Origin of the sequence: Halomonas sp. BL6 (genome assembly GCF_006228115.1) — a bacterium.
Taxonomy (GTDB): domain Bacteria; phylum Pseudomonadota; class Gammaproteobacteria; order Pseudomonadales; family Halomonadaceae; genus Vreelandella; species Vreelandella piezotolerans.
Genome location: NZ_VDGL01000006.1, coordinates 56910 through 168063 on the forward strand (window position 1 = coordinate 56910; position 111154 = coordinate 168063).

General features: G+C 58.6%; 118 protein-coding genes, 4 tRNA genes, 1 pseudogene and 1 riboswitch (2 of these 124 only partly in view). Of the genes and pseudogenes, 73 read left to right on the plus strand and 50 right to left on the minus strand.

The genetic code is table 11. From position 1 onward, the window contains the following. Positions 1 to 982: the 3' end of an adenosylcobalamin-dependent ribonucleoside-diphosphate reductase gene (locus FHJ80_RS13230; RefSeq protein ID WP_139527828.1), read on the plus strand. It extends 1130 nt beyond the left edge of the window; 982 of the gene's 2112 nt are visible here — the last part of the coding sequence; its start codon lies beyond the left edge, outside the window; the stop codon is at positions 980 to 982. A 50-nt stretch (positions 983 to 1032) separates the two neighbouring features. Then, positions 1033 to 1782 carry a ribonucleoside-diphosphate reductase gene (locus tag FHJ80_RS13235; protein WP_139527829.1) on the plus strand — a complete coding sequence of 250 codons (750 nt, stop codon included), beginning with the start codon at positions 1033 to 1035 and terminating at the stop codon, positions 1780 to 1782. Between the two features lie 72 nt (positions 1783 to 1854). On the opposite strand, the gene FHJ80_RS13240 is transcribed toward FHJ80_RS13235, so the two are convergent. After that, a complete protein-coding gene (locus tag FHJ80_RS13240; protein WP_139527830.1) occupies positions 1855 to 2592 on the minus strand; it encodes a Crp/Fnr family transcriptional regulator in 738 nt (245 codons plus the stop codon). A 120-nt stretch (positions 2593 to 2712) separates the two neighbouring features. Continuing rightward, positions 2713 to 5562, minus strand: coding sequence for an excinuclease ABC subunit UvrA (gene uvrA, locus FHJ80_RS13245; RefSeq protein ID WP_139527831.1), 2850 nt, complete (start codon positions 5560 to 5562; stop codon positions 2713 to 2715). A 170-nt stretch (positions 5563 to 5732) separates the two neighbouring features. On the opposite strand from uvrA, the gene FHJ80_RS13250 reads away from it, so the two are divergent. The 4 genes from FHJ80_RS13250 to FHJ80_RS13265 all read left to right on the plus strand — a co-directional run bounded on the left by FHJ80_RS13250 (position 5733) and on the right by FHJ80_RS13265 (position 9475). Then, complete coding sequence (locus FHJ80_RS13250; RefSeq protein WP_139527832.1) at positions 5733 to 7112, plus strand: MFS transporter; 1380 nt, start codon at positions 5733 to 5735, stop codon at positions 7110 to 7112. A 76-nt stretch (positions 7113 to 7188) separates the two neighbouring features. After that, complete coding sequence (ssb, locus tag FHJ80_RS13255; protein ID WP_139527833.1) at positions 7189 to 7782, plus strand: single-stranded DNA-binding protein; 594 nt, start codon at positions 7189 to 7191, stop codon at positions 7780 to 7782. 68 nt (positions 7783 to 7850) lie between these two features. Further along, positions 7851 to 8744, plus strand: coding sequence for a sugar nucleotide-binding protein (locus FHJ80_RS13260; RefSeq protein ID WP_139527834.1), 894 nt, complete (start codon positions 7851 to 7853; stop codon positions 8742 to 8744). Then, positions 8741 to 9475, plus strand: a complete 735-nt coding sequence (locus FHJ80_RS13265; protein WP_139527835.1) for a 1-acyl-sn-glycerol-3-phosphate acyltransferase — start codon at positions 8741 to 8743, stop codon at positions 9473 to 9475. The genes FHJ80_RS13260 and FHJ80_RS13265 overlap by 4 nt, the downstream gene beginning before the upstream one ends. 79 nt (positions 9476 to 9554) lie before the next feature. Here the strand turns inward: FHJ80_RS13265 and fabB are convergent, their stop codons facing one another. Together fabB and fabA are read right to left on the minus strand one after the other, a co-directional pair. Then, positions 9555 to 10772 carry a beta-ketoacyl-ACP synthase I gene (fabB, locus tag FHJ80_RS13270; RefSeq protein ID WP_139527836.1) on the minus strand — a complete coding sequence of 406 codons (1218 nt, stop codon included), beginning with the start codon at positions 10770 to 10772 and terminating at the stop codon, positions 9555 to 9557. Positions 10773 to 10784: 12 nt separating this feature from the next. Continuing rightward, on the minus strand, positions 10785 to 11300 hold the full coding sequence (fabA, locus tag FHJ80_RS13275) for a 3-hydroxyacyl-[acyl-carrier-protein] dehydratase FabA (RefSeq protein WP_139527837.1): 516 nt from the start codon (positions 11298 to 11300) through the stop codon (positions 10785 to 10787). Between the two features lie 273 nt (positions 11301 to 11573). Here fabA and FHJ80_RS13280 point away from each other — a divergent pair, with 273 nt between their 5' ends. Then, complete coding sequence (locus tag FHJ80_RS13280; protein WP_139527838.1) at positions 11574 to 13412, plus strand: bifunctional diguanylate cyclase/phosphodiesterase; 1839 nt, start codon at positions 11574 to 11576, stop codon at positions 13410 to 13412. Here the strand turns inward: FHJ80_RS13280 and FHJ80_RS13285 are convergent. The 9 genes from FHJ80_RS13285 to FHJ80_RS13325 form a co-directional block, all read right to left on the minus strand. Continuing rightward, entirely contained in the window at positions 13406 to 13927 is a 522-nt protein-coding gene (locus FHJ80_RS13285; protein WP_139527839.1) for a DUF2878 domain-containing protein, read from the minus strand. The two genes, FHJ80_RS13280 and FHJ80_RS13285, sit on opposite strands and share 7 nt — an antisense overlap. Further along, positions 13928 to 15196: a cyclopropane-fatty-acyl-phospholipid synthase family protein gene (locus FHJ80_RS13290; protein WP_139527840.1), complete on the minus strand. Its 1269-nt coding sequence runs from the start codon at positions 15194 to 15196 to the stop codon at positions 13928 to 13930. It abuts the gene before it with no gap. Then, complete coding sequence (locus FHJ80_RS13295) at positions 15193 to 15957, minus strand: DUF1365 domain-containing protein (protein WP_139527841.1); 765 nt, start codon at positions 15955 to 15957, stop codon at positions 15193 to 15195. Before FHJ80_RS13295 ends, FHJ80_RS13290 begins: the two co-directional genes overlap by 4 nt. Beyond that, complete coding sequence (locus tag FHJ80_RS13300) at positions 15954 to 17303, minus strand: NAD(P)/FAD-dependent oxidoreductase (RefSeq protein WP_139527842.1); 1350 nt, start codon at positions 17301 to 17303, stop codon at positions 15954 to 15956. Before FHJ80_RS13300 ends, FHJ80_RS13295 begins: the two co-directional genes overlap by 4 nt. Next, positions 17300 to 18085 (minus strand): SDR family oxidoreductase, encoded by a 786-nt coding sequence (locus FHJ80_RS13305; protein WP_139527843.1) that lies wholly within the window; start codon positions 18083 to 18085, stop codon positions 17300 to 17302. The genes FHJ80_RS13300 and FHJ80_RS13305 overlap by 4 nt, the downstream gene beginning before the upstream one ends. Positions 18086 to 18148: 63 nt before the next feature. Next, positions 18149 to 18580 (minus strand): nuclear transport factor 2 family protein, encoded by a 432-nt coding sequence (locus tag FHJ80_RS13310; RefSeq protein WP_139527844.1) that lies wholly within the window; start codon positions 18578 to 18580, stop codon positions 18149 to 18151. Between the two features lie 100 nt (positions 18581 to 18680). Next, a complete protein-coding gene (gene phrB / locus FHJ80_RS13315) occupies positions 18681 to 20093 on the minus strand; it encodes a deoxyribodipyrimidine photo-lyase (protein WP_139527845.1) in 1413 nt (470 codons plus the stop codon). 33 nt (positions 20094 to 20126) lie between these two features. Continuing rightward, complete coding sequence (locus FHJ80_RS13320) at positions 20127 to 21047, minus strand: MerR family transcriptional regulator (protein ID WP_176558247.1); 921 nt, start codon at positions 21045 to 21047, stop codon at positions 20127 to 20129. Positions 21048 to 21296: 249 nt separating this feature from the next. Then, positions 21297 to 22358 carry an NAD(P)/FAD-dependent oxidoreductase gene (locus FHJ80_RS13325; RefSeq protein WP_139527847.1) on the minus strand — a complete coding sequence of 354 codons (1062 nt, stop codon included), beginning with the start codon at positions 22356 to 22358 and terminating at the stop codon, positions 21297 to 21299. Between the two features lie 170 nt (positions 22359 to 22528). Between FHJ80_RS13325 and FHJ80_RS13330 the strand changes: the two genes are divergently transcribed. Continuing rightward, the gene (locus FHJ80_RS13330; RefSeq protein WP_139527848.1) at positions 22529 to 23431 is read left to right on the plus strand and encodes a TIGR01777 family oxidoreductase; all 903 of its coding nucleotides are present in this window, start codon (positions 22529 to 22531) and stop codon (positions 23429 to 23431) included. A gap of 16 nt (positions 23432 to 23447) precedes the next feature. On the opposite strand, the gene rapA is transcribed toward FHJ80_RS13330, so the two are convergent. Continuing rightward, positions 23448 to 26396, minus strand: a complete 2949-nt coding sequence (rapA, locus tag FHJ80_RS13335; RefSeq protein ID WP_139527849.1) for an RNA polymerase-associated protein RapA — start codon at positions 26394 to 26396, stop codon at positions 23448 to 23450. 115 nt (positions 26397 to 26511) lie between these two features. Next, the gene (locus FHJ80_RS13340; protein ID WP_139527850.1) at positions 26512 to 27315 is read right to left on the minus strand and encodes a TlpA disulfide reductase family protein; all 804 of its coding nucleotides are present in this window, start codon (positions 27313 to 27315) and stop codon (positions 26512 to 26514) included. Positions 27316 to 27381: 66 nt separating this feature from the next. On the opposite strand from FHJ80_RS13340, the gene FHJ80_RS13345 reads away from it, so the two are divergent. Together FHJ80_RS13345 and FHJ80_RS13350 are read left to right on the plus strand one after the other, a co-directional pair. Continuing rightward, positions 27382 to 27630, plus strand: coding sequence for a hypothetical protein (locus tag FHJ80_RS13345; RefSeq protein WP_139527851.1), 249 nt, complete (start codon positions 27382 to 27384; stop codon positions 27628 to 27630). Positions 27631 to 27727: 97 nt separating this feature from the next. Then, a complete protein-coding gene (locus FHJ80_RS13350; protein WP_139527852.1) occupies positions 27728 to 28936 on the plus strand; it encodes an ABC transporter substrate-binding protein in 1209 nt (402 codons plus the stop codon). Between the two features lie 75 nt (positions 28937 to 29011). On the opposite strand, the gene FHJ80_RS13355 is transcribed toward FHJ80_RS13350, so the two are convergent. The 6 genes from FHJ80_RS13355 to typA all read right to left on the minus strand — a co-directional run bounded on the left by FHJ80_RS13355 (position 29012) and on the right by typA (position 36564). Further along, positions 29012 to 30337: a branched-chain amino acid ABC transporter permease gene (locus FHJ80_RS13355; RefSeq protein WP_139527853.1), complete on the minus strand. Its 1326-nt coding sequence runs from the start codon at positions 30335 to 30337 to the stop codon at positions 29012 to 29014. Next, positions 30337 to 31341 (minus strand): branched-chain amino acid ABC transporter permease, encoded by a 1005-nt coding sequence (locus FHJ80_RS13360; protein WP_139527854.1) that lies wholly within the window; start codon positions 31339 to 31341, stop codon positions 30337 to 30339. Before FHJ80_RS13360 ends, FHJ80_RS13355 begins: the two co-directional genes overlap by 1 nt. A gap of 16 nt (positions 31342 to 31357) precedes the next feature. Next, entirely contained in the window at positions 31358 to 32086 is a 729-nt protein-coding gene (locus FHJ80_RS13365; protein WP_139527855.1) for an ABC transporter ATP-binding protein, read from the minus strand. Between the two features lie 104 nt (positions 32087 to 32190). Further along, positions 32191 to 32961 (minus strand): ABC transporter ATP-binding protein, encoded by a 771-nt coding sequence (locus FHJ80_RS13370; RefSeq protein ID WP_139527856.1) that lies wholly within the window; start codon positions 32959 to 32961, stop codon positions 32191 to 32193. A gap of 54 nt (positions 32962 to 33015) precedes the next feature. Further along, positions 33016 to 34452: a sodium-dependent transporter gene (locus FHJ80_RS13375; protein WP_139527857.1), complete on the minus strand. Its 1437-nt coding sequence runs from the start codon at positions 34450 to 34452 to the stop codon at positions 33016 to 33018. A gap of 285 nt (positions 34453 to 34737) precedes the next feature. Next, positions 34738 to 36564 (minus strand): translational GTPase TypA, encoded by a 1827-nt coding sequence (gene typA / locus FHJ80_RS13380; protein WP_139527858.1) that lies wholly within the window; start codon positions 36562 to 36564, stop codon positions 34738 to 34740. Between the two features lie 163 nt (positions 36565 to 36727). Here typA and FHJ80_RS13385 point away from each other — a divergent pair, with 163 nt between their 5' ends. From FHJ80_RS13385 to FHJ80_RS13620, 48 genes are all read left to right on the plus strand, one after another. After that, positions 36728 to 37711, plus strand: a complete 984-nt coding sequence (locus tag FHJ80_RS13385; RefSeq protein ID WP_139527859.1) for a biotin--[acetyl-CoA-carboxylase] ligase — start codon at positions 36728 to 36730, stop codon at positions 37709 to 37711. After that, positions 37708 to 38547 carry a type III pantothenate kinase gene (locus FHJ80_RS13390; RefSeq protein WP_139527860.1) on the plus strand — a complete coding sequence of 280 codons (840 nt, stop codon included), beginning with the start codon at positions 37708 to 37710 and terminating at the stop codon, positions 38545 to 38547. The genes FHJ80_RS13385 and FHJ80_RS13390 overlap by 4 nt, the downstream gene beginning before the upstream one ends. Positions 38548 to 38672: 125 nt before the next feature. Then, positions 38673 to 38756, plus strand: a tRNA-Tyr gene (locus FHJ80_RS13395). A 106-nt stretch (positions 38757 to 38862) separates the two neighbouring features. Further along, positions 38863 to 38936: transfer RNA gene (locus FHJ80_RS13400), tRNA-Gly, on the plus strand. A gap of 14 nt (positions 38937 to 38950) precedes the next feature. Further along, positions 38951 to 39025: transfer RNA gene (locus FHJ80_RS13405), tRNA-Thr, on the plus strand. 148 nt (positions 39026 to 39173) lie between these two features. Then, positions 39174 to 39249 (plus strand) — tRNA-Trp (locus FHJ80_RS13410). Positions 39250 to 39322: 73 nt separating this feature from the next. Then, entirely contained in the window at positions 39323 to 39706 is a 384-nt protein-coding gene (secE, locus tag FHJ80_RS13415; RefSeq protein WP_139527861.1) for a preprotein translocase subunit SecE, read from the plus strand. A gap of 8 nt (positions 39707 to 39714) precedes the next feature. Beyond that, positions 39715 to 40248 carry a transcription termination/antitermination protein NusG gene (gene nusG / locus FHJ80_RS13420; protein WP_139527862.1) on the plus strand — a complete coding sequence of 178 codons (534 nt, stop codon included), beginning with the start codon at positions 39715 to 39717 and terminating at the stop codon, positions 40246 to 40248. Between the two features lie 122 nt (positions 40249 to 40370). Continuing rightward, complete coding sequence (gene rplK / locus FHJ80_RS13425) at positions 40371 to 40802, plus strand: 50S ribosomal protein L11 (protein ID WP_139527863.1); 432 nt, start codon at positions 40371 to 40373, stop codon at positions 40800 to 40802. Between the two features lie 2 nt (positions 40803 to 40804). Continuing rightward, positions 40805 to 41497 carry a 50S ribosomal protein L1 gene (rplA, locus tag FHJ80_RS13430; protein ID WP_139527864.1) on the plus strand — a complete coding sequence of 231 codons (693 nt, stop codon included), beginning with the start codon at positions 40805 to 40807 and terminating at the stop codon, positions 41495 to 41497. Positions 41498 to 41795: 298 nt separating this feature from the next. Next, the gene (gene rplJ, locus FHJ80_RS13435) at positions 41796 to 42302 is read left to right on the plus strand and encodes a 50S ribosomal protein L10 (RefSeq protein ID WP_139527865.1); all 507 of its coding nucleotides are present in this window, start codon (positions 41796 to 41798) and stop codon (positions 42300 to 42302) included. Between the two features lie 112 nt (positions 42303 to 42414). Beyond that, positions 42415 to 42786 carry a 50S ribosomal protein L7/L12 gene (gene rplL, locus FHJ80_RS13440; RefSeq protein WP_139527866.1) on the plus strand — a complete coding sequence of 124 codons (372 nt, stop codon included), beginning with the start codon at positions 42415 to 42417 and terminating at the stop codon, positions 42784 to 42786. Between the two features lie 361 nt (positions 42787 to 43147). Further along, entirely contained in the window at positions 43148 to 47224 is a 4077-nt protein-coding gene (gene rpoB, locus FHJ80_RS13445; protein ID WP_139527867.1) for a DNA-directed RNA polymerase subunit beta, read from the plus strand. A gap of 10 nt (positions 47225 to 47234) precedes the next feature. Then, positions 47235 to 51449: a DNA-directed RNA polymerase subunit beta' gene (rpoC, locus tag FHJ80_RS13450; protein ID WP_139527868.1), complete on the plus strand. Its 4215-nt coding sequence runs from the start codon at positions 47235 to 47237 to the stop codon at positions 51447 to 51449. A 195-nt stretch (positions 51450 to 51644) separates the two neighbouring features. Further along, the gene (gene rpsL, locus FHJ80_RS13455) at positions 51645 to 52019 is read left to right on the plus strand and encodes a 30S ribosomal protein S12 (RefSeq protein ID WP_009098973.1); all 375 of its coding nucleotides are present in this window, start codon (positions 51645 to 51647) and stop codon (positions 52017 to 52019) included. Between the two features lie 138 nt (positions 52020 to 52157). Continuing rightward, positions 52158 to 52628 (plus strand): 30S ribosomal protein S7, encoded by a 471-nt coding sequence (gene rpsG, locus FHJ80_RS13460; RefSeq protein WP_016915771.1) that lies wholly within the window; start codon positions 52158 to 52160, stop codon positions 52626 to 52628. 167 nt (positions 52629 to 52795) lie between these two features. Beyond that, positions 52796 to 54919 (plus strand): elongation factor G, encoded by a 2124-nt coding sequence (gene fusA, locus FHJ80_RS13465; RefSeq protein WP_139527869.1) that lies wholly within the window; start codon positions 52796 to 52798, stop codon positions 54917 to 54919. A 29-nt stretch (positions 54920 to 54948) separates the two neighbouring features. Further along, entirely contained in the window at positions 54949 to 56142 is a 1194-nt protein-coding gene (gene tuf, locus FHJ80_RS13470) for an elongation factor Tu (protein WP_139527870.1), read from the plus strand. 159 nt (positions 56143 to 56301) lie between these two features. Continuing rightward, complete coding sequence (gene rpsJ, locus FHJ80_RS13475) at positions 56302 to 56613, plus strand: 30S ribosomal protein S10 (protein ID WP_009098983.1); 312 nt, start codon at positions 56302 to 56304, stop codon at positions 56611 to 56613. A 148-nt stretch (positions 56614 to 56761) separates the two neighbouring features. Beyond that, positions 56762 to 57400: a 50S ribosomal protein L3 gene (gene rplC / locus FHJ80_RS13480; RefSeq protein WP_044628835.1), complete on the plus strand. Its 639-nt coding sequence runs from the start codon at positions 56762 to 56764 to the stop codon at positions 57398 to 57400. Between the two features lie 15 nt (positions 57401 to 57415). Further along, positions 57416 to 58021 carry a 50S ribosomal protein L4 gene (rplD, locus tag FHJ80_RS13485; RefSeq protein ID WP_139527871.1) on the plus strand — a complete coding sequence of 202 codons (606 nt, stop codon included), beginning with the start codon at positions 57416 to 57418 and terminating at the stop codon, positions 58019 to 58021. Continuing rightward, positions 58018 to 58314, plus strand: coding sequence for a 50S ribosomal protein L23 (gene rplW, locus FHJ80_RS13490; protein WP_009723902.1), 297 nt, complete (start codon positions 58018 to 58020; stop codon positions 58312 to 58314). The genes rplD and rplW overlap by 4 nt, the downstream gene beginning before the upstream one ends. A gap of 17 nt (positions 58315 to 58331) precedes the next feature. Continuing rightward, positions 58332 to 59162, plus strand: coding sequence for a 50S ribosomal protein L2 (gene rplB / locus FHJ80_RS13495; protein WP_044628832.1), 831 nt, complete (start codon positions 58332 to 58334; stop codon positions 59160 to 59162). 33 nt (positions 59163 to 59195) lie between these two features. Then, the gene (rpsS, locus tag FHJ80_RS13500; protein ID WP_009098993.1) at positions 59196 to 59471 is read left to right on the plus strand and encodes a 30S ribosomal protein S19; all 276 of its coding nucleotides are present in this window, start codon (positions 59196 to 59198) and stop codon (positions 59469 to 59471) included. An 18-nt stretch (positions 59472 to 59489) separates the two neighbouring features. After that, complete coding sequence (rplV, locus tag FHJ80_RS13505; protein WP_044628831.1) at positions 59490 to 59822, plus strand: 50S ribosomal protein L22; 333 nt, start codon at positions 59490 to 59492, stop codon at positions 59820 to 59822. A gap of 11 nt (positions 59823 to 59833) precedes the next feature. After that, the gene (gene rpsC / locus FHJ80_RS13510) at positions 59834 to 60538 is read left to right on the plus strand and encodes a 30S ribosomal protein S3 (RefSeq protein WP_018917731.1); all 705 of its coding nucleotides are present in this window, start codon (positions 59834 to 59836) and stop codon (positions 60536 to 60538) included. A 15-nt stretch (positions 60539 to 60553) separates the two neighbouring features. Further along, entirely contained in the window at positions 60554 to 60967 is a 414-nt protein-coding gene (gene rplP, locus FHJ80_RS13515) for a 50S ribosomal protein L16 (RefSeq protein ID WP_007112000.1), read from the plus strand. Then, positions 60967 to 61158 carry a 50S ribosomal protein L29 gene (gene rpmC / locus FHJ80_RS13520; protein WP_027337514.1) on the plus strand — a complete coding sequence of 64 codons (192 nt, stop codon included), beginning with the start codon at positions 60967 to 60969 and terminating at the stop codon, positions 61156 to 61158. Before rplP ends, rpmC begins: the two co-directional genes overlap by 1 nt. Before the next feature lies 1 nt (position 61159). Further along, a complete protein-coding gene (rpsQ, locus tag FHJ80_RS13525) occupies positions 61160 to 61420 on the plus strand; it encodes a 30S ribosomal protein S17 (protein ID WP_009723897.1) in 261 nt (86 codons plus the stop codon). 50 nt (positions 61421 to 61470) lie between these two features. After that, on the plus strand, positions 61471 to 61842 hold the full coding sequence (gene rplN / locus FHJ80_RS13530; RefSeq protein ID WP_009723896.1) for a 50S ribosomal protein L14: 372 nt from the start codon (positions 61471 to 61473) through the stop codon (positions 61840 to 61842). A 14-nt stretch (positions 61843 to 61856) separates the two neighbouring features. Continuing rightward, positions 61857 to 62171 carry a 50S ribosomal protein L24 gene (gene rplX, locus FHJ80_RS13535; RefSeq protein WP_009723895.1) on the plus strand — a complete coding sequence of 105 codons (315 nt, stop codon included), beginning with the start codon at positions 61857 to 61859 and terminating at the stop codon, positions 62169 to 62171. An 18-nt stretch (positions 62172 to 62189) separates the two neighbouring features. Then, positions 62190 to 62729: a 50S ribosomal protein L5 gene (gene rplE / locus FHJ80_RS13540; protein WP_139527872.1), complete on the plus strand. Its 540-nt coding sequence runs from the start codon at positions 62190 to 62192 to the stop codon at positions 62727 to 62729. Between the two features lie 10 nt (positions 62730 to 62739). Next, complete coding sequence (gene rpsN / locus FHJ80_RS13545) at positions 62740 to 63045, plus strand: 30S ribosomal protein S14 (RefSeq protein ID WP_044628827.1); 306 nt, start codon at positions 62740 to 62742, stop codon at positions 63043 to 63045. A gap of 32 nt (positions 63046 to 63077) precedes the next feature. Further along, positions 63078 to 63470: a 30S ribosomal protein S8 gene (gene rpsH / locus FHJ80_RS13550; RefSeq protein ID WP_009723892.1), complete on the plus strand. Its 393-nt coding sequence runs from the start codon at positions 63078 to 63080 to the stop codon at positions 63468 to 63470. Between the two features lie 9 nt (positions 63471 to 63479). Then, on the plus strand, positions 63480 to 64010 hold the full coding sequence (rplF, locus tag FHJ80_RS13555; RefSeq protein WP_139527873.1) for a 50S ribosomal protein L6: 531 nt from the start codon (positions 63480 to 63482) through the stop codon (positions 64008 to 64010). Positions 64011 to 64019: 9 nt separating this feature from the next. Then, positions 64020 to 64370 carry a 50S ribosomal protein L18 gene (gene rplR, locus FHJ80_RS13560; protein WP_139527874.1) on the plus strand — a complete coding sequence of 117 codons (351 nt, stop codon included), beginning with the start codon at positions 64020 to 64022 and terminating at the stop codon, positions 64368 to 64370. Between the two features lie 11 nt (positions 64371 to 64381). Beyond that, the gene (rpsE, locus tag FHJ80_RS13565; protein WP_044628824.1) at positions 64382 to 64882 is read left to right on the plus strand and encodes a 30S ribosomal protein S5; all 501 of its coding nucleotides are present in this window, start codon (positions 64382 to 64384) and stop codon (positions 64880 to 64882) included. 6 nt (positions 64883 to 64888) lie between these two features. Next, a complete protein-coding gene (rpmD, locus tag FHJ80_RS13570) occupies positions 64889 to 65071 on the plus strand; it encodes a 50S ribosomal protein L30 (protein ID WP_139527875.1) in 183 nt (60 codons plus the stop codon). A 3-nt stretch (positions 65072 to 65074) separates the two neighbouring features. Beyond that, positions 65075 to 65509: a 50S ribosomal protein L15 gene (gene rplO / locus FHJ80_RS13575; protein ID WP_089674586.1), complete on the plus strand. Its 435-nt coding sequence runs from the start codon at positions 65075 to 65077 to the stop codon at positions 65507 to 65509. Next, positions 65510 to 66841: a preprotein translocase subunit SecY gene (gene secY / locus FHJ80_RS13580; RefSeq protein WP_054640906.1), complete on the plus strand. Its 1332-nt coding sequence runs from the start codon at positions 65510 to 65512 to the stop codon at positions 66839 to 66841. A 28-nt stretch (positions 66842 to 66869) separates the two neighbouring features. Then, positions 66870 to 66983, plus strand: coding sequence for a 50S ribosomal protein L36 (gene rpmJ / locus FHJ80_RS13585; RefSeq protein ID WP_009099023.1), 114 nt, complete (start codon positions 66870 to 66872; stop codon positions 66981 to 66983). A 121-nt stretch (positions 66984 to 67104) separates the two neighbouring features. Further along, positions 67105 to 67461, plus strand: a complete 357-nt coding sequence (gene rpsM / locus FHJ80_RS13590; RefSeq protein WP_062363022.1) for a 30S ribosomal protein S13 — start codon at positions 67105 to 67107, stop codon at positions 67459 to 67461. Positions 67462 to 67513: 52 nt separating this feature from the next. Next, positions 67514 to 67900, plus strand: a complete 387-nt coding sequence (gene rpsK, locus FHJ80_RS13595) for a 30S ribosomal protein S11 (protein ID WP_009099028.1) — start codon at positions 67514 to 67516, stop codon at positions 67898 to 67900. Positions 67901 to 67912: 12 nt separating this feature from the next. Next, the gene (rpsD, locus tag FHJ80_RS13600; protein ID WP_044628820.1) at positions 67913 to 68533 is read left to right on the plus strand and encodes a 30S ribosomal protein S4; all 621 of its coding nucleotides are present in this window, start codon (positions 67913 to 67915) and stop codon (positions 68531 to 68533) included. Between the two features lie 125 nt (positions 68534 to 68658). Continuing rightward, entirely contained in the window at positions 68659 to 69654 is a 996-nt protein-coding gene (rpoA, locus tag FHJ80_RS13605; protein ID WP_016915790.1) for a DNA-directed RNA polymerase subunit alpha, read from the plus strand. A 39-nt stretch (positions 69655 to 69693) separates the two neighbouring features. Next, entirely contained in the window at positions 69694 to 70080 is a 387-nt protein-coding gene (gene rplQ / locus FHJ80_RS13610; RefSeq protein WP_044628819.1) for a 50S ribosomal protein L17, read from the plus strand. A gap of 197 nt (positions 70081 to 70277) precedes the next feature. Continuing rightward, entirely contained in the window at positions 70278 to 71669 is a 1392-nt protein-coding gene (locus tag FHJ80_RS13615) for a serine hydrolase (RefSeq protein WP_255303960.1), read from the plus strand. A gap of 104 nt (positions 71670 to 71773) precedes the next feature. Continuing rightward, positions 71774 to 72649, plus strand: coding sequence for a DMT family transporter (locus FHJ80_RS13620; RefSeq protein WP_139527876.1), 876 nt, complete (start codon positions 71774 to 71776; stop codon positions 72647 to 72649). A 3-nt stretch (positions 72650 to 72652) separates the two neighbouring features. Here FHJ80_RS13620 and FHJ80_RS13625 read toward each other — a convergent pair whose 3' ends face one another. The 7 genes from FHJ80_RS13625 to FHJ80_RS13655 all read right to left on the minus strand — a co-directional run bounded on the left by FHJ80_RS13625 (position 72653) and on the right by FHJ80_RS13655 (position 77284). Beyond that, complete coding sequence (locus FHJ80_RS13625) at positions 72653 to 73390, minus strand: dioxygenase (protein WP_139527877.1); 738 nt, start codon at positions 73388 to 73390, stop codon at positions 72653 to 72655. A gap of 56 nt (positions 73391 to 73446) precedes the next feature. Next, the gene (locus FHJ80_RS13630; protein ID WP_139527878.1) at positions 73447 to 73854 is read right to left on the minus strand and encodes a DoxX family protein; all 408 of its coding nucleotides are present in this window, start codon (positions 73852 to 73854) and stop codon (positions 73447 to 73449) included. A 90-nt stretch (positions 73855 to 73944) separates the two neighbouring features. Then, positions 73945 to 74865 carry a LysR family transcriptional regulator gene (locus tag FHJ80_RS13635; RefSeq protein WP_139527879.1) on the minus strand — a complete coding sequence of 307 codons (921 nt, stop codon included), beginning with the start codon at positions 74863 to 74865 and terminating at the stop codon, positions 73945 to 73947. Then, complete coding sequence (gene thiE / locus FHJ80_RS13640; protein WP_139527880.1) at positions 74862 to 75476, minus strand: thiamine phosphate synthase; 615 nt, start codon at positions 75474 to 75476, stop codon at positions 74862 to 74864. The genes FHJ80_RS13635 and thiE overlap by 4 nt, the downstream gene beginning before the upstream one ends. Further along, positions 75466 to 76275, minus strand: coding sequence for a hydroxyethylthiazole kinase (gene thiM / locus FHJ80_RS13645; RefSeq protein ID WP_139527881.1), 810 nt, complete (start codon positions 76273 to 76275; stop codon positions 75466 to 75468). The genes thiE and thiM overlap by 11 nt, the downstream gene beginning before the upstream one ends. 24 nt (positions 76276 to 76299) lie before the next feature. Next, a riboswitch (TPP riboswitch) is annotated at positions 76300 to 76391 on the minus strand. A 49-nt stretch (positions 76392 to 76440) separates the two neighbouring features. Beyond that, a complete protein-coding gene (locus FHJ80_RS13650; protein WP_139527882.1) occupies positions 76441 to 76785 on the minus strand; it encodes a hypothetical protein in 345 nt (114 codons plus the stop codon). A gap of 124 nt (positions 76786 to 76909) precedes the next feature. Then, positions 76910 to 77284, minus strand: coding sequence for a DUF2237 family protein (locus tag FHJ80_RS13655; protein WP_139527883.1), 375 nt, complete (start codon positions 77282 to 77284; stop codon positions 76910 to 76912). A 191-nt stretch (positions 77285 to 77475) separates the two neighbouring features. Here FHJ80_RS13655 and gloA point away from each other — a divergent pair, with 191 nt between their 5' ends. After that, positions 77476 to 78009, plus strand: a complete 534-nt coding sequence (gene gloA, locus FHJ80_RS13660) for a lactoylglutathione lyase (protein WP_139527884.1) — start codon at positions 77476 to 77478, stop codon at positions 78007 to 78009. Between the two features lie 2 nt (positions 78010 to 78011). After that, a complete protein-coding gene (locus FHJ80_RS13665) occupies positions 78012 to 78377 on the plus strand; it encodes a DUF6164 family protein (protein ID WP_139527885.1) in 366 nt (121 codons plus the stop codon). Here the strand turns inward: FHJ80_RS13665 and FHJ80_RS13670 are convergent. The 6 genes from FHJ80_RS13670 to FHJ80_RS13695 all read right to left on the minus strand — a co-directional run bounded on the left by FHJ80_RS13670 (position 78374) and on the right by FHJ80_RS13695 (position 83448). Next, positions 78374 to 79051, minus strand: coding sequence for a cupin domain-containing protein (locus FHJ80_RS13670; RefSeq protein ID WP_139527886.1), 678 nt, complete (start codon positions 79049 to 79051; stop codon positions 78374 to 78376). The two genes, FHJ80_RS13665 and FHJ80_RS13670, sit on opposite strands and share 4 nt — an antisense overlap. Positions 79052 to 79190: 139 nt before the next feature. Next, positions 79191 to 80246, minus strand: a complete 1056-nt coding sequence (locus tag FHJ80_RS13675) for a metal ABC transporter solute-binding protein, Zn/Mn family (protein WP_139527887.1) — start codon at positions 80244 to 80246, stop codon at positions 79191 to 79193. Between the two features lie 43 nt (positions 80247 to 80289). Next, positions 80290 to 81180 carry a metal ABC transporter permease gene (locus FHJ80_RS13680; RefSeq protein WP_139527888.1) on the minus strand — a complete coding sequence of 297 codons (891 nt, stop codon included), beginning with the start codon at positions 81178 to 81180 and terminating at the stop codon, positions 80290 to 80292. Beyond that, complete coding sequence (locus tag FHJ80_RS13685; RefSeq protein ID WP_139527889.1) at positions 81164 to 81898, minus strand: metal ABC transporter ATP-binding protein; 735 nt, start codon at positions 81896 to 81898, stop codon at positions 81164 to 81166. Before FHJ80_RS13685 ends, FHJ80_RS13680 begins: the two co-directional genes overlap by 17 nt. 283 nt (positions 81899 to 82181) lie before the next feature. Further along, positions 82182 to 82799 (minus strand): hypothetical protein, encoded by a 618-nt coding sequence (locus FHJ80_RS13690; RefSeq protein WP_139528000.1) that lies wholly within the window; start codon positions 82797 to 82799, stop codon positions 82182 to 82184. A 337-nt stretch (positions 82800 to 83136) separates the two neighbouring features. Continuing rightward, positions 83137 to 83448, minus strand: coding sequence for a hypothetical protein (locus tag FHJ80_RS13695; protein ID WP_139527890.1), 312 nt, complete (start codon positions 83446 to 83448; stop codon positions 83137 to 83139). A gap of 146 nt (positions 83449 to 83594) precedes the next feature. Between FHJ80_RS13695 and FHJ80_RS13700 the strand changes: the two genes are divergently transcribed. Beyond that, a complete protein-coding gene (locus FHJ80_RS13700; RefSeq protein ID WP_139527891.1) occupies positions 83595 to 85229 on the plus strand; it encodes a sensor domain-containing diguanylate cyclase in 1635 nt (544 codons plus the stop codon). Here the strand turns inward: FHJ80_RS13700 and FHJ80_RS13705 are convergent. Beyond that, positions 85178 to 86077: an esterase family protein gene (locus FHJ80_RS13705; RefSeq protein ID WP_255303961.1), complete on the minus strand. Its 900-nt coding sequence runs from the start codon at positions 86075 to 86077 to the stop codon at positions 85178 to 85180. The genes FHJ80_RS13700 and FHJ80_RS13705 overlap by 52 nt on opposite strands. Before the next feature lie 199 nt (positions 86078 to 86276). On the opposite strand from FHJ80_RS13705, the pseudogene FHJ80_RS13710 reads away from it, so the two are divergent. After that, a pseudogene (locus tag FHJ80_RS13710) lies at positions 86277 to 87300 on the plus strand (acyltransferase family protein). Positions 87301 to 87358: 58 nt separating this feature from the next. Here the strand turns inward: FHJ80_RS13710 and FHJ80_RS13715 are convergent. Beyond that, positions 87359 to 87952: a hypothetical protein gene (locus tag FHJ80_RS13715; protein ID WP_139527892.1), complete on the minus strand. Its 594-nt coding sequence runs from the start codon at positions 87950 to 87952 to the stop codon at positions 87359 to 87361. Positions 87953 to 88507: 555 nt separating this feature from the next. Here FHJ80_RS13715 and glnA point away from each other — a divergent pair. The 4 genes from glnA to ntrC all read left to right on the plus strand — a co-directional run bounded on the left by glnA (position 88508) and on the right by ntrC (position 93238). Then, positions 88508 to 89914 (plus strand): glutamate--ammonia ligase, encoded by a 1407-nt coding sequence (gene glnA / locus FHJ80_RS13720; protein WP_139527893.1) that lies wholly within the window; start codon positions 88508 to 88510, stop codon positions 89912 to 89914. Positions 89915 to 90003: 89 nt separating this feature from the next. Beyond that, positions 90004 to 90546: a DUF4124 domain-containing protein gene (locus tag FHJ80_RS13725; protein WP_139527894.1), complete on the plus strand. Its 543-nt coding sequence runs from the start codon at positions 90004 to 90006 to the stop codon at positions 90544 to 90546. A gap of 206 nt (positions 90547 to 90752) precedes the next feature. Then, entirely contained in the window at positions 90753 to 91811 is a 1059-nt protein-coding gene (gene glnL, locus FHJ80_RS13730; protein WP_139528002.1) for a nitrogen regulation protein NR(II), read from the plus strand. After that, positions 91808 to 93238 (plus strand): nitrogen regulation protein NR(I), encoded by a 1431-nt coding sequence (gene ntrC / locus FHJ80_RS13735; RefSeq protein WP_139527895.1) that lies wholly within the window; start codon positions 91808 to 91810, stop codon positions 93236 to 93238. Before glnL ends, ntrC begins: the two co-directional genes overlap by 4 nt. On the opposite strand, the gene FHJ80_RS13740 is transcribed toward ntrC, so the two are convergent. The 4 genes from FHJ80_RS13740 to FHJ80_RS13755 form a co-directional block, all read right to left on the minus strand. Further along, entirely contained in the window at positions 93235 to 94104 is an 870-nt protein-coding gene (locus tag FHJ80_RS13740) for a ChaN family lipoprotein (RefSeq protein WP_255303962.1), read from the minus strand. The two genes, ntrC and FHJ80_RS13740, sit on opposite strands and share 4 nt — an antisense overlap. A 4-nt stretch (positions 94105 to 94108) precedes the next feature. After that, on the minus strand, positions 94109 to 94285 hold the full coding sequence (locus tag FHJ80_RS13745; protein WP_139527896.1) for a DUF6435 family protein: 177 nt from the start codon (positions 94283 to 94285) through the stop codon (positions 94109 to 94111). 74 nt (positions 94286 to 94359) lie between these two features. Then, on the minus strand, positions 94360 to 94890 hold the full coding sequence (locus FHJ80_RS13750; protein WP_139528004.1) for a YqiA/YcfP family alpha/beta fold hydrolase: 531 nt from the start codon (positions 94888 to 94890) through the stop codon (positions 94360 to 94362). Positions 94891 to 94895: 5 nt separating this feature from the next. After that, positions 94896 to 95027, minus strand: coding sequence for an entericidin A/B family lipoprotein (locus tag FHJ80_RS13755; RefSeq protein WP_139527897.1), 132 nt, complete (start codon positions 95025 to 95027; stop codon positions 94896 to 94898). A gap of 692 nt (positions 95028 to 95719) precedes the next feature. On the opposite strand from FHJ80_RS13755, the gene FHJ80_RS17475 reads away from it, so the two are divergent. After that, a complete protein-coding gene (locus FHJ80_RS17475) occupies positions 95720 to 95851 on the plus strand; it encodes a hypothetical protein (RefSeq protein WP_255303963.1) in 132 nt (43 codons plus the stop codon). A 131-nt stretch (positions 95852 to 95982) separates the two neighbouring features. Here the strand turns inward: FHJ80_RS17475 and FHJ80_RS13760 are convergent, their stop codons facing one another. Together FHJ80_RS13760 and FHJ80_RS13765 are read right to left on the minus strand one after the other, a co-directional pair. After that, positions 95983 to 96522, minus strand: coding sequence for a phosphatase PAP2 family protein (locus FHJ80_RS13760; protein WP_139527898.1), 540 nt, complete (start codon positions 96520 to 96522; stop codon positions 95983 to 95985). After that, entirely contained in the window at positions 96485 to 97648 is a 1164-nt protein-coding gene (locus FHJ80_RS13765; RefSeq protein ID WP_139527899.1) for a glycosyltransferase family 1 protein, read from the minus strand. Before FHJ80_RS13765 ends, FHJ80_RS13760 begins: the two co-directional genes overlap by 38 nt. A 404-nt stretch (positions 97649 to 98052) precedes the next feature. On the opposite strand from FHJ80_RS13765, the gene FHJ80_RS13770 reads away from it, so the two are divergent. Together FHJ80_RS13770 and FHJ80_RS13775 are read left to right on the plus strand one after the other, a co-directional pair. Continuing rightward, complete coding sequence (locus FHJ80_RS13770) at positions 98053 to 99060, plus strand: porin (RefSeq protein WP_139527900.1); 1008 nt, start codon at positions 98053 to 98055, stop codon at positions 99058 to 99060. Positions 99061 to 99201: 141 nt separating this feature from the next. After that, positions 99202 to 99867, plus strand: a complete 666-nt coding sequence (locus FHJ80_RS13775) for an SDR family oxidoreductase (RefSeq protein WP_139527901.1) — start codon at positions 99202 to 99204, stop codon at positions 99865 to 99867. Positions 99868 to 99894: 27 nt separating this feature from the next. Here the strand turns inward: FHJ80_RS13775 and phnE are convergent, their stop codons facing one another. From phnE to phnD, 3 genes are all read right to left on the minus strand, one after another. Continuing rightward, positions 99895 to 100698 carry a phosphonate ABC transporter, permease protein PhnE gene (gene phnE / locus FHJ80_RS13780; RefSeq protein ID WP_139527902.1) on the minus strand — a complete coding sequence of 268 codons (804 nt, stop codon included), beginning with the start codon at positions 100696 to 100698 and terminating at the stop codon, positions 99895 to 99897. A gap of 1 nt (position 100699) precedes the next feature. After that, positions 100700 to 101503 carry a phosphonate ABC transporter ATP-binding protein gene (locus FHJ80_RS13785; protein WP_139527903.1) on the minus strand — a complete coding sequence of 268 codons (804 nt, stop codon included), beginning with the start codon at positions 101501 to 101503 and terminating at the stop codon, positions 100700 to 100702. Between the two features lie 143 nt (positions 101504 to 101646). Continuing rightward, the gene (gene phnD, locus FHJ80_RS13790) at positions 101647 to 102522 is read right to left on the minus strand and encodes a phosphate/phosphite/phosphonate ABC transporter substrate-binding protein (RefSeq protein WP_244992973.1); all 876 of its coding nucleotides are present in this window, start codon (positions 102520 to 102522) and stop codon (positions 101647 to 101649) included. Between the two features lie 177 nt (positions 102523 to 102699). Here phnD and FHJ80_RS13795 point away from each other — a divergent pair, with 177 nt between their 5' ends. Then, complete coding sequence (locus FHJ80_RS13795) at positions 102700 to 104334, plus strand: bifunctional UDP-sugar hydrolase/5'-nucleotidase (RefSeq protein ID WP_139527905.1); 1635 nt, start codon at positions 102700 to 102702, stop codon at positions 104332 to 104334. A 36-nt stretch (positions 104335 to 104370) separates the two neighbouring features. Here the strand turns inward: FHJ80_RS13795 and FHJ80_RS13800 are convergent, their stop codons facing one another. The 4 genes from FHJ80_RS13800 to ugpB form a co-directional block, all read right to left on the minus strand. Continuing rightward, positions 104371 to 105426: a sn-glycerol-3-phosphate import ATP-binding protein UgpC gene (locus FHJ80_RS13800; RefSeq protein ID WP_139527906.1), complete on the minus strand. Its 1056-nt coding sequence runs from the start codon at positions 105424 to 105426 to the stop codon at positions 104371 to 104373. Positions 105427 to 105428: 2 nt separating this feature from the next. Beyond that, positions 105429 to 106271, minus strand: coding sequence for a sn-glycerol-3-phosphate ABC transporter permease UgpE (gene ugpE / locus FHJ80_RS13805; protein ID WP_139527907.1), 843 nt, complete (start codon positions 106269 to 106271; stop codon positions 105429 to 105431). 27 nt (positions 106272 to 106298) lie between these two features. Next, positions 106299 to 107183, minus strand: a complete 885-nt coding sequence (gene ugpA, locus FHJ80_RS13810) for a sn-glycerol-3-phosphate ABC transporter permease UgpA (protein WP_139527908.1) — start codon at positions 107181 to 107183, stop codon at positions 106299 to 106301. A gap of 84 nt (positions 107184 to 107267) precedes the next feature. Beyond that, positions 107268 to 108593 (minus strand): sn-glycerol-3-phosphate ABC transporter substrate-binding protein UgpB, encoded by a 1326-nt coding sequence (gene ugpB, locus FHJ80_RS13815; RefSeq protein WP_139527909.1) that lies wholly within the window; start codon positions 108591 to 108593, stop codon positions 107268 to 107270. Positions 108594 to 108795: 202 nt separating this feature from the next. On the opposite strand from ugpB, the gene argE reads away from it, so the two are divergent. Next, entirely contained in the window at positions 108796 to 109965 is a 1170-nt protein-coding gene (gene argE / locus FHJ80_RS13820; RefSeq protein WP_139527910.1) for an acetylornithine deacetylase, read from the plus strand. Between the two features lie 82 nt (positions 109966 to 110047). Here the strand turns inward: argE and FHJ80_RS13825 are convergent, their stop codons facing one another. Further along, on the minus strand, positions 110048 to 110359 hold the full coding sequence (locus FHJ80_RS13825) for a hypothetical protein (protein ID WP_139527911.1): 312 nt from the start codon (positions 110357 to 110359) through the stop codon (positions 110048 to 110050). Between the two features lie 156 nt (positions 110360 to 110515). Between FHJ80_RS13825 and FHJ80_RS13830 the strand changes: the two genes are divergently transcribed. Then, the gene (locus FHJ80_RS13830) at positions 110516 to 110977 is read left to right on the plus strand and encodes a YchJ family protein (RefSeq protein ID WP_139527912.1); all 462 of its coding nucleotides are present in this window, start codon (positions 110516 to 110518) and stop codon (positions 110975 to 110977) included. Between the two features lie 85 nt (positions 110978 to 111062). Next, positions 111063 to 111154, plus strand: partial view of a tripartite tricarboxylate transporter substrate binding protein gene (locus FHJ80_RS13835; protein WP_139527913.1) — the start only. It continues 892 nt past the right edge of the window; the window shows 92 of its 984 coding nt (coding positions 1–92); the start codon lies at positions 111063 to 111065; its stop codon lies off the right edge, out of view.

A 111154-nucleotide genomic window follows, 5' to 3' on the forward strand; every position in this document is an offset into this window, starting at 1 on the left:
CCAGCAGCAGCGCGAAATCGAAGCCAAGCGCCGCCACGGCATGGGCTTTTTAGGGCTCGGTTCGACACTGACCATGTTGAAGATACCCTACGGTTCTCAGGCATCGCTGACGTTCAGTGAGGAAGTGAGTCGTCACCTCGCGTTGGAAGGGTGGAAGCAGGCGCTCGAGCTCTCTAAAGAGAAAGGCATGGCGCCGGTGCTCGAAGAGGAGCACACCATCACGCCAAAAATGATGCGCGAGCGCCCACAGCTGGCCAGCGACGGTTACGAGGTCGGTGACAAAGTGCCGGGCCGCATTCTGCATGCCCGCTATAGCCAATACATGGCCAAAGTGGCCGAGCTGGAGCCGGACTTGGTGGCGCAGCTCGCCGAGCACGGCGCGCGGTTCACTCATCACAGCTCGATTGCCCCGACGGGCACCATTTCGCTCTCCATGGGCAACAACGCCTCGAATGGTATTGAGCCGTCGTTCTCACATCGCTATTTCCGCAACATCATTCAGTCCGGCAAAAAGACCAAGGAGCAGGTGGAAGTGGTCTCCTTCGAGCTGGCCGCCTATCGCCACTTCATCGCTGCCGATGCGGTAGAAAGCGATCTGCCGGATTACTTCATCACCGCCGACTCGGTGTCGCCCGAACAGCACGTCGCCGTGCAGGCCGCCGCGCAGCAGTGGGTAGATTCTGCCATTTCCAAAACGGTCAACGTGCCGACCGAGTTCCCGTTCGAGCAGTTCCAAGACCTCTATTTGCAGGCGTATGAGAGCCGTTTGAAAGGCTGCACGACCTTCCGCTTCAATCCAGAAGCGTTTCAAGGGGTGCTGGTGCGGGAAGACGATCTCAAGAACACCACCTACGTCTTCGAACTAGAGAGTGGCGAAACGCTGGAACTGACGGGCGATGAAAAAGTGCTCTATGACGGTGAGGAGCACAACGCGGCCAACCTGTTCGATGCCTTGAAAGAGGGCACTTACGGTAAGTGGTAACCAGCGCACGCGTAGGCTTGAGCAACGGTCAAACATTGGGAGAGAGCGTTATGGCGGTCGAAATCACGTCGAAAATTGTCGGTTACCGGATCAAACAGCCGGAACGGCCTACCCCCGAGCCTGTGTTGGCCGAGGAGGACCCGCTGACGGTTCGTATCCCCTCGCGTCCGGAGGGGACGCTGGAGGCGGTGTCGGAGAAGATCTCCTACGTGGGGGCCGAAGGGCGTAAGAAGGTCTATTTGCTGGTGTCGTTCATGCCGGTGGAGGGGGTGGTCGGTGGTCAGCGCGTGGTGATCGAGCGCCCTGTGGAGTTTTTCTTTCCGTCGGGCCAGCTCTCCAGCGAGCATCAGTGGATCACTGCCACGATGCGTAGCCTGTCGCTAGCGGCGCGGGGCGGCTATGTCACGCAGGCCGTGGCGGATCTTCGCAAGGTGGCCTGGGATAAGGGGTTGGTGCGCTGTGGCATGAATCGCTGGAATAAGCCCATGTTTCACGATTCGGAAGTGGCGGCGATTGCTTGGTCGATTCAGCAGATTCTCTATCGGCGTGGCTTTCTGGATCAGGACGGCCACCAAGTGCCGGTCGAGACGCTGGTTGCCCGCTACGCCCACCGAATGCAGCATGGCCATGCTTGGCAGCCCGAGGAGCGTCCAACTGTCGATGAGGCCTCAGGCGCACCTGTATCCGCCAGCGGCGCGCCGGCCACCGTGGGCACCTGCCCCGAGTGCCGAGGGGACTTGATCATGATGGATGGCTGTCCTACCTGCTACGCCGGATGTGGCTGGTCCAAGTGTGGCTGACACGCCCCCTTTGCTAAGTGCTGCGCGCTGGACCAGCCGGCGGCACACGTCGCATCAGCCGTCATCGGAGGATCAACCGTCGAGCAGGGGGCGGACGTTATCGGTCAGGTAGCAGTCATCGAACTCTCCTTCCGTGGCCAGCGCATCCAGGTCGGGAATCGACACGTGGTGGCGGTCGCGGAAGACCAATCCATCCTCGCTGAGCGCGCTGAACGTGCGGCTGACATGCACCGGGCTCAGCCCCAGAATATCGGCCAACTGCTCTTGGGAGAGCGGGAGACGGAACTGCCCACTAATATCGTCATTGGTTTGGCGTAGGCGCAGGTACATTTCATGGAGGAAGTGGGCCATCTTTTGGCGCGCGCTGCGCCGTGCGAGGTTCACCAACCGTTCGGTGAGCAGCGCCTGCTGACGGCTGCCGATGGCGAACATCACCGAGGTGAGCGGCAGCGACTCACGAAAGAGATCGAGCATCCGTTTATGGGGGAAATGGCAGGCCACTCCGTCCGTAATCATGCGCACGTTCTCGAGACGCTGAGAAAACGCAAACTCCCGCAGGCCGATGATGTCCCCAGGGAGGAAAACTTCGAGAATCTGCCGATCACCATTTTCCAGGTGACGGTAAGAGTAAGCCCAGCCGCTGCGCAGCGTGCAAAACTCGTTGGCAGGGGCGCCCATCTCCCATAGTAGCGAACCAGCCTTGATGTCGTCAGGGCTCTCTTCGAGTGAATTGAGCAACTGCTTTTCGTCGTCTGTCAGCGTACAGTAGTGGCTAAAGTGGCGAATAATGCAGCTCTTATCCTGTTCCACGCGTGCTTCTCCTCGTGCAAACCACCTTTGTTAAACGGCGTCGTTACTTACTATAAGCAGTCGTCACGCGGCATGCTCGCTCTTTTGCGTCTCCCGGCGCGTTTGCGCCGGGACGGCCGCTTAAGAGGTGGTTGACGCGCGGTGACCCCGCTCGAGAAGCGGGGCCAAAAAGCGCCCTGTATGCGAGACGTGCTGCTTGGCAAGCTGCTCCGGGGTGCCTTCGGCAATGATTTGTCCGCCACCCGAGCCGCCTTCCGGGCCCAGGTCGATTAGCCAGTCAGCGGTCTTGATCACATCCAGATTGTGCTCGATCACCACGATGGTATTGCCGTGATCGCGCAGGCGATGCAAGACCGTGAGCAGTTGGCGAATATCCTCGAAATGCAGTCCCGTGGTGGGCTCATCCAGAATATAGAGCGTTTTCCCGGTGTCGCGCTTGGCGAGTTCGCGGGCGAGCTTCACTCGCTGGGCTTCACCGCCAGAGAGGGTGGTCGCGCTCTGGCCCAAGCGAATGTACGAAAGCCCAACGTCCATCAGCGTTTGTAGGCGGCGGGCAATGGCTGGCACTGGGCTGAAAAACGCCAGGGCGTCCTCCACGGTCATCTCCAGCACTTCGTGGATGGTTTTACCTTTGTAATGAATATCCAGCGTTTCGCGATTATAGCGCTTCCCTTTGCACACGTCGCAAGGCACGTAGATATCCGGCAGAAAGTGCATCTCGACCTTGATCATGCCTTCGCCCTGGCACGCCTCGCAGCGCCCACCTTTGACGTTGAAGCTGAAGCGGCCCGGTTTGTAGCCCCGTGAACGTGCCTCTTGGGTGCCCGCAAACAGCTCACGAATGGGCGTGAAAATGCCGGTGTAGGTGGCCGGATTAGAGCGCGGCGTGCGACCAATCGGACTCTGGTCGATATCGATCACTTTATCGAGCTGATCGAGGCCCTCGACCTTCTCATAGGGCGCGGGAGTGAGCGTGGTGGCACGGTTGAGCTCGCGGGCCGCAATCGGCATCAGGGTGCCGTTGATCAGCGTCGACTTGCCCGAACCGGATACTCCGGTGACGGCAATGAAGAGCCCGAGCGGCAGGCTGAGGGTGACGTTTTGCAGATTATTGCCCGTCGCGCCGTGTACCACTAGCTGCTTATCGGGATTGCCGGGAATGCGATAGGGCGGCACGGCAATTTCGCGGGTGCCAGAGAGATATTGACCGGTCAGTGAGTGAGGGTTGTCCATCACCTGCTGAGGCGTGCCTTGGGCGACGATTTCACCGCCGTGCACCCCGGCACCGGGGCCAATGTCCAGCACATGGTCCGCCGCGCGAATGGCGTCCTCGTCGTGTTCGACCACGATCACGGTGTTGCCCAGGTCGCGCAGCCGCTCCAGGGTTTTCAACAGGCGATCGTTATCCCGCTGGTGCAGGCCGATGGAGGGCTCGTCCAGGATGTACATGACGCCTACCAGCCCCGCGCCGATCTGGCTGGCCAGACGAATGCGCTGGGCTTCGCCGCCCGAGAGTGTGTCGGCGCTGCGCTCCAGGTTCAGGTAGTCCAGGCCCACGTTGACCAAGAACTCCAGGCGCGCGTGGATCTCGTTGACGATCTTGGCGGCGATCTCGCCTTTACGACCGGGTAAGTCGAGCTCGGCAAAGTAGTTCCACGCCTCGCCAATCGGCAGGTGGACGATATCGGCAATGTTGTGTTCGTCCACGTAGACATGGCGCGACTCTTTGCGTAGCCGCGAGCCGCCGCAGGTCGTACACGGCTGGACGGCGATATACTTGGCGAGATCGTCGCGCACCATGTTGGACTCGGTTTCCCGATAGCGACGCTGCATATTGGGCAAGACACCCTCGAACGCATGCTCCCGAGTGACTTTGCGGCCGCGATCCCCCACGTACACGAACGGAATTTGCTCATTACCGCTGCCGTTGAGAATGATGTCGCGCTCGTGTCGCGCTAAGTCCTGCCAGGGCGTTTCCAGCTCGAAGCGGTAGTGCTTGGCCAGTGCTTGTAACTGGGTGAAGTAATAAATGTTGCGCCGATCCCACCCTTTGATGACGCCCTCCGCCAGAGAGAGCTCCGGGTGGCTGATGAGCTTGTCGGGGTCGAAGTATTGTTGAACGCCCAAGCCATCGCAGGTCGGGCAGGCCCCCGCCGGGTTGTTGAAAGAGAACATGCGCGGCTCGAGTTCGGAGAGCGAGTAGCCACACACCGGGCAGGCAAAGCGCGATGAAAAGGCGAGATCCTCCTGCTCGCCATCCATGAAGTGAATCATCGCCGTGCCGTCGGCCAGGTTCAGCGCCGTCTCGAACGACTCTGCCAGCCGCTGGGCAATGTCGTCGCGTACCTTGAAGCGGTCGACCACCACGCTGATATCGTGTTTTTTACGCTTATCCAATGGTGCGATGTCGTCGAGTTCGAGCACTTGACCGTCGATCTGCACCCGCACGAACCCCTGGGCACGCAGCTCGCTGAGCAATTGTAAATGCTCGCCTTTGCGGCCCTTCACCACTGGGGCCAGCAGCATTAGCTTGGTGCCTTCGGCAAGATTTATGACTTGGTCGACCATTTGCGAGATGGTCTGGGCTTCTAGGTCTTCCCCGTGCTCGGGGCAGCGCGGTGTGCCGGCGCGGGCAAACAGCAGGCGCAGGTAGTCGTAAATTTCGGTGATCGTACCGACCGTCGAGCGAGGGTTATGCGAGGTGGACTTCTGCTCGATGGAAATGGCCGGAGAGAGTCCCTCGATGTGATCCACATCGGGTTTTTCCATCATCGACAGGAACTGTCGCGCGTAGGTGGAAAGCGACTCCACGTAGCGACGCTGCCCCTCCGCGTAGAGCGTATCGAACGCCAGCGATGACTTGCCGGAGCCGGAGAGCCCGGTAATGACAATCAGTTTGTCACGGGGCAGCTCCACATCGATCTGCTTGAGGTTGTGGGTGCGGGCACCCCTGACCAGAATGCTGTCCATCAACACCTCGAATCGCGTGGCAAAAGCGTAATTATACGTTTGCTGTACCCTTCCCGGCAAAACTGTCTCTGCTGTCGCCACCGCGCTGGCGTTTCCAGCGTGGTGACAAAGCGCTAGAATGGTCGGTTATCTCAGGCCGTTCTGGCCCATCCACCATACACAAGGGCACTATGCGCAAGGTTTCCGCACTGCTGCTGGCCGCTGAACGCCGTGCAATCAGCGGCTTGGCTGGCCTTTACGCGTCTCGTATGCTGGGACTCTTCATGGTTCTGCCGGTACTCGCGCTCTATGCTGACACGTTGGCAGGTGCAACGCCGCTGCTCGTGGGGGTCGCGTTAGGCATCTATGGCCTTACCCAGGCGTCGCTGCAAATTCCGTTTGGCCTGCTCTCTGATCGTATCGGGCGCAAGCGAGTGATTGCCATGGGGCTTGTGATTTTCGCCGTCGGTAGTGTGATCGCTGCAATGGCGGATACGATTGTCGGCGTGATCGCCGGGCGCGCGCTGCAGGGCGGTGGCGCCGTGGCGGCGGCCATCATGGCGCTACTGGCCGACCAAACCCGCGAGCAGGTTCGCACCGCCGCCATGGCCACCATCGGTCTTTCGATCGGCGTGTCGTTTGCCATTGCCATGGTGCTTGGTCCCTGGCTGGCCGCCTGGGCCGGTCTCTCCGGCGTGTTTTGGTTTACCGCCCTGTTGACGCTGGTGGGACTGGTGGTGCTGTGGCGCTGGGTGCCGCCCGCTCCGCGCCGGTTGCGCCACCGCGACGTTGGGCTGGATCGCAAACAGTTCAAGAGCGTGATGACTCGACCCGATTTGTGGCGACTGGATCTATCGATTTTTGCGCTGCATTTGGTACTGATGGCCATTTTCGTCGCCATTCCGTTTCGCTTGCTCAATGCAGGCGTAGCAGCGGAGTACCATGGGCTTGCCTATCTCGGCATCATGGCACTGTCATTCGTCGCCATGGTGCCGCTGGTCATCGTCGCGGAAAAACGTCAGCGGATGAAGCTGATGTGCCTGCTGGCCATTGGGGCCATTGCCTTGAGCCTGGCGAGCCTGGGGATGCCGCTCTCGCAAGGACGTTGGCTGTTCGTTTGGTTGTTCGTGTTTTTCACCGGATTTAATTTGCTGGAGGCGACGCTGCCCTCCATGCTCAGTAAGCTGGCCCCAGCGGGTGCCAAGGGGACGGCCATGGGGGTGTACTCCACCAGCCAGTTTTTAGGCGCCTTTTTAGGCGGCACGCTGGGCGGCTTGTTAGCCAACGTTTGGGGGTTGAACGCCGTCTTCATAGGCTGTGCCTTGTTGGCGCTAGGGTGGTGGGCGGCCATGTGGCGTATGCCGTCGCCGCCGCCGCTCTCGAGTGAAGTGATGGCGCTGCACGAAACGCAGCCCGATGCGATGAACCTGTTGATGGAGCATCTTGCCGACGTGGTCGGCGTAGAAGATGTGATGGTCGTGCCAGAAGAGCGTTTGGTCTACTTGAAGGTCAATCGCGACGCATTGGACCAGGCGGCGTTGTCGAGACTGATGTCGCCGCCACGAACCTAATGACTCACCGCTGGCTTAGCTGTGACCAGCTGTCAGTGACCGCTAATGTACACGATGAATGATGAGGAGCGACCTTATGGCGCGCGGGATTAATAAAGTTATTTTGATTGGCAACTTAGGCCAGGATCCGGAAGTCCGTTTCACTCCCTCCGGTACCGCGGTGGCGAACCTGAACCTGGCCACCTCTGATACCTGGATGGATCGTCAAAGCGGCCAGCGTCAGGAGCGCACCGAATGGCATCGCGTGGTGCTGTTCAACAAAACGGCCGAAATTGCCCAGCAGTACCTGAAAAAGGGCTCGAAAGTCTATATCGAAGGCCGCCTGCAAACGCGCAAATGGCAGGATCAAAATGGCCAGGACCGCTACAGTACGGAGATCGTTGCCAACGACATGCAGATGCTCGATGGCCGCAGCGGTGACTACCAGGGCGGCGGTGCGCCGCAAGGTGGCTATGCCCAGCAGGCACCTGCTCAGCAGGCCCCGCCGCAGCAGAACTATGGCCAAAACTATGGCCAGCAGCAGCCACCGCAACAAGGCGGTTACCCCAATCAAGGCGCTCCGCAGCGCTCTGCGCCGCCCCAGCAGCCTGCGCCTAACCAGCAGAACAATAGCTACGGTGCTCCTGATCCGGGCAATTTCGACGACTTCGACGACGAAATTCCGTTCTAACGCTGGCAGGCGTTCGTCACCGCATGACGCACGAGTTTACGTTCTTGGGTTGAGGAAGAGGGTCTGTCTTGAAGCTGCTGATACTGGATGCCGGGCACTGCTTGAGTTTAGCATTGGCTCGGGAAGCGAGCCGGCGCACCGATACCGAGCTGGTAATCGAACAGGGCCTCGCCGTTTCGGCGAGCCAGCTGCAGGCCATCGCGCCCGATGCGGTGATCATTCCGCCGCTGGCGCATCCGCTGAGCATGACCCCTGCCGAGGTAAAAGCCCATGCGGACGCCGTGGAGCGCTGCGTGGATGCGTGTCAAACCCAAGGAGTGGCGCTGGTCTGGTGCGTGTCCGATCAGCTTTACGAAGAGGGATTCGATATCCCCATCGATGAGCACGTCGTGCCCGCCCCACGCGACGAGTGTTTGCGCCGCCTCGTCCAGACCGGCGACCGCATTCGCGCCGACTACCACCGACACCTGATCGTGCGCTTGGGGCCCCTGTTCGCGCTGGAAGGCAGCCACGCTTGGCTGAATGAAATCATTGATAGCTTGGTGACCGGGCAGGCGGTTCGGGCCGCCGAAGATGTCGTCTGTTGCCCAACATCGGCCGATGCAGTGGCGATGGCACTCATCGGCATGCTGCAGCAGCAGGCCTGCGGGGCCGACGCTTGGGGGGCCTACCATTTGGCAGGGACGGAGCCGGTCAGTGCGTTCACCTTTACCTCGATGGTGCGCACGCAATTGGCGACGCACCTGGAGGGCCGAGGTGAGACGGTCGCGCTAGGTGAGGTGCAAGCACTGAACCATCACCACGATGCTAAATTACGCCGCGTATTGAACTGTCGCCGCGTGCTGGATGTGTTTGGCGTTCATCAAAAGCCATGGCGGCTGGAAGTTGGACGCATGCTGGATGCTTGGTGTCTCACCCGCGACCAGCAGCCCGATGACGTTGGGACAGGAGAGTCAGTTTGATCAATGTGGGTCGCAGCCTGCTGTTTTATGTAGGTTATTTCACTGCCATGCTACTCATTGGGGTGCTTTTTTTACCCATCGCACCGTTTCTGCCACTGGCGGCTCGCTATCGGCTGTTGAATCTCTACAACTACTTCTTGATGGTGTGGTTCCGCATTGCCTGCGGTGTGCGCTATGAGATTCAGGGGCGGGAGAATATCCCGTCAGGGCCCTGCGTCATTCAAGCCAATCACCAGTGTGAGTGGGAGACGGTCTTTCTGCAGGTGATGAAGCCGCCGGTGTGCACCGTGCTCAAGCGCGAGCTGCTGCGCATTCCCGTTTTTGGGTGGGGGCTGCGCTTGCTACGCCCGATCAGTTTGGATCGCTCCAAGCCCGCGCGAGCCATGAAACAAGTGCTGACGCAGGGCGTCGAACGCCTGGGTACTGGCCTGTCTGTCCTGATTTTCCCAGAGGGCACGCGGGTAGATCCTGGCGTGCGCAAGCGCTATAACAAAAGCGGTAGCGTCGTTGCTTGCCGAGCCGGTGTGCCGGTGCTTCCCGTCGCTCACAATGCCGGTGAGCGCTGGCCTGGTCGTCACTGGGTCAAGCGCCCAGGGGTGCTTCGCGTGCGCATTGGACCGCCCATCGCGACCGAAGGGCGCACGCCCGACGAGGTGTTGGTGGATGTCGAAGCCTGGATCGAGGGGCAGCTGCAGGAGATTTCCGAGGTCCCAAGGCCCGTGGCTCGCTAAGCGACGCTGAGCAACTATCCACACATATTCACGCAAAAACGGCGCCCGAAGGCGCCGTTTTTGATGCCGTACATGAATATCAGCCGTCGTAGCGCTGGAACACCAAGCAGGCGTTGGTGCCGCCAAAGCCAAAGCTGTTGGAGAGCACGCGCTCGAGGGTGACGCCGTCGCGACGCTCGGTCACGATATCGAAACCGTCGGCCTGCTCGTCGAGCTGCTCGACGTTGGCAGAAGCGGCCACGAAGTCGTGCTGCATCATCAGCAGCGAGTAGATCGCTTCCTGTACGCCAGTGGCACCCAGCGAGTGGCCGGTGAGCGACTTGGTCGAGCTCATGGCGGGCGTTGAGTTGCCGAACACGCTGCGAATCGCTTTCAGTTCAGCGACATCGCCAACCGGCGTCGAGGTGCCATGGGTATTGATGTAGTCGATATCGCCCTGCACCGTGGCCATGGCCTGATGCATGCAGCGCATCGCGCCCTCACCAGAGGGGGCCACCATGTCATGGCCATCCGAGGTCGCGCCATAGCCGACGAGCTCGCCATAGATCTTGGCGCCGCGCGCTTTTGCATGTTCGAGCTCTTCCAGCACCAGCATGCCGCCACCACCGGCGATGACGAAACCATCGCGGGCCTGATCGTAAGGGCGAGAAGCTTTGTCCGGGGTGTCGTTATAGTGCGTAGAGAGAGCACCCATGGCGTCGAACAGACACGACAGCGTCCAGTGCTCCTCTTCGCCACCGCCAGCAAAGACTACGTCCTGCTTGCCGAGCTGGATCTGCTCCATGGCGCTACCAATGCAGTGGGCCGAGGTCGCACAGGCAGAAGAGATGGAGTAGTTCACGCCTTTGATCTTGAACGGCGTGGCCAAGCAGGCGGATACCGTGCTACCCATGGTGCGGGTCACGCGGTAAGGGCCAACGCGGCGCAGACCTTTCTCGCGCATGAGATCGGCGGCTTCGACCTGATTGGCGCTAGACGCGCCGCCCGAACCGGCAATCAGACCGGTGCGCTCGTTCGACACTTGCGCTTCGGTCAGACCAGCGTCTTCGATGGCTTGGGCCATGGAGACGTAGGCGTAAGCCGCTGCATCGCCCATGAAGCGGCGCAGCTTGCGGTCGATTAGCGTATCGAGATCGATATCGACACTGCCCGCCACATGGCTGCGGAAGCCGCGCTCGGCGTACTCTTCCTTGAAACGAATACCGCTGCGCCCGCTTTTGAGCGCGTCTAAGACCTGTTGCTGGTCGTTGCCTAAGCACGACACGATGCCAAGGCCGGTGACTACCACTCGTCGCATGGGAGCCTCCTGTTAGAAATTCGCAGTGGAGGTGAATAGGCCAACGCGCAGGTCATTAGCCTGGTAGATATCGCGCCCGTCGACGGACACGGTGCCGTCGGCGATGCCTAGAATGAGCCGACGGGTAATGACGCGCTTCATATTGATGCGATACGTCACTTTTTGAGCGTCGGGCAAAATTTGGCCGCTGAATTTCACTTCGCCGCAGCCTAGCGCACGGCCTCGGCCAGGATGGCCAAGCCAGCCCAGATAAAAACCTACCAGCTGCCACATCGCGTCGAGACCCAAGCAGCCAGGCATCACCGGGTCGCCGGGGAAGTGGCAGTCGAAGAACCACAGATCCGGAGTGATATCCAGCTCGGCGATCAGTTCGCCTTTGCCGTGTTCACCGCCCTCTTCATGGATATGCGTGATACGGTCGAGCATCAGCATGTTGGGGGCTGGCAGCTGTGCATTGCCTGGGCCAAAAAGCTCGCCACGCGAGCAGGCCAGCAGTTCTTCGCGATCAAAGGAGTGTTGCTTGGTCACTGAATCGTTCCGAGTATGAAGATGGTTGTTGCGCCTAGTCTACTTCCCGAGACCACCGAATGCACGTCACGGGCGCCTTATCGTCACTTTCTAATGCTTTTTAATGATTTGCCAATACGGTAATCGTCATGAGTGTAACGTTTCACTTAGCGAATTCGCACAATAAACGGCCTATTGACGTAATATGCTCTATCCAAGTTTTGGGTTAGACGGCATGATGTCGTCGACCCTTGTTTTTAGTTAGTGACTGCTGATAGGACAACAAGACCCGCCATGTGGCTGCCTGTTTCTCTTAATCGTCCGCTGGTTTGGGTAGCGCTCATGGCGCTGCCTGCGTGTGTATGGATTCCTGATACCGCGCTGCGCATGGTGGCCGCCAGCTTGGTTACGTTGGGTTTATGGGATGCTTGGCACCAAGTTCGTCAGCAGCGGTTGCGCCTGCGGCTTGCCCAAGATGCCATGGGGTTAGCGGGGGATGCCATGGTCATTAGCGACGTGCAAAATCGCGTTCTGGCCGTCAACCCGGCCTTTACCGACATTACCGGCTACGAGAGTCAGGAGATGGTCGGCCGCAAGCTTGAAACCCTCGCGGCGCAGCGCCACGACAAAGCCTTCTATGAAAGCTTTTGGAGCACCCTCAAAGCCACGGGCCGTTGGGAAGGGGAAATGTGGAACCGCCGCAAACATGGCGATGAGTACCCCGAGTGGCTCAAGGTTCGTGCCGTGACCGACAAACGCGGCAAGATTACCCACTTCATCAGTCTGTTTACCGATATTTCGGCGCAAAAGGCTCGCGAGCGTGACCTGCGCCGCATCGGCTACGAGGACCCGCTGACCGGGCTACCTAATCGTCGCCGCCTGCATGACCTAATGGCCTCAAGGCTGCGCCACCTGCGCGCGGGTGAGAGTTTGGACATGGCGCTGATCGATATCGATGGTTTGAAGTCGGTCAATGACAGTCTGGGCGTCGAGCAGGGGGATCGGTTGCTTGCGCGGTTTGCTCAGCGGCTCACCAGCTACATGGCGGGCAGCGTCGTCGGCCGCCTGGGGGGTGATGAGTTTTTGGTGATTCGCACCACCACCTTCGATGATCACGACAAATGGATCATGACCCTGCGCGATCATATGTGCAGCCCTTTCGAGATCAATGAGCAGTCGCTGCGCCTAGGGCTGACCATTGGCAGCTGCCGCGCACCCGAAGATGGCCGCGACTCCGGCGTGCTGTTTCAGCGTTTGGAGTCCGCCTTGTATAGCGCCAAGCGATTGGGGCGTAACCATAGCCAGCGTTTTCGACCAGCCTTGGACAAGCAGGATAATCCCCAGCTGGCGCTGGTCAGCGATCTGCGCGCCGCGCTGGTGTCCGGTGACCAGTTAGAGCTTCACTACCAAACTCAGCACCACCCAGGCAGCGGTGAGCTGATGGGCATGGAGGCATTGCTACGCTGGCGCCATCCGCAGGATGGCATGATCTCGCCGGGCGAGTTCATTCCTCTGGCCGAGCGTCATGGTCTGATGGCCGAGCTAGGTAGCTGGGTGATCGAGAAAGCGTGTGCTCAGCAAGCACACTGGCAAAACAGCGGTATGCCCAAAGTGACCGTGTGGATCAACATCTCGGCGCTGCAGCTCTTTCAGGGCGATCTGGAAACCCAATTGGCGACCTGCTTGGAGCGCTATCAGCTCAAACCGTCGCAAATTGGTCTGGAGCTCACCGAGTCGGTGCTGCTGGACGAGCGTGCCGGCGACATGGGCCCCCGCCTACAGGCGCTTCGGGCGCTTGGCTACGCCATTGCCATCGACGACTTCGGTACCGGCTATTCATCGTTAGGCTATTTGAAACGACTGCCGGTGGATAAAATCAAACTGGACCGTGCGTTCATCCGCGAGCTCCCCAATGACCAAGCCGATGCGGCCATCGTCACGGCGGTGTTGGCCATGGCCGATGGGATGGGACTGGAAGTCGTGGCAGAGGGCGTTGAAACTCAAGCCCAGTGTCAGTTTTTGATCAAAGCGGGCTGTACGCTGGTGCAGGGATTTTACTTCGCCAAACCGCTGCCTGCCTCCGAGCTAGAGCAGCGCTGGTCGCCGGTGGCGCTTGCCGAGGGTGTTCATTGAGTCGTTGCAGCGACCCGCCGTGCGTAGTAGCTAATGCCTAGGCAAAGCGCGGCCCAGATGACCGCTTGCACCGGCAAAAGCCACGCTGCCAAACTTACGTTGGCCAGCGCCGCGCCCCCCAAATAAGAGAGTGGGCCACTGATCGCGCCACACGCGGCGGCCATCAGAGGGTAGCGCCATAGCCAAACAAGCGAGTGAAAGACCAGCGTGGCGAACAGCGGCCAGAGCATCCATAGCCATACGGGCAGCAGTCCCGCAACGAGCGCTTGGTCGCCAAAATCGAAGCCGCCTGCCACATGTAGTCCGCCATCCAGCGCCAGCCCCAATAGAGCGAATAGCCCGATGAAACGCCATTCGCCGGGTTTGGCCCAGTGCCAAAAGTGCCAGCCCAGCAGTGCCGCCCCGCTGATCGCGGCGATCCATGAGCCGCCCAGCACACATAGCAGCCAGCCCGCCTCGAAGCGCAGCGCATTGAATAACATCGCGCGTACTGGCATGGGGGAGGGCGACGCCATTTACAGCGCTCCGGTGAGCGGGGCCGGTTTGGCCGCCGGCTTGGCCAGCAACAGGTGGCAGGTGCCGATGGAGCGCTCGATAAAGCCGCCTTCGCAGTAACACAGGTAGTAGCGCCACATACGAATGAAGCGCTCGTCATAGCCTTGGCTACGTACCTGGTCGAGACTCGCCTCGAAACGGTGGCGCCACTCCCGCAGCGTCCGTGCGTAGTGCTGGCCAATCTCATCGAGTGCCACGACGTTGAGAGACGTTTTACGCATTACGCTCGAGAGCATGGCGTGATGGGAGGGCAAAAAACCACCGGGGAAAATGTAGCGCTTGATGAAGTCCATGTCGCGTTTGGCCTCTTCGAAGCGCTGGTCGCGAATGGTGATCGCTTGCAGCATCACTTGACCATCATCGGTCAGCAGGCTGTCGATCTTTTCGAGATACGTATTGAGATACTGATGTCCTACCGCCTCGATCATTTCTACCGAGATCAGCCGATCGAAACTTCCGGTCAGCTCGCGATAATCCTGCTTCAGCAGCGTGATTTTATCTTCCAGCCCTTCTTCTTTGATGCGCAGGGCGGTATGTGCGTACTGCTCCTCGGAAATCGTCGTAGTGGTCACCCGGCAGCCGCGTGTCTTGGCAGCGTGAATGGCCAAGCCGCCCCAGCCCGTGCCAATTTCCAACAAGTGGTGCTCGGGGCGAACGTCCAGCTTCTCGAGCATGATGTCGAGCTTATAGGTCGAGGCCTCTTCCAAACTGGCTTCCGGGTAGGGGAAGACGGCGCTGGAGTACATCCAGTGGCGTGTATCCAGGAATGTCGCAAACAGATCGTTACCGATGTCATAGTGCGCGGCGATATTGCGCTTGGAACCGGACAGACTGTTGCGTTGGAAGCGGTAAGCCAGTCCCAGCAGCCAGCGGGTGAGGCGAGCGCTACCGTTCTCCATCTGGCCATTGACATGATCCAGATTGGCGGCAAACAGGCGGACCAACGCCACCAAGTCATCGGCGTCCCAATCGCCGTCCATATAGGATTCTGCGGCACCGACGGTGCCGCCAAAGGCGAGTCGCTTCCAGGCGCGTGAGTGACGGATCACCACGGTGACTTGTAGCGGGCCCTCCTGACCCAGGTGATGGCACTGGTTGCCCTCGATCAACGTGATGCGTCCGCCGCGAAAGGCATCCAACTGAGCCAGCAAACGGGGTTTTAGCCAGCGAGTGAAGCGGTCTTGGCGCGCTGGCTGGCTATTGGGAGGCGTGGTACGCAGGGTGGTCATTTTGAAGTCTCCTTGCGCTTAGGGTGGTTATAAACGGGGATGCGCTTGAGCCACAGGCGAAGCGCTTCAAAATGGATTCCCGCGACCGTTTTCAGACTCATCCAAGGGTGCTTGGCGAGGGTGGCCAGGAGCACGCCGCGCGTGGCGGGCGCTGCATCGAGCGTGAGCGTAGCGTCGAAATGGCGTTGTTCGTGCTGCCAGTTCTCCATATGCAGATAGAGCTGGTCGCCGGGCGAATTGAATTTCCAGCGATAGGTCATCTCCATGGGGTTGAAGGGCGACACGTGCATGGCTTTAGCAAAGCGTGCCTGATGCGCGTGGCGGTCGGTCTCGACATGGCAGGCGTAGCAAGTACGCTCGCGCCAGGGCATATTGGTGACTTCACCCAGCACGGCGGCCAGGCGTCCCAGCTCATCGTAGGCGTAGTACACGGTGATCGGGTTGAACATCGTGCCGAGGGTGCGCAGTTGGGTCAGCATGCAGATACGACCGTTAGGGGCGCTGCCTAGATGGCGGGCCAACTCTTCCCGCACGGCGGTGCGCAGCGGGCGATCCGTCGGGGCCAGATAATCTTCGCGACGAAAGCGCGCCAGCGCCGGGCGTCGCGCGCTGAATCCCGGCACGCCGTCGAAGAGCGTGGGGAGCTCATCGAGATCGAGCCACGCCATCCACATCTGATAGCTAAACGTGTGAACCTTGGGCGTAAAGCGGCGGTGGCGAAGCGTACCGCGATAGATGCGCGAGCGCGGCGCAGCGATCATCCCAGCCCCTCCCCAACGCTGTTGGGCATCAACTCATGCGCGGGCAGCGCCGTCGGCGTGGTGGGCGGCTCAGCGGCTTCGTCACAGCCCAGTGCCTGCGCCACACGTAGCGCGCTCCAAACGCCGTCCTCATGAAAACCGTTGCGCCAGTAGGCGCCGCAGAAGTGGGTGCGCCGTGCCACCGACGAGATCTCGTCGTGGCGCATTTGAGCGGCCTGACCTGCCAGCGTGAACTGGGGATGGGCATAGCTGTAGCGGCCAAGCACCTTGGTCGGATCGATACTGTCGGAATCGTTCAGCGTGACGCAAAACGTGGTGTCTGCTGCTAAACGCTGCAGGATGTTCATGTTGTAAGTGACCGATACTCGCTCGTCGGCGCTGCGGCCATCCAACCGGTAGTTCCAGCTTGCCCAGGCGCGCTGGCGGCGGGGCAGCAGCGAGGTGTCGGTGTGCAGCACGACCTCGTTGTCCTGGTAAGGCATTGCTCCCAGGATCTCGCGCTCGGCGGCAGAGGCATCTCCTAGCATGGCGAGCGCTTGGTCAGCGTGACAGGCCAGTACGACCTGGTCGAAGCGTTCGCTGCCCTGGGCCGTGGTCACCACGACACCCGTGTCGCTGCGAGTGATGTGGGTCACCGGGGTGTTGAGACGGATGCGCGACGCATAGGGCGCGGTCAAGCTGGGGATATAGCGCTTGGAGCCGCCCACGAGGGTATACCATTGGGGGCGGTGGTTGACCGATAGCAGTCCATGGTTGCGGAAAAAGCGAACGAAAAACGTCAGTGGGAAAGCGCGTAGATCACCAATGCTCGCCGACCAGATGGCGGCCCCCATGGGCAGCAGGTAACGACGCTGGAACGCGTCGCCGTAGCCGTGTCTATCGAGGTACTCACCCAGCGTCATGTCCGCCGGTAGCCGTTTGCTCTCTAGGTCGGCGGTGGCCTGTTTGTTAAAGCGTAAAATATCGCGTAGCAGACGATAGAACGAGGGATTGAGCAGATTGCGGCGCTGGGCGAAGAGCGACGTGAGCGTATGGCCGTTGTACTCGAAGTCGACGTCCGTCTCATGCACCGAAAAACTCATCTCGGTGGCTTGGCTGGGCACGCCGAGGGTCGCTAACAAGCGTTGAAAATGGGGGTAGGTCCAGTCATTGAAAACGATGAAGCCGGTATCGATGGCGTAGGGCTCGCCATTGACCTCGACGTCCATGGTGGCCGTATGGCCGCCTAGTCGACGATCGGCTTCGAACAGCGTCACCTCATGCTGTGAGGATAGGTACCATCCGGCGGCCATCCCGCTGATGCCGCTGCCAATAACCGCAATGCGCTGTGACGCTGTGACGCTCATGGTGACTCCTTGGTTTGCCGCGTCATGCGCAGGCCAATCCATCGCCGCAGGGCGGGGGGTAAAATGCCCAAACATTTGACGATATAGGTAAACCGCCGTGGGAAATGGATATCCAGGCGACCTTTGGCAAGCCCTGCAATGATCGCCTTGGCGGCTTCGTCGGCCGTGACCTGCATGGGCATAGGAAAGTCGTTGCGGTCGGTGAGCGGTGTTTTCACGAAGCCCGGGTGGATCAAGCTGACGTCGATGCCTTCCTGGTGCAGATCAAGACGCAGAGATTCAAGAAAGTAACTCACGGCGGCCTTCGACGCGCCGTAAGCCTCCGCGCGAGGCAGCGGCAAGTAGGCCGAGGCGCTCGATGTCGCGGCCAAGCGTGCTGGTTTGCCTTCCTGACGAGCAGCACGCAGCAGCGGAAGGGCGGCGTCGACGCCATACAGCGTGCCAAACAGGTTTGGAGTGAAAACACGTTCGACGAGCGCCATATCGAAGTGTCGCGCGTCGAGATACTCGCAGGTGCCCGCGTTGAATAGTGCAACGTCTAATGCGCCCAGCCATTCGCGAATCTGCTCACCGGCGGCTAATACGGCCTGATGGTCGCTGACGTCCAGGGGCAACGGATAAGCGTTGTCATGGCCATTGCAAAGCGCATGCAATGCCTCTTCGTTGCGGGCGCTCAATACCACGCGGTGTCCCTGTTCGATTAACTGTTTGGCCAGCGCTTCACCAATGCCGGAGGTCGCGCCGGTCAGCCAGATACGTTGGGACGTATTCCATGTGCTCATCCTGCTCTCCTGTAGCGGCCTGTTAGCACGCAGCCTGCGTGCGTATCAACGAGGTCACACGACTCAACCCAGGCGCTGCTTTAACCAGCGTATGACACGTCCCATGATGGGAAGGTGCTCGTACAACATGGCCCCAGCATCGAAATAGTCGCGGTGACGCGACACTTTTCCGTCCTCGGTAAACGTCAGCGCACTGCAGCCCTCCACACTCACTGGCCTTCCCCGGGCCAAGCGAGGGTGAACGAACTCCATCGTCCACGTCACGAACGCTTGATGCCCCTGCATCTGCTGGGTATGGAACGTGAAGCGGCAGCGCTCAACGTTTTCGTACATCGTGGCGAAGTAGCGCTCTAGCGCCTCGCGACCTTCAATGTGATGTAGCGGATCGTTGAAAACAACTTCCTCAGTATATACCTCGTATAGTTTTTCTGTACAGGTGTTGTCTAGTTTGTTGAAGAAAGCACAAAACTTGGCCAAAGCGCGGTCGTCGGTCATCGCACACTCCTTGCAAGTGACAGGGCGTCATGATGAGAGAATGGTAGGTAGATAGGCAGCATAGCGGCACATGGCCGCCATGAAGAGGCGTATGTGGCGGCTACTTCGAGAGCGCTTTGAAGGCGTCGAGTGCCCGCTGGCGCGCCGCTTTGTGATCGACGATGGGCGCTGGGTAATCGATGGGATCGAGCATGTCTTTTGGTGGGGCGTGTCGCGCTTTAGCTGGCAGCGATGCAAGCTCGGGCAGCCACTGGGCGATGAACTCGCCGTCGGGGTCGAAGCGAGTCGATTGGGTGGTGGGGTTGAAAATGCGGAAATAGGGTGCCGCATCGGTTCCCGTCGAGGCGGCCCACTGCCAGCCGCCATTGTTGGCGCAGAACTCGCCATCCACCAAGTGGCGCATGAAAAAAGCCTCACCACGTCGCCAGTCGATCAGCAGGTGTTTGCTCAAGAACATGGCCGTGATCATGCGCAGGCGGTTGTGCATCCAGCCGGTCGACACGAGTTGGCGCATGGCAGCGTCCACGATGGGGTAGCCGGTGCGGCCCTCGCACCAGGCGGCAAAGCCGTCGTCGTCATCGCGCCAGGCGAGCTGCTTGGTGTGTTCTTGAAACGGCTGGTAGCGGCACACCTGGGGGAAGCCGACCGCCACATGCTGATAAAACTCCCGCCACACCAGCTCGTTCACCCAGGCCGTCAAGCCCGCGTCGCCGTCGGCGAGGCTCCCGCCGTTTTCGCTCATCACGGCTTGTAGGCACTGGCGATACGAGATCATCCCCAGGGCTAAATAGGGTGACAGCTCGCTGGTTCCCCGCACCTTGGGAAAATCGCGCTGATCCTTGTAATGCCGCCCGCGAAAACGCAAGAAGCGCTCCAAGTTGTCGCTAGCGGCGTTTTCGCCTGCGGGCCACTGGCGGCCATCCAGCGGCTCGTCGTCGAGCGCGGGCAGAGACGGAAGCGAGTCGCTTTGGATCTCGAGGGGCGACTGGGCTTCTGGCGTGTCGCGCAGAGCAAGCTGATCCGCCGTTACCTGTTTGTGCCACGCTTTCGCAAAGGGTGTAAACACGCCGTAGTAATCGCCTTTGCCGGTCAGCAAACTGCCTGGGGCAAAGGCAACGGCGTCATGGTGACCATGAGCAGTTATCTCTGCCTGTTGAAAGGCCTTCAGTACTGCCTGATCGCGGCGCTGCTCGTTGAGCGGATACTCGTAATTGAAGTGTAGCCGCTCGACGCCGTACTTCTGGGCAATCTCCAACAGCGCTTGAGGGGCGTCGTCGTAGCGTTCGATATCGCGGTGCAGAAGCGGGATGTTCAGACCGTTGAGCGACGTCTTCAGTGCACTGACGCCGCGCGCCCAAAAATCGAGCTTGTTCGCACCGTGACCGTGGTCACGCCACTGCTCGATGCTGCGTAAAAAAACCGCTACGACCGGCCCTTTGGCGGCAGCGGCGGCGAGTGCGGAATTGTCATGAATACGTAAATCGCTGCGAAACCAAACAAGCTGCAGGTTCATGCAAAATCCTTAGGTTAGCCGATGCCACCGCGTTTACAGGATACCGGATTCACGTAGCAGCGGGCGCAAACGAGCAATCGCTTGGGGAAGGTCGTCCCCCAGCATGTGAACGGCGCCGTCACGGAGGTCGTTCTCGCGCAGCCGCGCCACTTCGCCGCAAACGCCGAGGGGCACGCCGAGGGCTTCGGCGGCTTTGGGTAAATCGTCGCGAATATAGCGATCGTTTTCTCGCTGACCGCTGGAAAGCAGCACCATCGATGAATGTAGGCGAGACACCGCTTGCGGCAAATCGTCGAGTGGCAGCGAGTGATCGAAGAGTTGCACGCGGTAGCCTTGTTCGCTGGCCATGAGCGCGCACATCAACACCCAAAGCGGGCCGGGGTCGTCAGGCATAGCGCTGAGTAGGATCAGCGGTCCCCGTGTCGCTTGGTTGGCGTAGTGCAAGCGAATACCTACTTGGCTGCGGAAAAACGCTTCGAACGTGCGGCGTACCAAGTCGTCGGGCTCGGCGGCCCACTTGGCTTCTAGGGTCAGAATGACCGGCTGCCAAAGCTCGTTGATCGCCACGCTCAGCGGATAAAGCGCCAGGCTCTGGTGATACAGGGCTTCTAACTTCGGCAAGTCGACCGCTTCGATGACCGCCTGAAGCTGCTGGCGTTGGCTGGCCCAGTCACCGGCATTCGGCGTTGGTGCCTCGACCGTTTCAGGTTGGTCGAGCAGGTCCGCCACTTGGCTGACCGGTACGCCGCGGTTGAGCCATTGAAGAATGCGCTCGATGCGGCTGATGTCGTCCTGGGCGTAGAGCCTGTGTCCCTTGGGCGTGCGCTGTGGACGAATCAAACCGTAGCGTCGCTCCCAGGCGCGTAGAGTGACCGAGTTCACACCCGTCAAACGGGAAACTTCCCGAATCGGATAGAGGGGAGTATCGGGTGGGTGGGTCGCCTTGTTGCTCATGGGCGCCATTGCCTCTTGGTTGCCTGCAGCCAGCGCTGCAGGGGTCTGTCAATAATTGCGATAGCTATGTTGCCGCGCCAGCTCGGCGCAGGGCCATCTAGCCGTATAGCGATGTCGTATAGCGATTCGTTGAATAACACCTAATCGATGGAATAGGATCACGCTATTATAGGCACCTTTGTACAATTTGTGGCGACTGGGTACAACCTTTGCGGTGTCCATCTTGGTGCGCTGTTAGTCGGAGTATTATTAGACCGACCGGCCTAATAATGCCGCCCCCAGCTCGTTTCCAGAGAGCCAAGCATCCTCGACACGGCTACCGCGGAAGCTGTCACCGCACAGTGCTAAACCGCTCTCACTGTACAAGAACGACTGCCTGCCTGGCGAGGCAGGCTGGGCATAGCGCCAGCGGTGCGCCCCTACGTCAATAGGAGAGGGGAGCGATGTGTCGCTGGGCAGTGTGGTGACGAATGCCTCCCATAGCTGCTGCGCCGCGGAGGCTGGTGTCGCGTCGATATGTGCATCGCTCCAGTCGAGTTGGGCCAGCAGGCTCAGGCTTTCCGGCTGGTGCTTTCGCCCTGGTTTGGTGTGGTTGCGAGAGACCAAGCGTAGAGCAGGATGCTCAAGATGCAGGCTCTGCCACTGGTCGCCGACGGGAAGTCTTGGAAGCGATTCGTCAAATATGGCCCATGCCGCCCAGCAGCTCCGCTGCGGTCTTTCTTCACAGGCGTCGGACAGCATCGGTTCCCAATCTGCCAGCAGCGCTTTCGCCTGGGGCGGCGGGGCGCTGATCACCACGTAATCGAAAAGACCGTACCGGTTGTCGTGAGCATCGCGAAGCTGCCAGCCTTTGGGCTGGCGCTCTAAGGCCGTGATGGTCGTTTCGAGCAAGAGCGTGGCATCAGCGAACGCGCTCAGCCCGTCGGCCAGGCAGCGAGTAATGGCGCTCATGCGCGGCGCTCCACAATAGCGTATCTGCCCATCGTCGTGTGTTTGCCAGCCGGATGCACTAGCCTGATAGCGATGTGTTGGCCAGATGTCCACACAGCCTGCTCGCCGCCACTCGTCCACCTGACGCGCAAAACGCTCGTCTCGCACGGTAAAGGCTTGGGCGCCGAGGTCGAGCGTGGCGGCAGGGCGCTGTTTACTGGACATTCGCCCGCCGGGGCCGCGTGCCTTATCGAATAGCCGAACCTGGGTGCCCTGCTGCGCCAGTCGATGGGCGCAGGCCAGCCCAGACAGCCCGGCGCCCACGATGGCCACGCGAAGCGCAAAGGGTGATGGATAGCTCTCGTTTGCCGTTGCGGCCATACGTCCTCGCGGTATCAGTATTTTATCGTAGCAGTTATGTATAAATATCGTACAATTAAATAAGTTGCAATGTGTATGAGTGACCGAACCTCGCCCGCCGAGACCGCTCATCCGGCGGTGGCAGGCAACACTCTCCTGCACACCACGTTTAACGGCAAAGGAGTGACACCATGCGGGTATTAATCACCGGGGGCAGCGGCTTCGTGGGCCAGCGACTCAGCCAAGTGCTGATCGACCAAGGGCACGAGGTGCAGGTGGTGTCCCGAACGCCCCACAACGTGCGCGGTAAACTGCCCAAGACCTGCGATATCCGCGATAGCGCGCAAGCCTTCGTGGACACACCGCCAGACGCGCTGGTGAATTTGGCGGGGGAGCCCATTGCGGCAAAACGCTGGAGCACCGAACAGAAAGAGCGACTCATCCGCTCCCGGGTCGAGAGTACCCAGCAGCTCATTACCCTCTGCGAGCAGCTGACGGCCAACGGCCAACCTTTACCGAGCGTCATGGTGAGTGGTTCGGCGATGGGCTATTACGGCGATCAGGGGGACAAGGTGGTGGACGAGACCACCACGCCCCACGACGAGTTCGCGCATCGGCTGTGCGCTCAGTGGGAAGCGGCGGCCAAGCCCGTGGAGACGATGGGCATCCGGCTGGCGATTCTGCGTATTGGGCTGGTGCTCGAAGCGGGGGGCGGGACGCTGCAAAAAATGCTGCCGCCGTTCAAACTCGGCCTAGGCGGGCGGTTTGGTGATGGTCAGCAGTTCATGCCCTGGATTCATCGAGATGATCTGGTGGCCGCGATCATCTATTTGATCAACCAGCCAGCCCTCTCTGGTGCGTTCAACGGCAGCGCACCGCATCCGGTGACCAACGCCGAATTCACCCAAACGCTGGCCAAGCAGCTGCATCGTCCGGCCATGTTTCCGGTGCCCGCGTTCGTGCTGAAAGCGGGCTTTGGGGAGATGTCGCGGCTGCTGTTGACCGGGGCAGACATGCGTCCCGAGCGGCTACGCGAAGCGGGCTTCGAGTTTCAGTACCCGACGCTCGACCAAGCACTGGCGGCCATCCTATAGCCGCCCGTCGCGAGGCTCAGTTCGCGTTGGGGTCGACGGTGATGATCACCCGCACCGAGTCGAGTCGTAGGCGAGTGTTTTCGATAGCGCTGCTCAGCGCCTGACGCTCCTGCTGCAGCGCTTCCAGCTCTTCACTGCGCACCGCCGGATTGTGCTCCGCCAGCGCCGTCAGGCGGGCCAGCTCGGCGTCCAGCTGGGCGCGCATGCGGATTTCTGCGGCCTCTACGATACTCGGCAGTTCACGCTCGGCTTCGCTTTCTCCTTGGGTGAGCAGCTCGCGAAGCTGATCATGGCGGCTCTTGATCAAATCCCGCGCCAGCGACTTGTTCACCTTCTGCAGGTTTTTGCCCAGCCCGGTGAACGAGATCTTGCTGGTCAGGTTGGCGCCTGACTCATCCAGCAGTACGCGTACGGCGGTGGGCGGCAAGAAGCGGTTCAGGTGCAGCGATTTGGGCGCCGGACAGTGGGTGCGGAAGACCAGCTCGGCCATCAAGCGCCCGCTGGGAATCGCCGGATGACGCAGCAGTGCTAGTGCGGTGTTGCCCATGGTGCCGTCGAGCACGCGGCCCATCATTTCGCGCACCAGCGGATGCTCCCAAGAGAGCCGCTGCACGTCATCCCGCGCTAGCGCCTGATCGCGACGATAGGTGGCGGAGAAGCCCTCTTCGCCTTTGACCAGCCCCGGCAGGCCATCCAGCATGTGCTGGCTGGGTTGCAGATGCAGCAGGCCGTTGCCGATCTCCTGGCTGTCGACGCCGAAGATATCCAGCGCACGCTCCACGTAGCGAGGCAGCGCCGGGTCGTCGTCCAGCTCGCGTACGGCATCGATCACCTGCCGTGCCCGCGTGGGGCGGCAGGCGTTGAGCTCCAGCAGGCGGTTGCGACCCGCATCCCGCTCGGCGAGCTTGGCGATGAACATCTCTCGGGTCTCGTCGATGATCTCGTCGAGCATCTCGTCGTCGAGCAGCGCATCGGCCAGGGCATCGCCAAAGGCATCGAACAGGTCGCTGCCCACCCCATGGGGCGCGCTGAACGCGTCCATGCCTTCGTGGTACCAGCGCAGCAGGCGCTCGCCGGGGCTGCCGGTAAACGTAGGCACGTGCAGCTCGATGGCGTGGCGCTGGCCGATCCGGTCAAGACGGCCAATGCGCTGCTCTAGCTGGTCGGGGTGCTGCGGCATGTCGAACATGACCAAGTGGCGGCAGAACTGAAAGTTGCGCCCCTCGGAGCCGATCTCGGAACACACCAACACCTGGCAGCCATCCTCTTCGTCGGCAAACGCGGCGGCGGCCCGGTCGCGCTCGACCAGCGATAGGCCTTCGTGGAAGACCGGCGCATGGTAGCCGCCCAAGACCCGCAGGCCCTCCGCGAGCCCTTCTGCGGTTTCCCGGTGGTGGGCAATGACCAGTACTTTGTCGTTGGCGAAGCCCGTCTCGCTGTCGTCGCTGAGTTTTTCGAGCAGCCAGTTGACGCGAGGGTCGATGTGCCACCAAGCCTCGGTGTTCAGCGGGTCGTTGCTGAGCTCGCGGTACATGGCGTCCGGGTAGATCAGTACGTCTGGATGGTCCATGCCGGTTTCGATCAGCAGCTCGTCCAAATAGTCGTCGTCGCGCTCCAGGCGGCGCAGCACGCGGCGGTAGGCCGACGGCAGTTCGAGCGGAGCTAAATGCAGGCGTCGCTCGGGGAAGCCGCCTACGTGACGGCGGCTGTTGCGGAACATCACGCGGCCGGTGCCGTGGCGGTCGAGCAGTGCATCGCGCAGCTGGGCGCGTGCGGCGTCCTGCTGCTCCGGGCTGGCCTCTGGGTGGCACAGCGTGGCGAGCAGCGCCTGGCTGTCGCGGTCGTCGGCCACGGCGGCGACGCGTTCGCGGGCACTCGCGGTGTGCGGCAGCTCCTCCAGGGCATCGATGGCGCCTGCCACCGCGACGTAGTGCTGCTCCTCCTCTTTGAAGCGCTCGATGTCGTGGTAGCGCTCAGCGTCAAGTAGCCGCAGGCGGGCGAAGTGGCTCTCCAGACCCATCTGGTCCGGCGTGGCGGTGAGCAGCAGCAGGCCGGGAATCTCGGCGGCGAGCTGTTCCACGCACTGGTAGCCGGGGCCGCTCTTCTCCGGGCTCCAATCCAGGTGGTGGGCCTCATCGACGATCAGCAGGTCGAAGCGGCTGGCCAGGGCTTGGTCCTGGCGATGAATGTTGGCAAACAGCCAGCCTTGGCTAGCCAGCACGAGCTGGGCGCTCTCGAACGGGTTGGCGCTGCCGTGGGCCTGGCTCTGGTGCTCGTCCAGTAGAGTGACGTTCAGCGAGAAGCGGCGCAGCAGTTCGACCAACCACTGGTGGGTCAGGCTGTCGGGCACCAATATCAGCGCGCGCTCTACCCGGCCAGCCAGCAGCAGGCGGTGAAGAATCAGGCCGGCTTCGATGGTTTTGCCCAGGCCCACTTCGTCGGCCAACAGAACCCGCGGCGCATGGCGTCCGGCGACTTCGTCGGCAATATAGAGCTGATGGGGTATGAGGTCGATGCGCGGCCCGGCAAAACCGAGGGCCCCGTGCTGCTCGATGCGCTGGAAGTGGTGAAGAGTGCGAAAGCGAAGATCAAACCAGTCGTTGCGGTCGACTTGACCGGTGAGCAAGCGGTCGCGGGCCTGATCGAACTGCATGGTATCGGCCAGCTTGGCCTCGGGCAGCTCGCGCAGAGTGCCGTCGCTGTCTTCACCGATGTAGGTGATCAGGCCGCGACTCTCTTTGCTGTCATCGACGATCATCTGCCAGCCATCGGCAGAGAGAACGCGGTCGCCGCTGCCGAACATCACGCGGGTGAGCGGCGCCTGGCGAGTGTTGTAGGTGCGGGTTTCCTGGCTGGCACTGAACAAAATGGTAACGCTACGGGCGTCGCAGTTAAGCACGGTGCCGAGTCCAAGCTCGGCTTCGCCGTCGCTAATCCAGCGCTGGCCGGGAGAAAAATCGCTCATGATGCCTCGAGGAAGTCGTCAAAATCGGGTCGTACGCCGCCGGGGCAGGTGACCGGCGGCTAACAGGGCGGGGGATTCTAACGCAAAGCAGCGGGGGGATTAAGGTCTATCGTGGTCAATCGCGCAACCAGCGCTCCAACTGCGCGCGGGTCAGTTCACCGACGTGCACGTCGAGGGTTCTGCCCGTCGTATCGAAGAGCACCGTCGTCGGAAGCCCCGGCGCTTGGAAGCGCGCCATCAGCGTCTGCTCGGGGTCGCGCAGCGGGTAACGGAAGCTGAGTGACTGCTCGTCCAAATAGCGGGCAATGGGCAGCAAGTCCTCGCCCTGATTCACCACGACGACGGTAATGTCGTCGCGCTGGTCCGCCTCTTCTAACAGCGGCATCTCGCGCAGGCAGGGCGGGCACCAGGTGGCCCACAGATTGACGATGATGCGTTCGCCTTGATGGGTCAGCGACGGCAGCGACACCGCGTTGCCGTCGAGATCGTCTAGCGTGACATCGGGTAGCGACGTGACGGCAAATGATTGACCCAGCGGTGATAGCGTGACCAGCACCAGCCAAAGGCTGGCGGCGCCTACCGTCATGGCCAGGCCGCCGATCATCGCCAATAGCCGCGCGCGCAGTGCCCAGACGGTCCAAAGCAAGCCAGCAAGCAGGCCGCCGAGGGCGTGATAGCCCGGCTGCCATACTTTCAGCGCGTCCAGCGGGGACGCAGCGTAGCTCTCCCAATGGAGGACGACGAACGTCACCCGCGCGCCGACGAGCCAGGCGAGCAACAAGCCGTTGAACCAGCGGCCATGGGGTCTGGCGGATAGCCCCAGCAGGTAGCGGCTGCTCAGCAGCAGCAGCAGCGCGCAGGCCAGCGCGTAAAGCCGTGGCGTCGAAATCAGCAGGGGGCCGAGGGCTATGGCATTCATCGTCATTCCGGTAAGCAGGTACACTAGGGCACCATACCACGCACGCTACTCACGATGGAGATGTCGATGCCGCAATCCTCTTTTGACACCCTGCGCGCTCTGGCCATAGGCAGTCAGGCGCTAGGCCTCGCGCTGATCATTACTCTCGAAACCGTGCTCGGTGACGGTGCCCGCCCCTGGCAGGGCGCGGTACTGGCCGTCATGGTGGCGTGTGCGCTGGTCATTGCTCTGGTGCGCATGTACCGCAACAAGCGCCGACAGAAGCGACTGGCTGAGCGTTTAGAGGCATCAGAGCCGAAAAACCACGAGCGTTAGAAACCGTTGCTTGTGTTTTTGACGGGACGGTTCCAGATTATGGGTAGCCCTGCGCTGGACGGTCAGGGCACTCAATCTACTGGGAGCGACAAATAATATGATCAATAAGCGCGCACTAGCCATTGCCGTAGCGGCCTCGTCACTTGCTTTAACCGGGATGGCCCAAGCGGAGGTCAAAGTTGGCTTCTTGGGCGGCTTTACGGGGGGAATCGAGAGTCTGACACCGCCGATCTTTGCTGGGGCCCAGCTGGCGGTCGAACAGGTCAACGCGCAGGGCGGTATCTTGGGGGGGCAGACCCTGGCCATGCCTTCGGGCGATACCACCTGTTCCGATGCGTCGGCCGCCTCCAACGCCGCCGACCGCATGGTGAACTCCGAGAACGTCACGGCCATCGTTGGGGCGTTATGCACCGGTGCCACGATTGCCGCTGCCAACAACGCCGCGATCCCTGGCGGTGTGTTGATGGTGTCTCCAGCATCGACCGCCCCCGCGGTATCGGAGCTGGACGACAACGACCTGGTCTTCCGTACCGTGCCGTCGGACGCCTTCCAGGGTGAAATGCTGGCCAAGCTGCTGCTGGATAAAGGCATCGACTATGTGGCCGTTACCTTCGTCAACAACGACTATGGCCGTGGTCTGTCGGACGCCTTTAGCGCCGCGTTTACCGCCGGTGGCGGCGAAGTGGCCGAGAACCTCGCCCACGAAGATAACCGCGCCGACTACCGCTCCGAGCTGGGCTCGCTCTCCGCCAGCGGTGCCGATACCCTCGTCGTCTTGGCCTACGCTGACACGTCTGGCCAAACGGTACTGCGTCAAGCCTATGAGAGTGGCATGTTCACCCAGTACGTGGGCGCTGACGGGATGGTAGGCGACAGCCTAGTCGAAGCGATCGGTGCCGACGTATTGGATGGCATGATTGCCACTCGCCCCGGCAGCCCAGAGCTACCCGGCACCGAAATATTTAACAACGCAGCGACTGAGGCGGATATCGATCCCAGCGCCGTGTTTGCGGCTCAAGCATACGATGCGGCCTTCCTGATTGCGCTAGCCATCGAGCAAAACGGCAGCGCAGACCGTGAAGGGCTCTCGGAAGCCCTGCGCAGCGTATCGAGTGCTCCCGGTGAAGTGATCCTGCCCGGTGAGTGGGAGAAAGCCGTCGAGCTGATCGCTGCGGGGACGGACATCAACTACGAAGGCGCCTCCGGCTCCCACGAGTTCGATGACAACGGTGATGTACCGGGCGTGGTCGTCGAGATGGCTGTAGAAAACGGCACCTTTACCAGCAAAGGGCAAGTGGACCTGTAAGCCGTTACCATTGCTACATAACACAGCGCCCCGCTCATTGAGCGGGGCGCTTTTCGTTGGGCGATGCCTGTGTCATTAGCCGTGGCTTTTGATCTTTTCAGGCAGCAGCCCTTTGGGGGCAAAGCGCAGTACCAGGGTGATCAGCATGCCGATCACCAGAACTCGTGCTTGAAGCGCTCGACTGTCCATATTGCTGGGTGCCTCCCAGCCAAAGGCGTTCTCTCCGAGTGCGACGAACAGCTCCATCAAAAACAGCGCCAGCGGCTCGGACATGATCCAGATGATGTAGACGGCCACCGCACCAAAAATGGTGCCCAGGTTATTGCCGGGGCCGCCCAGGATGACCATCACCAGCACCAGAAAGGTGTGGTTCAGCGGTAGGTAGCCCTGCGGATCGAACAGGCTGTTGAACGTGCCCAACATGCCGCCCCCCAGGCCCATCAAAATGCAGCCCAGCACGAAAATCTCCAGGCGACGCTTGTTGATGTCCTTACCCATGGCCGCCGATGAGACTTCGTTGTCGCGGATCGCGCGAATCATTCGCCCCCAAGGGGCGTGATAAGCACGGTGCAGCAGGAAGAAGATCACCGCAATGACCACCGCCGTCACCGATAGATAGATGGCGCGGGAGAGGGTAAAGCCGAGTTCGGCAGGGCCAGGCGTGGGCCAAGGCAGCGGCGAGACCGTGGCCGTGCCGCGGGTCAGCCAGTCGGAGTTTTTCAAAAACGCCTTGATGATCTCGGCAATACCCAGGGTGGCAATCGCCAAGTAGTCGCTGCGCAGCCCAAGACACACATGGCCGATGAAGTAGCCCACGCCACCGGCCAGCGCGCCCCCGACGATCCAGCCCACCCAAGGCGGCAGGCCAAATCCGCCCACAAAGCCCGCCTGGGACTGAATTTGGCTGGTGACATCGCGCAACAGACTGATCACGACGAGGTAAAGTACCACCGCCAGCACTACGGCGATCACGGTGCGCAGCGTTTTGGGCACACCCAAGCGGTCGAGTTTGGTGGCACCGATGACCACGACCGTGGCCGCAAGGCCATAGAGCAGCACTTGGCCGAGCTCACCCGGCAGCTCGGTACCCCAAAAGGCGTCGTTGACCGGTACGCTAAACAGCATGGCGCAGAAGCCGCCGAGGGCGACGAAGCCCATCACCCCGGCATTGAACTGCCCGGCGTAGCCCCACTGAATCGTCAGGCCCAAAGCGAGAATGGCGTAACAGGCGGCTTCGACCAGCATGCGAGTGCTGTAGGCCGCACCCATCTGGGCATACACCGCCAAAACGGCGAGGAGCAGCGCACCAAACAGCACCAGCTCGCGCAGCGGGAAGCGGCGCTGCGGGGTGGCGTCTTTCGGCGTGTAGGCCGGGTTGCGAGTATTGGTTGGATGGCTCATTAGATCACCTTGCCTTTGAACAGGCCGGTCGGGCGCCACACCAGGATGGCCACCAGAATGAAGAACGGCACCACGATTTTGTATTCAGTGCCCACGAAGGCAAGATTCGACGGCAGCGCCAGCCACTCGGGAAAACTGTCTTGGAAAGGGCGTATCAACACGTTCCAGTTGAAGACGGCCAAGGTTTCGGCAAAGCCCACCACGAACCCACCGGCAATCGCGCCGTAAGGATGGCCCACTCCGCCGACGATGGCCGCCGCAAAGATCGGCAGCAGCAGGAAGAAGCTCAGGTCCGGTTTGAAGGTCACGTCCAACGAGAGCAGCGTGCCCGCAATCGCTGCGAGGCCGCCCGCAATCACCCAGGTGACCGCCACGATGGTATTGGTATTAATGCCCGATGCCTGGGCCAGCTCCGGATTATCCGACATGGCGCGCATGGCTTTGCCTAACCGTGAACGGTTGAGGAACAGGTGGAGCGCCATCACCGCAACGATGGTGATCACGAACAGATAGATCTGCGGTTCGGTGATCACGATCGGTGCCCGCGCGCCTTCGAACGGTAGCGCTAGACGAAAGATCTCTTTGCGGTCATCGACATACAGACTCTGCCCGCCGGTGCCCGAGAACAAACGAATCAAGCCCTGCAGCATCAGCGTGACCCCCAATGAGCCAATCACCATGACGATGGGCTTTACGCCATGGGCGCGCAGCGGCTTATAGAAGGCCTTATCGATACCGACGGCGAGCAGGGCGGTGAGCAGCATCGCCAGCGGCAGCATGATCAGCGCCGTGGGGACGCCAATGCTGGCGCCGACGGCAGGGAAAGCGGTGGTGAGCAGCAGCACCATGAAGGCACCGAAGGTCATCATGTCGGCATGGGCAAAGTGGGCAAAACGCATGATGCTGAAAATCAGCGTCACGCCAATCGCGCCAATGGCATAAATCGAGCCGGTGACGCTGCCCGCAATCACCACGTTATTAATGAAAAAAGCCAGTTCGTTCACGCGTTTCTCCCCCGGGCTAGCCGCCCAAAAAGCTTTTGGCGACATCGGGGTCGGCCAGCAGAGCCGCCCCGGTATCCGTAAAGCGGTTCTGGCCTGCTGCCAGGACAAAGCCTTTATCGGCAATCGCCAGGGCCTGCTTGGCGTTCTGCTCGACCATCAAGATGCCCACACCTGCGGCGTTGATCTTCTTCACGCGATCAAAGATCTCATTCATATAGAGTGGCGATAATCCGGCCGTGGGCTCGTCTAGCAGCAGCAGGCTGGGCTCTGCCATCAGTGCACGACCCATGGCCACCATCTGGCGCTGGCCGCCGGAGAGCTCGCCCGCCGGCTGGTGGCGCTTCTCGACCAGCGGCGGGAAGAAGTCGTACACCTGTTCCAGCATGCGCTTGACGTTCTGCGGCTTCAGGTAGGCGCCCATCTCCAGGTTCTCTTTCACCGAGAGGCTGGGGAAGACGTTTTTCTCCTGGGGGACGAAGCCCATGCCTCGCTCCACGAGTTGGTTGGGCGGTAAATTGTGGATGGGTTGGCCGTTGAGCAGGATTTCGCCCTGGTTGACGTTCAGAAGCCCAAATACGGCTTTGAGCATGGTGGATTTTCCCGCGCCATTGGGGCCGACGATGACGCCGACCTCGTCGGCATACAGGGTCATATCGACCCCGTTCAAAATGTTCATACTGCCATAACCGCCGTGCACGTCGCGTGCTACAAGCAGTGGCTGGGGTGATGCCTGTGTCGATGACATAAACGCGTCTCAGCAAGCGTCGCGCTGGGGTCTCCAGACGCGATCATGTTGTTGTAGCCGTGGGTGGGCTGTTGGTCGTGACGGTGTGAAGCGTATTGCCGGGGTCAGGCGGCATCCGAGCCGAAGTAGGCCTCGATGACTGCCGGGTCGCTCTGTATCGCTTCGATGTGTCCTTCCACCATGACGCTGCCCTGGGCCAGTACGATGACCGGATCGCAGAGCCGCGAAATCATGTCCATGTCGTGCTCGATGACCAGGAAGGTGTAGCCCATCTCACGGTTGAGCCGCTCGATATTGCCCATTAAATCGCCAAGAAGCGTACGGTTCACCCCCGCGGCGATTTCATCGAGCAGGACGATCTTGGCATCGGTCATCATGGTGCGGCCAAGCTCCAGAAGCTTCTTCTGTCCGCCGGAGAGGTTGCCCGCAAGTTCGTTGCGCACATGGTGCAGGCCGACGAAGTCGATGACCTCCAGCGCGCGGCGGCGCACCTCGGCCTCTTGCTCGCGCACCAGCGATGGCTTGAACCAAGTATTGAACAGATTTTCACCGGCCTGCCGGGGGGGCACCATCATCAAATTTTCCAGCGCGCTCATCTGGCTGAACTCGTGGGCAATTTGAAAGGTGCGTAGCAGTCCTTTGTGGAAACGCTGGTCGGCGCTCAAGGTGGTGATGTCTTCGCCATCGAGCAGGATCTGCCCGCTGTCCGGCGTCAGCGCCCCGGCGATCAGGTTGAAGAGCGTCGATTTACCGGCTCCGTTAGGGCCGATCATGCCGGTGATCGACCCTTTCTCGACTTGGATCGAACAGTCGTTGATGACGTGTAGCCCACCGAACGCTTTATTGACGTGTTGTACTTCGATAAGCGGTTGCATGGTGTCCTCGTAAGGCAGGCGGCCTCGTCACCGCCTGCAGCAGGGATATTGTTATCAAGGTTTAGAGTGGCGCAGGCGCTGAGCAAGCGCAAAAGCCGCCACGATGAGCAGTGCGCCGAGCGTTGGAATCAGATACCCCTCGATGTGGGGTATCGTACGTAAAAAGACGAACGATACTGCCGCCGGCCCGACGAAACGCACTAAAAAGCGCCAGAAAGCGAACCAGGTGGCATTGGTGCCGAGCTCTTTCATGACTTCGCTCTGGGTCAGCGCCCAGCCGGCAAACAGGGCGATCAACAGGCCACCCAGCGGCATGAAGATATTGGTCAGCAGCTCGATGACATCGAAGGCGCTGCGTCCAAACAGCGTATGGAAAATCGTGCCTTCTGCCCAGACGTTGAAGCTGACCACCGTGAGTAGCCCCATGGCCCAAGCCGCAACGACCATGATGGTGACCGCCTGGGGACGCGTCATGTCGAAGCGCTCGACCAGAAACGCCGCGACCGGCTCGATCAGCGAAATGGAGGAGCTAATGGCGGCCCCCAATACCAGAATGAAGAACACACCACCGACCAAGGCACCAAACGGCATCTCGGCAAAGGCCAGCGGCAGCGTCACGAACATCAGCCCGGGGCCCTGGCCGGTTTCCAGGCCCGCGCCGAACACCAGCGAGAAAATGGCCAGGCCCGCGACCATGGCAACGGCGGTATCGACGAACGCGACGGCAATGGCCGTCCGTGTGAGCGACGCGTCGCTGGACATATAAGCGCCGTAAGCCATGATCGCGCCCATACCGAGGCTTAGGGTAAAGAACGATTGACCCATGGCCTGCAGCCAGCCTTCCAAGCTGAGATCGCCAATGTTGAAGGTGAACAGGAAGCTCGCTGCCGCGCCCACATCGCCATTGATGATGCCGTAAATCAGCACCACGATCAGAATGACGAACAGCGCAGGCATCATGATGCGCAGGCCCGACTCTATGCCTTTATGAATACCCATACCGACGATCAGCGCGGAGCCCACGATGAACAGCGTGTGGTACAGCGTCATTAATCCGGGCGAGGCGAGCAGCGCATTGAAGCCCTCGCTGATGGTTTGCGCGTCTGCGCCAACCAGCGAACCGGTGAGCATCAGCCAGGTGTAGTGCAGCGCCCAGCCCGCGATCACCGAGTAAAAGCTCAAAATCAAAAAAGCGGAGGCGGCGCCCAGCCAGCCTATCGACTCCCACGCCCGTGATGTGCGATGCGTTTTAGTCAAATGCCGCATACCCATGATAGGGCTTTGACGGCTGGTGCGCCCCAGCATGGTTTCAGCGATGAGGATAGGAATGCCCACGGCAAAAATGGTCAGCGCGTAAATAAGGATGAACGCGCCGCCCCCATTTTCACCGGTGAGGTAGGGAAAGCGCCAGAGGTTGCCGAGACCGACGGCAGAGCCCACCGCCGCCAATAAAAACGTGCCTTTGTGTGTCCAGACGTTATGACCGCTCATGTGAAGGAGTGTCCGTATAGGGGTGCCAGGATGGGGGTAAGTATCCAAACACTTGTATGAATTATGGCATGTCAGCACCCCGAGGGCGTGCTGAGAATAGCGCTACTTTGCGATAGAACGTCAGCGCTTTCCAGCGTACTAGCGTTTAGGGTGCGTTAACGAGCACGCTTGGCGATGAACCAAAACGCGCGGCTAGAGGGGCTGTCGTACGAAAAAGGTTGCCACGCTGAGAACTTACATAAAAAAGCCCGCGCGGCGGCGGGCTTTGTGTCGGCAGCGGTCAGCTTACTTTTTGCTGGAGCGCTTGCGCTCGTTCTCTTTGAGCAGTTTCTTACGTAGGCGGATAAAGCTCGGCGTTACTTCGACCAGTTCATCGGAATCGAGGAATTCGATGGCTTGCTCCAGAGTGAACTTCACTGGCGGGGTCAGTACGATGTTCTCGTCGTTGCCCGAGGCGCGCATGTTATCCAGCTTCTTACCTTTGGTGGGGTTGACCACCAGGTCGTTGGCACGGCTATGGATACCGATCAGCATACCTTCGTACACCTCGGTGCCGTGGTCGACGATCAGCTTGCCACGCTCTTGCAGCGTGTAAAGCGCGTAGGCCAGCGCTTTGCCGTCGACCATGGAGACCATGACGCCATTACGACGCTCGATGGCGGCGTCGGGCTTTAGCGGGCCGTAGTGGTCAAAGCGGCTGGTTAGAATGCCGGTACCAGACGTCAGGGTCAGGAACTGGCCGCGGAAACCGATCAAACCACGGGCGGGAATGATGAAGTCCAGACGAACACGGCCTTTACCATCCGGGTTCATGTTGGTCATTTCGCCCTTGCGGTAGCCGAGCTCTTCCATGATCGAGCCTTGGTGCTGCTCTTCACAGTCGATGATGACTTCTTCGTAGGGCTCCTGCTTGACGCCGTCGATCTCTTTGATGATGACCTCCGGACGGCCAACGGCCAGCTCGAAGCCTTCACGGCGCATGGTTTCGATCAACACCGACAGGTGCAACTCGCCACGGCCAGAGACTTTGAACTTCTCGGGGGTTTCGCCCTGCTCGACGCGCAGCGCCACGTTGTGGATCAGTTCTTGATCCAGACGATCCTTGATATTGCGGCTGGTAACGAACTTGCCGTCTTTACCGGCGAACGGCGAGTCGTTGACCTGGAACGTCATGGAGACGGTCGGCTCATCGACGGTCAGCGGCGGCAGCGCTTCGACATTATTCACGTCGCACAGCGTGTCGGAGATCGCTAGATCTTCGATGCCGGTGATGCAGACGATATCGCCAGCTGTGGCTTCATCGGTCTGCACTCGCTCGAGGCCCATATGGGTCATCACCTGGCCGACCTTACCCTTACGGGTCTTGCCTTCTTTAGTGATCACGCTGATTTGCTGGTTCGGCTTGACGCTGCCGCGAGTGATGCGGCCCAGGCCGATGACGCCGACGTAGCTGTTGTAGTCCAGCGCTGAGATCTGCATCTGGAAGGGGCCGTCGACTTCGACCTTCGGCGGCTCGACGATGTCCACGATGGCTTGGAACATCGGGTCCATGTTGTCGGCCAGCTCTTCCGGATCCATGCCGGCAATACCGTTCAACGCCGAGCAGTAGATGATCGGGAAGTCGAGCTGCTCGTCGGTGGCGCCGAGGTTGTCGAATAGATCGAAAATTTGATCGATGACCCAGTCAGGGCGCGCGCCAGGACGGTCAATCTTGTTAACGACGACGATCGGCTTCAGGCCCTGGGAGAACGCTTTTTGGGTCACGAAGCGGGTCTGCGGCATCGGACCGTCAACGGCGTCGACCAGTAGCAGTACCGAGTCCACCATGGACATGACGCGCTCGACTTCACCACCGAAGTCGGCGTGCCCAGGCGTGTCGACGATATTGATGTGGTAACCCTTGCCATTACCATCCTGCCACTGAATAGCGGTGTTTTTGGCCAGGATGGTAATACCGCGCTCCTTTTCCTGGTCATTCGAGTCCATGATGCGCTCTTGGCCTTCGGCCTTACGGTCGAGCGTTCCGGACTGGCTTAACAGTTTGTCTACCAAGGTAGTTTTACCGTGGTCTACGTGGGCGATGATGGCAATGTTGCGAAGATTCTCGATCACGACGCGATCCTGCTGGAAAAATAGGGCGGCATTATAGGGTCTGGGGATGGTCTACTACCAGCGCTGTCTTAAACAAAGCAGCAAGTCAATAACCTAAACGCGGCAGTTTTCGCTGTTGTGACGCTTCCGTTAAGATAGGCGTTTTCCCAGTTGGGGCAAGCACATGACCATCGGTAACCTGATGCGTTTGTTAAGCGATGGCGAGGTTCATTCCGGTGAACAATTAGGCGAAGCGCTGGGCGTTTCCCGAGCCGCCGTGTGGAAACAACTAAAAAAATTAGAGGCGCTGGGTGTCGAGCTGGTGGCCGTCAAAGGGCGCGGCTACCGGCTCGCCTACCCGTTAGAACCGCTGGAGGGCGCCAAGATCGTCGAACGGCTGCCCGCCGATGCCCGCCATTTGCTGACACGGCTATTCGTCGAAGATCAGCTGCCGTCCAGTAACGAATATCTGCGCGAACGCTTTTCGCAAGGGGCGGGGCATGGCGAGGTCTGCTTCGTCGAGCTGCAAACGGCTGGGCGTGGTCGCCGGGGGCGAGTGTGGTCGACTCCCTGGGGGCAGAGCCTAATGGTGTCGATGGGGTGGCGCTTCGAGTCCGGCGTCAATGCGCTGGAGGGGCTTAGTCTGGCCGTCGGTGTGGTGGTCTCCCAAGTGCTCGAACGTTATGGTGTGTCGCCCAAGTTGAAGTGGCCCAACGATGTGCTGCTGGCCGAGCAGGGTGGTGAACTCGGCAAGCTGGCCGGTATTTTGATCGAGGTGACCGGCGACGCGGCTGGCCCCTGCGAAGTGGTCATCGGCATGGGCATGAATCTGTCATTGCCAGATAGCTTGCGCGCCACGATCGACCAGCCGGTGGCGGCGCTGTTCGATGCGCAGCCGGGCATTTCGCGTAATCAGCTAGCGGCAGACATGGTAGCAGGGCTTTTGAACATGCTGGCAGGGTTCGAAACCCGCGGGTTTGCTCCCTGGCTGAATGCCTGGAATCAGCGGCATGCCTACGCAGGCCTGCCCATCCGTGTGATTCAAGGCGAGCGTTCCAGCGATGCCGTCGCCGGGGATGTCGATGAAAGTGGTAACCTATGGGTTACTGAAAATGGTTACTCGCGACGCCTGGTCGGCGGTGAGATTAGCGTACGTAGGCGCCTATGATTTTGGATTTGGATATCGGCAACACGCTGTCGAAGTGGCGGCTCAAGGATGCCGAGAGCAGCGAGATCCGTTCGCGAGGCGCCGTGTGGACGCGAGAGGAGTGGCGTCCCGGGGCAGACATTCCCGATTTGGACGTCGTGGAAGCGGTACGTATCTCCAGCGTGGCCAGGACGGCCGTGCTTGAAGAGACCGTCGCGCTGCTGCGGCGCCAGGTGCGCCATGTCTACGTGGCTCGCTCGACGTCAGAGGCGCTCGGTGTCGTCAACGGCTACGAGGAGCCGGGGCGACTCGGCGTCGACCGCTGGATGGGGGCGCTGGCAGGCTACCAGCTGGCGGGGGGGTGCTGCGCGGTGGATTGCGGGAGTGCCATTACCATCGACTTCGTCTTACCGGGTGGTATGCATTTGGGTGGTTTTATCATCCCAGGACTGCGGCTGATGAAAGAGAGCCTGAAGCTGGGAACACGCAATGTCGCCATCGATCCGGAAAGCGAAGCCGATGCGCTACTAGAGCCGGGAAGGCGCACGGTGGATGCGGTGAACCATGGTATTTACATGGCCGCCGTTAGCGCCATCAACCGCATTTACAGTGAAGTATGCGATCAGCAGGGGGTGACGCTACCGGTGCTGCTGACCGGCGGCGATGCCCGTGTGGTATCCCGTGGCGTGCAAGTGCCTCACGCGGTGTGGCCCGACATGGTCTATGGTGGGTTGGAGGCCTGCTATCCGCTCACGTTTGCCGAGCGTGCTGGAAAGATGTCGGGCGCGCCGCGAGTACCAGAGCCGGTATCATTAGAAAAAATTCGTGCAGGCCTTGCATTCTCGATGCTGCTTTGACAGAATGCAGCGCGTTCCAGAGCGGATGCCGTGCTTTGAAGTGCTGCTTCCAGCAAGCTTTGATAAATAAAGGGTTTGCAGGCTTGACACCGTTTTGGAGGCTGGCATAATGTGCCGCCACAGCTGGAGAGGTTCCCGAGTGGCCAAAGGGAGCAGACTGTAAATCTGCCGCGAAAGCTTCGAAGGTTCGAATCCTTCCCTCTCCACCAGATTGATCGAGCGCTGAGTTGGTCAGCGTTTGGGAATGAAACGCCGGTAAGCGGGCATTAGCTACTGTTTCTCGTGCAACGGATTGTCATTCTACAGGCAAGTTCGGCGGGCGTAGTTCAATGGTAGAACCTCAGCCTTCCAAGCTGATGGTGCGGGTTCGATTCCCGCCGCCCGCTCCAGTTTGATGTGTTTGGCTCATGTAGCTCAGGGGTAGAGCACACCCTTGGTAAGGGTGAGGTCGACGGTTCAATTCCGTCCATGAGCTCCATATTGCAAAAAAAGCGAGCGAAGCTCGCTTTTTTTGTCTTTGCTCTCCCATTGGGTGGAGGGTAAAAGTAAGGGTTGTCAGGTGGGGGTTTCTCCGCTATCATGGCGCCCGCTGTTGCGTAGGCGTTTGCTTGCGCACGTGACGATACAGGCCAGTAGCTCAATTGGCAGAGCAGCGGTCTCCAAAACCGCAGGTTGGGGGTTCGATTCCCTCCTGGCCTGCCAACCTTCCCCAGGTTGGTATGTCTTTTTCTAGAATTCCTTTGTCGCTCGCTGCACCCTTGGGAGTCTCGTTTTTATGAAGCCTAGTTCCGTAAAACATGGCGAAGAGGTGCAACAGACGCGCCATGACGGGCTCAAGTGGGCGGCGGTTGTGGCGCTGCTTGTCGTTGCAGTCGTTGGTAATACCTATTTCACCGATGTTGGCCTGCTCTACCGCGTCTTAGGTGTGGTGGTGTTGTGTGCGCTTGCGGGTTTGATCGCCTTAACAACCACCAAAGGCCGTGACTTGGTTGAGCTTGCCATCAGCGCCAAGAAAGAGATTCAGCGCGTTGTATGGCCGACCCGTCCTGAAACCATCCAAACCACGGCGATCGTGCTAGTGGCTGTGCTGGTGGTGGGTCTGATGCTGTGGTTGATCGATACTCTTCTTGGCTGGGCGATGTCCGGCGTCATTGGTTAGGAGTTTTCATGTCCAAACGTTGGTACGTCGTCCACGCTTATTCCGGCTTCGAAAAGCATGTCATGCGCTCGCTTATCGAGCGTGTGAAGATGTACGGCATGGAAGATCGCTTTGGCGAGATCCTGGTGCCGACGGAAGAAGTGGTTGAGATGCGTGACGGTAAGCGCCGCAAGAGTGAGCGCAAGTTCTATCCGGGCTACGTGTTAGTCGAGATGGAAATGGTGGATGAAACTTGGCACCTGGTGAATGAAACGCCGCGTGTCATGGGGTTCATTGGCGGCACCAAAGAGAAGCCCGCAGCGATTACCAGTCGCGAGGCGGAAGCCATTCTGCGTCGTGTGAAAGACGGCACCGACAAGCCGCGACCCAAAACCATGTTCGAGCCGGGTCAGTCCGTTCGTGTCATCGATGGTCCGTTTGCTGACTTCAACGGTGTCGTTGAAGAGGTGAACTACGACAAGAGCCGCCTGCAGGTCAGCGTGCTGATCTTCGGGCGTGCAACGCCTGTTGAACTCGAGTTCTCGCAGGTAGAAAAAGAGTAATCTCAAAATGTTGCAGGCTGGTGTCCTATGTGTGCCAGTCTGGATTCATGTAAAGCAGCCCAGCGCTGCTTTACGCGTACCGGGGAGCCGTCAGGCGCTATCACCCAACTGGAGTATTTACCATGGCCAAGAAAGTACAGGCTTATATCAAACTGCAGGTTGCTGCAGGTAAAGCCAACCCGAGTCCGCCCGTAGGCCCCGCGCTGGGTCAGCACGGCGTGAACATCATGGAATTCTGTAAGGCGTTCAACGCTGCGACTCAAGAGATTGAGCCGGGCCTGCCGACGCCTGTCGTGATCACTGTCTACTCTGACCGTAGCTTCACGTTCGTCACCAAAACACCGCCGGCCGCCGTTCTGCTCAAGAAAGCAGCCGGCATCAAATCCGGTTCTGGTGAGCCGAACAAGAAGAAAGTCGGCACCGTGACTCGCGAGCAGCTCGAAGAGATCGCCAAGACCAAAGAGCCGGATATGACGGCTGCTGATCTCGACGCCGCGGTGCGCACCATCGCTGGTAGCGCTCGTAGCATGGGCTTAAACGTGGAGGGTCTCTGATCATGGCTAAATTGTCTAAGCGCGCGAAAGTCATTCGCGAGAAAGTAGACCCGAACAAAGCGTACTCTCTGGAAGAAGCCGTTGCGCTGCTTTCCGAGCTGTCGACTGTCAAGTTCAAAGAGTCTCTGGATGTGGCGATCAACCTGGGTGTTGATCCGCGTAAATCCGATCAGGTCGTACGTGGCGCTACCGTCATGCCTAACGGTACTGGTAAAGACGTTCGCGTAGCCGTCTTCACCCAAGGTGCCAATGCTGATGCGGCTAAAGAAGCCGGTGCTGACATCGTGGGTATGGACGATCTGGCTGAGCAAGTCAAAAAAGGCCAAATGGACTTCGACGTGGTCATCGCCTCTCCGGATGCGATGCGCGTTGTCGGTCAGTTGGGCCAAATTCTTGGTCCGCGTGGCCTGATGCCGAACCCGAAAGTAGGCACCGTGACGCCTGACGTGGCGACGGCGGTCAAAAATGCCAAAGCGGGTCAGGTGCGTTTCCGTACCGATAAGAACGGCATCATCCACACGACCCTAGGTAAAGTGGATTTTGACGCGGCGTCCGTTCAGGGCAACTTGGAAGCACTGGTAGCTGACCTGAAGAAGCTCAAGCCGAGCTCTTCCAAAGGCATCTACTTTAAGAAAATTACCCTGTCCACTACCATGGGCCCGGGTTTGACCATCGACCACTCTGCGCTGGTATAAGCGAGTCGTCGGCAGGTTTTAGTAAGTACCGAGCAAGAACTTTGCGGTCCCTCGCTAGGCAGTCAGTCGAGCGAGGCGCCGTCAAAGACCGCAGGTGCCGCCTCGTCTTTTGAGACGGGGCGGCTTAATCGCCCTAGAGCGCCTGCGCAGATGGTGTGGCCGCCAGTTGGTTAACGCTTTTCGCAAGCCGCTTTCTGGTGAGCACCATCCCCCAAGGCTTCCAAGGCCAGCAGTATGCCTTGGAAGAGATGGTAACCACCGGAGCCTTGATGGGTTCCGGCACGAAGGAGTGATCACTGTGCCACTAGCACTTGAAGGCAAGAAAGCGATTGTTGCCGAGGTCAGTGAAGCGGCCAAGGGCGCACTCTCCGTCGTAGTTGCCGATTCTCGTGGCGTTACGGTCAGCAAAATGACCGATCTGCGTAAGCAGGCCCGCGAGAACGGTGTAGAGCTTCGCGTTGTTCGTAACACGCTGGCTCGCCGCGCACTCGAAGGCACTCAGTGGGAGTGCCTGAACGAGAGCTTTGTTGGTCCTACTCTGCTGGCTTTCTCTACTGAGCATCCGGGCGCTGCCGCTCGTCTGTTCAAGGATTTCGCCAAAGACGAGAAGAACTTCGAAGTCAAAGCGTTGGCCTACGAAGGTGAGCTGATTCCGGCTGCTGACATCGATCGTCTAGCAACCCTGCCGACCTACGACGAGGCGATTGCCAAGTTGATGTCGGTCATGAAAGAAGCCTCCGCTGGCAAGCTGGTTCGTACTCTGGCCGCACTGCGCGACCAAAAGCAAGAAGCCGAAGCTGCCTAAGCAGCGTTTCTTGCAGGCGGCGTGAACGATCGAGTCGTAGCGTTGCCTGAACCAAGCAATGAACCCTGAGCTCTCGGTCGACCGAGACTCCCGCAAAGTTAGGAATGAAACAATGGCACTGACCAAAGACGATATCATCAATGCTGTAGCCGACATGTCCGTCATGGAAGTTGTCGAGCTGATCGAAGCGATGGAAGAGAAGTTCGGCGTTTCTGCAGCGGCGGCCGTGATGGCTGGTCCGGCTGCTGGCGGCGAAGCAGCTGCTGAAGAGCAGACTGAATTTGACCTGGTACTGGCATCTGCTGGTGACAAGAAAGTTAACGTCATCAAAGCCGTTCGTGAAATCACCGGTCTTGGCCTGAAAGAAGCCAAGGGTGCCGTTGACGGCGCGCCGGCGACCATCAAAGAAGCCATGTCTAAAGAAGACGCTGAAGCCGCTAAGAAGAAGCTGGAAGAAGCGGGCGCAACCGTCGAGCTCAAGTAACCCTTGTGCTGATGGCTTTACGCGCTGCGTAAGCTTCCACGGCTGGCGGCGGGCTATCCCGCTGCCGGCCTTTTTCTGTTGTAATATGCTGCAAGGCAACAGCAGAGGCGCTGCGGTAAAAAGCAGCAAAACAGTAAGACCGTTGTTGTGAAGCGTACGTTGTTGTGACGCGTCAGTTGTGAAGCGCGAGTGATGTTGGCAAGCGACAGCAAAGCGCGAACAGCACTACTGTAACACTGTTATCTATCAAGATTTTTGACGGCGAGCTACCGATTTAGGAGCTTGCTGTCTGCGTCTGAAACGCCCGCGGGGCAGATGACCACGCATCGGTCACCCATGGTGAACAAGCTGGGGAATACAGATGGCTTACTCATATACTGAGAAAAAACGCATCCGCAAGGATTTCGGCAAACTGCCCCAAGTGATGGATGTGCCTTACTTGCTGGCCATCCAGCTTGATTCCTACTACGACTTTCTCCAGCAGGATCGTTCGCCCGACGAGCGCCACGAGGTTGGCCTGCACGCGGCGTTCAAGTCCGTGTTCCCGATCGAGAGCTTCTCAGGCAATGCGGCCCTGGAGTACGTGAGCTACCGTTTCGGTACGCCAGCGTTCGATGTCAAAGAGTGTCAGCTGCGTGGCGTGACCTATTCCGCTCCGCTGCGTGTCAAGGTTCGCTTGATCATCTACGATCGCGACTCTTCGAACAAGGCCATCAAAGACATCAAAGAGCAGGAAGTCTACATGGGGGAGATCCCCCTGATGACCGAGAACGGTACCTTCGTCATCAACGGTACTGAGCGGGTTATCGTTTCTCAGCTCCACCGTTCGCCCGGTGTGTTCTTCGATCACGACAAAGGCAAGAGCCACTCCTCAGGGAAGTTGCTCTATTCTGCTCGCGTGATTCCTTACCGTGGCTCTTGGCTCGACTTCGAGTTCGACCCGAAAGACAACGTCTTCGTACGTATCGACCGCCGCCGCAAACTGCCGGCCTCGGTATTGATGCGTGCGCTGGGCATGAGCACCGAAGAGATCCTCGACGAATTCTTCGAAACCAGCAAGTTCCACATCGAGAAGAGCGGTTTCTCGGTGGAGCTGGTACCGTCACGTCTGCGCGGTGAAACGGCCACGTTCGACATCAAAGATGGCGAAGGCGGCGTCATCGTCGAAGAGGGCCGTCGGATCACTCAGAAGCACATTCGTCAGCTTGAAAAAGCCGGCCTTGAGCGTCTGGAAGTGCCGATGGAGTACCTGTTCGGCAAAACGCTGGCCAAAGACCAAATCGATACCAAAACCGGTGAGCTGATCTGCCCGTGTAACACGGAAATCACTCCGGAAGTCCTCGAGCGTATGGCGCAGGGCGGTATCACGCATATCGAAACCCTCTACACCAACGACCTCGACTGTGGTTCGTTCATTTCCGACACCCTGAAGCTGGATACCACCGGCTCTCAGTTGGAAGCGCTGGTCGAGATTTACCGCATGATGCGCCCCGGCGAGCCGCCCACCAAAGAGGCTGCCGAGACGCTGTTCCACAACCTGTTCTTCACCGAAGACCGCTACGACCTGTCGGGCGTTGGCCGGATGAAGTTCAACCGTCGCCTGCGCCGTGAATCCGACACGGGCTCTGGCGTATTGGATCGTAAAGACATCCTCGATGTCCTGCGTGAGCTGATCAATATCCGTAACGGCTTCGGCGACGTGGACGATATCGATCACCTGGGTAACCGTCGTATTCGCTGCGTGGGCGAGATGGCCGAGAACCAGTTCCGCGTCGGTCTGGTGCGCGTCGAGCGTGCGGTGAAAGAGCGTCTTTCCATGGCGGAAAGCGAAGGCCTGATGCCGCAAGACCTGATCAACGCCAAGCCGGTTGCGGCGGCGGTGAAAGAGTTCTTCGGCTCCAGCCAGCTGTCCCAGTTCATGGACCAGAACAACCCGCTCTCCGAGGTGACCCACAAGCGTCGTGTGTCGGCACTCGGCCCGGGTGGTCTAACCCGTGAGCGTGCAGGCTTCGAAGTGCGCGACGTACACGCCACGCACTATGGCCGTCTGTGCCCGATCGAGACGCCGGAAGGCCCGAACATTGGTCTGATCAACTCGCTGGCGACGTACAGCCACACCAATAGCTACGGCTTCCTGGAGACGCCTTACCGTAAGGTCGTCAATAGCCAGGTGACCGATGACGTGGTGCATCTCTCTGCCATCGAGGAGGGCGATTTCGTTATCGCCCAGGCCTCTGCTGCCGTAGATGAGTCTGGCAAGCTGATTGATGACTTGGTGCAGGTACGTCACCGTGGCGAGACGACCTTCATGCGTCCTGAACAGGTGACGCTGATGGACGTGTCTCCGCGTCAGGTCGTCTCCGTGGCCGCTGCGCTGATCCCGTTCCTCGAGCACGATGATGCCAACCGCGCCTTGATGGGGGCGAACATGCAGCGTCAGGCCGTTCCGACCCTGCGCGCCGACAAGCCGCTAGTAGGTACTGGCATGGAGCGCTTCGTGGCCCGTGACTCCGGCGTTTGTGCCGTGGCACGCCGCGGCGGCGTGATCGACTCTGTGGATGCACGTCGTGTGGTGGTGCGTGTCAATGAAGACGAGATCATCGGCGGTGAAGCCGGTGTCGACATCTACAACCTGACCAAGTACACCCGTTCCAACCAGAACACCTGCATGAACCAGCGTCCCATCGTGCGCCCTGGTGACAACGTGGCGCGTGGTGACATCCTCGCCGACGGTCCGTCCGTCGACATGGGTGACCTCGCGCTTGGCCAGAACATGCGTATCGCGTTCATGCCCTGGAACGGCTACAACTTCGAGGACTCCATCCTGCTCTCCGAGCGTGTGGTTCAAGAAGACCGTTTCACCACGATCCACATCCAGGAGCTGACCTGTGTGTCCCGCGACACCAAGTTGGGGCCGGAAGAGATCACCTCCGATATTCCCAACGTCGGTGAATCGGCGCTGGGTAAATTGGACGAAGCGGGCGTTGTTTACATCGGTGCCGAAGTCGGCCCTGGCGATATTCTGGTCGGTAAGGTCACGCCCAAAGGCGAAACCCAGCTGACGCCCGAAGAGAAGCTGCTGCGCGCCATCTTCGGTGAGAAGGCGTCTGACGTAAAAGATACCTCTCTGCGTGCTCCTACCGGCATGAAAGGGACGGTCATCGACGTTCAGGTCTTCACCCGTGACGGCGTCGAAAAAGACTCCCGTGCACTCTCCATCGAGCAGATGCAGCTGGACGAAGTGCGTAAGGATCTTCAAGAAACCTACCGCATCGCCGAAGATGCCACCTTCGAGCGTCTGAAGCGTACGCTGGCCGGTCAAGCCGTCAACGGTGGACCGCAGCTGAAGAAAGGCGACGTGCTGGACGACGCGTACCTGGACGAACTGCCCCGTCAACAGTGGTTCAAGCTGCGTATGCAGGACGAGTCGTACAACGAACTGCTGGCCCAGGCCGACGAACAGCTCGAAAACCGTCGGAAAGAGATGGACGAGCGTTTCGAAGACAAGAAGCGCAAGCTGACCCAGGGCGATGACCTCGCGCCGGGCGTGCTGAAAATCGTCAAGGTCTATATGGCGGTCAAGCGTCGTATTCAGCCCGGTGACAAGATGGCCGGTCGCCACGGTAACAAAGGTGTTATCTCTGCGATCATGCCCATCGAAGACATGCCGTTCGACGAGAAGGGCGAGCCGGTGGACGTGGTACTGAACCCGCTGGGTGTACCGTCGCGTATGAACGTCGGTCAGATTCTGGAAACCCACCTGGGTATGGCGGCACGCGGCTTGGGTGTCAAAATCGACGCCATGCTGCGCGACGCCCGCGGTCAGCAAGTCGCTGAAATTCGTGACTTCCTGGGTCAGGTGTATAACACGCCGGGTACCCGCGTCGAGGATATCGACTCCTTGACCGATGACGAAGTCATCGCGCTGGCGAAGAACCTAAAGGGCGGTGTGCCCATGGCCACGCCGGTGTTCGACGGTGCCAAAGAGCACGAAATCAAGCACCTGCTGAAGCTGGCGGACATTCCGGAGTCGGGCCAAATGACGCTGTACGATGGCCGTACCGGCGATGCGTTTGACCGTCCGGTGACCGTTGGCTACATGTACATGCTGAAGCTCAACCACCTGGTAGACGATAAGATGCACGCGCGTTCTACCGGTTCTTACTCGCTTGTTACGCAGCAGCCGCTGGGTGGTAAGGCGCAGTTCGGTGGTCAGCGCTTTGGTGAGATGGAAGTGTGGGCGCTGGAAGCCTATGGCGCCGCGTACACGCTGCAAGAGATGCTCACCGTCAAGTCGGACGACGTCGAAGGCCGCACCAAGATGTACAAGAACATCGTGGATGGCGACCACACCATGCAGGCAGGCATGCCGGAATCCTTCAACGTACTCGTGAAGGAAATCCGCTCGCTGGGCATCGATATCGAGTTAGAGAGCTAGGAGCCGTCCCATGAAAGATTTGGTGAAAGTACTCAAATCGCAATCTCAGTCCGAAGAGTTTGACGCGATCAAGATTACCCTGGCGTCGCCGGACATGATTCGCTCCTGGTCCTTCGGCGAGGTGAAGAAGCCTGAGACCATCAACTACCGTACCTTTAAACCGGAACGGGATGGTCTGTTCTGTGCCAAGATTTTCGGCCCGGTCAAAGACTACGAGTGCTTGTGCGGCAAATATAAGCGCATGAAGCACCGCGGCATCATCTGTGAGAAGTGTGGTGTCGAAGTCACCAAGGCGGCCGTGCGTCGTGAGCGCATGGGTCACATCGAACTGGCATCGCCGGTGGCTCACATTTGGTTTTTGAAATCCCTGCCGTCGCGTATCGGCATGTTCCTCGATATGACGCTGCGTGATATCGAGCGCGTGCTCTATTTCGAAAGCTTTGTGGTCATCGACCCCGGCATGACCACGCTGGAGCGTGGTCAGCTGCTCAACGACGAGCAGTACTTCGAAGCCTTGGAAGAGTTCGGCGACGACTTCGACGCCCGTATGGGGGCCGAAGCCGTTCAGGAGCTGCTCAAAGACATCGATCTGGAAGAAGAGATCAACACGCTGCGTGAAGAGATTCCGCAGACCAACTCTGAAACCAAGATCAAGAAGCTCTCCAAGCGCTTGAAGCTGCTGGAAGCGTTCTACCACTCCGGCAATGCGCCAGCGTGGATGGTCATGGAAGTGCTGCCCGTACTACCGCCGGACCTGCGTCCGCTGGTGCCGCTAGACGGTGGCCGTTTCGCGACCTCGGATCTCAACGACCTCTACCGTCGTGTGATCAACCGTAACAACCGTTTGAAGCGTCTGCTCGACCTCAATGCGCCCGACATCATCGTGCGTAACGAGAAGCGTATGCTGCAGGAAGCGGTCGACGCACTGCTGGATAACGGCCGCCGCGGCCGTGCCATCACGGGTTCCAACAAGCGTCCGCTGAAATCCTTGGCCGACATGATCAAGGGTAAGCAGGGGCGTTTCCGTCAGAACCTGCTGGGTAAACGCGTCGACTACTCCGGCCGTTCGGTCATCACCGTGGGCCCAACCCTTCGTCTGCACCAGTGCGGTCTGCCGAAGAAAATGGCGCTCGAGCTGTTCAAGCCGTTCATCTACTCCAAGCTGCAGTCGCTGGGCCATGCGTCCACGATCAAAGCCGCGAAGAAGATGGTCGAGCGCGAGCTGCCGGAAGTATGGGACATCCTGGCCGACGTCATTCGCGAACACCCGGTACTGCTCAACCGCGCGCCGACGCTGCACCGTCTGGGTATCCAGGCGTTCGAGCCGCTGCTGATCGAAGGTAAGGCGATTCAGCTGCACCCGCTCGTCTGTGCGGCCTACAACGCTGACTTCGACGGTGACCAGATGGCGGTTCACGTACCGCTGACGCTGGAAGCCCAGCTCGAAGCCCGCGCGCTGATGATGGCGACCAACAACGTGCTGTCCCCGGCCAACGGCGAGCCGATCATCGTACCGTCGCAGGACGTTGTTCTGGGTCTGTATTACATGACCCGCGAAAAGATCAACGCCAAGGGCGAAGGCATGGTGTTCTCCGACCTCAATGAGGTAGAGCGCGCCTTCGGCACACAGTCCGTGTCGCTGCATGCCCGCGTCAAGGTGCGTCTGGACGAAGTGGACGTCGACGAAGAGACTGGCGAGCGCTCCGAGCACCGCCGTCTTTACGACACCACCGTAGGTCGTGCGCTGTTGTTCCGCATTCTGCCGGAAGGCGTTCCGTTCGCGCTGATCGATCAGCCGATGAAGAAGAAGGCGATCTCCAGCCTGATCAACGAGGTATACCGTCGTGCGGGGCTGAAGCCCACGGTCATCTTCGCTGACCAGCTGATGTACACCGGCTTCCGTCTGGCGACCTGGTCCGGTGCCTCGATCGGTGTTAACGACTTCGTTATCCCCGATGCCAAGACCGAGATCGTTGATGCCGCTGAAGCAGAAGTCAAAGAGATCGAAGACCAGTTCTCCTCTGGCCTGGTAACCGCAGGCGAGAAGTACAACAAAGTTATCGATATCTGGTCCAAGGCGAACGATAAAGTTGCCAAGGCGATGATGGTGGGTATCTCGAAAGAGACGGTCCTTGATCGTGATGGTAACGACGTCGAGCAAGACTCGTTCAACAGCGTCTTCATCATGGCCGACTCCGGTGCTCGTGGTAGTGCCGCTCAGATCCGTCAGTTGGCGGGTATGCGTGGCCTGATGGCCAAGCCGGATGGCTCGATCATCGAAACGCCGATCGTGGCCAACTTCCGTGAAGGTCTGAACGTACTTCAGTACTTCATCTCGACCCACGGCGCACGTAAAGGTCTGGCGGATACGGCACTGAAAACGGCCAACTCCGGTTATCTGACTCGTCGTCTGGTAGACGTTGCTCAGGACTTGGTGATTACCGAGACCGACTGTGGCACCGAAAACGGCCTGACGCTGCACCCGATCATCGAGGGTGGCGACATCATCGTGCCGCTGTCTCAGCGCGTACTGGGTCGTGTCGTCGCGCAGGACGTGGTCGATCCGAGTACCGAAGAAGTACTGATTCCGCGTAATACGCTGCTCGACGAGAAGTGGTGTGCCTCGCTGGACACCATGGGCGTTGACGAAATCGTCGTACGCTCCACGATTACCTGTGATACCGCTCACGGCGTGTGTTCCGCCTGTTACGGACGTGACCTTGCCCGTGGCCACCAGGTCAACATCGGTGAGTCCGTCGGTGTCATCGCCGCACAGTCGATCGGTGAGCCGGGTACTCAGCTGACCATGCGTACGTTCCACATCGGTGGTGCGGCATCGCGTTCGTCTGCGGTCGACAGCGTTCAGGTCAAGCACGGCGGTAAAGTGCGCCTGCATAACATCAAGCACGTTGAGCGTGCCGACGGCAAACTGGTCGTGGTCTCTCGTTCGAGCGCCTTGGCGGTTGCCGACGATCACGGTCGTGAGCGTGAGTACTACAAGCTGCCCTATGGTGCCGAGCTCTCCGTGCGCGATGGCGACGTGGTCGATGCCGGTGCCGTCGTAGCCAAGTGGGATCCGCACACCCATCCGATCATTGCGGAAGTGGAAGGTAAGGCGCAATTCATCGACCTTGATGAAGGTGTCACCATGCACCGCAGTGTCGATGAGATGACCGGTCTGTCGTCCATCGAAGTGATCGAGTCGGCCGCACGCCCAATGGCGGGTCGTGACAAACGCCCGATGGTGATGCTGAAAGATGCCGCTGGTGAATACGTATCCGTGTCCGGTTCCAATACGCCGGTTCAATACCTGCTACCGGGTAACTCCATCATCTCGGTGGACGACGGTGCGACTATCGGTGTAGGTGAGGTCGTTGCGCGTATCCCGGTCGAGGCGTCGGGTAACAAGGACATCACCGGTGGTCTGCCCCGCGTGGCTGACTTGTTCGAAGCACGTAAACCCAAAGAGTCTGCTATTTTGGCGGAAATCAGCGGTGTAGTGAGCTTCGGTAAAGAGACCAAAGGTAAGCGTCGTTTGACGATTACGCCTGAGTCTGGCGATCCGTTCGAGGCGCTGATCCCGAAATGGCGTCAAATCGCCGTGTTCGAAGGCGAGACGGTCGAGAAGGGGGAGGTGATCTCCGATGGCCCAAGCAACCCGCACGATATCCTGCGTCTGCTGGGTGTCGCGGAGCTGGCCAAGTACATCACCGCCGAAGTACAGGACGTTTATCGTCTGCAGGGCGTAGGCATCAACGACAAGCACATCGAAGTCATCGTGCGTCAGATGCTGCGCAAGGTGGAGATCACCGATTCCGGCGACTCTGACTTCATTACCGGCGACCAGGCAGAACTGGTGCGCGTGCTGGAGCAGAACGAGCGTCTGGAGAAAGAAGGCAAGTTCCCGGCCAAGTATCAGCGCTTGCTGCTGGGTATCACCAAGGCCAGCTTGGCCACTGAGTCGTTCATCTCTGCCGCGTCGTTCCAGGAAACGACCCGCGTACTGACCGAAGCAGCGGTAACCGGCAAGCGCGACTACCTGCGCGGCCTGAAAGAAAACGTGGTGGTTGGACGTCTGATTCCGGCAGGTACCGGTCTGACCCATCACGCAGAGCGTCGTCGCAAGCGCGAAGACGTAGAGCGTCTGTTCAATCCCTCGGCCACCGAGGTAGAGCAGGAGCTTGGCGCTCAGTTGACCGCCCTGGATTCAGACGACGATCTGTAACCAACGGTAGACAACGAGCAACACGAGTAGCTGGCCCTAAGAGCAGGGTCTTGTCGGCGAATACGTCGGCAAGACTTGACGCCACCTGGGGTCAGCCTTTAGAATGCGCAGCCTTTAACAGTGGGGCGGGTGCGCCCGCATCCGCTGAAGGTACTTGTTAAAGGCTAAGGCAACCATTGGAGTCAGCTAAACACCATGGCAACGATTAATCAGCTAGTGCGCAAGCCGCGCAAGCGCCCCGTCACTAAAAGTGACGTGCCTGCGCTTCAGGCATGCCCGCAAAAGCGCGGCGTTTGTACGCGCGTTTACACCACCACCCCGAAGAAACCGAACTCGGCGCTGCGTAAGGTTTGCCGTGTGCGCCTGACCAACGGTTTTGAAGTCTCTTCTTACATCGGTGGTGAAGGTCACAACCTGCAAGAACACTCTGTTGTTCTGATCCGCGGCGGTCGTGTAAAGGATTTGCCAGGTGTGCGTTATCACACCGTTCGTGGCGCCCTGGACACCTCTGGCGTTCAGAACCGTAAGCAGGGTCGTTCTAAGTACGGTACTAAGCGTCCGAAGTCCTAAGACGTCTTATCGCAGCATCAAGGGCTGCGGCGTTACCTTTCACACGTATATATCGGTCTGATAAGAGTAAGGTCGGGCGGCGCAACGAGCGACGTGAGTCCCGGGTTTACCTGAAGGATCCTTAATTGAGGGCTTATCATGCCTAGAAGAAGAGTTGTAGCTAAACGCGAAATCCTGCCGGATCCCAAGTTCGGAAGTGAGCGTCTGGCGAAGTTCATGAACCACCTGATGGTCAGCGGCAAGAAGTCCGTAGCTGAGCGCATCGTATACGGTGCGTTGGACAAGGTTGCCGAGCGTAGTAAAGAAGAGCCGCTGGAAATCTTCGACAAAGCGCTGGAAACCATCCAGCCAATGGTCGAAGTTAAGTCTCGCCGCGTAGGTGGTGCGACCTATCAGGTGCCGGTTGAAGTTCGTCCGTCACGCCGTCAAGCGCTGGCAATGCGCTGGCTGGTAGACGCTGCGCGTCGTCGCGGTGAAAAAACGATGGTTCAGCGTCTGGCAGGTGAAATGCTGGATGCCGCTGAAGGTAAAGGTTCTGCCGTTAAGAAGCGTGAAGACGTACACCGCATGGCAGAAGCCAACAAGGCCTTCTCTCACTATCGTTTCTAAGCTCGGCGCTTCTAAGTTTGTGTCGCTTTTTGCCAGTTGTAGTGTGATTGAAATGATGTTCGTCATGTTGCAACACGCCGCCGCTATCGTTGTCGATGGCGGCGGTGGCATAAGCAAAAAGTACACCGCTGGATTAACGAGCATCGCCAACTAACGGGAGTTTCACCGTGGCACGCAAGACTCCACTTAAGCGTTATCGCAACATCGGTATCGTGGCACACGTCGATGCGGGTAAAACCACAACGACCGAGCGCGTACTGTTCTACACCGGCCTTTCCCACAAAGTGGGTGAAGTGCATGACGGTGCGGCGACCATGGACTGGATGGAGCAGGAGCAGGAGCGTGGTATCACTATCACCTCGGCTGCAACGACCTGTTTCTGGCAGGGCATGAGTAAGCAGTTCGACGAGCACCGCATCAACATCATCGATACGCCTGGGCACGTTGACTTCACCATCGAAGTCGAGCGTTCTCTGCGCGTTCTCGATGGCGCGGTCGTCGTACTGTGCGGTTCCTCCGGCGTTCAGCCGCAGACCGAGACCGTATGGCGTCAGGCCAACAAATACGAAGTTCCGCGTATGGTATTCGTCAATAAGATGGACCGTACCGGCGCTGACTTCTTCATGGTTGTCAACCAGCTGAAAGAGCGTCTGGGTGCCAACGCTGTGCCGATCCAGATCAACTGGGGTACGGAAGAAGACTTCAAAGGCGTTATCGACCTGATCGAGATGAAAGCCATCTTGTGGGACGAAGAGAGCCTGGGCATGAACTTCGATCTCGTGGACATTCCGGCGGAGCTGCAAGAGACCGCTGAAGAGTACCGCGAGCAGATGGTCGAAGCGGCTGCCGAAGCCTCTGAAGAGCTGATGGACAAGTACCTTGAAGAAGGCGAGCTAACCGTCGCTGAAATCAAGGCAGGTCTGCGCGCTCGCACGCTGGCTAACGAGATCGTTCTGGTTACTTGTGGTTCTGCTTTCAAGAACAAAGGTGTTCAGGCGGTACTGGACGGCGTTATCGAGTACATGCCTTCGCCGACAGAAGTCAAGGCGATCGAAGGTGAGCTGGACGACAAAGACGGCACCGTCGCGACTCGTGAAGCAGACGATAGCGCTCCGTTCGCTGCACTAGCGTTCAAGATCGCTACCGACCCCTTCGTTGGTACGCTGACCTTCATTCGCGTCTACTCTGGCGTTCTGAAATCTGGTGACGGTGTCTACAACTCCGTGAAGCAGAAGAAAGAGCGCGTTGGTCGTATCGTTCAGATGCACGCCAACTCTCGCGAAGAGATCAAAGAAGTACTCGCAGGCGACATCGCTGCTTGTATCGGTCTGAAGGACGTCACTACAGGTGACACTCTGTGCGACATCGATAACAAAATCGTTCTCGAGCGCATGGAGTTCCCGGATCCGGTCATCTCGGTTGCCGTTGAGCCGAAATCCAAGGCCGACCAAGAGAAGATGGGCGTTGCGCTGGGTAAACTGGCTCAGGAAGACCCCTCTTTCCAGGTCAAGACCGACGAAGAGACCGGCCAGACCATCATCTCGGGTATGGGCGAGCTGCACCTGGACATCATCGTTGACCGTATGCGTCGCGAGTTCAAGGTAGAAGCGAACATCGGTAAGCCGCAGGTGGCCTACCGTGAAACGATTCGTGGCAGCGTCGAGCAGGAAGGTAAATTCGTACGTCAGTCCGGTGGTCGTGGTCAGTACGGTCACGTGTGGCTGCGTATCGAGCCGCTGACTGCAGAAGAGAAGGGTGAAGGCGAAGAAGAGATCTTCTTCAAGTTCAACTCTGAGATCGTAGGTGGTGTGGTTCCGAAGGAATACGTACCTGCGGTTGAGAAAGGTGCTTTCGAGCAGCTGCAAAATGGTGTCATCGCGGGTTACCCGATGATCGACGTCAAAGTATCGCTGTTCGATGGTTCCTACCATGACGTGGACTCTAACGAGACTGCGTTCAAGATTGCTTCTTCTATGGCAGTGAAAGAAGGTGCCAGGAAGGCCAAGGCCGTGCTGCTGGAGCCGGTGATGAAGGTCGAAGTCGTGACCCCCGAAGAGTTTATGGGTGACGTCATGGGCGACCTGAACCGTCGTCGCGGCCTGGTGCAGGGCATGGATGACTCTTCCTCTGGTAAAGTCATTCGTGCAACGGTGCCACTGGGTGAGATGTTCGGTTACGCAACCGATCTGCGCTCACAGACCCAGGGCCGTGCGAGCTACTCTATGGAGTTCGCGAAGTACGAGGAGGCGCCCTCCAGCGTCGTTGAAGCCGTCATCAACCAAAACGGTTAACCGTTAGCTAACGTAAAGAGGTTATAGCAGTGGCTAAGGAAAAATTTGAACGTTCCAAACCGCACGTCAACGTCGGCACCATCGGTCACGTCGACCACGGTAAAACGACTCTGACAGCGGCCCTGACCCGCGTGTCTGCTGAGGTTTTCGGCGGCGACTGGCGTGAATTCGATACCATCGATAACGCTCCGGAAGAGCGTGAGCGTGGTATCACCATCGCGACATCTCACGTTGAATACCAGTCTGAAGTGCGTCACTACGCACACGTTGACTGCCCGGGACACGCTGACTACGTCAAGAACATGATCACCGGTGCTGCCCAGATGGACGGCGCGATTCTGGTATGTTCTGCCGCTGACGGCCCCATGCCGCAGACGCGTGAGCACATCCTGCTGTCTCGTCAGGTTGGCGTTCCGTTCATCGTCGTGTTCCTGAACAAAGCGGACATGGTCGATGACGAAGAGCTGCTCGAGCTGGTCGAAATGGAAGTTCGTGAACTTCTGTCCGAGTACGACTTCCCGGGTGACGATACGCCGATCATCACTGGTTCTGCCCTGATGGCACTGAACGGTGAAGACGAGAACGGCATGGGTACTACTGCGGTAGCTAACCTGATCAAAGCTCTGGATGACTACATCCCCGAGCCGGAGCGTGCGATCGACCAGCCGTTCCTGATGCCGATCGAAGACGTATTCTCTATCTCTGGCCGTGGTACCGTTGTTACCGGTCGTGTAGAGCGCGGTATCGTTAAAGCTGGTGAAGAAGTGGAAATCGTGGGTATCCGCGACACCACCAAAACCACCGTTACTGGCGTAGAAATGTTCCGTAAGCTGCTCGACGAAGGTCGTGCAGGTGAGAACGTTGGTGCGCTGCTGCGTGGTACTAAGCGTGATGACGTTGAGCGTGGTCAGGTACTGGCGAAGCCGGGCACCATCAACCCGCACACTGTCTTCGAAGCCGAAGTCTACGTACTGTCCAAAGAAGAAGGTGGTCGTCACACCCCGTTCTTCAAAGGCTACCGTCCGCAGTTCTACTTCCGTACCACTGACGTTACCGGTACTTGTGAACTGCCGGAAGGCGTTGAAATGGTCATGCCGGGCGACAACGTGAAAATGGTTGTTACCCTGATCGCTCCGATCGCTATGGACGACGGTCTGCGCTTCGCGATCCGCGAAGGTGGTCGTACCGTTGGTGCTGGCGTTGTGGCCAAAATCGTTAAGTAATCTGATTACTTGATGATAAGAGGGGGCTCTAGTGAGCCCCCTTTTCTGCGCACCAATCGCAAATGTTTGACATGTGCTGTTGGCGTGCCTATAATGCGCATCCTTTGAATGCGTGGGTAGACGGCTCGCGCCGTCGACATCCATTGGAGTTTAGGGCAAATGCAGAACCAAAAGATTCGCATTCGGTTGAAAGCGTTCGACCATCGCCTGATCGATCAGTCCACAGCGGAGATCGTTGAAACCGCTAAGCGTACTGGTGCTCAGGTTCGTGGTCCGATTCCGCTGCCGACCAACCGCGAGCGCTACACCATCCTGATTTCACCGCACGTCAACAAAGATGCGCGTGATCAGTATGAGATTCGTACTCACAAGCGTGTGCTCGATATCGTCGAGCCGACCGAGAAAACCGTTGATGCGCTGATGAAGCTCGATCTCGCCGCTGGCGTAGACGTGCAAATCAAGCTCGACTAATACACTAGACACTTTGCGGCCCAGCGCTCATCGATCATGTTTGAGCAGCAGCCGCCGCGCCGTGAGGCGCCACACAATGTGCTAGTGGAATGCTCTGGAAAGGGCAGCCATAGCGGGTGATAGCCCCGTACACTATAGGAGACTGAGTATGACTATCGGTTTAGTCGGTAAAAAGGCCGGGATGACCCGTGTCTTTACCGAAGATGGCGCATCCGTGCCCGTGACCGTTATTGAAGTTGATCCTAACCGTGTAACACGCGTCAAGACCATTGAGTCTGACGGTTACGCAGCGGTTCAGGTGACTACAGGTTCTCGTAAAGCCAAGCACCTCACCAAAGCGCAAGCGGGTCAGTTTGCCAAGGCGGGTGTTGAGGCTGGTCGTTCACTGATGGAATTCCGCCTTGCAGAAGGCGAAGAAGCTCCTGAAGTGGGTGGCGAACTCACCGTATCCCTCTTCGAAGCTGGTCAAATGATCGATGTGACCGGCACCTCTAAGGGTAAAGGCTTCCAGGGTGCTGTTAAGCGCTGGAACTTCCGTACCCAAGACAACAGCCATGGTAACTCCCTGTCGCACCGCGCGCCGGGTTCTATCGGCATGTGTCAGACACCGGGTCGTGTATTCAAAGGCAAGAAAATGGCCGGTCAAATGGGTAACACCCGTTGCACCGTACAGAGCCTTGAGATCGTCCGTGTCGACGCCGAGCGTAACCTGCTGCTGATCAAGGGCGCAGTGCCGGGTGCTACCGGTAGCGACGTTATCGTTCGCAGCGCCGTGAAAGCTGGCTGAAGGGGATAATTACCAATGAATCTGAATCTTGCTGCAGGCACGGGTACCGTTGAAGTAGCCGACGCCACTTTTGGCAAAGAATTCAACGAGGCGCTGGTGCACCAGGTCGTTACCGCCTATTTGGCTGGTGGCCGTCAGGGCACGCGCGCTCAAAAGAACCGTTCCGACGTACGTGGTGGTGGTAAGAAGCCGTGGCGTCAGAAGGGTACCGGTCGTGCACGTGCCGGTACTATCCGCTCTCCGCTGTGGCGCAGCGGCGGTGTCACTTTCGCGGCGCGTCCACAGGACTACACCCAGAAAGTTAACCGCAAAATGTACCGCGCGGCGATGCGTTCCATCCTGTCTGAGCTGGTACGTCAAGAGCGCTTGGTCGCTGTTGAAGAGTTCAGCGTAGAAGCGCCGAAGACCAAGCAGGTCGCTGCCAAGCTGAAAGAGCTCAACCTTGAGAAAGTGTTGATCGTCACTGAAGAAGTCGATGAAACGCTCTATCTGGCCGCACGCAACCTTCCCCACGTTGACGTGGTGGATGTCGCTGCAGCTGATCCGGTGAGCCTGGTTGCCTTTGATAAGGTCCTGGTCACCGTCTCCGCCCTGCGTAAATTCGAGGAGAAGCTGGCATGAACCAGGAACGCGTATTCAAGGTTCTGCTTGGACCGCACGTGACCGAAAAGGCCGCGATGGCAGCCGAGCGCAACCAGTACGTTTTCAAGGTGGCAAGCGATGCTACCAAGCCCGAGATCAAAAAAGCCGTTGAAGCACTGTTCGGCAAGAAGGTCGGCAGCGTTCAGGTGCTGAACGTCAAGGGTAAAACTAAGCGTACTGCTCACGGCGTTGGCCTGCGTAAGGGTTACCGCAAAGCGTATGTGACCCTGGCTGCGGGTGAAACGCTCGAAGACTTCTCTGGCGCCGAATAAGGGCAGGAGTACGGATAATGGCAATCGTCAAGACCAAACCCACATCCGCCGGTCGTCGCCACGTCGTCAAGATCGTTGGTGAGGAACTGTACAAAGGCCGTGCCTATGCACCGCTTTTGGAAAAGCAGTCCAAGTCCGGTGGCCGTAACAACTACGGTCGCATCACCACCCGCCACGTGGGCGGTGGGCACCGTCATCACTATCGGTTGATCGACTTCAAACGCACCAAAGATGGCATTCCGGCCACCGTTGAGCGTTTGGAGCACGACCCGAACCGCAGTGCGCACATTGCACTGCTGAAGTATGCCGATGGCGAGCGTCGTTACATCATTGCACCGAAAGGTGTCAGCGCGGGTGACGTGCTGGAGTCTGGTGTCAACGCGCCCATCAAGAAAGGCAATGCCTTGCCGCTGCGCAACATCCCGTTGGGTTCTACCGTTCACGGTATCGAACTGAAGCCGGGTAAAGGCGCGCAGATTGCTCGCAGTGCCGGTACTAGCGCTCAGTTGGTTGCTCGTGAAGGTAACTACGCCACCCTGCGTCTTCGCTCTGGCGAAATGCGCAAAGTGTTGGCAGAGTGCCGCGCAACCTTGGGTGAAGTGAGCAACTCCGAGCACAGCCTGCGTCAACTTGGCAAGGCCGGTGCGAAGCGCTGGAGAGGTGTGCGTCCGACTGTTCGCGGTGTCGCGATGAACCCGGTGGATCACCCGCACGGTGGTGGTGAAGGCCGCACCAGTGGTGGTCGTCACCCGGTATCCCCGTGGGGCGTACCGACTAAGGGTCATAAGACGCGTAAGAACAAGCGCACCGACAAGCTGATCGTTCGTCGTCGTAATAAGACACGTTGATCTAAATTGCCAAGACATTAAGAGGTAACGGCTGTGCCACGTTCACTTAAGAAAGGTCCCTTCATTGACCTTCATCTTTTGAAGAAGGTAGAGGCTGCAGTGGAGAAGAACGACCGCAAACCGATCAAGACTTGGTCGCGTCGTTCGATGATCCTGCCAAACATGGTAGGCCTCACCATTGCTGTCCATAACGGTCGCCAGCACGTCCCGGTGCATGTTTCCGAGGAAATGGTTGGCCACAAACTGGGCGAATTCGCTGCCACTCGCACGTATCGCGGGCATGCGGCGGACAAGAAAGCCAAACGGTAAGCCAGAGAGGATTAAGAGATGGAAGTCACAGCTAAGCTGAGTGGCGCTGCTTTATCCGCACAGAAGGCCCGTTTGGTGGCTGACCAGGTGCGCGGTAAACCGGTCGCCGAAGCGCTTGATCTGCTGACCTTCTCCCCGAAGAAGGCTGCCAAACTGGTCAAGAAAGTGCTTCAGTCCGCCATCGCGAATGCGGAAGAAAACAACGGCATGGACATCGACGAGCTGCGTGTCTCGACCATCTGCGTCGATGAGGGCATGACGCTCAAGCGTATCAAGCCGCGCGCCAAAGGCCGTGCGGACCGTATCTTGAAGCGCACCTGCCACATCACCGTCAAGGTAGCCGAGAAGTAGGAGTCGACCAGATGGGTCAGAAAGTCAATCCAACAGGCATTCGACTGGGCATCGTCAAAGACCATGCTTCTGTCTGGTATGCCGAGCGCGGCGCCTATGCCGATAAGCTCAACAACGATCTCGAAGTGCGCAGCTTCCTGGAAGAGCGTCTGAAAAACGCTTCCGTAAGCCGCATCCACATCGAGCGTCCGGCTAACAACGCCCGCATCACCATTCACACTGCCCGCCCGGGTATCGTGATTGGTAAAAAAGGTGAAGATGTCGACCGTCTGCGTCGCGATCTGACCGAGATGATGGGTGTTCCGGTTCATGTGAACATCGAAGAAGTTCGCAAGCCGGAGCTGGATGCCAAGCTGGTCGCTGCCAACGTAGCGGGTCAGCTGGAGCGTCGCGTCATGTTCCGTCGTGCCATGAAGCGCGCGGTACAGAACGCAATGCGTCTTGGCGCTGGCGGCATCAAGATTCAGCTGTCAGGTCGTCTGGGTGGTGCCGAAATCGCACGTACCGAATGGTACCGCGAAGGTCGCGTTCCGCTGCACACTCTGCGTGCGGACATCGACTACGCCACTTACGAAGCTCACACCACCTACGGCGTCATCGGCGTCAAAGTGTGGATCTTCAAGGGTGAAATCCTCGGCGGTATCGAGGAAGTACGTGCCAAGGCGAAGCAACAGCAGCCTGCCGGCAACGCGCCCAAGAAGAAAGGTTCCAGGTAAGGGGAGAGCGAGTCGATGTTACAGCCCAAGCGTATGAAATTCCGCAAGATGATGAAAGGCCGCAACCGTGGCCTGGCGCATCGCGGAAGCAAGATCAGCTTCGGGGAGTACGGTCTCAAAGCAACCGGTCGTGGCCGCATCACTGCGCGTCAGATCGAAGCTGGCCGTCGTGCGATCACACGTCACGTCAAACGTGGCGGTAAGATTTGGATCCGCGTATTCCCGGACAAGCCGATCTCCAAGAAGCCGCTCGAAGTTCGTATGGGTAAGGGTAAAGGTTCAGTTGAGTACTGGGTAGCCCAGATCCAGCCGGGTCGGGTCCTGTACGAAATTGAAGGTGTATCCGAAGAGCTGGCCCGTGAAGCATTCGAGCTAGCCGCACAGAAGATGCCCCTGTCCACCACCTTTGCGAAACGGACGGTGATGTGATGAAAGCCCAGGAAATTCGTGAAAAGTCCGCAGGAGAGCTCAAAGAGCAGCTCCTCGAGCTACTCCGCGAGCAGTTTAACCTGCGCATGCAGAAGGCCACTGGCCAACTGAGCCAGACTCATCTGCTCAAGCAGGTCCGCCGGGACATCGCCCGCGTTAAGACTGTGCTCAACGAGAAGGCAGGTGATTGAGATGGCCGAAGAGAAAAAAACACGTACGCTGACCGGCAAGGTGGTCAGCGACAAGATGGACAAGTCCATCGTCGTTATGATCGAGCGTCGTGAGCGTCACCCGATCTACGGAAAATACGTTAAGCGCTCCACCAAGCTGCACGCCCATGATGAGGCGAACCAGGCAAAGGCAGGCGATACGGTTTCCATTCAGGAGTGCCGTCCGCTTTCCAAGAAGAAAGCCTGGACGCTGGTCGAGGTGGTCGAGCAGGCCAAAGGTTAACCCCTGCGTCTGTCCAACCAGTGCAGTCAGATTAGGTTTGGAGAAAACCGATGATTCAGACTCAGACAATGCTGGATGTCGCCGACAACAGCGGAGCGCGCCGGGTGCAATGCATCAAGGTGCTAGGCGGTTCTCACCGTCGTTACGCCCGCGTTGGTGACGTCATTAAGGTAACGGTGAAAGAAGCGATTCCGCGCGGTAAGGTCAAAAAAGGCCAAGTGCTGAAAGCGGTAGTCGTTCGCACCCGTAGTGGCGTCCGTCGTAGTGACGGTTCGCTGATCCGTTTCGATGGAAATGCGGCAGTTTTGTTGAACAACACCAACGAACAGCCGATCGGCACGCGTATCTTCGGGCCGGTAACTCGTGAACTTCGTAACGAGAAGTTCATGAAGATCATTTCCCTAGCGCCTGAAGTGCTGTAAGGAGCGAGGCGGATATGCAAAAGATCAAACGTGACGATGAAGTCATCGTCATCGCCGGGAAGGATAAGGGCAAGCGCGGCACCGTTAAGCGGGTACTAGAAAACCGCTTCGTGGTGTCTGGTGTGAACATGATCAAACGTCACACCAAGCCCAATCCCATGGCGGGTAATCAGGGCGGTATCGTCGAGCGTGAGGCTCCGATTCACGCGTCCAACGTAGCCATCTTCAATTCGGAGACCGGTAAGGCGGATCGCGTCGGCTTCCAAGTTAAGGAAGACGGTACCAAGGTACGTATCTACAAGTCGACGCAGACGCAGATCGACGCCTAACGCGAGTCGGGTAGCAAAATGGCGAACTTGAAAGAACGTTATCAAAACGAGGTGGTAGCTCAACTCAAAGAGCAGTTCAGCTACGCCAACGTAATGCAGGTACCCCGGATCACGAAAGTGACTCTGAACATGGGTATCGGCGAAGCGGTCAGTGATAAAAAGCTGATCGACAACGCCATCGGCGACCTGGAGAAACTCTCTGGTCAGAAGCCGCTGGTGACCAAGGCACGCAAGTCCATCGCGGGCTTCAAGGTGCGCGAAGGTTGGCCGATCGGTATCAAAGTGACACTGCGCGCAGAGCGTATGTGGGACTTCCTGGACCGCCTGGTAAACATTGCGATTCCCCGCGTGCGTGACTTCCGTGGTCTTAACCCGAAGTCTTTTGACGGTCGCGGCAATTACTCTATGGGTGTGCGTGAGCAGATCATCTTCCCGGAGATCGAGTATGATAAGATCGATCGCGTTCGGGGGCTGGACGTCACTATCACTACTACCGCCAACACCGACGAGGAAGGCCGTGCGCTGCTAGCTGCACTGAACTTCCCGTTCAAGAAATAAGGGTTGGATCATGGCTAAGAAAAGTATGGTAGAGCGTGAGCTCAAGCGTACTCAGCTAGTCGAGAAGTATGCGGCTAAGCGCGCAGAGCTCAAGAAAATCATCTCGGACGTGAACGCTTCTGAAGAAGATCGTTTCGAGGCGACGCTGAAGCTGCAGCAACTGCCGCGCGACTCAAGCCCGGTGCGTCAGCGTAATCGCTGCCGCGTGACTGGCCGTCCGCACGGTTTTTACAACAAGTTCGGTCTCGGCCGTAACAAGCTGCGTGAAGCCGCCATGCGTGGCGACGTCCCTGGTCTGAAGAAGTCCAGCTGGTAACGCCACGTAGAATCATCAGGAGCGCACATTAAATGAGCATGCAAGACACTCTGGCGGATATGTTCACCCGTATCCGCAATGCGCAGATGGCCACCAAGGAGACGGCTACCATGCCGTCCTCCAAGCTGAAAGTCGAAGTGGCCCGCGTGCTAAAGGAAGAAGGCTACATTACCGACTTTACGGTGGCTGAAGGCGTTAAACCCGAGCTGACCGTTACTCTCAAGTACTTTGAGGGTAAGCCGGTTATCGAGCACATTCAGCGGGTTTCCAAGCCGTCTCTGCGCCAGTACAAAGGCAAAGACAACCTGCCTAAGGTCGCCGATGGTCTGGGTATCGCGATTGTCACCACCTCTAATGGTGTCATGACCGATCGTGCCGCGCGCCAAGCAGGCGTCGGTGGCGAAGTCATCTGCACCGTATTCTAGGAGGCTGGAATGTCCCGCATAGCGAAATATCCGGTTAAAGTGCCTGCTGGTGTCGACATCAAAATCGACGCTGGCCAGCTGACCGCCAAAGGCGGCCAGGGCACGCTGTCTATGACCGTTCACCAAGACGTGGTGATCGCTCAAGAAGACGGCCAGCTGACCTTCGCCCCGAGTGAGTCTGCCAAGAGCTGGGCAATGGCCGGTACTACCCGCGCCTTGGTTCAGAACCTGGTCACGGGCGTATCTGAGGGTTTCACAAAAACTCTCGAAATTGTTGGCGTCGGTTATCGTGCCCAAGCTAAGGGCCAGACGCTCAATCTTTCACTGGGCTTCTCGCACCCGGTCGACTACGAACTGCCTAAGGGTGTTACGGCGGAAACGCCGAAAAACACCGTGATCGTGCTGAAAAGCGCGGACAAGCAGATGCTCGGTCAGTGCGCCGCGGAAATCCGCGCCTTCCGTCCGCCTGAGCCGTATAAAGGCAAGGGTGTACGGTACGCCGACGAGCAGGTGCGTCGCAAAGAAGCCAAGAAGAAGTAAGGCAGGGTTATGAACGCGAAGAAAGAATCTCGTCTCCGTCGTGCCCGCCGCGCTCGCGCCAAGATCCGCGAGCTGGGCGTGTATCGCCTGTGCGTCAACCGTACCCCGCGTCACATCTACGCGCAGATTATCTCGCCGGATGGTGGCAAAGTGCTGGCCAGTGCTTCTACGCTGGACAAGGCACTGCGCGAGGGTGCGACCGGCAACACAGACGCGGCTACTAAGGTCGGTGCTCTGATTGCCGAGCGCGCTAAAGAAGCAGGCATCACCCAGGTGGCCTTCGACCGTGCTGGCTTTAAGTATCACGGTCGCGTCAAGGCTCTGGCCGACGCCGCTCGTGAAGGCGGCCTGGAATTCTAAAGGGTTTTACGATGGCGAAGAACGAACAGCAAAGCGGCGATCTGCAAGAGAAGTTAGTGCAGGTCAACCGCGTCGCCAAGGTGGTCAAGGGTGGTCGTATTTTCGGCTTCACCGCACTGACCGTCGTTGGTGATGGTAAAGGTCGTGTCGGTTTCGGTCGTGGCAAGGCGCGTGAAGTGCCGGTCGCAATCCAGAAAGCGATGGATCAAGCTCGTCGCAACATGGTCAAGGTCAACCTTGCAGGCAACACGCTGCAGTACCCGGTCAAAGCCCGTCACGGCGCTTCCAAGGTGTACATGCAGCCAGCCTCCGAAGGTACCGGTATCATCGCCGGTGGCGCCATGCGCTCTGTACTAGAGCTGGCCGGTGTCCACGATGTACTGGCCAAGTGCTACGGTTCCACCAACCCGGTTAACGTGGTGCGGGCGACTGTCAAAGGTCTCTCCTCCATGCAAGCACCGGAAGACGTGGCCGCCAAACGCGGTCTGTCTGTCGAAGCGATCACGGGGTAAGGCACCATGGCAGCAACGATCAAGGTTACCCAGATCCGCAGCACCATCGGCGTTTTGCCCAAGCACAAGGCTACTATGAAGGGCCTGGGCCTGCGTCGCATCGGTCATACGGTTGAGCTGGAAGACACCCCTGCCGTACGCGGCATGATCCACAAGGTGACCTACCTTGTGCGCGTTGAGGGAGAGTAATCCATGAAACTCAATACCCTGAGCCCGGCACCGGGCTCCAAGCACGCTGAAAAGCGCGTTGGTCGTGGTATCGGTTCCGGTCTTGGTAAGACCGGTGGCCGTGGCCACAAAGGTCAGAAATCTCGCAGTGGCGGTAGCGTCAAGCCAGGTTTCGAAGGCGGTCAGATGCCGCTGCAGCGTCGTCTGCCGAAGTTCGGCTTCACGTCCGCTAAATCGCTGGTATCTGAAGAAGTTCGCCTGGCCGAGCTTGCCAAGGTTGCCGGTGACGAGGTCACCATGGAAACCTTAAAGCAAGCCAACGTGCTGAAGGATGCAACGCAACACGCGAAAATCATCCTTTCTGGCGAACTGAACAAGGCGGTTACCGTTCGTGGTATCAAGGTCACCAAAGGTGCCCGTGAAGCGATCGAAGCCGCTGGCGGCAAGGTAGAGGACTAAATGGCCAAGTCAGGAAATATGCCGGCGATGGGCAGCGGTCTGAGTGAACTGTGGGCGCGTTTGCGCTTCGTGCTCCTCGCCATCGTGGTGTACCGTATCGGTGCCCACATTCCCGTTCCCGGTATCAATCCTGACCAGCTTGCTGCCTTGTTTAGGGAGCAACAGGGCACCATCCTAGGCATGTTCAACATGTTCTCGGGTGGCGCCCTGGAGCGCATGAGCGTCCTCGCCTTGGGCATTATGCCCTACATATCGGCGTCGATTATCATGCAGCTCATGACTGCGGTCTCCCCTCATCTTGAACAGCTCAAGAAAGAGGGCGAGGCTGGCCGCCGCAAGATCAGCCAGTACACCCGCTACGGCACGGTGATACTGGCACTTGTCCAGGCTACCGGCATGTCCGTGGGTCTGGCTAGCCAAGGCATCGCTTACAGCGCTGACTTCAGCTTCTATTTCACTGCGATCATCACGTTCGTGTCGGGCGCGGTGTTTATGATGTGGCTAGGTGAGCAGATCACCGAGAAGGGCATTGGCAACGGTATTTCGCTGCTGATCTTCGCGGGGATCGTCGCTGGGCTGCCCAGTGCCGTGGGGCAAGCGTTCGAGCTTGCTCGCAATGAAGGGGCCTGGAATGTTCTTCCGCTGTTAGCGCTGTCAGTGCTAGGTATTGCCACCGTTGCGTTCGTGGTGTTCATCGAGCGCGGTCAACGCCGCCTCAAAGTGAACTATCCGCGACGCCAAGTCGGCAATAAGATGTATGCAGGCCAAAGCAGCTACTTGCCTTTGAAGGTGAACATGGCCGGTGTTATTCCAGCCATCTTTGCTTCTAGCATCCTCCTCTTTCCGGCTTCGATCGGTCAGTGGGTAGGGGCTGGCGAAGGGATGGAGTGGTTGCAGCGTGCATCACAAGCGTTAGGCCCTGGCCAACCGCTTTACATCTTGCTTTTCGCGGCGGCAGTGGTATTCTTCTGCTTCTTTTACACAGCGCTGGTCTTCAATCCCAAGGATGTGGCTGACAATTTGAAAAAGTCAGGCGCCTTCCTGCCGGGCATTCGCCCCGGCGAGCAGACCGCTCGCTATATCGACAAAGTGATGACGCGTCTCACTCTGTTCGGTGCCTTGTATATCACTGCGGTTTCCCTGATGCCCCAGTTCCTGATCGTAGCGTGGAACGTCCCGTTCTTCTTTGGCGGTACGTCGCTGCTGATCGTGGTAGTGGTCATCATGGACTTCATGGCCCAGGTGCAGTCGCATCTCATGTCGCATCAATATGACTCAGTGATGAAGAAGTCCAACCTGAAAGGCTACGGTAGCGGCGGCATCATGCGCTGAGGCGCGCCGTTGCGAATTGGAGAGAACGATGAAAGTTCGAGCTTCCGTAAAGAAGATGTGCCGTAACTGCAAGATCATTCGTCGCAATGGCGCTGTTCGCGTCATTTGCATCGAACCGCGGCACAAACAGCGTCAGGGCTAAACCTGGGCTGTATTAAGCGGGTGCCGGCATACCCCTTGCCTTAGGGCTTATAAAGGGGTATGCTGTTGCGCCTTTTGTAGATGATTAAACGAGCAAGCCGCTCAAATTTCGGAGTAAGCTGATGGCCCGTATTGCAGGCGTCAATATCCCGGACAACAAGCATGCGGCGATCTCGCTGACCTATATCTTCGGGATTGGCCGTACTCGCGCTAAGCACATTTGTGCTGCTGCCGGTATCGCGCCGACTGCCAAGATCGTAGACCTGTCCAGCGATGAGCTGGATACCCTGCGTTCTGAAGTTGGTAAGTTCACCGTAGAAGGCGACCTTCGTCGTGATGTCACGCTTAACATCAAGCGTCTCATGGACTTAGGCTGCTACCGTGGTCTGCGTCATCGTCGTAGTCTTCCGCTGCGTGGTCAGCGGACCAAGACTAACGCGCGTACCCGTAAGGGCCCGCGTAAGCCGATCCGCAAATAACACGCAGGCTCTTTCATAGAGAGCCAGCGTATAGACAGGAATAGACATCAACATGGCTAACCCGCGTAGTAACCGTAAAAAGGTTAAAAAGCAGGTAGTGGATGCCGTTGCGCATATCCATGCCTCTTTTAACAACACGATCGTGACGATCACAGACCGCCAGGGCAATGCTCTCTCTTGGGCAACTGCCGGTGGTTCGGGTTTTCGTGGTTCTCGTAAGAGCACCCCGTTCGCTGCGCAAGTAGCAAGCGAACGTGCAGCGACTGCTGCAGCCGAGTATGGTGTGAAAAACGTAGACGTGCTGGTCAAAGGCCCCGGTCCCGGCCGTGAATCCGCCGTGCGCGCACTGAATGCCGCCGGCTTCCGCGTGCAAAGCATCGTAGACGCGACGCCCATTCCCCACAATGGCTGCCGTCCGCCTAAGAAACGCCGCGTTTAAGGAGACAGATTCATGGCTCGTTATATTGGACCTAAGTGCAAATTGTCTCGTCGTGAAGGCACCGATCTCTTCCTAAAGAGTGGCGTGACTCCCTTCGAGAAGAAGTGTAAATCCGAGCAGATCCCGGGTGTACACGGCCAGCGTCGTCAGCGTCTTTCCGACTACGGCTTGCAGCTTCGTGAGAAGCAGAAAGTACGCCGTATGTATGGCGTACTCGAAAAGCAGTTCCGCAACTACTACAAAGAAGCCGCTCGCCTGAAAGGTGCGACCGGTGAAGTATTGTTGCAGCTGCTCGAATCCCGACTGGACAACGTCGTCTACCGCATGGGCTTCGGCTCGACTCGCTCTGAAGCGCGTCAGCTGGTCAGCCACAAGGCGATTTCCGTGAATGGCCGCACCGTTAACGTTGCTTCCTACCAAGTGAAGCCCGGTGACGTGGTCGCTATCCGTGAAAAGGCGAAGAACCAAGCCCGTATTCAAAACGCGTTGACCATTGCGGCCAACCGTGGCGACATCGCTTGGATCGACATCGACGCCAAGAAGATGGAAGGCACATTCAAGGCTCTGCCTGAACGCGGTGACCTGACTGCCGACATCAACGAAAACCTGATCGTCGAGCTGTACTCCAAGTAAGCAGTTTGATGTACGTTTCTGCTTCTTGAGGCCTGGGCGGGATAGCAAAGCTAACCGCCCAGATGCTCTTGAGTATTGTGCTTTAGAGTACTCAGTATCCGTTTGGCAGCCTGAAAGGTGTTCATATGCAGCGTTCAGTGACAGAGTTTCTTCGTCCTCGCGACATCAAGGTCGAAGAAATCAGCGCACATCATGCCAAAATCGTCCTCGAACCATTCGAGCGCGGCTTTGGTCACACCCTGGGGAATGCACTTCGTCGCATTCTGCTTTCATCCATGCCCGGCGCCGCTGTGGTAGAGGCTGAAATTGCCGGTGTAGAGCACGAATACAGTGCGCTCGAAGGGGTGCAGGAAGATGTCATCGAAATCCTCCTGAACTTGAAAGATGTTGCGATCAAGATGCACAGCCGCGATGAGGCGGTGCTCTCGCTGAACAAGCAGGGCCCAGCCGTCGTCACCGCTGGCGACATTGCGCTTGATCATAGCGTCGAAATCGTCAACCCGGACCATGTCATTGCACACGTCAATGAAGGTGCCGAGCTGAAAATTCAGCTTAAGGTCGCGCTGGGTCGTGGTTACGAACCGGCTGACGCTCGTGGCTCTGATGAAGAGACCCGTGCGATTGGACGCCTGCAGCTGGATGCCACCTTCAGCCCTGTTCGCCGTGTTTCCTACTCGGTCGAAGCCGCTCGTGTCGAGCAGCGTACCGACCTCGATAAGCTGATTATCGACCTGGAAACCGACGGTACCCTGGATCCGGAAGAGGCTATCCGTCGCAGTGCGACCATTCTGCAAGAGCAGCTGGCCGCCTTCGTCGACCTGGAAGCTGATAAAGAGCAGGAAGTCGAAGAGGAAGAGGATCACGTCGATCCGATCCTATTGCGCCCCGTAGACGATCTCGAGTTGACCGTACGCAGCGCTAACTGCCTCAAAGCCGAGAATATCTACTACATCGGTGATCTGATTCAGCGCACGGAAGTGGAGCTGCTGAAGACCCCGAACCTCGGTAAGAAGTCCTTGAATGAAATCAAGGATGTATTGGCAGCGCGCGGCTTGTCCCTCGGCATGCGGCTGGAAAATTGGCCACCCGCTAGCCTGAAGGACGACAAGGCCTCCGCGTAAGCGTCGACTTGAGTCCCAGTTTGGTAAGGAATCACAACCATGCGTCATCGTAAGAGTGGTCGTCATCTGAATCGTACCAGCTCGCACCGTCAGGCCATGTTCAAGAACATGTCTGTCTCGCTGGTCGAACATGAAGTCATCAAGACAACCCTGCCCAAGGCCAAGGAACTGCGTCGCGTTATCGAGCCGCTGATCACCCTGGCAAAGCAGGATAGCGTTGCAAACCGCCGTTTGGCGTTTGCTCGTACGCGCTCCAAAGAAGCCGTCGGCAAACTGTTCAACGAGCTGGGTCCGCGTTACGCCGAGCGTCCGGGTGGTTACATCCGTATTCTCAAGTGCGGTTACCGCACCGGCGACAACGCGCCCATGGCGTACGTTGAGCTCGTAGACCGCCCGGTGGCTGAAGAAGAAGCCGTCGCTGAATAAGCGCTGCTCCTTCTGGTAGGCACAATGAAAACCGACCCTTTTGGGTCGGTTTTTTTATATCTGCGCTTTTTCCGCTGCTTTATCGAGATGAATGCTCTAAGGGAAGATCAATTTAACGATAAGGCATGCTAGGCTAATGCAGCAGCCGTATGAACGGCCAAGTGTCGGGCAGTGTGATCAATCAGTAAGAGGTCGGTATGGCAACAACACGAGGAGTGAGCACAGCGGTTTGGGCGGCGCACTGGCTACTGGTCATGCTGATGATGACGCTGATGGGTAGCGCCAACGCCCAGGCGAATCCTCGTTATGCAGGCATCGTTGTGGATCTCGAAAACGGCGAAGTGCTATACGCTGAAAATGCTGACGAGCCACGCTATCCTGCGTCGCTCACGAAAATGATGACACTCTACCTAACATTCGAAGCGCTGGAGGAGGGAAGGCTAAGCCTCGATCAGCCGTTGCCCGTTTCTGCTCAGGCGGCTGCCATGCCCGCGACCAAACTATGGCTGTCGGCCGGTAGCTCCATTCCTGTGGATACGGCGATTCGTGCGCTAGCCGTGCGCTCTGCCAACGATGTGGCCGTGGTCGTGGCGGAAGCATTAGGTGGCAGCGAGCAGCGCTTTGCTAACCTGATGACGGTGAAAGCCCGTGAACTGGGGATGAACGCCACCACCTTTCGCAACGCCTCTGGGCTGCCCGATGACCAGCAAAGGACGACCGCGCGTGACATGCTGACGCTCTCGGTACGAGTCATGCAGGACTTTCCTCAATACTATCACTACTTCGGTTTGCAGGAGTTCACCTATCGTGGCACGCGCCATACCAGCCACAATCGCTTGGTGCGCGACTACCCGGGGGCCGACGGTTTGAAAACCGGCTTTATTCGTGCTTCGGGCTTTAACGTAGCCACCACCGCCGTTCACAACGGTCGGCGGATGGTGGCCGTGGTGATGGGCGGATTTAGCTCCTCCTCGCGAGATACCCACATGGCGGATCTGCTGGACCGTAGCTTTATGCGCGCCTCGCTTAGAGATCAGCGCACTTGGTTGGCGAACACGAGCTTTTCCAGTGAGTTCATGGGCTTTGCCGGGCCTGCGCAACCGCTGCGACAGTCAACGCCTGTTCGTCCCTCTACCCAGCCGATGGTAGCCAATGTCTCGGCAACGTCCCTCTCCCCGACACCGAGCGCTACACGAACAACGCCCGCGCAGGCCGTCGAATCTCAACTCATCGATGCTGCTGAGGCAGACCGTACGCCGCCCTCCGCGTCTGCAGATCCGCTGCAGGCCTTTATCGAGCGGGAGCAGGTACTGGCCAGTGCGTCGCCTGAGGGGCAAGCAGCCTCGGCGAGTTGGGGCATACAAGTCGGAGCATTCAGCCAAGCGGCACAGGCAGAGCAGTTTGCTCGCCAAGCCGCACAGCGGCTGCCAACGAGCGTGGGAGGCCGCGTTGCCATCGATCCGCTTCAGGGGCCCACGACAGTGTTTCGCGCCCGTGTCGTCTCATTGAACGAATCGCAGGCACGCCAAGCGTGCCAAGCGCTACAGGCGCAGGGCATGGACTGCATGGTGGTCAACGCGAGTCTTTGAGCCGCATGACACGCTGCCCCGCCAATCCCTGGTTGGCGGGGCTTTTTTATGCTGCGCGTCTGGGTGCGCAGCCACAATAATAAACGTGGAGGAGGAGACAACGGATGACGCCCTCGCTAAAAGGCATTTTATTCATGTGCTTAGGCGTACTGTTCTTGGCGCTTGGCGATGCGGTCTCTAAATGGCTAGGAGCCGTCCATTCGCCCTTACAGATCATCTTTTTCCGCACATTGGTATCGCTGCCGCTGATTGCCCTGTTGGCTTACGTAAGCGGCGGATTACGCAAGCTGCGTACTCAGCGTCCTGGTGTGCATTTGCTGCGCGGTTTGATTTACACCGCCACGATGGTCTGCTTCGTATGGGGCCTGACCCTGCTGCCCTTGGCCGAGGCCACGGCGATTGCCTTCGTCGCGCCCCTGTTCGTGACGCTACTCTCCGTACCGCTGCTGGGTGAGCGTATCGACCCGCCGGTGCTAGTGGCGTCGCTGCTAGGCTTCTTAGGAGTGCTGATCGTCGTGCGCCCTGGCGGCGATGCTTTCCAGCTGGGCGCAATGATCGTTCTTGCGGCGGCGGTGTTCTATGCGCTCATGATGGTGACGGCGCGGCGCTATGGCGCCAACGAGCACCTATGGGCGATGGTGTTCTATATGACCATGGTGCCGCTGATCGTGACGGCCGTGAGTTTGCCCTGGGTCTGGCAAACCCCACAGCCGTGGCATTGGCTTGGATTTTTGGTATCTGGGGTGTTGGGTGTTGGTGCCACGGCATTCATTACTCTGGCCTTTCGCTATGCGCCTGCGGCCATTGCAGCCCCTTTCGATTATACGGCCATGCTCTGGGCGGTGCTGTTGGGTTGGTGGTTCTGGGGAGAGCTGCCGGACCTTTGGGTATGGGTCGGCAGCGCGCTGATCATGTTGAGCGGCTTAGCTATCGCTTACCACGATCGACGCACCACCTTGAAGCGCCGCCCCACGGCGTAGACGTTAGGCAAACTGATAGACATCCATGGCTAGCACGCCGTGTTCGACGCTGTGATGACGCAGTGTTGCCTGTCCGCCCGCCCCCATGGCTACCAGAAGCGGCTGAAAGTGCTCGTGTGTGGGGTGATTACGTTCAGCATCGGGGCCGCGTTGCCAGTGGAGGAGTGCATCGCGGTCATCTTCTCGCAGCCTTGCATGCACCCACTCGGCGAAACGCTCGACCCAAGCCGGCACTTGACTGCCCTGCGATTGCAGCTCGTAGAGGTTGTGGGTCAAGCTGCCCGAACCAATCACCAGGATACCCTCCTGACGCAGCGGTGCGAGCTGCTCGCCCAGGGCGATCAACTCGCTAGCACCCCAGCGGCTGGGCAGTGATAGCGACACCACCGGTATATCGGCATCCGGATACATCAGTGACAGTGGCACCCACGCGCCGTGATCCAGTCCGCGCTCCGTCTCCGTGGCGCCTAGCTGTTGGGCCAAACGTTTGGCCAAGACGGGTTCCCCAGGCGCTGGGTACTGCACGGCAAACAGGGCGTCGGGAAAACCGCCAAAATCGTGGATAGTCGTAGGTGTCGCGCTGCGGCTCACCTGCAACCGTTCGGTCTCCCAGTGTGCTGAAACCACCACGACGGCCTTGGGTCGCAGAGTGCGGCCCAGCTCCTTCAAGAAGTGATGGGCTGGGGTGGGGGTGAGCGCCAGCATGGGAGAGCCATGGGAAATGAAGAGACTCGGTAACATAGGATACGCTCCAGTCAATGGGCCTGCCAACGTGTGATTCTCGGCAGGCCATTGGATTATGCCAGTCGGCGGCTGATGACGAAGCTACCGCTGCCCAGGCCGGCTTGCACCAGGAGGGCCGCGGCCCAGAACACTGGGAACTCCCAGCCGCCGCCGGGATTGGAGAAGACCCAGCCGTTACCGAGGTGTACCCAGGCGGCGCCGAGCAGCACCGGTACTAGCGCCAGACTCACCCAGCGGGTGTATAGGCCCAGCACCAGGGCCAAGCCTCCGCCGACTTCGGCGGCAATGGTCAAGTAAGCCATGAAACCGGGCAGGCCAAGCGATTCGAAGTAGCCCACCGTGCCAGGAAGCGTAAACACGAACACTTTCATCAGCCCGTGAGCCAGGGCCATCACACCTAGGCTAACGCGCAGTAGGGCGGTCGCATGAAGGATTGTCGTCGGGGTAGTTAACGTCGTCATAGCACTCTCTCGCGTCGTGAGCATCACCATGGATGCGATGATGCTACTGTAGGCCAGCGAGTGGAGAAGATAATCTAACCGATGAGCACTTTACTGTTGCGATATGCGCGATAATCCAAGCCCCTGCTCCCATATGGGTGGGTCGCCCCAGGCATCGGCCAACTGATCGATGAAGTGCGCTACCTTGGCGGGTAGAAAACGCCGTGCGGGGTAGAGGGCGTGTATGTCTAGGTAGGTCGGCGGTAGGTCTAACAGAAGCGGCACCAAGTGCCCCCGCTGGATGCTCTCATGAATCAGAAAACTGGGTTGCTGGGCGATGCCTAATCCCGCTTCTGCGGCATGGGTCAACATATCCCCATTATTGCTCTCCAGCGGCCCCGTGACGCTAACGTACTGCTGGCCGAAGCGCCAGTCGCCGCTGTTCTGCCCGCTGCGGTAGCGCAGGCAGTGGTGCTGGGTAAGGTCTTCGATGCGCAAAGGCGTGCCGTGCTGCGCTAAATAGCCTGGTGACGCGCACAGCACGAGCTGGCAGCGGGCTAGCCGTCTGGCGATTAGGCTGGAGTCGGGCAGGCTACCGATGCGGATGGCGACATCATAGCCCTCCTCCAACAAGTCTACGCGGCGGTCGTTGAGATCGAGGCGTACGTCGAGTGCGGGGTGCGCCTGCATGAACTGCGCTACCTGAGGCGCGAGATAGCGCGTGCCGAAACTCATGGGACCATTGATGCGCAGCCGCCCACTCACAGTGTGGGTGCCACTGCCGACATCGGCAGCGGCCTCCTCCAACGCCAGCAAAATGGCCTGGGCATGGGCTAAATAGCGCTCTCCCGCATCGGTAAGATGCAGCCGCCGCGTCGTGCGCTGGATCAATCGCGCGCCCAGCGTCTCCTCTAGCGCCATGACCTGCCGCGACACCCGCGTACGTGAAAGATCCAATGCCTCGGCAGCGCGGGTATAGCTGCCAAGCTCCGCCACTTTGACGAAGGCGGTCAGCTGGTCAAGTCGACTCATGGGGCGCGAAACGCCAGCGCCGCCCGGTAAGGGTCGGGCTGGCCGCAGATCGCAGAAATCACCGCCATCCCTTGGGCGCCGGCGGCGTTCACTTGGGTGGCGTGCTGCGCCTTTAAGCCGCCAATCGCCACGCTGGGCAACGGGCAGGCGCGCACCAGCTCGGCTAAGCCCTCGAAGCCGATGGGCCGAGCATGATCCTGCTTGCTGGCAGTGGCGAAAATGGGGCCTAACCCGACGTAGTCCAACAGCGCGATGGGCGCGTCACGAAGCTGCGCGAGGGTGTTGATCGACAGTCCTAGAATGGCCTGCGGCCCCAGCGCCTCCCGCGCCTCTAGAACCGCGGTATCGCTCTGGCCAACATGCAGGCCGTCGGCACCGCTGGCGATGGCCACGGCGAGTCTGTCGTTGATGATCAGCGGCACATGGGTGCCCGCCAGCAGCCTTTTGAGGCGCTTGGCTTGTTCGATCATCGCCTCGTCGCTGGCATGCTTGTCGCGTAGCTGCACCACGGTGACTCCGCCTTTGACGGCGGCTTCCACCGTCGCTTCGAGGCCCGCTTCCGCGCACAGAGCGGCATCGGTCACCAAATAGAGCGAAAGATCACACGGCATGCAGCGTCTCCACTTGGCTTTGCGACGAAAGATCCTCTGGAGTGAGCTGGTACAGTGCATCCAGAAACGCGACCTGAAAGCTGCCCGGCCCCTTGGCCTGCTGACCCGCACGATGACCGGCGATGCCAAAGCACGCCAAGGCGGCCAGCGTCGCGGCCAGCGGGTACTCGCGGTTGGCGACAACGAACCCGGCCACCAAGGCGCTCAAGCCACAGCCGAGCGTCGTGACGCGGGGCATCAGCGGGTGGCCCCCGGTTAACCGGACGTGGTGGCTACCATCGGTGATGACATCGGTTTCGCCGGTCATGGCGACGATGCAGCGTTGCCGCTGGGCGAGCGTCATGGCGGCGTGAGTGGCGTCATCGGTGGTGGCGGTCGCATCGACCCCACGCCCTTGGCTGGCCAAGCCGGCCAGAGCCATCACTTCCGAGGCATTGGCGCGAATGACGCTGGGGCGATGGGACAGCAGCGCCTGGCACACCCGCTGGCGGAACTCGGTGGCCCCGACGGCGACGGGGTCCAGCACCCAGGGGGTGTCGGTCGTGTCGGCCGTGCGCGCCGCCAGCTGCATCGACTCGGCCCAGGGGGCAGAGAGCGTGCCGATATTGATGGAGAGCGCGTCTGCCATCGTGGTAAATTCAGCGACCTCTTCTGCGGCGTGCAGCATGGCAGGCGATGCGCCCGTGGCCAGCAGCAGGTTGGCGGTACTGTTCATGGCCACGTAATTGGTCATGCAGTGAACGAGCGGCGTGGACTCGCGCAGGGCAGCAAGCATATCGCCAAGTGGGGGGTAAGTCATGGTTTCCTCCCGGGTAAGGAGGTGGTGGTAAGCACCACGACTCCCTACGCCGGCGTTATCCGGTTCAGGTTCAAAGGGTGCTTCTCAGCCGCTGAGCGGCGCCCCTGTCGTTGGTGGGTACTATCCTAGCCTTGTGCGGCGATGTAAAGCCCGGTCAACAACGCGTTAACGAAACGCGATGCGGGTCCCGTACGTGAGCATTTCGTCAGGGGTGATGGCTCGGCCCTGTACGCCAATCATTTCGTCGCCGCACTGATCGGCAAAGGTCAGCACGCCATGGGTTAAGCCGAGTTGGCCCAGGGCATCGCGAATTTCACCGGTTCCCAGAAAGGTGCTGACGCGACCTTGAGCGTCACATAGGTCCGAGACGCCATTAGCATGGTGAAAACGCACTTTGTAGATGCCATCCATGGACTCGACTTCGACGATGGGGGAGAAGCCATTCTGAATCGCATTGCTCAACTGCTTCAATGTCAGGCGATCGCCAAGGGTCATATCGATAGCTGTCATGACGTGCTCCTATCGGACGCCATTCGCGGGGCATCACGGGTCACTATGTAAAATTGTCGAAATAGAAGTGTAGAAGATTTGCATCATTTTTCCAGGGGCATTCGGGGGCGCCTTGGCCCAGGTATTAATGTACGGCATCTAGCGCATGCTGCTGGAGTTTGACCAGTGGAATGATGTCCAGCGTTCGCTCGTTCGTACCGGACAAAACGACCGGCGGCGCGAGTCCTACCTGTGCCGCTTCGGCCCAGCGGTGCGCGCAAAGACACCAGCGATCCCCGGGTTTCAAACCGGGAAAGCCAAACTCCGGCCGCGGTGTCACCAAGTCGTTGCCTTGCGCCTTGGAGAAGGCCAAAAACTCCTCGGTCACCATGGCGCACACCGAATGGATGCCGACATCGTCTGGCCCTACCCGGCAAAAACCATCGCGATAGAAACCGGTTTTCGGCGAGTGGCAGCAGGGCGTGAGCGGTTCACCCAATACGTTTAGATCACGGGACATAAAGACTCCTCGGGGGCAGGCTGGAATTCTGCGTTCCTCGCCCTCATAACATGGTAAATAACGCCTTCAAAGGCAGTGATGCACAGGCAGCGGGAAGCACGACGCTGTCGCCTAAGCCTTGTACAAAGTCATACGTCCGTCAAAGATTTTGCATCGCGTCAACACAAGCATCATCCAACCAGGAGAGTGTCATGTCGTATCAAGGTGAACAGCATCCGGGAGTGACCCCGGCCGCTTCGCAAACCCAGGGCTTTCGCTTGAACCACACCATGTTGCGGGTCAAAGACCCTGAGCGTGCGCTGGCGTTTTACTCCAAGGTGTTTGGCATGCAGGTGCTGCGCCGTCTGGACTTCGAGGAGATGCAGTTTTCGCTCTACTTTCTGGCCAATGTCGAGGAGAGCGATCACGTGCCGGAAGAGACCCAAGCGCGCACCGCCTGGACCTTCAGCCAGAAAGGCCTGCTAGAGCTGACCCATAACTGGGGCACCGAAAACGAGCAGGACTTTGCCTACCACGACGGTAATGCCGAGCCGCAAGGCTTCGGGCACATCTGTTTTAGCGTGCCGGACTTGGAAGCCGCCCAAGCGTGGTTCGATGAGCACGACGTCACCTTCGTGAAGCGTGCCGACCAAGGCAAAATGAAAGACGTGATCTTCGTCAAAGACGCCGATGGCTACTGGATCGAAGTGATTCAAGCCGACCGTATGGCAGGCATGGGCGATTAACGATGGCTCATCTGCTGTTTCGGTTGCGCCACGTGACCGATGAAGAGGCCATGGAGGTCCGCCAACTGCTGGAAGAACATGGTTTCGACGTGTACGAAACCCAGGCGGGCTTTTTCCGCCTGGGAGTGGATGCCATCTGGCTGCGCGACCCAGCACAGCAAGACGATGCCGAGGCGGTGCTGGCGCGTTACCAGGCCGAGCGATTAGCCAAGGTGCGCCGTGAACACGAAGAGGCGCTGGCGCGTGATGATGCGCCTACGCTGTGGCGACGCTTCATGGCCCGTCCGCTTCAAGTCACGCTAGTGATCGTGGCGGTGCTGATGATCGCTCTGCTGACCTTACTGCCGTTCGTAGGACTCGCCCGCTAAACGTCGCACAGCGCGTTAGATAAGTGTCCGCGTTTGACGTACATCTTGACCCCTGAGGGTCCAGCGCTAAGCCGCGGGGCAGCCCCCGGGGGATAGCGGCACCAGCTACCTGCCGGGTACTCGGTGTCTGCGTCGCGTAGCGAGCCCTCCAGTACGAACAGCTCCAAGCCGCCCGGCAGTGCCGGATAGTCGATAATGACCTCGCCTTCCCAACGCTCTAGGCTGACGCGTTCATGTTGATAGGTGTGCAGCATTTTGTAGGTGATGCCTGGCCGACGGTCGGGCTGCCAGGGCAGGCGGTGGGCGGGAATGGCGAGTTGGAGCAGGTCGTTTTCATTGAACTGATGAAGTTTCACCAGGATCAGCGCACCCTCGTCGCCAATGCGCGGCGTGTGCCCCGTGCCGATGGGGTTGCGTAGATAGCTGCCCGCTGGGTAACGGCCATGCTCATCGGCAAACACGCCTTCGAGTACCAAAATTTCCTCACCGCCTTCGTGGGTATGGCGGCTGAACTGGCTGTTGGGCGCGTAGCGCACCAGGCTCGTGGCGCGGGCCACCTCATCGCCAATGCGATCCAGCATCATACGTTCGACACCTGCGCTAGGCGAGGCCACCCAGTGATACTGTTCCGGCGTGACACAGGCAAAGTGGCTAAAGTCGGCGTTTAGGCGCATGGTCGTGGCTCTTTGCGGTGAAGTAAACAGTGAACAGTGGCAGCGGCGTTGTTAGTGTCAGTCTCCCCATCCCGACAGCAAAATGCAATGCAAAAAAATACCGCCCTAATGGGGCGGTATAGGGCCTTTCCGGCCTGGTCTAGTGGCGATGACCATGAGCTTCATGGCCCGGAGTAGCTAGGGCATCGTGCAGCACCCGGGCGTTATGGCGCATCATGCCAAGGTAGGTGCTGGCATCGCCTTCACTGGCCAGCGCATCGGCGTATAGCGTGCCAGCGATGGGCAGGCCGGTCTCTTCCGCTAGCTGCGTAATGATCGCTTGGTTGGTCATGTTCTCGTGGAACAGCGCCTGTACGTTCTCCTGCTCGATCACATCGATCAGTGCGGCCATGCTGGCACCGCTGGGATCGGCTTCGGTCGATAGACCAACCGGTGAAAGAAAATTCACGCCGTAGGCGCTGGAGAAGTAGCCAAAGGAGTCATGGCCGGTGATGACGCTGGCCGACGCAGGAATCTCGCTTAGCAGTTCACGAATCTCGGCATCAACGTTATCCAGCTCTGCCAGATAACGCTCGGCGTTGGCTTGGTAGCTCTGCGCATTGGCGCTATCCGCCTCGATCAAGCCATCGCGAATATTGGTGACGTAGACTTTCGCCTGCTGCAGATCTTGCCAAGCGTGAGGGTCGTCATCACCATGCTCGTGACCGCTATGGTCATCATGCGCATGATCGTCGTGACCGTGTTCATGATGGCCGTGCTTTTCATGTTCATGCTCTTCATGACCGTGCTCTTCATGCGCATGGTCGTGCTCGTCATGGCGCGCGTGGTCATCGTGGCCGTGCGACGCAAAAGCGCGGGGTGCGATGCCGTCGGTGGCGGTGACCAATGGGCCGTCGTAGTCGCTGGAGTCAATCAGGCGCTCCATCCAGCCCTCGAACAGCAAACCGTTGAAGACCACTAGGTCTGCCCCTGCCAGTGCTCGGGCATCGCCGGGGCTTGGGGAGTAAACGTGAGCATCGCCATCCGGGCCAACCAGGGCACTGACCTTCACATGCTCTCCGCCGACGTTCTCGACCATATCCGCCAGGATGGAGAAACTGGTGACGACTTGAACCCGCTCGTTCGCCATGGCCGCAGGCAACGCCAACATGGCCGACACGCCCACTAACCAACGCGATGAAGAGAAAAACGACATAACATGCTCCTGATGATGTAAGAAAGCGGAAAACGACGACTCGCTAGTGAGAATGCTCCATCGCCAGCGGCGTGGTTTTACGGCGCAGCTTGGCGGCCAAACTGTGGTAGCGGCCAAACAGCGCCGAGAACAAATAAGCCGCCCCGGCCAGCAAGATAATGCTCGGGCCTGATGGCGTGTCCAAATGGAACGACAGCAGCAGCCCGCCGGTGCTGGCCAGCATCGCCAGCACTACGGCAATCCCCATCAATCCTTCCAAGCGCTTGCTCCAAAACCGCGCCGCCGTGGCAGGCAGCATCATCAAACCCACGGCCATCAGCGTGCCGAGCGTTTGGAAGCCAGCGGTCAAGTTGAGCACTAGCAGCCCTAAAAAGACGCTATGTACCCAGCTACTGCGGCGGTGTTGGCCGCGCAAAAATAGCGGGTCCAAACACTCCACCACCAAGGCGCGGAAAATGATCGCCAGGGTGATGACGATCAGCGTGCTGATCGACGCAATCAACAGCAGTGCCGTGGAGTTGATCGCCAAAATGGAGCCAAACAGTACGTGGGTTAAATCCACGCTGCTGCCCCCCATGGAGATCAGCATGACCCCAGCGGCCAGGGAAATGATGAAAAAGCTCGCCATGGCGGCATCTTCCCGCTGGCCACCCATTTTCGAGACCGCTCCCGCCAGCAAGGCCACCATCACCCCAAATAGCACGCCACCCACGCTCATCACCGGTAGCGAAAAGCCCGCCAGCAAAAAGCCCAGCGCCACGCCGGGCAGAATCGCATGGGCCATGGCATCGCCAATCAGACTCATGCCACGCAGCACCAAAAACACCCCCAGCGGCGGGGCGGCCAGGGAGAGCGCGAGCCCGCCGACCACGGCGCGGCGCATGAAACCGTAATCGAACGGGCTGACGAACCAGGTATTAAGCAGTTCCAGCATGACGCCCTCCCAGCGTAAACGGCACCACTTGGGCGGGTGCATGCTGCTGGTTGAGCGCGCTGGGGGCGACCCAGCGGCCGTGGCCAGCGCTCAGCATCAGTACCTCATCGGCCAGGCGACGCAGGTGATCCATATCGTGCAGTACGATGATGATCGTGACGCCGTCGTCGGCCATTTGGCGCAGAATGCGAATCAAGATATCCACCGTGTCGCTGTCCACGTTGGCAAACGGCTCATCCAATAGCAGCAGTTCTGCCTCTTGCATCAGCGTTCGCCCAATCAGAGCCCGCTGGCGCTGGCCACCGGACAGCTCGCCCAGGGGGCGGTGCGCCAAGTGAGAAATGCCCAAGCGCGCCATGATCTCACGGCCCTTGCGGTAATGGGCGGCACAGTACCCTTTCAGCGCCCCGTGGCTTGGCCAACTGCCAGTCATCACCAGCTCTTCCACGCTCATCGGGAAGGTCAGATCCAGCGCTAACTGCTGGGGTAGCCAGGCACGGCGAGCATTATCCACCGTACACACTACCTTGCCACTAATGGGGCGCAGCTCGCCCATGATGGCCTGGATCAGCGTGCTCTTACCGGCCCCGTTCGCGCCGATGAGCGCGGTAATCGCACCGGGTTTGATATCGCCATCCACATGTTCGAGCACCGTACGGCGACCCTGAGCCAAATGCAGATCGTGAAGCTGCAAGCGCGATGATGAACGCTCGCTCATAGCGGCCACCCGCTTGCCCATACCACTAGCCCCCACAGGGCCATCAGCGGCAGCGCCATCAGCCCAAGCCGCTTCGTGGCCGACAAGGACATCAGCGAAAAATGACAAGGACCTTCCTTATTGTGGCGATGCATGTGCTCACTCATCGAGCGACCTCACTTACCAATAAATAAGTTATAACATAACGTTTGGCGGAACTAAAAAAAGTGGCAGATATTTTACGCGCTCATCGCGTGCTGACAACGATGAGCGCGCTCATCTTTGAGACGCAGACAAAGTGCCCTTAGTAACGCCAAACGGCGCCAATCTGCTCAGGGGATACCACCAGCGCGTACTCGCCTTCCAGCGTGAGTGGGCCAAGCGATACGCGAGCGGGTTGGAAGCGATTGATAGCGCGGGTCGCCTGGTGGGGCTGCGTCCAAATTTGTAGTTCATTGATCAGCATGCCCGTCGCAAAGTTCATCGCGCCATCGCGCTCACGACCGTCGGCGGCAATGACCGCGCCCGCTACGGTATTCACCACCAACGAGCCAACCCGCGCCTCGAGCCCGCGGCGCTCCCGTTCCGCCTGGGCAAGCGACAGCCCTAGCGCCTGTACGCCGCTCAGATCGCCCTGCGCTTTCAAGCGTTCGTACTCCGCCAGCGCCGCCGGATGCGGTTGTCGGTCGGTCAGCATACCCCCTAGCGCTAACGCGGATTTCACCACGCCAACGCGGGCATCGAAACGGTCGTCCGGATCACTGGCCTCGCTCGATTGGTAGGCGTTATAGGCCAGGCTCGTGGCATAAACACCCGTCCATCCCCGCTGCCAAACGTTGGCCTGCTGGGCACCGCTTTCGAATACTTCATCGTAAGCCGCCCAGTCATCCGCTGGCTGCGCCTGGGCGGGCAGTGCCAGCATCAGCGGAACTGCTGCGAAAAGCACGCGCAAATAAAGGGGTAATTGCATGGGGAACCGCCTGAAAGACTGAGAAATGAGTGTTAAGCGTAGCATGGGGAGAGTACGCGTTTGTAAAAAGAGCGGGAGCAGGCAGCGCTCTGGCTAACGCTCGTTGACTTGAAACCTCATGATTCCTTGAAAGCCGTATAGGCACTGCTCAGGAGACTCCCGGGGTTCTCGGCCGGTTTCGATTGTCGTAGGGCTACTAGCATCATCGTGAGCTTCGCTCATGCTCTGGCAGCTTTAGTTGATAGGCAAGGGCGGGGCCAGTGAACCCCTACCCCGATGCTTTTTTTACTTACTCCTTCTCCTCATCCTCTTCCCAGCGCTCCATGGCGCGTTTGTCGTCGGGTAGGCGGACCATGTCACCGATGTTGAGCTTTTTGTGCGACTGAAAGCGGTGGCCGTGCTGGTCGAGAATGGCGGCGACGCTGCCGATGCTGACGGCGTCTTCTTCCCGGTAGGCTTCGACTTTGACTCGGACGATGCGGCCCTGATAGCGAGCGGAGAGAATCGCGCCGGGGTAAGGGGGCGTGTGGTCGGGGTCGTTTTTGAAAAAGGCGGCGACGCTTGCGCTACCGGGTTCATCCCATTCGACATGTTGATGCATGGTCAGTGTCCTTACAGGAGTCGTTAGAAAATAAGCCAGCACATTCAGTGTAGTGTGCGTTAGCAGCACTCGGCCAATGTGCGTGGACACGCCTAGTCGATGCGCTTAACTTACCCCTCTAGGGGAACGTGGGAGGAGAAGGCGCCATGCATCCGTACCGTGCGCTATTTGAGCAGTCGAGCACGCCGCTGTTCGTGGTGGAGCGTTCAGCGCACGAGGCGATGAACGTGTATGCAAACGCGGCCTTTCGGCACGTGGTGGGCTGGGTTGACGATAATAGCGGCATGGCGCTGGCCAGCTGTTTTCCATTGGACGTAAATAACGTGCTGGCCGCCGTATATGCCTGCGATCAGCAACAGACCGTGCAGGAGCTGATGGTGACTTGGGCAGATGCCTCAAGGCGTTGGCAACTGCAGCTTTCTCCCGTGGTAGAGGGCGAGTATCGCGCAGTGTATGGGGCACTTCATGAGCTGGTTCTGCCATTTGGCGAATCTTTGGATGCGCTGCTGTCTCAGTTGCCGGGCTTCATCTACCAGTTGCACTACTCGCTGTCGGGTCACTGGCGTTACACCTACGTTGGCCAGCGGGTAGAAGAAATGTTTGGGGTGAGCGTCGAAGAGGCGCTGGCCGATGCGCAAACGTTGCTGGCCAACATTCATCCTGGAGACCGCGATACCGTCATCGCAAGCTCGCTGGAAAGCGCTCGCACGCTGACGCCAGGGAAACAGGAGTTTCGGATGTTTCATCGTCACGGCGAGATGCTGTGGGTGGAAGCCAGTGACCAACCCCGCCGCGAGCCCGATGGCAGCGTGCTGTGGACGGGGTATGCCAACGATATTACTCAGCGTAAAGCGCTCGAAGCGGCGCTGAAATCCAGCGAGCAGCGCTTTCGCCAACTGGTGGAGCAGGCGAACGACATCATTTACACCCTCGATGCCGATGGCATGCTGACCTATATCTCGCCTAACTGGCCGCGCATATTGGGGCACGAGGTGAACGAGGTGCTCGGGCGGCATATGAGCTTCGTTCTGCATCCGGAGGACTTAGAGGCGTGCCGTCGTTATATCGAAAACGTGTTTGTGACGGCCGAGCCGCAAGGGCTGATCGAGTACCGTGTGCAGCATGCCAACGGCGAGTGGCGCTGGCACTTTACCAACGGTGCGCCGTTGTTGGATGAGCAGGGCAACGTGATCAGTTTTATGGGCATCTCTCACGATATTACGCCACGACACGAAATGGAGCAGCGGGTGCTGCATTTGGCACAGCACGATACGCTGACCGACCTGCCCAATCGAGCGATGTTTTTTGGCGAGCTGACCAAGGCGCTGCGCTCGGGGGGCCAGTTGGCCTTCTTGTTCATTGACCTGGACAACTTCAAGCCGGTGAACGATCGCTGGGGCCACGCCGTTGGCGACCAGTTGTTAAAAGCGGCGGCACAACGCATGCGCGCCCGGCTGCGGGGCACCGATATGGTAGGACGAATCGGCGGCGATGAGTTCGTGGCGCTGCTGGGTGGTTCGGTCATGAAAGAGGACGCGTTAGCGGTCGCGCATCAACTCTGTTCAGCGCTGGCCGAGCCGTTTGCGCTGTTGGTGGGCGAGGTATGCGTCTCCGCCAGTATTGGCGTGGCGCTCTTTCCACTACACGCAAAGGATGAGGCCACCCTGATTCACTGCGCGGATCAGGCGATGTATCGCGCCAAAGCGGAAGGGCGTAATCGCGCTATCCTTTACTCTGCTTGTGAGTCAGGCAAGACTGCGGGCGTTGCATCGACAGACTGAAACATGAAGTTTAGCGCCGCGGGTAGGCTGGCTCTCCATACGCGCCAAGTATGGCCACCAGGGTAGAGGTCGAGCCGTACGTCACCAGGTTGAATACGTTCTATGGCTTGGCGCAGCTGGCGTGCATGGAACTCGGCGTCATAGACATCACGGCGTCCGGCGCTGATATAGAACGGGACAGGGGGCGTGTCGCCTTGCTCTGCCTCTGGGCGCGGCGTGACGCGTAGGCGGTAGCTTTCTAAATGGGCTGTGTAGTTTAGCTGCTCCCAAAGCGCTTGATCGAACTCGCCCTGCGCATTCAAAAACGCTGGATGTCGGTGAGCGGAAGAGTTTTTGGGTGGCGCAGGGATATAGCTGGCGGGGCTGAGGGCAGCGGCAGCGGCAAACAGCTCTGGACGTTCGAGGGCGAAATTCACCGCGCCATAGCCACCAGCAGAGAGCCCCGCTACGCCACGTTGCTCGCGCGTCGTTCCCACATGATAGGTCGCTTCGATATGCGGCAGCAGGTCGTTGAAAAAAGCGCTACGGGCAGCTTCGTTATGCCCATCGACCCACCAACTGCGGCTGCCGGGCATGACGAATACCGCTGGAGGTAGATGCCCAGCCTCGATCAAACGATCAGCCGTTTGTGGCAAGTTGCCTTTGGTTGCCCAGTCAAACTCGTTACCAAATGACCCGTGTAGCAGGTATACCACTGGGTAAGGCGCCGAGGCCTGAGGGTCATAAGCGTCCGGTAAATAGATCGTATACGGGTAGTCATAACCCAGGGTGGGTGAAAAGAACTGTGCCCGCGAGACATCGCCCGCCAGGGCAACGCTACTCAGTGCCAACCCACCCAAAACGACCATGATCGCGCGCATCCAGCCGGTGAGGCATTCAGAGACAGTGCGTCCGAGAGCGTGTAAAAGCGGGAATCTGAGCGACTGTTCGAACACGAGGCCTCCAGGAATTTACCGTCGTTTAAAAGGTCGGACAACGCTGTAAGCCAGCCTGTTCATTGTCGTAAGCCCCTACATCAGCTTAGCAGCGGGGCTTGGTGGAGGTTCGATGCAGAAAATCGAGGAAATTTACTGGCTGCGCGTACGGCTGTGTCGCCGTGTTTCTCTTTCATTGGCTAGATCACCTGAATCAGCGCGTGGACAACGTCGTTACCGATCTCATGCGCATACCGCTGGTGCTGGGCACGCCTGTATTCCTGTTCATTTCGGTCTTTGTGTTTGCCGTCCGCTATGACAAGCAAGTACCGCCAGGTTTTCTATGGCAGCGAGTGAAATACGTCATGTTGCCCTATTTAACGTACGGGTTCATCTATTCCACTGCCCAGTGGTGGCAACTGGCGGACAGCGACAGCGCCGTGAATGTTTGGGAGAACGCAAAAGCCTACTTTATTTATGCGGGCTGGCATGGCTATTTTTTGATCATCGCCATGCAGTTCTATGCCGCTTATTGGGCCTTTACTCGTTGGCAGCTATGGCGCTTGCATCCGGTTCCTTGGCTATGGGGAGCTTGCTTGGTGAGTATGGCATATTGGGGGGTGGCGTATGCGTTGGCTATTGAGCCGCCGGGCTATTTGCTTTGGGTGGCTCCGTTGGGTTGGATCTATCTGTTCTTCTTGGCGCTAGTGCTGGTGCGCTATTACCCCTTAACGCCTTCTAGCCAGTTGATCGAACGGCCCGTTTGGCTACAAACCCTCTCGCAACCACGTTGGCTCTTGTTGTTCGTTGGCTTGATCGTGCTGGCCACGTTCGAGTATCGGCTGTCGTTCTCCTCGAAAGAGGTGTGGGTCATTCCCTTTTTTGTGCTGTTCACGCTGGCATTGATGCGTGGCTTAAAAGGGCGTAAAGCGCCTGGATGGGTGCGCTATATCAATGCTTACTCGTTTGGTATTTATCTAGCGCATCCTATGTTTTTTACGCTCACCGATACGCTAGTGGGCATTTCTACGTTGCCCCTGGCGGTTTATGCGCTGTTGCTCATCATGGTGGGTAGTGTGGGATCGATTCTGCTCAACAAAGTAGCCAATACCACCACATTGGGTGCCATGTTGCTGGGTAAACGTTTAAAAATATGAACGGTTCGATGGGTTGGTGGGTGTGAGGTTGGCGTTAAGAGTCAAAAAGGGGCAGGCGCTAAGAGGAGGTGGGTGAGCGGCTGTGTGGCGAGCCTCGAGCAAGCCCAAGCGACTCGCCGCTTAGCGTTTTTAAACGCGTAGGGCAGGCGTATAGGCGCTGTAAAAAGTCGAGCAGGGCTGGCTCATCGAGCTCTGGATCGAAGCCTCCGATTCGCTCCAACCACGCACGGCGAATGGCAATATAGGGGGGAACGGTCACCGCCGAGCTGAGAAAGTGCAGCAACAGGCGTTCCGAAAAGCGGGGAGTGGCGGCGTTGATGAGCAGCGCATCCGTCGCCGTGTCGAGCTGTGGATAGAGTAGGTACCAAAGCTGCGCCGCCATGGGTTCTTTATGCAGCGCAATCAGCAGCCAGTCTGCCTGGCTAATATACGCCGCTTGGTTGAGGCGTGCACCTAGGGTATGGGCAGGTGTCACCAAGCCGTGCGCGTGGTAACGCTTTTCGAGATCGGTGAGCCGTTCATCCGAGTGAGCACAGGTCACGATAATGGGTAGGGCATGGTCAGCAAGACCGGATTGGCGAATCGAGCGCAGGTGGCGGGGTAGCAAAGCTCCTGTCACTGAAGCATCAACGATAAAGCAGACCGTACCCATGCACGCGGCTTCCTTTTGTTATGAAAGCATCTCTGTTTGTAATTGATTGTAGATGTGGGTTTCTTTACGTAGCAAGAGAAAGTTTTTTAACGAAAAAAACAGTGAGACTGGCGAGTTATTCATTTTGGTGCGTCTTGAGTGCTATTTGCACCAAATGCGTGCAAGGAAATGACGGTATAGGCGTTTGAAAAAGCAATTGCCACTCCCTTGCTGCATTAAGACGCATGGGATGAGTCATTTTTCATATTTGAAAACAAAGAGTTGTTGATATTTTTTTCCATTATGGTGCAGAGTTGGCACGCTCTGTGCTTATAAGCCATAGGTAGTTTCATCAGCGGCTATTGAAGCGTAGGCAGACGCCTCCAGGCGTGCTACAACGATAGCCGGTCTGAAATGATCGCTGGGCGGTTTGTTATCCATCGTCGAACAAACGTTGAGCGAACAAAAAAGACAAACGCGCCACATGCAGCCGCGTGTTGAACGATTTGTTGAATAACACCTTTATCGATCGCTTACAGTTACACGCTTTAAGCCACGCTCATACCGGAGGACACTATGTCAGCCAAGACTCTCGCGCTAATCGAAGAACATGATGTTAAGTGGGTAGATCTGCGTTTCACCGACACGCGCGGTAAAGAGCAGCACGTCACCGTACCGGCACGCGACGTGAACGAAGAGTTTTTTGAAAACGGCCAGATGTTCGATGGTTCTTCCATCAACGGCTGGAAGGGCATCAACGAGTCTGACATGATCCTGCGTCCGGAAGACGGTACCGCCTTCCTCGACCCCTTCACCGAAGATGCCACACTGATTCTGCGTTGCGACATCATCGAGCCTGCCACTATGCAGGGCTACGATCGCGACCCGCGCTCCATCGCCAAGCGCGCAGAAGCCTACCTGCAGTCGACTGGCCTGGGTGACACTGCCTTCTTCGGTCCGGAGCCGGAATTCTTCATCTTCGATGAGGTGCACTGGAAAGCCGACATTCAAGGCGCCATGTACAAAATCACCTCTGACGAAGGCGCATGGGCGACCAGCAACCAGGTAGAAGGCGGCAACTTGGGCCACCGTCCGCGCGTGAAAGGCGGCTACTTCCCGGTACCCCCGGTCGACAGCTTCCACGATATCCGTGGTGCGATGTGTAACACCCTGGAAGCGATCGGTCAGACCGTCGAAGTTCACCACCACGAAGTGGCGAACGCCGGTCAGAACGAAATCGGCGTGAAGTTCAACACGCTGGTGAAGAAAGCCGACGAAGTTCAGGAAATGAAGTACGTGATCCACAACGTGGCGCACGCTTATGGCAAGACCGCGACCTTCATGCCGAAGCCGCTGGTGGGCGACAATGGCTCGGGCATGCACGTCCACCAGTCGTTCTGGAAAGATGGCCAGAACCAGTTCGCTGGCGACGAGTACGCGGGCCTGTCCGAAATGGCGCTGTACTACATTGGCGGTATTATCAAGCACGCTCGCGCGCTGAACGCCTTCACCAACGCCTCTACCAACTCGTACAAGCGTCTGGTGCCGGGTTTCGAAGCGCCGGTCATGCTGGCCTACAGCGCCCGTAACCGTTCTGCGTCCATCCGTATTCCGTACACCGCTAGCCCGAAAGGCAAGCGTGTCGAGACGCGCTTCCCCGACCCGACCGCCAACCCCTACCTGGCGTTCGCGGCGATGCTGATGGCGGGTATCGATGGTATCAAGAACAAGATCCATCCTGGCGATGCCATGGACAAGAACCTGTACGACCTGCCGCCCGAGGAAGGCAAGTCCGTCCCGACCGTGGCCAACAGCCTGGATCAAGCCCTGGAAGCGCTCGACGCTGACCGTGCGTTCCTGACCGAAGGCGGCGTGTTCACCGACGACATGATCGATGCCTACATCGAACTGAAGATGGAAGACGTCGAGCGTATTCGCATGACGACTCACCCGATCGAGTTCGACATGTACTACAGCTGCTAAGATCACCCTTGAGGTGTCGTTAGCCTGAAAACCCCGCCTCGGCGGGGTTTTTTCGTTGAGGCGAGGAAAGGAAAAGGGAGGAAGACGTCATGATCCGTCGCTGGCACGTGCGCTATGCAAGAGGATTATCCACAGGTGCTGCGCTGCTATTGGGGCTGTGGGTAAGCGCGGCGCTGGGGCAAACGGTGTATCGCGTGGTGGACGCCCAGGGCAAGGTGACGTTTACCGACAACCCAGAACGTGGCGGTGAAGCCGTCACGTTGGCACCGCTGCCCAGCGTGACGACGGTGCGCTCTGCCCCACCTGACAGCCGAACCCCGGGCCGCACTCAGAGCCATCCCGGGCAACCGTTTATGCCTTATGACCGCTTTACCATCGTCAACCCGGCAAACAGCAGCGCCGTTCGGGGCGGCATGACGCCCGTGGAAGTGCAGGTGGTGCCGCCACTGCGGGACGACCACCAAATTCAACTGAGGGTGAATGGCGAACTGAGCCAATCCGCCCTGCATAGCGACGCCTTCTGGCTGGCGGGGTTACCTGTGGGAGCGCACCATATTCATGCGGAGTTGTTGGATAGCCAGGGCCGTGTGCAGCACCGCACCGATCCGGTGACTATTTTTATCACTGACTAATCGAGTGCACTATAATGGTGCAGTGAGGCGGTGGGCTAGGCGGCTCATTGCGCTATTAAGGCTCGTCATCTCCCCGCTATCTGCCCACAAGCCGTGCATGCCGCCGCTTGCGTCGAATTGGCGCGCTTTTTGCAGATCCTCTCGCATACCTCTTTTGATGGATCAGTGCCATGTGTATTGATCGAAGCGACGTTTCAGGACACGCCATGTATCAGCGCTTGCTCGAACACCTCACCACAGCAGTCCTGTTGCTCGATGGTGAACTCCGCGTTCGCTGGATGAACCCGGCGGCGGAAGCGCTGCTGGCCGTGAGCTTTAGCCGCGTACAGGGGATCAGTCTCGATACGCTGCTGGGCGGTGACGAAAGCATCGACGACGTGCTGGCCAAAGCACGCGATGCGTTTCATCCCTATACACAGCGTGAAGCGCGTATCACGCCGCTAAATAGCGAGCCGCTGACCGTCGATTACACCGTGACACCGCTGTCGGCCGACGAGCTGCTGTTGGAAGTCGAGCCGCGGGATCGGTTGATGCAAATCTCCCGAGAGGAGGCCCTTACCACCCGCCAAGAAACCATCAAAGTGCTGGCGCGGGGGTTGGCCCACGAGGTGAAAAATCCGCTAGGGGGCATTCGCGGTGCCGCGCAGCTGTTAGAGCGAGACCTGGATGACCCGGCCCTGCGCGAGTTTACCCATATCATCGTGGAAGAAGTTGACCGCTTGCGTGACTTGGTCGACTCCATGCTAGGGCCGAACCGTATCGTCAAGCATGAGCCGGTCAACATTCATAAAGTGTTGGAGCGCGTAAGGGCGCTGCTGATCGCCGAGCATCCTCATGTGGTCGTCAGCCGCGACTATGACCCGAGCCTACCGGACCTGTCCGGTGATGAGGCGCAGATGATCCAAGCAGTGCTCAACGTGGCCCGCAACGCGGTGCAAGCCATGAGCGATGCAGGTACGCCCGCGCCCGAACTGACACTGCGTACCCGTGCGCGCCGCCAATTCACTTTGGGAGCCGAGCGGCACCGCCTGGTGAGCGAAGTCGGCATCATCGATAACGGTCCTGGCATCCCCGAGTCGCTACGCGACACCCTTTTTTACCCGATGGTCTCCGGCCGCGCAGAAGGGAGCGGTCTGGGGCTATCGATTGCCCAGTCAATACTGCACCAACATCAAGGATTGATCGAATGCGACTCTCGTCCCGGACACACCGAATTTCGTTTACTGATTCCATTGGTCATTAATTGCACCGGAGAAGCGTCATGACTGAGGCGACACGTACCGATGTTGCACGAGTGGTTATTGTCGATGATGACCGCGCTATCCGCTGGGTATTGGAGCGCGCTCTGGCGCAACCCGATCTGGAGGTCGAGTGTATCGAGCGTGCCGATACGGCGCTCGCACGCTTGCTGGAGAGCCCGCCGGATGTGCTGGTCACCGATATCCGTATGCCGGGCATCGACGGGTTGGATTTAATGGCACGGGTGCGTGATGCCCATCCGGATTTGCCTGTGATCGTCATGACCGCGCACTCCGATCTCGACAGCGCTGTCGCCTCCTATCAAGGCGGGGCATTCGAGTACTTGCCCAAGCCGTTCGATGTGGATGAAGCGCTCGCGCTGGTGCGCCGGGCCGTTGCCCATGCGCGTGAACGGCAGCGGCCGGTGAGTGTGCCGGAAGGTCTTAGCGCCGAGATCATCGGTGAAGCGCCGGCTATGCAAGAGGTCTTCCGGGCGATTGGACGGCTCTCCCATTCGCATATCACGGTACTGATCAACGGTGAGTCGGGTACGGGCAAGGAGCGCGTGGCCCAGGCGCTGCATCAGCATAGTCCGCGCTCGGGAAAGCCGTTCATTGCCTTGAATATGGCGGCGATTCCGCGCGATTTGATCGAATCAGAACTGTTCGGCCACGAGAAAGGCGCGTTTACTGGTGCTGCGCAGCAGCGCCAGGGGCGCTTCGAGCAGGCCAATGGCGGCACGCTGTTTCTCGATGAGATCGGCGACATGCCCGCCGAAACGCAAACCCGCCTGCTACGCGTGCTGGCCGATGGCGAGTTTTATCGGGTGGGCGGGCATACGCCAGTGAACGTCGATGTACGGATCATCGCGGCAACGCACCAGAACCTTGAATCACTCGTCGACGATGGGCGCTTTCGTGAAGACTTGTTTCACCGCCTGAACGTGATTCGTGTCCATCTTCCGCGTTTGGCCGAGCGGCGCGAGGATATTCCACGCCTCACCCGGCACTTTTTGGCCGAAGCCGCCAAGGAGTTGTCCACCGACATTAAAGTATTGACCCCCGAAGCAGAAGCGCATCTGACCCGCCTGCCGTGGCCCGGTAACGTCCGTCAGCTCGAGAACATTTGCCGATGGCTAACGGTGATGGCTTCCGGTCGGGAGATTCTGGTCGAAGATTTGCCTCCGGAGCTACGCACCGTCGGCACGTCAGAGAGCAGCGTCCATGGCGACTGGCGCTCGGCGTTCCGTGATTGGGCCGATCATGCGCTGGCCGAAGGGCATACCCATTTGCTAGAAGAGGCCGTTCCTGACTTCGAGCGCATTTTGATCGAGACGGCGCTCAAGCACACCGGCGGGCGTAAAGGCGAAGCCGCCGAGCTGCTGGGCTGGGGGCGCAACACCTTGACACGCAAGCTTAAAACGCTGCTGCCTGCGTTGGCGGATGACGCCTAATTCGTGGGCTCGTGGGTAAGGGCTGGAGGTAGAACAAAGACGGCATCGGCAAGCGCGGGGTCTGGGAGGCGGCACTCTGCCTGATCCCACGGCAGTAGGCTGAGGGTGTGTCGAATCCCCATCCCTTCGAGTTGGTGCTCTACGGCGTGGCCATAGGTGACGTGACCAAGGCCCATTAAGCCAACGGCTAACGCACCCTCTTTGACGGCGCCTGCAAGCCCGTGGGCCATGGCGGTATCCCAGGTGAGCTGCGCTTGGGTGAAGCGGGCTAGCATGGCAGGGTCCCCTTGCCCCATGCCATGCTGCTCGAATACCTCGGTCAAACGCTGCTGATAGGCTGAACTGGCGGGTAGTGGGGTAGGAATCCCGTAGCGCTGGTCAGCGGGGACACGATCAAAGCCTTCTTGAACGAGCCGTTGGCGTAATTCTGGCGTGATGTTGAGAGCCACCAGCGGAATCGCTTGCAGTCGCGCGAAGTGAAGAATGGGCAAGTAGAGCTCGGCATCGACTCCCCACGCGTCATCCCAGCGGCTTTCGGCCAGCAGCTCTGTCTCGGTCAGCTCGCCCGCTACCCAGCGGTCTAACACCGGCTGAGCGTTTCTTGGCAGCATCTCCAAGCCAACCACCATATCTTCGCGGAGAGCATGCAGCCCTGCGAGCGTGTGCAGCTGCCAGCGGTGATGATCCTCGACGTCGTGCTGTTCGCCCAGTAGTACGACCTGCTGTCGAGCGGCCTGGGCAAGCAGCGTTGGTGCACCCACGGCACCGTCTGCTTGCCACCACTGCCCTGGTGACGGGCAATCGCCATAGGCGTGTCCCGTGGCAAGTGCCATCGTCAGCAGAATCCATGGCCACGTGGGGCGCATTGTGTTAGCCCTTCTGAGCTTTGAGCCGGTTGATCTCGGCCAAAAGTGCTTCTGCTTCTTCGGTCAGCGTGGCGTTGGCTCGCATATCACCGTTGCGGGACGCCTCCATCGCCGCTTGAAGCTTACGCTCATAGGCTTGCTGAAGCTTTTTTTGAGGGTCGCGATTAAATAGACCGAACATGATCACTCTCCTTTTGTGTGTACACTATTTGTATAGCCATGAGGTGACAATGTCGACTCTTAATCGTTCTTATTTTATGTAGCGCCGCGCTCACTCGTCGCGCATAGCGTTAAAAAACGACGAAAATCAACTAAGATCGTCTCCAAACTGTTATGCAGACGATGATCGTCGTCGATCATCCTGAGTGACAATCGCTGTGCCTGGGCGCGTTCAATAACGGGGCCAGGAGGTACCACATCATCCTGCCAACCGTGAATGATATGCGTGTGCCGCGCTTGAATGGTGGGGGATGTTTCGGGGTATTTGGGTAAGCCAAGCGCAGGGGCAAGCAAAAAACAGCCCAGGACTGGTGTCCGAGCACTGACGGCGGCGCTTAACCAGCCACCAAGGCTAGACCCTGCCATGACGCAACGTGAGGGATCATCGCCGCGCTTCTGAAGCGCCTGCTGTAGATGAGCCAGCCGCTGGGCTGGCTCGTCCATGCCCCGGTAATCCATGACGACTGGCTCACAGTCATCTAGCTGTTCGGCAATGCCCTTGAGCGCTTGCATCTTTAGTGCGCCCGGGCCACTTTCCAAGCCATGTGAAAGGTAGACAGTCATCATCATGGTCAATCCGCCGACCGCTGAATGGCTTCACCGCCTTGTTCGATATCTTGCCCCATTCCGCGAACGGTATTGCAGCCACCCAGCACCAACAGCGTTGCCAGCAGCAAAATGCCCAGTGCGACGGTACGTTTCATCGGCCTTTCCTCGTGCCTAAGTATGCCCATGCGAGCGTGAGAGTGTGATAAGTAACATAAGCGTTGTTGTCATCGACCGCTACCGTGAAGCGAGGGATTTTGTCACGATGAGCTAACGTCTCATGTGCCAAAGGATGGGGGCAGCTCGTGCGAATTTGTCGCATGTGTCAGTTCGATACATAAAGATTCGCCCTCGTGGGCGCTTCTGTGCTTAACTTGGCAGTGAGTGTTTTTTCTAAGTTATTGTTTTTTATATTTTTATTTTTGTTTTTTCGAACGATGGCCTAGAGTCTGCAGCACATTGAGTGTTATGAAGAGTATGACGTCAGTATCACCCTTTAACAGCGTGAGCAGGCTGACAAGCAATCAAGGAGGGCAGGACGCCCAATCAGCACCAGGGAAGTGAAAGGACACTCAGCCTGCTCACTCTTATCAACACAGGATGTGTTGGTCATCGACGCCAGGGAGTGGCAGCGGTGCAAAACAGCCATCTCGCTTCGGCGGGATGGTTTTTTTGCGTCAATTTTTAACGAGTAACTCTCTGATTTGTCTATTTTTTAATATTTACAGCGTTATTTGAACAGCACTTGTACAGATGAAGAAGGGGTTTTGGTCTATCCTTTCGGTTAAACCAAAATTCAGCGGTTAGAAGACGTCAACGTAGCAACCGCGTACTTTCAGGGACAAGCGCTATGGCGATGGTACTGATGTTGGGCATGTTCGTCCTGTTTCTGGGATTTTCCGGGGTCGGCGTATACATGATGTTCAAGACATCCTTGATGGCGGCGACCGAAGAACGTGACGATATTCCGCCCGATAGGTAGTACCGCCACGTTGACCGTTCGCATCACAAAGCCGCGCGCTCCATCGCTATTTCATGAGCGATAGAGCGCGCGGCTTTTTTTGTGCGTAGCCCCAGAGCGGTGATGGCGTCTTGTCGTAGTACCGGCCGAGGCTAGCCCATCCAGTAAAGGCTCAACAGTGCAAAGCCATAGCCCATGACACCGCCAACCAGAACGTCACTGACGTAGTGCAGCCCAAGTCCTACGCGAGAAATGGCAATCAGCAGGCTAAGTGGTAAAACGATGGGCAGTAACCAGGGCGTATGGGCAGCCACCAAGACGCTAAACATGACGGCATGCATGGTGTGGCCGCTAGGAAAACTGTAGCGGTCTCGGGCAGGCTCACCGCAGTGCACGCCGCCCAAATACGTAATGAAAGGACGTTCGCGGCACAGTTTCGTTTTGACCAGTTTGTAGACCGTAATGGCTATGAGCGCGATCAGCGTGTACTGCAAAATGCGCCCCCATCCATTGGGTTGTAGCCAGGGCTGCGCTGTAATCAGTAGCACCCAAACGGGCCAATCGCCTAGTTTACTGGCCGCTTGCAGGGTCAGCCGCCAGGGGCGATAGAGCGAGAGGTGAGTGACTCGTTGGCAAAACCGCCACTCCCATAGATCAAGACGATCGAATACGACAAGCGGGCGAGTTCGCATGATTAGCCTCCTGGGCCTCGTTGAGGTAGCGCAGAAATTGCTCCGCGATGCCCGACCAGCTCTGTTCTAGGGCGCGTAAACGGGCAATTCTTCCTAGTCGTGCGTATTCGGCGGGATGCTGGCAAAGCGCGACGGCCGCCTGTTGAAACGCCACGGCATCGTTGGGTTCGACCGTGATACCGTTGTGCCCGCTCTGGATCAGTTCGGCGCTGGCGGCATGACGGTATGCCACCACCGCTAACCCGCTGGCCATGGCTTCGGTGATCACATTTCCCCAGGTTTCCGACAGTGATGGAAACACGAACATATCCGCACTGGCATAGTGCCGAGCCAATGCCTGCTTATCGATGAAGCCTGTGAAATACGCGTCAGGTAGTGCTTTTTCTAACTGTGATCTCCCTGGACCATCGCCGACCACCACAAGCGCCATGTCGGGGCGCACATCGCGCATGGCTTGCAGTGTTTCCTGAAGTAAGGTGAGATTTTTTTCTGGTGCAATGCGCCCTACGTAGAGGGCCACTGGCTGGTGTTCACTAACGCCCCACTGCAGCCGGAGTGCGTCATCACGAGAGGCGGGCGAGAAGTGTTCGCCATCGATACCCCGAGACAGCACCTGCACGTCGCGGATGCCCTGCTGGCGCAGTAACGTTGCCTGCTGCTGGGTGGGGACTAGCGTCAGCGCGCAGCCGTTATGAAAGTAACGCAAATAGCGGCGTGTGGCGGACGACAGCCAAGAAACCCCGTAATCGTGGCAATAGTGGTCGAAATTGGTGTGCCATCCCGCGACTAACGGAAGCTGGAGTTGCAAGGCGGCCTGCCGTGCTGCCCAGCCAAGCGGGCCTTGGGTGGCCAGGTAGACCACGTCGGGTCGATGCTGTTGCCAAAAGCGACGCACCGTGGCGGGGCGAGCAAAGCCCACCTGCACGTCACGGTAGCCGGGAATCGAACAGCGATTCACCTGTAGCTCGTGCCCGGCGTCTTGGGCAGCGCCAGCGGTTTTAGGCGTCGGTCGAATCACATCCACTGTGACCCCCAGGCGCTGTAATTCACGGCACAACCGGCTGAGCGTGTGGGCAACGCCGTTGATTTCTGGTGACCATGTTTCGCTAACGATACAGAGCCGCATGTGCGATTCATCCCTTTATCACGTTTGCGAACATAGTGCGCAGCCACAATGACATTGACGAGTCAGGTAGGTGAACAAGCGATGACAGCGCGGCTGGGCGCAGCGTGTTCGACGTTTAATTGTAGGTCTCACTATAAGTTGAAACGTTTATTTCGGATAACAGATAAATGTTAATTTTTGAGGACATTTTTATTTAAGTTTTTATTGATGAAGTAGACATAAATAAAATAAAACTTTAAGAAGAATGACATATACCTTCTCTAAGGTAGCCGATGACGAAGCAGTCAATGCTTCGGTCGTGACTTTACAATGTATAGTCTTAATGACTTGAATGGCGAATTAACGCTTTACTCTAGCTCAATAAGTGCTGACAACAAGCACGGGCGAATCTAAAGGGATCCATCATGTTTAAGAAAACGACACTTGCTCTGGCCGTTAGTGGTTTACTGGGTGCCTCTGCTGCCCAAGCGGCGATGGTTTACGATCAGGATGGCACTACGCTGGATATCTATGGCCGTATTGCCATGGGGTTCGAAGGTGGCGGCGCAGAAGAAAACAACGTTGATAATAGTGAAGAGTTTCGCAACTTTGGCTCTCGTTTACGCATTACTGCTGGCCATCAAATCACCTCTGATCTGCGCGCGTTTGCCCGCGTAGAGTGGCGTTTCACGGGCGATGAGCGGAATCAAGCGTCTGGCTTTGACGAAGTGCGTAACAGCTACATTGGGCTGGGTAGTGAGCAGTACGGTACTTTTACTGCAGGTAACTTCGATAGCTTCTACGACAGCGAAGTGATGGGTGTATTCGACGTGTATGTCGAGCGCGGCTACGAGTTTGCAGGTGGTGGCCTGCAAGCACGGGGTGACTCTCTGGCGTATATGACGCCGGACCTGAATGGGTTCCAAGCATTCATTGCCGCTAAGCATTTTTCAGAGCGTGGTTTGGAGCCGTCTGATCAAACCAGCGAAGGGAACGTGATCGCTACTCAAGGGGGCGTAACTTATGCCACTGGCCCGCTGCGCCTGGCGCTGGGTTACGTCGAAGATACCGTTCGTGGCGGTGGCAATGGTGAAACACGCGTGGGTACGACCGCTGAATACGCCATCAATGACGCTTTCTCGGCACGCCTGGGTTACGAAACCCGCGGTGACAGTGACACTCAGGGCGGCGGCTTTGACACCGTTGGTCTGGGTGGCACCTTCGCTACTGGCGCATGGACGTTCTACCTCGATTACTACAACATCGAGCTGGACAATGTTTCCGACAGCCGCGATGCCTGGGCCGCTGCCGCGCATTACGATCTGTCCAACAACTTCGATGTCTTCGTTGAGTTGAACGATGCCAACGAAGATGCGGTGAATAGCTACGAAGATGACCTGTATTACGCGGTAGGTGCGCGTTATCACTTCTAAGTGAGCGTCTGGGTTTAATTCATGCCCTAGGTTCCTTAATGTTTTAAGCTTTGAAAGATCGTTTTTGCCGATGTGTTCATGACACATCGGCTTTTTGCGTTATGCTGTTTTATTATTTAATCGTGTGTTTAAGGAGAGAGTATGTCGTCCATCGTTGTGATTACAGGCGCAAATCGGGGCGTAGGGTTAGCCCTGGCTGAGCATTATCAACAGGAGGGATGGAAAGTCATCGGCGTGTGTCGCCAAACGTCTGATGAGTTAGATCGTGTCGCCGTCAACGTGATAGAAGACATTGATGTGACCCAGGACGACGATATCGCGCGCCTTTCTGCGGCGTTAGCCGGGCACACCATTGATCTGTTGATCAACAACGCGGGTCTGCTGCGCGATGATGTGCTGGGAGATATCGAGATCGACAGCCTACGCCAGCAGATGGAAATCAATGCCTATGCACCGCTACGAGTATCCGAAGCGCTGCTGCCGCTGATGAAAAAGGGCAGTAAAATCGCCAATATTACCAGCCGGATGGGCTCTTTAGCGGACAACGACTCAGGCGGCCGCTACGGCTATCGCGCGTCAAAAGCGGCGCTGAACGCCTTTGGTAAATCGCTGGCCATCGATCTTAAGCCTCGCGGCATCGCCGTGGCACAGCTGCATCCGGGCTATGTGAAAACCCGGATGGTCAACTTTGGCGGCCACATCAGCCCCCAGGAAGCCGCAACGGGCATTGCCGCCTGCATCACAGCGCTCAACTTAGAGAATAGCGGCGGCTTCTGGCACTCCAATGGCGAACAGTTGCCTTGGTAGACGTGCCTTGAGCCGACTGGGCATGCCTTAGATCACGCGCTTGCGGATTTGCGACGAGAGCTGCTCAAAACCAATCACCACCACAAGGATCACCAGAATAATGGTGAGCGCGCGGTCGTAGTTAAAAAGCCGCATGGCGGCGGCGAGTTCGACGCCAATGCCGCCTGCGCCCACCAGCCCTAGCGTGACCGCTGAACGCAGCGCTTTTTCGACGCTGTATAAGCTGGTGGCCGTCATGGAGGCGAGGGTTTCTGGCAAAATCGCACCCCCAATCACGGATAGCCTACCGGCCCCGGTGGCGGTTAGCGCATCGGAGGGACCAGGGTGGACTTCCTCGATCCGTTCTGAGAAAAAGCGGGCGGCAAAACCAATCGTATCCATCACGATGGCCAGCACGCCCGCCATTGGCCCTAACCCTACCGCGACCACAAAGATCAGTGCCCAGATAAGGTCTGGAATGGTGCGCATGGTGGCAATCATCAGCCGCGTGATAGAGCGCACCCATGGGGCGGGGGAGGTATTGCGCGCCGCCAGCAGTGCAAACGGCACGCTGAGGATAACGCCCAGCGTTACGCCGACAATGGCAATGTTGAGGGTTTCATACATCGACCATGCCAGTACGTCTAAATTGCTGAGATCAGGAGGGAAAGCCCGCCCTATGAAGTGACCTAGGTTCGTCGCCCCGCGTATCAAACGCTCGAGTGTGACATTGGTGGCCATGACGCCTTGTATAAACAGCGCTAAAAAGCCGAGGCTGATGCCCCAAACAAACAGGGAAGGGCGGCGAAAACGGGGAGGCAGGCTGGCAGTTGGCGGTAGCTTCGATGGCATGTTAGATCGCCCTAAGCGGTTGGTGGGTCGTGGAGGATGAGGGCGTTTGCTCGACACGGGTGTCACCTTGATAGAGCGCCTGCATATCGCTCAGCGTGGCCGCCTCGCGAGGCGTATCAAGCACTACGGTGCCCGCTTTCATGCCCACAATACGGTCACCGTACTGTTGCGCTAGCTCTAGCTGATGCAGCGTACACAGCACAGTGAGCCCACGTTCGCTCACTACCTCTAGCAGCAGATCCATAATCTCGCGGCCCGCTTTCGGGTCCAGGCTGGCGATGGGCTCATCCGCGATGATGATGTGGGCGTCCTGCATCAGCGTTCTGGCAATGGCGACGCGCTGCTGTTGACCGCCTGATAGCTCGCGGCAGCTTGCCAGGGCCTTATGGGCCAAACCCACCCGGTCCAGCGACTGCATGGCGCGCTCGCGAAGCGTTTGGCTCGCGGTGCAAGAGAGTGTCGACAGTAAGCCAAGACGCTGCTGGCCCAGTGCGCCATACAGCACGTTTTGAAACACGCTGACGTTCTGTACCAAGTTAAACTGCTGAAAAACCACGCCAACTTTTTGACGCAGTGTGCGCAAACGCGGTTTGGAAATCTGCGAAAGCGATTCGTTGAAAATACGAATATCGCCCTGATCGTGAGGGGCTAAGCCGTTGATGCAGCGCAGCAGCGTGGATTTACCACAGCCGTTAGCCCCCAGCAAAATGACACACTCCCCTTTGGGAATGCTGAGCGTTAGCCCACGCAGTACGTGTAAGCTGCCGTAGTGCTTATGAACATTGGTAATGTCGATGGCATTCATACAAAAACCTCCTGCGCGGAGGCCAGGAGGGGGAGTGAAACAACAGACATGAGAGACCTACCGTGTCTTGGTACTCAAAGAGCCTTTGCTCGATCAACGCACGTCCCTGTGCGATCACGATAAAGGGAGCGGTGGAAAACGAATTAGAGCGGAATGCCTGCTGCTTCGTAGGCTTGGCGCACGACATCGTAATCTTCATTGGTGCGGTCAAAGCCCAGCGAGGAGTCGCGGTTTAAAAACTTATCTTCGTTGCGGTCGGTGGCAATCAGCGCGTTCCACAGGGTGTCGCTGTTCTCTTCCAGAGTGCTGCGCAGTGCTGTTTTGCAGGCGTCGTCTAGCGATCCGCGCATCACCACTGGGTCGCCAGGCAGTACGTCGCTGGTGGCAATCACGCGATACTCGCCGTTCGGGTCCATCGCTTGAATCTCTTCGATATCGCGGTTACCGCCGCCCATGGCATCCACATCGCCGTTAACCAGCGCTGCAATACGGGCATCGCCAGCCATAATAATCTCAAGGTCGCGATCAATATCCAGCCCCGCATCAACCAGCATCTGGCTTGGGAAAATATGGCCGCTGGTTGAGCCCACGTCTTTCAAAGCGACCCGGTGGCCTGCCAGGTCTTCCAGCGACTGAATATCGCTATCGGCGGGAACATAAAAGCTGCTGCCGTAGTGGGGGCGTTCAATCGCAAACAGAATTTCAATGTCGCTTTCGCGGTCGAACAAGACGAACTCAGACGGACCTGCAAATACGAGGTCTACGTCATCATACTGCAGCGCAGTGCCTGCGGCGGTGCGGTTGCTCAGACTAAACATCTCAAGCGTGAGGCCGGTGGTCTCCTCAAACGCTTCAGCAAAGGGGCCAAACGCTTCTGCGAGCGGGCCCATTCCTTCAATGCCGGTATCGGCCATGCGGATAGGAGTGGGGCATACGTTGCTTAAATCGCTATTGGCGTGGGCGGTAGACACGGTAAAGGTTGCGGCGGCTATCGCCATCGTTAACAGTGTTCTCGTCATGGTCATGTTCCCTTCAGCTGTTTTTTTTGCGGTGACTACCTAGCGGTAGTCGCTCGTTATGATCAGCAGTAGGGTGGCAGGTCACTGTGACACTTAGGTGTAGTCAAGGTGACGGTATGATCACGTGCAGATGACAGACTAATGGCCTAGCCCCCTCACTCGACAAGGAGCATGGTTATGGATGCGTTACGAACAGGTATCACGCTAGGGACAGCGCTGTGGGCAGTTACCCCAGCAGCATTGGCGCAGTCGTTTACCCTCACCCTTTACCATACTAACGATTTGCATGGTCGCACCGATGCTTATCCGTCACTGATTACCACGCTCAATGAGGCGAAAGCCACCTATGGCGATGGCCTACTGCTGGACGCAGGCGATATTTTTTCCGGCACGCTCTATTTCAACGAGTTCCAGGGCCAAGACGCATTGGCCTTTATGAACGCAATGGGTTACGACGCCTTTGTGCCCGGTAACCATGAGTTTGATTTAGGGAGCCCCGAGGGCGGCCATCAGGCGCTGGCGGCCTTTTTCGCGGAGGCTGATTTCCCCATTCTGGGCGCGAACCTGGATTTTACTGCTGCCCCTGAGTTCGCTGAGCGGTTGGGTGAATCGGTCAGTGCTTCACCGCAGGCGGGCTATCTCTATGACGGCATCATTGTGGAACAAGATGGCGAGCAGATCGGCATTTTCGGCTTGAGCACACAGGACAGTGAAACGATTTCCAGCCCTGGTGAGGTCACCATTAGCGATTACCGTGAAGCGGCGGACGCCATGGTGGCGGCCTTTGAAGCGCAAGGGGTCAATAAGATTATTGCCCTCACGCACTTAGGCTATGACAGCGACCCCAGCGTCGGCAATGATCGTCTGTTGGCTCGGCATGTTGAGGGTATCGATATCATCATCGGCGGCCATAGTCACACGCAGGTAACGCCGCCGACGCTGGTGAGCCACTCCTCAGCGGGTGATGCGAAAGCACCGACGGCCATCGGCCAAGCGGGTGAGTATGGAAAGTATCTAGGTGTGATGCAGGTGACGTTCGATGCAGAAGGCGTGGTTCAAACGGTAAGAGGTGAATTACTTGCCACCGAAGAGCGCACGCCGGATGAGGCTGCGTTGGCACAGCTCGCCCCGTTTACGGAAGCGATTGAAACCCTGCGTGATCAGCAGGTGGGCGCAACGGCTATCCTTGCGTTGCCGAACCCTCGTCACGGTCAGGGCGATGCCATGAGCGTGCGTGCAAATGAAACGGCGCTGGGTAACTTGATTGCCGATGGTCAGCTTTACGCCGCACAGCGGGTGGCGCCAGACACCATCATGGCGTTTCAAAATAGCGGCGGTATCCGTGAAGCGCTGCCCAAAGGCGAGGTCACGGTGGGCGATCTGATTGCCGTGCAGCCGTTTGGCAATCGCCTCACGCTGCTAGAGGTGACGGGCGCTGAACTGCTGGAGACTTTTGAAATTGCGCTCGCCAACGTCCCAGAAGAGAACGGTGGCTTTTTGCAGGTCTCCGCTGGGACAGAGTTGGTCTTCGACAGTCGCTTGCCGGTGGGGAAGCGGGTGGTGAGCTTGAAGGTGAATCGAGAGGGCGCGATGCAGGCCATTGATCCCGATACCACCTATACCGTGGCAACCAATAACTTTACTGCAGCGGGCGGCGACAGCCACGCGGCGTTAGGGGCCGCCTATGATGATGGTCGTAACACCATCGTGGGCAATACGGACTGGGAAATGCTGCGTGACCACATCGCGGCGCTTGGTGAGGTGTTTTACCAACCTGAAGGACGCATTACCGATCTTGCCCAGGGCGAGTAGCTTGGCCACCCGCCGAAGGCGCTAGGTACTTACGTACTAATGAAAGGTGCGCTTGCCAGTGGTGCTGTTGAACGGATGCAGCGCATCACCGGTGACATATACCTGCAGCGTTTCGCCTTCACGCACCGGCGGCTGGCCTGCCGTGCGAATCACCGTAGGCTGTTCGCTACCCGCCAAGTTAACGTAGAGATGGCTCTCTGCACCAGCAGCCTCGAACAGCATCAAGGTCGTGTCTAGTGTGACGTAAGGCACTGTTGGTAGGGTGAGCTGCATATCGTCTGGGCGTATGCCGACGGTATCGGTCTCTTTTGGCAACTGGCTTAGCACGCCTTGGGTGTCCTGCTGCTGCAGGTAGGCCAGCGGCAGCATGTTCATGGCGGGGGAGCCGATGAACTCCGCCACGAACATGGTGGCGGGTCGGGCGTAGATCTCCATCGGAGTGCCTACCTGCTCGATCTGTCCGGCATTGAGCACCACGAGCCTGTCCCCCAGCGTCATTGCTTCGAGCTGGTCGTGGGTCACGTAGAGGCTGGTGGTTTTTAACCGCCGCTGAAGCTGCTTGATCTCGACGCGCATCTGCACGCGCAGCTTGGCATCCAGGTTAGAGAGCGGCTCGTCAAACAGAAACGCGGCGGGCTCGCGCACTAATGCACGGCCCATGGCCACACGCTGACGCTGGCCGCCAGAGAGCTTGCGCGGCTTGCGTTCTAAAAAATCCTCAATTTCCAGCATCTTGGCCGCTGCGCGCACCCGCTGTTCAATAGCGTCTTTCTTGAAGCCGCGATTCTTCAGGCCATAGGCCAAGTTGTTGTACACCGTCATGTGGGGGTAGAGGGCATAGTTTTGGAACACCATGGCGATGTCCCGGTCGGCGGGCTCAAGTTGGTTCACCACTCGCTCGCCGATCTTTAACGTGCCTTCAGTGATGCTCTCCAGGCCTGCCACCATGCGCAGCAGCGTGGATTTACCGCAGCCAGAAGGCCCCACCAGCACCACGAACTCGCCATCTTGGATATGTAAATCGACGCCTTTGACCGCTGCCACGTTGCCCGCGTAGGTTTTTTTCAGCCCTTCCAAGGTAATGCTGGCCATGGTTATTTCTCCGTCTCGGTCAGGCCTTTCACAAACAGGCGTTGCATGAACAAAATCACTAATACCGGTGGCAGAGCCGCCATCACCACGGCGGCCATGATGAGATGCCACTGCGGGTTCTCTTCCGATGTCATGCGCTGAATACCCATTACGATGGTGTAGTAGTCCGGATCGGTGGTAATCAGCAGCGGCCATAGATATTGGTTCCAGCCGTAAATGAACATGATCACGAACAGTGCGGCGATATTAGTGATCGAGAGCGGCATCAGAATGTCTTTAAAGAATTTCAGTGGGCCTGCGCCATCGACCCGCGCGGCTTCCAACATCTCCTCGGGGATCGTCATAAAGAACTGCCGAAACAGAAACGTCGCGGTGGCGGAGGCGATGAGCGGAATCGACAGCCCGGCAAAGCTATTGAGCATGTTGAGATCCGCGACCACTTGAAAGGTAGGAATGATGCGTACCTCCACCGGTAGCATCAGCGTCAGAAAGATCAGCCAGAAGAAAAACAGTCGAAAGCGAAAGCGGAAGTACACGATTGCAAAGGCGGAGAGCAGTGAGATCGACAGCTTACCCATGGTAATCGCCATGGCCATGATGAAGCTGTTCCATAGCATGGTGCCAGCCGGCGGTGCGCCCGCGTTCGACACGCCGGATTGCCACATGCGGGTAAAGTTTTCGATGCCGTGGGCACCGGGCAGCATCGGCAGCGTGCCGCGCAGCAGGTCGCCCGGCGCTTGGGTCGAGGCCACCAGCGCCACGTAGACGGGAAACACCACCACCGCGACGCCGAGCATCAGCGTTAAGTGGGCAAAAAAGTTCGCCCAGGGACGATTTTCAACCATGACAAGACTCCAACAGTCAGCCTGCGGCTAGTAGTTCACCCGGCGCTCGATAAAGCGGAACTGCACTACCGTGAGTGCTACCACGATCGCCATCAAAATCACCGACTGCGCGGCGGATGACCCCAGGTTGAGGCCCACGAAACCATCGGCGTACACCTTGTACACCAGCGTATTCGTCGCTTGGGCAGGGCCGCCTTGGGTGGTGGCATGAATGATCCCGAAAGTATCGAACATCGCGTACACCACGTTCACCACCATCAGGAAGAAGGTGGTGGGCGACAGCAGAGGAAACACGATGGTCCAGAAGCGCTTCATGGGGCTGGCGCCATCGATGGCGGCGGCTTCAATGAGCGATTGGGGAATCGACTGCAGCCCGGCCAGGAAAAACAGGAAGTTATAGGAGATCTGTTTCCAGGCAGCGGCAAAAATTACCAGCAGCATGGCGTCTGCCCCTGAGGTGCGGTGATTCCACTGGTAGCCCACCATATCCAGCATGTAGGGCACGATGCCGATGGAGGGATTGAAGATGAACCACCACAGTACCCCGGCAATGGCGGGGGCAATGGCATAGGGCCATACCAGCAGTGTGGTGTAGGTGCTGCGCGAACGAATCATGCGATTCACCGTGCAGGCCAGCAGCAGCGCCGCCGCCATGGACAGCAGCGTGGTACCAATGGCAAAAATGGCCGTCACCGAGAGCGAATTGAGATAGTTGCCGTCACGAAACAGGCGGGCAAAATTCTCCAGCCCCACGAAGGTCGTGCGTAGCCCAAATGCATCTTCACGAAGTAGCGACTGATAGAGCGCTTGTCCGGCCGGCCAGATAAAGAAAATCAGCGTAACAATGACCTGTGGAGCGAGTAGCGCGTAGGGCAAAACGCGCCCTGGGAAGGTCATGCGTTTGGTTTGCATAGGCGGTGTATCCTGCGATCAACAAAGGGCACGCGTAATGACGTCGCCGCCTGTCCGGGGACAGGCGGCGAAGCGGGCACTTACTTACTGATTCGCAGATTCGAAGTCGCGCAGTAGCTGGTTTCCGCGCTCTACGGCGGCATCGGCTGCTTCCTGGCCCGATTTGTTACCGGTCATCACCGCTTCCATCTCTTCGGAGATGATGTCGCGGATCTGGACGAAGTTGCCAAAGCGCAGGCCTTTGGAGTTCTCGGTGGGCTCGTTCAGCGTCATCTGCTTGAGCGAAATATCCGCACCGGGGTTCTCATCGTAGTAACCCTGCTCTTGGCTCAGATCCCAAGCGGCTTGCGTGATCGGCAGATAGCCGGTCTGCTGGTGCCACTCGGCCTGAACTTCCGGCTGGGAGAGATACTCGAAAAACGCTGCTACGGCGGCGTACTCCTCATCGGTGTGGCCTTGCAACGCCCACAAGGTAGCCCCGCCAATGATGGAGTTTTGCGGCGCACCTTCTACGTCGTCGTAGTAGGGCTGCATGCCAAAGCCCACTTCGAAGTCGGCATTGGCGGCGACGTCGGCACGGGAAGCAGAGGAGCCAAAGAAGATCGCGCACTCCTGGGAGTAGAACAGCGGTTCGGCATCCGGGCCAGAACCCGGGCCGCCCCATTTGAACGCCCCTGCGTCTTGCCAGGTTTTCAGGTTATCCCAGTGACGGGCGACCAGCTCGTTGTTGAAGTTCAGCTCGGTGTCCAGGCCGCCAAAGCCGTTTTCCAGCGTGCCCAGCGGGGAGTTGTGCATGGCGGAGAAGTTCTCCAGCATCACCCAGCTTGGCCACGAGGTGGTAAAGCCACAGTTGGCCGCACCCGATTCGGTAATTTGAGTGGCGTATTCTGCGACTTCTTCCCAGGTTTGCGGTGGCTGCTCCGGGTCTAACCCCGCTTCCTCGAACACATCACGGTTGTAGTACATGATGGGCGTGGAAGAGTTGAACGGAAACGACAGCATGTTGCCGTTGGTGTCGGTGTAGTAGCCCACCACGGCGGGCAGGAAGGCCTCGCGGTCGAACGCGCGGCCGTGGTCTTCCATCAGTTCGAACACCGGATAGATCGCCCCATCGGCGTTCATCATGGTGCCAGTGCCGACCTCGAACACCTGCAGAATGTGCGGCTGTTCGCCTGCGCGGAACGCTGCAATGGCGCCGGTCATGGTTTCGGTGTAGTTGCCGCGGTAGCTGGGCGTCACGCGGTACTCGTTTTGAGAGGCGTTGAACTCCTCGGTCATGCCTTCCAGAATTTCACCGAGTTGACCGCCCATGGCGTGCCACCAGGTCACTTCGGTAGCGGCATTGGCGGAAACACTGAACGTGGCGGTCGCCACACCGAGGGCAAGCGCGTGCAACGTGAAACGAGACATAACGGCTCCTTGTAGGTCGTGCGCAGTACGTTTATTAAGGTTTTTGGGTGCACTGAACAGTAGAAAGTGTAGATGACGCTTTCATGAATGCACGGTGAACTTGTCGTGACGGACAACATTCGGCGAGACGCTGGTAGCGCTCAGTAGGCAAAGCGCAAACGGGGTGCTAGGGTGGCAAAAAAGCTTAATCAATGAGACTCACATGACCAACGCAACTGCGCTGCTGGGCCAACTGGTGGCGTTCGATACCACCTCCAGCGAGTCGAACCTAGCGCTCATCGAATTCGTCGAGGGCTACTTGGCCGACTACGGTATCAGCGCCGAACGGGTGATGAGCCCCTGCGGCACCAAAGCCAACCTGATTGCGCGTATTGGGCCTGATGCCCCTGGCGGCGTGATGTTGTCAGGCCATACCGATGTGGTACCCGTGGACGGCCAGCCCTGGAGCAGCGACCCGTTCACTCTGCGCGATGGTGGCGACGGGCGTTTGTATGGGCGTGGCACCTGCGATATGAAAGGTTTCATTGCCTGCGCGCTCGCCAGGGTGCCCGCCTGGGCGAAGGCACCGCTGAAGCAGCCGATCTACTTCGGTTTCTCTTATGACGAAGAGATCGGCTGCGTGGGCGCCCCCAGCTTGATCAAGCGCTTTTATGAGCACTACTCCACCACGGCGCATGTGATCGTCGGCGAGCCCACCAGCATGCAGCCGGTGGTAGCGCAAAAGGGCGCGACCAACCTGCGTACTACCGTGATTGGCCGTGAAGCGCACAGCAGCCAGGTGAACCAAGGCACCTCCGCGATTCACGTCGCCGCCAGATTGGTGACCTTCATCGAGGACACCATGGCCGCGCTGGTGGACGAGGGACGCGTGGATGAGGCGTTCAACGTGCCGCATACCAGCTTGCACGTCGGCAAGATCAAAGGCGGCACGGCGATCAACATCATGGCGCGGGAGTGCCAGTTCGAGTGGGAGGTTCGCCACCTTCCCACGGAGACCTTTGACGAGATTTACGCAAGGTTCAGCGACTATTGCGCCACGCTCAGTGAATCGCTCGGCGCTCAAGGCAAAACCGTCGAGATCACCACCGAGCCGCTGAACGTGACGGTACCGGGGCTGGCCGACCGAGACAATCAGCAGGTGCTGCGGTTAGCGCAGGACCATTTGCCGGACGGCTGCTCCCAGCACGCGGTGGCCTATGCCACGGAAGCCGGTCAGTTCCAGGGGCAGGGGCTGCAAACCATCATTTTAGGGCCGGGCAGTATTGCCCAGGCCCACCAGCCGGATGAGTACATCGACGCGGCGCAGCTAGATGCGTGCAGTCGCTTCATGCAGCGCTTGGGCCGCGCCATGGAAGCGCCTTTCACGGGCTAGCGATGGGTGATCTACGCCCCATGAAAAACACCCGCCGGTGTCATCGAGCGGGTGTTTTTTTGAGACGCTTACGGTCTGGCTGTTAGTGCTGATGCTGCTCTTCGTAAAGCTCGGCTTTCGCATGGCGCATCACATCTTCGCACGCCTGCTGCTGGGCAAGCTGGGTTAGCAGTCGTTGTGTGACCTCAAACCCTTTGCCCAAGCAGGTATCTACCTCGTCACGGCTCACCTTTGGCGAGACGCTGCAGTCGATTTTTAACGTACGGCCGCCGCCTTCGAGCCGGTCGGCAAGTTCTCTAAGCCGCCACGCGATTCGCTCTTTCCAGTTTGCTGATTCTTCCGCGCCTTCGTTTACGCTAAACGTGCACTGCCATTCCGGTTTGTAAACCTTCATAGGAGAACCTCCACTGCGTTTGGAAAGAATGATCGATCGTGTTGTCGTACTCCGTCTGTCTAGGGATCTTGCTCTGCTACTATACCCAACTCGGATGGATACCGAAACAAACCATCTACAGCGCCCGCGACATGCATAAGCCAGAGCGACCCTTCTATGACGCACCTAGTACCTAAACGTTGCCCATGCGGCAGTGGGTTGTCGTTCGACGCCTGCTGCCGGCCCTACCATCAAGGGGAACGCCCACCCTCGCCCGAAGCGCTAATGCGCTCACGCTACTCGGCATTCGCGTTGAGTCAGCGTGATTACCTGCTGGCGACATGGCACGCGACGACCCGGCCGCCACAGCTACCGCTCGACCCAGAGACGCAGTGGATGTCCCTGGTCATTGTCGACGCGCCCGTCGCGCAAAACGAGCAGGGAACGGTGCACTTTCGTGCCACGTTTCGCGAGCCGGGCGGTTGGCATGTGTTAGAGGAAGTCTCGCGCTTTGTTTGGGAAGAGGGCCGCTGGTGGTACGTCGATGGCACGCCTAGCGTGAAGCGTTTAAAACCGAGGCGTAATGAGCTTTGCCCTTGTGGTAGCAAACGTAAATTAAAGGTATGTTGCAAAGCGTAAGCACATCATTGCTAAGTCGCGTGAGGCATGAAGCGCCATGGTCGTTTGGGTGAACAACGCTTTGAGAAGCGAGCAGTGGCAGACGATGAGGTCGTTAGCCATCTTGAGTGCGTTCTTGTTGGCTGCCATTGGTGCGTCCACCCAGGCCAGTGCCGAGGATGCGCCACACGCCCATGC

Bases quoted from the DNA above. Each gene is read 5' to 3' on its own strand.
- FHJ80_RS13235 (WP_139527829.1), top strand. From the start codon at position 1,033: ATGGCGGTCGAAATCACGTCGAAAATTGTCGGTTACCGGATCAAACAG.
- uvrA (WP_139527831.1), bottom strand. From the start codon at position 5,562: ATGGACAGCATTCTGGTCAGGGGTGCCCGCACCCACAACCTCAAGCAG.
- FHJ80_RS13250 (WP_139527832.1), top strand. From the start codon at position 5,733: ATGCGCAAGGTTTCCGCACTGCTGCTGGCCGCTGAACGCCGTGCAATC.
- ssb (WP_139527833.1), top strand. From the start codon at position 7,189: ATGGCGCGCGGGATTAATAAAGTTATTTTGATTGGCAACTTAGGCCAG.
- fabB (WP_139527836.1), bottom strand. From the start codon at position 10,772: ATGCGACGAGTGGTAGTCACCGGCCTTGGCATCGTGTCGTGCTTAGGC.
- FHJ80_RS13280 (WP_139527838.1), top strand. From the start codon at position 11,574: ATGTGGCTGCCTGTTTCTCTTAATCGTCCGCTGGTTTGGGTAGCGCTC.
- FHJ80_RS13285 (WP_139527839.1), bottom strand. From the start codon at position 13,927: ATGGCGTCGCCCTCCCCCATGCCAGTACGCGCGATGTTATTCAATGCG.
- FHJ80_RS13290 (WP_139527840.1), bottom strand. From the start codon at position 15,196: ATGACCACCCTGCGTACCACGCCTCCCAATAGCCAGCCAGCGCGCCAA.
- FHJ80_RS13295 (WP_139527841.1), bottom strand. From the start codon at position 15,957: ATGATCGCTGCGCCGCGCTCGCGCATCTATCGCGGTACGCTTCGCCAC.
- FHJ80_RS13300 (WP_139527842.1), bottom strand. From the start codon at position 17,303: ATGAGCGTCACAGCGTCACAGCGCATTGCGGTTATTGGCAGCGGCATC.
- FHJ80_RS13305 (WP_139527843.1), bottom strand. From the start codon at position 18,085: ATGAGCACATGGAATACGTCCCAACGTATCTGGCTGACCGGCGCGACC.
- FHJ80_RS13310 (WP_139527844.1), bottom strand. From the start codon at position 18,580: ATGACCGACGACCGCGCTTTGGCCAAGTTTTGTGCTTTCTTCAACAAA.
- phrB (WP_139527845.1), bottom strand. From the start codon at position 20,093: ATGAACCTGCAGCTTGTTTGGTTTCGCAGCGATTTACGTATTCATGAC.
- FHJ80_RS13320 (WP_176558247.1), bottom strand. From the start codon at position 21,047: ATGAGCAACAAGGCGACCCACCCACCCGATACTCCCCTCTATCCGATT.
- FHJ80_RS13325 (WP_139527847.1), bottom strand. From the start codon at position 22,358: ATGGCCGCAACGGCAAACGAGAGCTATCCATCACCCTTTGCGCTTCGC.
- FHJ80_RS13330 (WP_139527848.1), top strand. From the start codon at position 22,529: ATGCGGGTATTAATCACCGGGGGCAGCGGCTTCGTGGGCCAGCGACTC.
- rapA (WP_139527849.1), bottom strand. From the start codon at position 26,396: ATGAGCGATTTTTCTCCCGGCCAGCGCTGGATTAGCGACGGCGAAGCC.
- FHJ80_RS13340 (WP_139527850.1), bottom strand. From the start codon at position 27,315: ATGAATGCCATAGCCCTCGGCCCCCTGCTGATTTCGACGCCACGGCTT.
- FHJ80_RS13345 (WP_139527851.1), top strand. From the start codon at position 27,382: ATGCCGCAATCCTCTTTTGACACCCTGCGCGCTCTGGCCATAGGCAGT.
- FHJ80_RS13350 (WP_139527852.1), top strand. From the start codon at position 27,728: ATGATCAATAAGCGCGCACTAGCCATTGCCGTAGCGGCCTCGTCACTT.
- FHJ80_RS13355 (WP_139527853.1), bottom strand. From the start codon at position 30,337: ATGAGCCATCCAACCAATACTCGCAACCCGGCCTACACGCCGAAAGAC.
- FHJ80_RS13365 (WP_139527855.1), bottom strand. From the start codon at position 32,086: ATGTCATCGACACAGGCATCACCCCAGCCACTGCTTGTAGCACGCGAC.
- FHJ80_RS13370 (WP_139527856.1), bottom strand. From the start codon at position 32,961: ATGCAACCGCTTATCGAAGTACAACACGTCAATAAAGCGTTCGGTGGG.
- FHJ80_RS13375 (WP_139527857.1), bottom strand. From the start codon at position 34,452: ATGAGCGGTCATAACGTCTGGACACACAAAGGCACGTTTTTATTGGCG.
- FHJ80_RS13385 (WP_139527859.1), top strand. From the start codon at position 36,728: ATGACCATCGGTAACCTGATGCGTTTGTTAAGCGATGGCGAGGTTCAT.
- FHJ80_RS13390 (WP_139527860.1), top strand. From the start codon at position 37,708: ATGATTTTGGATTTGGATATCGGCAACACGCTGTCGAAGTGGCGGCTC.
- secE (WP_139527861.1), top strand. From the start codon at position 39,323: ATGAAGCCTAGTTCCGTAAAACATGGCGAAGAGGTGCAACAGACGCGC.
- nusG (WP_139527862.1), top strand. From the start codon at position 39,715: ATGTCCAAACGTTGGTACGTCGTCCACGCTTATTCCGGCTTCGAAAAG.
- rplK (WP_139527863.1), top strand. From the start codon at position 40,371: ATGGCCAAGAAAGTACAGGCTTATATCAAACTGCAGGTTGCTGCAGGT.
- rplA (WP_139527864.1), top strand. From the start codon at position 40,805: ATGGCTAAATTGTCTAAGCGCGCGAAAGTCATTCGCGAGAAAGTAGAC.
- rplL (WP_139527866.1), top strand. From the start codon at position 42,415: ATGGCACTGACCAAAGACGATATCATCAATGCTGTAGCCGACATGTCC.
- rpoB (WP_139527867.1), top strand. From the start codon at position 43,148: ATGGCTTACTCATATACTGAGAAAAAACGCATCCGCAAGGATTTCGGC.
- rpoC (WP_139527868.1), top strand. From the start codon at position 47,235: ATGAAAGATTTGGTGAAAGTACTCAAATCGCAATCTCAGTCCGAAGAG.
- rpsL (WP_009098973.1), top strand. From the start codon at position 51,645: ATGGCAACGATTAATCAGCTAGTGCGCAAGCCGCGCAAGCGCCCCGTC.
- rpsG (WP_016915771.1), top strand. From the start codon at position 52,158: ATGCCTAGAAGAAGAGTTGTAGCTAAACGCGAAATCCTGCCGGATCCC.
- rpsJ (WP_009098983.1), top strand. From the start codon at position 56,302: ATGCAGAACCAAAAGATTCGCATTCGGTTGAAAGCGTTCGACCATCGC.
- rplC (WP_044628835.1), top strand. From the start codon at position 56,762: ATGACTATCGGTTTAGTCGGTAAAAAGGCCGGGATGACCCGTGTCTTT.
- rplD (WP_139527871.1), top strand. From the start codon at position 57,416: ATGAATCTGAATCTTGCTGCAGGCACGGGTACCGTTGAAGTAGCCGAC.
- rplW (WP_009723902.1), top strand. From the start codon at position 58,018: ATGAACCAGGAACGCGTATTCAAGGTTCTGCTTGGACCGCACGTGACC.
- rplB (WP_044628832.1), top strand. From the start codon at position 58,332: ATGGCAATCGTCAAGACCAAACCCACATCCGCCGGTCGTCGCCACGTC.
- rplV (WP_044628831.1), top strand. From the start codon at position 59,490: ATGGAAGTCACAGCTAAGCTGAGTGGCGCTGCTTTATCCGCACAGAAG.
- rpsC (WP_018917731.1), top strand. From the start codon at position 59,834: ATGGGTCAGAAAGTCAATCCAACAGGCATTCGACTGGGCATCGTCAAA.
- rplP (WP_007112000.1), top strand. From the start codon at position 60,554: ATGTTACAGCCCAAGCGTATGAAATTCCGCAAGATGATGAAAGGCCGC.
- rpmC (WP_027337514.1), top strand. From the start codon at position 60,967: ATGAAAGCCCAGGAAATTCGTGAAAAGTCCGCAGGAGAGCTCAAAGAG.
- rpsQ (WP_009723897.1), top strand. From the start codon at position 61,160: ATGGCCGAAGAGAAAAAAACACGTACGCTGACCGGCAAGGTGGTCAGC.
- rplN (WP_009723896.1), top strand. From the start codon at position 61,471: ATGATTCAGACTCAGACAATGCTGGATGTCGCCGACAACAGCGGAGCG.
- rplX (WP_009723895.1), top strand. From the start codon at position 61,857: ATGCAAAAGATCAAACGTGACGATGAAGTCATCGTCATCGCCGGGAAG.
- rplE (WP_139527872.1), top strand. From the start codon at position 62,190: ATGGCGAACTTGAAAGAACGTTATCAAAACGAGGTGGTAGCTCAACTC.
- rpsN (WP_044628827.1), top strand. From the start codon at position 62,740: ATGGCTAAGAAAAGTATGGTAGAGCGTGAGCTCAAGCGTACTCAGCTA.
- rpsH (WP_009723892.1), top strand. From the start codon at position 63,078: ATGAGCATGCAAGACACTCTGGCGGATATGTTCACCCGTATCCGCAAT.
- rplF (WP_139527873.1), top strand. From the start codon at position 63,480: ATGTCCCGCATAGCGAAATATCCGGTTAAAGTGCCTGCTGGTGTCGAC.
- rplR (WP_139527874.1), top strand. From the start codon at position 64,020: ATGAACGCGAAGAAAGAATCTCGTCTCCGTCGTGCCCGCCGCGCTCGC.
- rpsE (WP_044628824.1), top strand. From the start codon at position 64,382: ATGGCGAAGAACGAACAGCAAAGCGGCGATCTGCAAGAGAAGTTAGTG.
- rpmD (WP_139527875.1), top strand. From the start codon at position 64,889: ATGGCAGCAACGATCAAGGTTACCCAGATCCGCAGCACCATCGGCGTT.
- rplO (WP_089674586.1), top strand. From the start codon at position 65,075: ATGAAACTCAATACCCTGAGCCCGGCACCGGGCTCCAAGCACGCTGAA.
- secY (WP_054640906.1), top strand. From the start codon at position 65,510: ATGGCCAAGTCAGGAAATATGCCGGCGATGGGCAGCGGTCTGAGTGAA.
- rpmJ (WP_009099023.1), top strand. From the start codon at position 66,870: ATGAAAGTTCGAGCTTCCGTAAAGAAGATGTGCCGTAACTGCAAGATC.
- rpsM (WP_062363022.1), top strand. From the start codon at position 67,105: ATGGCCCGTATTGCAGGCGTCAATATCCCGGACAACAAGCATGCGGCG.
- rpsK (WP_009099028.1), top strand. From the start codon at position 67,514: ATGGCTAACCCGCGTAGTAACCGTAAAAAGGTTAAAAAGCAGGTAGTG.
- rpsD (WP_044628820.1), top strand. From the start codon at position 67,913: ATGGCTCGTTATATTGGACCTAAGTGCAAATTGTCTCGTCGTGAAGGC.
- rpoA (WP_016915790.1), top strand. From the start codon at position 68,659: ATGCAGCGTTCAGTGACAGAGTTTCTTCGTCCTCGCGACATCAAGGTC.
- rplQ (WP_044628819.1), top strand. From the start codon at position 69,694: ATGCGTCATCGTAAGAGTGGTCGTCATCTGAATCGTACCAGCTCGCAC.
- FHJ80_RS13615 (WP_255303960.1), top strand. From the start codon at position 70,278: ATGGCAACAACACGAGGAGTGAGCACAGCGGTTTGGGCGGCGCACTGG.
- FHJ80_RS13620 (WP_139527876.1), top strand. From the start codon at position 71,774: ATGACGCCCTCGCTAAAAGGCATTTTATTCATGTGCTTAGGCGTACTG.
- FHJ80_RS13625 (WP_139527877.1), bottom strand. From the start codon at position 73,390: ATGTTACCGAGTCTCTTCATTTCCCATGGCTCTCCCATGCTGGCGCTC.
- FHJ80_RS13630 (WP_139527878.1), bottom strand. From the start codon at position 73,854: ATGACGACGTTAACTACCCCGACGACAATCCTTCATGCGACCGCCCTA.
- FHJ80_RS13635 (WP_139527879.1), bottom strand. From the start codon at position 74,865: ATGAGTCGACTTGACCAGCTGACCGCCTTCGTCAAAGTGGCGGAGCTT.
- thiE (WP_139527880.1), bottom strand. From the start codon at position 75,476: ATGCCGTGTGATCTTTCGCTCTATTTGGTGACCGATGCCGCTCTGTGC.
- thiM (WP_139527881.1), bottom strand. From the start codon at position 76,275: ATGACTTACCCCCCACTTGGCGATATGCTTGCTGCCCTGCGCGAGTCC.
- FHJ80_RS13650 (WP_139527882.1), bottom strand. From the start codon at position 76,785: ATGACAGCTATCGATATGACCCTTGGCGATCGCCTGACATTGAAGCAG.
- FHJ80_RS13655 (WP_139527883.1), bottom strand. From the start codon at position 77,284: ATGTCCCGTGATCTAAACGTATTGGGTGAACCGCTCACGCCCTGCTGC.
- gloA (WP_139527884.1), top strand. From the start codon at position 77,476: ATGTCGTATCAAGGTGAACAGCATCCGGGAGTGACCCCGGCCGCTTCG.
- FHJ80_RS13665 (WP_139527885.1), top strand. From the start codon at position 78,012: ATGGCTCATCTGCTGTTTCGGTTGCGCCACGTGACCGATGAAGAGGCC.
- FHJ80_RS13670 (WP_139527886.1), bottom strand. From the start codon at position 79,051: ATGCGCCTAAACGCCGACTTTAGCCACTTTGCCTGTGTCACGCCGGAA.
- FHJ80_RS13675 (WP_139527887.1), bottom strand. From the start codon at position 80,246: ATGTCGTTTTTCTCTTCATCGCGTTGGTTAGTGGGCGTGTCGGCCATG.
- FHJ80_RS13680 (WP_139527888.1), bottom strand. From the start codon at position 81,180: ATGCTGGAACTGCTTAATACCTGGTTCGTCAGCCCGTTCGATTACGGT.
- FHJ80_RS13685 (WP_139527889.1), bottom strand. From the start codon at position 81,898: ATGAGCGAGCGTTCATCATCGCGCTTGCAGCTTCACGATCTGCATTTG.
- FHJ80_RS13690 (WP_139528000.1), bottom strand. From the start codon at position 82,799: ATGCTGGCACTGCCCGCCCAGGCGCAGCCAGCGGATGACTGGGCGGCT.
- FHJ80_RS13695 (WP_139527890.1), bottom strand. From the start codon at position 83,448: ATGCATCAACATGTCGAATGGGATGAACCCGGTAGCGCAAGCGTCGCC.
- FHJ80_RS13700 (WP_139527891.1), top strand. From the start codon at position 83,595: ATGCATCCGTACCGTGCGCTATTTGAGCAGTCGAGCACGCCGCTGTTC.
- FHJ80_RS13705 (WP_255303961.1), bottom strand. From the start codon at position 86,077: ATGGTCGTTTTGGGTGGGTTGGCACTGAGTAGCGTTGCCCTGGCGGGC.
- FHJ80_RS13715 (WP_139527892.1), bottom strand. From the start codon at position 87,952: ATGGGTACGGTCTGCTTTATCGTTGATGCTTCAGTGACAGGAGCTTTG.
- glnA (WP_139527893.1), top strand. From the start codon at position 88,508: ATGTCAGCCAAGACTCTCGCGCTAATCGAAGAACATGATGTTAAGTGG.
- FHJ80_RS13725 (WP_139527894.1), top strand. From the start codon at position 90,004: ATGATCCGTCGCTGGCACGTGCGCTATGCAAGAGGATTATCCACAGGT.
- glnL (WP_139528002.1), top strand. From the start codon at position 90,753: ATGTATCAGCGCTTGCTCGAACACCTCACCACAGCAGTCCTGTTGCTC.
- ntrC (WP_139527895.1), top strand. From the start codon at position 91,808: ATGACTGAGGCGACACGTACCGATGTTGCACGAGTGGTTATTGTCGAT.
- FHJ80_RS13740 (WP_255303962.1), bottom strand. From the start codon at position 94,104: ATGCGCCCCACGTGGCCATGGATTCTGCTGACGATGGCACTTGCCACG.
- FHJ80_RS13745 (WP_139527896.1), bottom strand. From the start codon at position 94,285: ATGTTCGGTCTATTTAATCGCGACCCTCAAAAAAAGCTTCAGCAAGCC.
- FHJ80_RS13750 (WP_139528004.1), bottom strand. From the start codon at position 94,890: ATGATGACTGTCTACCTTTCACATGGCTTGGAAAGTGGCCCGGGCGCA.
- FHJ80_RS13755 (WP_139527897.1), bottom strand. From the start codon at position 95,027: ATGAAACGTACCGTCGCACTGGGCATTTTGCTGCTGGCAACGCTGTTG.
- FHJ80_RS17475 (WP_255303963.1), top strand. From the start codon at position 95,720: ATGGCGATGGTACTGATGTTGGGCATGTTCGTCCTGTTTCTGGGATTT.
- FHJ80_RS13760 (WP_139527898.1), bottom strand. From the start codon at position 96,522: ATGCGAACTCGCCCGCTTGTCGTATTCGATCGTCTTGATCTATGGGAG.
- FHJ80_RS13765 (WP_139527899.1), bottom strand. From the start codon at position 97,648: ATGCGGCTCTGTATCGTTAGCGAAACATGGTCACCAGAAATCAACGGC.
- FHJ80_RS13770 (WP_139527900.1), top strand. From the start codon at position 98,053: ATGTTTAAGAAAACGACACTTGCTCTGGCCGTTAGTGGTTTACTGGGT.
- FHJ80_RS13775 (WP_139527901.1), top strand. From the start codon at position 99,202: ATGTCGTCCATCGTTGTGATTACAGGCGCAAATCGGGGCGTAGGGTTA.
- phnE (WP_139527902.1), bottom strand. From the start codon at position 100,698: ATGCCATCGAAGCTACCGCCAACTGCCAGCCTGCCTCCCCGTTTTCGC.
- FHJ80_RS13785 (WP_139527903.1), bottom strand. From the start codon at position 101,503: ATGAATGCCATCGACATTACCAATGTTCATAAGCACTACGGCAGCTTA.
- phnD (WP_244992973.1), bottom strand. From the start codon at position 102,522: ATGACGAGAACACTGTTAACGATGGCGATAGCCGCCGCAACCTTTACC.
- FHJ80_RS13795 (WP_139527905.1), top strand. From the start codon at position 102,700: ATGGATGCGTTACGAACAGGTATCACGCTAGGGACAGCGCTGTGGGCA.
- FHJ80_RS13800 (WP_139527906.1), bottom strand. From the start codon at position 105,426: ATGGCCAGCATTACCTTGGAAGGGCTGAAAAAAACCTACGCGGGCAAC.
- ugpE (WP_139527907.1), bottom strand. From the start codon at position 106,271: ATGGTTGAAAATCGTCCCTGGGCGAACTTTTTTGCCCACTTAACGCTG.
- ugpA (WP_139527908.1), bottom strand. From the start codon at position 107,183: ATGCAAACCAAACGCATGACCTTCCCAGGGCGCGTTTTGCCCTACGCG.
- ugpB (WP_139527909.1), bottom strand. From the start codon at position 108,593: ATGTCTCGTTTCACGTTGCACGCGCTTGCCCTCGGTGTGGCGACCGCC.
- argE (WP_139527910.1), top strand. From the start codon at position 108,796: ATGACCAACGCAACTGCGCTGCTGGGCCAACTGGTGGCGTTCGATACC.
- FHJ80_RS13825 (WP_139527911.1), bottom strand. From the start codon at position 110,359: ATGAAGGTTTACAAACCGGAATGGCAGTGCACGTTTAGCGTAAACGAA.
- FHJ80_RS13830 (WP_139527912.1), top strand. From the start codon at position 110,516: ATGACGCACCTAGTACCTAAACGTTGCCCATGCGGCAGTGGGTTGTCG.